Here is a 110,796-nt window from a genome sequence, read left to right as displayed (position 1 = left end):
CTCGTCATGTTCTCGGGCATGAAGTCCTCCCTCGGAATCATGGGAGTGGACCGAAGGTCCAGCCCCTCGTGGGTGCAGAGATGTATCGGCGCCAGGCGAACCTGGCATCGAACCTCAGGTGGCTAGGCCGCTCGGCTTTCGACCAGTGCGGCCACCTGAATCCCTCCCAGGCCCGAACTGGACTGGGAGGAAGCCTTGTCAGGTGCTGGCCGGCGTGGCGTGCCGGGCCCTGGGGGCAGCGGCTCTCACCAGCGTGGTGAGTCGCTCGTCCCCGTACACCGCCGCAGCCGTGCCGACCTCGAACCAGAGCCTCTTGCCAGCCGGATCCGGCTCCGAAAGCCGAGCGGGGCTGGTGCGGGGGCGTTGCGACTGGCGACGGACATGAGTGCGGACCCTTCACCGGAACGAGGTCGGCGGCGGGCCGATCCGCGCCGAGATTCACCCGGCAGGTCTCTAGAGAACCGCCTCCCATGCTGGTGAACCAGAGCAGAATTGATGCAGCAATGAGGCATCTGTGCCGCAAACCCAGGCATGGCCTGGCCTGTTACGACTACGGACGAACCGGCGCGTCACGAGAGGGCGGGGATGGGACCCAAGCGGCACCAGCTCATCCAGCGCAGGGAGGCCGTCGGCCACACCCAGGAGTCCCTGGCTGAAGCCCTCCAGGTGGACCGTACGACCGTGGGGCGCTGGGAGAGTGGGAGAGGGACCCCGCAGCCCTGGATGCGACCGAAACTCGCGCACGCGCTGAAATGCTCGGTCGAGCGGTTGGCCAACCTGCTGGCAGCACCGCCGGCAACCCTCGGAACGGATTCGCTCTCCATCGGCGGCAGAGCAGAGGCCCCGCCCGCACGGGCTGAACGACGCGCCGACCCGGACAACGACATCACCGCAGCGGTGGCAGCCGACTCCGCAGAGTCTGCCCTCTTCCTCCACTTCGCGAGCGCCTCCAACGTGGACGACACGCTGCTGGAGCAGATCGACGCGGACATCGCCAGGCTGGCGACGGACTTCGTCAGTAAGCCCCTGTCCGAGCTCTTCCGGGAGATCGGAGCGCTCCGGCGCGGCGTGTTCGAGTTACTCCAGGGCCGTCAACATCCCTACCAGGCATGCCACCTATACCTTCAGGCCGGACGTTTGTGCGGCCTGGCAACCCACGTGGCCCTCGACCTCGGCCAGTACACAGCTGCGGCCACCCACTCACGAACAGCGTGGCGCTGCGCAGAGTCAGCCGGTCACAACGGCCTTCGGGCCTGGATCAGATCCGTCCAGTCCTTGATCGCCTACTGGCAGCAGGATCACCGCCAAGCCGCCGAGCTGGCCCGAAGCGGACAGCTCTACGCCGACGGCGGGACTATCGCAGCCCGTCTGTTCAGTCTTGAAGCCCGAGCTGCCGCAGCATTTGGTGACAGCGCGAACGCGCTACGAGCTGTATCGGCAGCGGCGGCAGCACAAAGTGCAGCCGCCTGCGTCGTGGACCTGCCCGGCGTGTTCACCTTCCCCGAAGCCAAGCAGTGGACCTATGCCGGCACCACCCTCCTGGCGCTGGGCAGTCGGGCACACGTGAATCGCGCTATCGAGGTGTCGTCCAAGGCCATCGCCCTGTACGAGTCCGCTCCACAGCAGGAGCAGTCTTCCGGCGACCTACTGGCCGCGCGGCTCGACCTCTCCAACGCCCACCTCGCCCACGGAGACCTCGACGCCGTGCAAGCGAACCTCTCGATCGTCCTGGACGCCGCACCGGGCCGGAGAACAGCGAGCATCTCCACTCGACTGCAAGCGCTCAGCAGCCGTCTCGCCCAGCCCGCCTACGCGGGCTCCCCGCTCGTCCTGAGTCTCCGTGAGAATGTCCGAGAAGCCTGCTCTCGACCCGCACTCACGAACCCTCCGGAGCCAGCCAAGTGACGAGCAACACCGCGCAGCAGGACGCCGCAGTCGCCGACAGGACGATCCTCGCGAACAGCGCCTACGCCGACGGGCGCTACCTGGCTGCCCGCCAGTCGATCTACCGCTGGCAGCAGCCGCAGTACGACCTGCCGGGGATCGTCGTGGAGGAACTGGCCGGAACCAGCGGGACCGTGTTCGACATCGGCTGCGGCAACGGCAGGTTCGTCAGCCGCCTGCGTAGGGATCGTCCAGACCTTCAGATTGTCGGGATGGATATCTCTGCTGGCATCCTCGCTGAGGTCGAGAAGCCGGTCCTGGTCGCCGATGCCCAGGCCCTGCCTTTCGCTGACGATAGCGCAGGCGCTGTGCTGGCCCTGCACATGCTGTACCACGTCGGAGATATCGATGCCACGATGGAGGAGTTGGCCCGCGTCCTTCGGCCCGGTGGCGTGCTCATCGCCTCGACCAATAGTGACACCGACAAGCGCGAACTCGACCAGCTCTGGATGAGGGCCGCAGGCGATGTCCTGGGAATCACTGATGGACCGGCGCGCGTCTCCCTCAGCTCGCGTTTCTCTCTGGAGAAGGCCCCCGGCTATCTCGCTGTGGCGTTCAAGGACATCCGAGTGCGACAGCTGCCTGGCGCCATCGAGGTCACAGACCCAGGACCGATCGTCGCTCACCTTGCCTCCTACGAGGCATGGGCTGAGCAGTGTGGTGTGCCTTTCCATGAAACCATCGGCCGAGCGGCTGAGATTGTTGCCGCCATCATTGCGGACGAGGGTTCATTCAAGATCGCATGCCTTGGGGGGATATTCGTCTGTCGATCATAGATTTCTGATTGGTTCCAGCGCGGCGTGACGGCCGCTCCGGAGGCAGGTACGCAGATGCGGCTGAATCTCGTGGTCACCGGCGTGTGCGGCACGTGAGGGAAGCCCTGTTCGGCCCCTATGATTCCGCCATGGCGAGCAGGATCGACTACCACGGCGACCCGAAGGCACCAGCTGCTAACAGCCGAGTCCCCGCGGTCAATGTCATCGTCAACGACGAGCAAGGGCGCATCCTCATGATTCGCCGAACGGACAACGGCAACTGGGCCGTCCCTGGTGGCGCGATCGACCTCGGGGAATCCATGAGCGAGGCAGCCGTGCGCGAGACAGCCGAAGAGACGGGCATCACCTGCGAGATCACCGGACTCGTCGGCATCTACACCGACCCGAACCACGTGATCCACTACACCAGCAATGACGAGGTCCGGCAGGAGTTCTCCATCGTTCTCACCGGCCGTCCCCTAGCCGGCGAGCCCACGACGAGCAGCGAGTCCAGCGAAGTCCGTTGGGTCGCGGCGGAAGCCGTCGACCGACTGGAGATGGACCGGTCGATGCGTCAGCGGATCGAGCACTACCTCGACGGCGACGCACTGCCGCACCTCCAATAGCCGGCAACACCTGTCCAGGCCGGCATGAAGCGCTATCGCACGGAGTGGCCCACCCGGTCGAGGACTGTCCCGACGGAGCGAACGATCTGCGGCGTAGCGGTGGCAGGCACCGCCACTGCTCAGTGCTACGACGGGCTGATCCGCCGCCGTGGATCATTCGACCAGGAGTGTGGGTCCGTGTCGGGCAAGCGGCCAGCTGATCGTGATCGATGGGATCGGTCGGTGGCGCTGTTGGGACCTGTGCGGCGATGGCTGGAGTCCTGCCCGTCAGGCCTTTGCACGGGTCACCGCCCCGTGCGGAGGTCCAGCATGTAGAAGACCTTGTCGAAGCGGCGGGTGCCGACGGCGACGAAGTCGGGCAGACGGCCGTACTCGCTGAAGCCCAGTGACCGGTAGAGGTGCAGCGCGTTGCTGTTGTCGCCACGGGCGTCCAGGGTAAGGACCTCGATTCCCGCCCGCCGGGCGTCAGCGATCAAGTCGGCGGCGAGTGCCCGACCGATGCCGCGACCGTGGGCGGCAGCGTCCACCGCGATCTTCTCCAGGTCGGCGTGCGGACGATGGGTCGGTCGTACGTAGCGCAGCCAGTACCCCAGTCCGACCAGCCGACGGTCGACGTAGGCGGCACGCAGAGCCGCATCGCCGGCGTGCACCGCGGAGACGACATGGTCGAGGAGCTCTGCCACCTCGTCGGGCGAGGGGGGTTGCACCCAGCCAAGTGCGGCACCGCTGCGGACCAGATCCGCCAGGATCTGATGGGCCGACACCACAAACCGGGCCCAGAGGTCCGGGTGGGACGTCAGGCCCGTCGCGTCGACAGTGACGGGTTCACCGGTCCCGCTGCTGGTCATGGCTGTAGTCATGACCAGCAGCCTAACCGGGGCGCGTCTCACCAGAAGCTCTCCACCCCAGCACCAGCCGAGACCGAGCCGCGCTCCTGACCCACGCTCCCAGCTCCAGCGCGGCGTGACGGCCGCTCCGGCCCCCGCCCCGCAGCGTGGCGCCGGCCGGTGGGGTCAGCGCCACGCGGGGTTGGGCGTTACGCCCCGTCAGGGTTCGGGTGGGGTGCGGTGCGCGGGGTCAGCCGGTCTTGACCAGCTGCCAGCGCTGGTTGGCGCCGCCGTTGGCGGGCCACTGGATCACCGAGGCGCCCATGGTCAGCGACGCGCCGCTGACGTCCACCAGTTCGGCGTCCGAGCGGGACTCCAGCGTGTAGGTGCCGCCGCCGGCCGGGACGACCAGCCACTGCTGGTTGGTGCCGCCGTTGGCGGTCCACAGGTCGAGCTGGGTGCCCGCGACAGCGGTCTGGTTGGGGACGTCCAGTGCCTTGCCGCTGCCGACTCCGGTCACCGTGTAGTAGCCGTCACCGGTCGAGGTGAGCTTCCACTGCTGGTTGGCGCCACCGTTGGACGGCCACTGGATGATCGGGGTGCCGTCGGCCGTCCCGTTGCCGGAGGCGTCCATGACCTGGCTGCTGTTGGCGTTGACCAGGCGGTAGGTGCCGTCCAGCGGGGCGGTGCTGCCCGGGGTGATGCTCAGGTTGCTGTACTGGGCGCCGTAGTAGCCGGCGGTGCCCAGCGCGACCTGGCCCGAGGCGTAGCTGCCGTCGGTCACCGAGCCCAGGGTGACCCCGTCCAGGGTGGCGGTGATGGAACTGCCCTGGAAGGACAGGCCCAGCCGGTGCCAGCTGTCGGTGCCGAGCGCGGTGGTGGTGCCGCTGGCCAGGGTGGTCCAGACCCAGCTGGTGTCGCTCTTCAGCAGGGACCAGGCCCCGGTGTCGGAGACCCGCAGATGGTAGGCGTTGAGGCCGTTGTTGTTGCGGCCCTGGGTGCCCACCCGGCCGAGCAGTTCGACCGATCCCGGCTGCTGCAGCAGCACGTCCGAGGAGACCGTGTAGTCGGACCAGCTGAGGTCGCCCATGGTGGTGTACGGCTGGTCGGAGGACTCGTTGGTCCACCGGATCGGCGTCTGCAACGCTTGCTGCTGCAGGCAGTTGCCGCTGCGGCCGCCGGCGCAGGGCTCGGTCTCGAAGGCGCCGTTCATCGACGAGAAGTAGCGCGCCTCCTGCCCGGTCGCGGTCCCGGTCAGGCTGTCGCTGTACGGGAGTTGCAGCACCGACCGCTGCGGGCTCGCGGCGCTGCCGGCGCCCTGGCCGGTGGTGGTGGTCACGGTGTAGATGTGGCCCGGCTGCAGGGTCAGCGAGTACGTCCCGCCGCTCGCGGTCAGGTCGGCACCCGGCACCAGGTGCCCGGTGGCGGAGTTGCTGGAGAAGTCGGTGGACCAGACGTGCAGCGCACCGGCCGGGAGACCGCCACTCACCTGCAGGGTGACCGTCTGCGCCGCCGACGCGTCCATGGTCTCGAAGACGGTGCTCCAGGCGCTCTTGTCCGGGCTGCGGTAGCTGACGTAGCTGCCGTTGGCGCGGTTGTCGCCGAGGTAGCCGGAGGAGGAGTCCAGGTACTGCCAGCCGGGCGCGGTGAACTGGGTGGTCTGCGCGGTCGCCCACAGGCTGCGGCCCACCGTGTAGGAGCCGGACCAGGGTTGATTGGCCGTCACCAGGCCCATCGTGTTGAAGCCCAGGTTCTGGTAGATCGAGGCGACCAGCGGCCAGTTGATGAACGCGGTCATCTTGGCGTCCAGGTAGCCCCGGTTGATGGCCCGGGCCATCGGGGCGGCGCCGGTGTCGGCGTCCTCGGAGCCGTTCTCACTGGCCCACAGCTGCTTGCCGGTGGCCAGCGCGTCGGAGGTGGTGCTGCAGCTGGTCATGCTGGACATGTAGCCGCAGGGGTAGTGGGTGCCGACGATGTCGACGGCGGAGTTCAGCGCGCTGTCGCTGCGCATGGCGGTGGCGATGGACCAGTCGCTGTCGGCGCCGACCACCTTGGTGCTGCCGTAGCCCTTGGCGGCGAGGGTGGAGTGCAGGTTCTCGTACCAGGAGGCGTTGTAGCCGCGCTCGTTCCAGCCGCCGAGGTAGTCGATGCTCAGGCTGTGCTGCTTGGCGCAGCCCATCCAGGACATCAGGTAGTCCACCATGTCCTGGGACCAGAAGTTGCCGTTGCCGACCCAGCCGGGCGCGCCCCAGGACAGTCCGTACAGCTTGATGCCGGGATTGCGCGCCTTGGCCTGTTCCATCAGCCACCACTCGTAGCCGTTGGAGCAGTCGACGGTGCCCTTGGTGTGCTCGATGCTGGACTCGGCGCCGTCGGTGGAGTTGGTGTCGCCGCCGATCTCGACCTTGAGGATCTGCAGGTCAGCGCCGTAGCCGGGCTTGAACAGATAGTCCAGGATCTGGCTGCGCTGCGGTTCGGGGTAGTCGAAGAGCAGCCGCGAGTTGCCCCCGCCGCCACTGATCGCCCCGATGCCGTCGAAGGTACGGCCGCCACTGGCGCCGTTGACGGTGATCGCGGTGCTGACGGCGGCGGTGGCCGCCTTCGCGGGCGAGACGCCCGGGTAGACCAGGGCGAGGCAGAGGGCGAGAGCGGCGAGGACCGCTGTGCGCAGGGAGAGGGGGTTGAAGGGCGTGGAGGGTGGCGGCGTGGCGTGCAAGGCGGCTCCCAGTGGGGTGGCGGCGGCCGGGACGGTCGTCCATGGGGGATTTAGCGCGCTGTTCAGTTGGAAACAAACTCAACTCATCAAAAGTGAACAGTAGGGAGGACCGCACACGGGGTCAAGAGTCGTGCATGACAAGAGACTTACCGGCTCGCCGCGCCCCTTGCTTTGGCTGTGGTGGAGAGGGACCGTGGAGGTGCAGCACCACCCGTCCGACCCGAGGATGTCCGCCATGCCCACCCGATTCCGCCCCGACCGGCAGCTCACCGCACGCATGCTGGCCACGATGTTCCTCCTCGGGCTGCTCTACGTCGGCTTCATCGCCGCGCTGGTGGTCCTGCTGAAGTCCTGGATCGTGGTGGTGGTGCTGGTGGCCGGCATCGCCGTCGCCCAGTACTGGTTCTCCGACCGGGTCGCACTCTTCGCCATGCATGCGCACGAGGTCAGCGCCGAGCAGCACCCGCAGCTGCACGGCGTGGTCGACCGGCTCTGCGCCACCGCCGACATGCCCAAGCCCCGGCTGGCCGTCGCCAACACCGACCTCCCCAACGCCTTCGCCACCGGACGCGACGCCGACCACACCGTGCTCTGCGTGACCACCGGGCTGCTGCGCCGGCTGGAACCGGAGGAGCTGGAGGCGGTGCTGGCGCACGAGCTCTCGCATGTCGCGCACCGCGACGTCGCGGTGATCACCATCGCGTCGTTCCTGGGCGTGCTGGCCGGGCTGATGGTCCGTTTCACCCTCTACTCCGGGATGTTCCGGGGTCGCCGGGACCAGAACACCGCGATCATCATGATCGGGGTGATGGCCGTCTCCGCGGCCGTCTACGTCCTGGGCTTCCTGCTGGTGCGGGCCCTGTCCCGGTACCGGGAACTGGCGGCCGACCGCTCCGCCGCGCTGCTGACCGGCCACCCCTCGGCGCTGGCCTCGGCGCTCACCAAGGTCAGCGGGGACATCGCCAAGATCCCCAGCCGCGACCTGCGCACCGCGGAGAGCTTCAACGCCTTCTTCTTCGCTCCCGCCCTCGGCGCGGGGTCCAGCCTCAGCCACCTGTTCTCCACCCACCCCAGCCTGGAGCGCCGGCTGGAGCAACTGGCGAAGATCAGCGCGCAGTTGGGCCAGAGCGAATAGCCCGGCGGGCAGCCGGAGCCAACCGCTGAGGCCTGCGGCGGGCCCGGTGGCGGGCCCTGGAGGGGTGACGCGCGGAGCGGCCGGCGGGGTGACGTGGCGCGGCCGGGAGGCGGGAGAAGGCGGCCGGTGATTCGGACAATGTGGCAGGTGGACAGGCCCGGGCCCGGCTCCTAGCGTGAGCCGGGTCAGTGATCGCCCGCCGACCGGGGAGCCCGCCGTGTCCAGCACCGTGCCCAGCACCGACCCGAGCGCCGCCGGCCCGAGCGCCACCGACCCGAGCCCCGGTCCGCTCGCCGGGGTGACCGTGGTGTCCCTGGAGCAGGCCGTCTCCGCGCCCTTCGCCACCCGCCAGCTCGCCGACCTCGGCGCCCGGGTGATCAAGGTGGAGCGTCCGGGCGGGGACTTCGCCCGCGACTACGACCGCGCGGCCAAGGGCCTGTCCGCGTACTTCGTGTGGTGCAACCGGGGCAAGGAGAGCGTGGTCCTGGACCTCAAGGACCCGGCGGACCGGGCCCTGCTGGACCGGATCCTGGAGCAGGCGGACGTCTTCGTGCAGAACCTCGCCCCCGGCGCGGCCGAGCGGCTCGGGCTGGGCGCGGAGGAACTGCGCAAGCGCTGGCCACGGCTGATCGTCTGCGGCATCTCCGGCTACGGCGACCGCGGACCGTACCGCGACAAGAAGGCCTTCGACCTGCTGGTCCAGTGCGAGGCCGGCCTGGTGTCGCTGACCGGCACCCCGGAGGAGCCGGCCCGCGCCGGCGCCTCACTCGCCGACGTCGCCTCGGCGATGTACGCGTACACGGGCATCCTCACCGCTCTCTACGAGCGCGAGCGCACCGGCCTGGGCACTTCCTTCGACGTGGCGATGCTGGACGCGCTCGGCGAGTGGCTCGGCCAGCCGCTCTACACCGCCCTGTACGGCGACGCCCCGCTGACCCGCTCCGGCGCGCGGCACCCGTCCATCTCCCCCTACGGCCACTACCGGGCCGGCGACGGCGGGCAGGTGTTCCTGTCGGTGCAGAGCGACCGCGACTGGATCGCCCTGTGCGAACAGGTCCTGGCCCGTCCCGACCTGGTCCGAGACCCGCGCTTCGCCGACAACCCGGCCCGGTTCCGCAACGACGCCGAGCTGAACGAGATCCTGGAGGCGAGTTTCGCCGCGTACGACAGCGACGAGCTGCTGCGGCACCTGGAGTCCGCCGGCATCGCCAACGCGCGGCTGCGCAGCATGGCCGAGTTCGCCGACCATCCCCAGCACCAGGCCCGGGACCGCTGGCGCGAGTTCGACTCCCCGGTCGGCCCGCTGCGGGGCCTGCTGCCCCCGGTCACCGTCCACCACCGGGAGGCCCCGATGCGGCCCGTCCCCGCCCTGGGCGAGCACAGCGCGGCCGTCCGCGCCGAGTTCGGGTAGCGGCGGAGAGGGCGGCCTCCGGCGGGCACAGCCGGGCACAGCTCCGTCTACTTGGCGGCGTCGAGGGCGCTCTGGAGTGAGGCGATGTAGCCCTCGCTGGTGTAGCTGGCGCCGGAGACGGCGTCGATGGTGGCGCTCTGCGCGGCCAGGGCCTCCTGGGTGAGGATCGGGATGGCCTGCGCGTTGATCTCCATGTCGCGGTCGTTGCCGTCCGGCTGCTGCAGCACGTCCACCGCGGTGATCTTCGAACCGTTGAAGGTGACCTTCACCTGCACCGGACCCCAGCGGGTGTCCACCGCCCCGCCGGTAACCGACCGCACGCCGGAGACCGGCGCGGCCGACCGGGACGTGGAAGAGCCGGACGTGGAAGAGCCGGACGGGGTCGAGCCGGAGGAGGATGCACCGGACGTGGACGCGCCGGAGGAGCCCGAGCCGGAGGCGCTGCCCGAGCCGGAGGGCACCGGCTGCGGTGGGGCGGCGACCACGGGGATCGGCAGGCTGACGTTCTGGTGCGGCTTGGCCGCCAGCAGCAGCACCACCCCCAGGGCGGTGCCGGACACGGTCAGGACGGTGCGACGCTTCACAGGGGGTGCCTCTCAGAACTCGAAGGACTCGTGGTGGATCCGGCGGGCCGGGACCCCGGCCGTGTCCAGCGCTTCGCGGGCGGTGCGGGTCATCCCGTCCGGGCCGCAGAGGTAAACGTCGTGCTCGCGCAGGTCCGGCAGCAGCGCCAGCAGCGTCCTGGCCTGCAGCGGCTCGCCGATCTCGGCGCGGGCGCCGACCAGGTAGTGCAGCCGCGCGCCGCGCCGTTCGGCGATCGACTCCAGCTCATGACGGAAGATCAGGTCCTCGGCCCGGCTGGCCCGGTAGACCAGCGTCAGCTCGCCGCGCCGGGCCGGGATGGTCTCGAACAGCGCCCGGATCGGGGTGATGCCGACGCCGGCGGCCAGCAGCAGTACCTTGCGCCGGGTGCGCCGCGCGGCGGTGAACGCCCCGTACGGACCCTCGGCCAGGATCCGCGTCCCGGGCCGGATCCGGGCCAGGGCCCGGCTGTGGCTGCCCAGGTCCTTGACGGTGATCCGCAGGTAGCGGGGGTTGGGTGCGGCGGACAGCGAGTAGGGGTTCGCGGCCAGGAACAGCCCGGGGGCCATGAAGCGCCAGCGGAAGAACTGCCCGGCCTTCGTCGCCGCCGCCAGTTCGTCGAGTCGGCGGCCGGTGATGAGCACCGAGAAGACCCCCGGGCCCTCCGGCCGCAGCTCGGCGACCCGGAGCCGGTGCCGCAGCGCGAACAGCGTCGGGACGACGAAGCGGAACCAGAGGATCAGCGCCGCGCTGCCCAGGTAGAGGCCGTACCAGAGCAGCCGGGCCTTGGTGTCCAGAACGAACTCGGCACCATTGCTGAGCTGGTGGAAGAAGGTCAGGAAGATCGCCAGATAGGTGGCCAGATGCAGGTAGTACCACGCCTCGTAACTCAGCCGCCGCCGCGCCGCCCGCGCCGACACCGCACCCACCCCGAACAGCAGCAACGTCCCGAACGTCGCCTTCAGCATGTCCGGATAGTGGAACACCAGCGTCGTGGTCTGCGCCACCAGCCCCTTCCGGTCCGTCAGCGCATACCCCCAGACGATCAGCACCACATGCGCCGACACCAGCCCCACCATGTACCGGCCACCCATCGCATGCCACCGCGCCAGCCGGTCACTGCCCAACGTCCGGTCCAGCACCGGAACCCGCGCCATCAACACCACCAGCACCGGCGCCGCATACCCCGCCAACAACCCGAACAACCGACCCGCATTCGTCACCCACGCACCAGAACTCACCACCGAACCCGTGTCACTCCACCACAGGAACACCACCACCACCGCACCCAGGCCGATCGCCATCAGCAGCGCGGGGGCGAGCAGCGCGGCGCCGTCGGCGCGTCCGGGGGGCGGCGAACCGTGGCGCGCGCCGGTCCTGGGGCGCGTTCCGACCGTGTTCGACATGGGTCTCCTCGGCGTCGGTTCGATGTCCAGCGGAGACCACCCTGACACCGGCACCTCTCAGTTCCCTCTCAACCAAGGCTCCACAGGGGACACCCACACGCAGCTCACAGGCTTGCGGCGGGGTGCATGATGGGGTGCTGTGTCCACTCCGCCCCCGCTCCCGCCCAGCACCGCGCGCGCTCCCCGCGCCCTGGTGGTCGACGACGAACCCGACCTGACCGAGGTGCTCGCGCAGGTGCTGGCCTATGACGGCTGGGAGGTCCGCACCGCCGCCGACGGGGCGTCGGCCCTGGCGCAGGCCGACCTGTTCCGGCCGGATGCGGTGGTGCTGGACGTGATGCTGCCGGACCTCGACGGCTTCGAGGTGCTGCGGCGACTCCGGACCGAGCAGCCCCGCCTGTGTGTGCTGTTCCTCACTGCCAGGGACGCGGTCGAGGACCGGATCGCCGGGATCACCGCGGGCGGCGACGACTACGTGACCAAGCCCTTCAGCCTGGAGGAGGTCGCGGCGCGGCTGCGCGGCCTGCTGCGCCGGGCCGGGCTCGGCACCGAGCCCGAGCCCGATCGCGGGCCCCGGCTGGCGCTGGGCGACCTGGAGCTCTTCGAGGCGACCCGGGAGGTGCTCCGTGGCGGGACCCCGGTGGAGCTGAGCCGCACCGAGTTCGACCTGCTGCACTACCTGATCGCCAACCCGCGCCGGGTGCTGAGCAAGGCGCAGATCCTGGACGCGGTGTGGTCGTACGACTTCGGCGGCCAGGCGCACGTGGTCGAGCTCTACATCAGCTACCTGCGCAAGAAGGTGGACGCCGGGCACCCGCCGCTGATCCACACCGTGCGCGGGGTCGGCTACGTGCTGCGGGAACCCCGATGACCCGCCCCCTCCCCCGCCCGCTCGCCCGGCCGCGGGTTTCACGGCTGCGGGTCTCACGGGTCCAGGTCTCCCGGGTGCTGCCGCGTACGCTGCGGGCCCGGCTGATCGCCGGGCTCCTGGTCCTGCTCGGGCTCGCCTGCGCCGCGGTCGGCACCGCGACCACGGTGGCACTGCACGACTTCCTGGTGTCCAAGGTGGACCAGCAGCTGGTCCAGTCCGGCGTCCGCTACGCGGCCAGCCTGGAGCACGGTGGCTCCGGCGCCCCGCCGGGCGACACCCGGGGCCAGTCGGTGGGGACCTTCGGGGCGCGGCTGGCCGGCGGCACCGTCACCCAGGCCGCGATCGTCGACGGGGACGCCGACGACTCCCCGGACCCCGCCTCCTCGGACGACGCGATCCACCTCGGCACCGGGGAGCAGCGCCTGCTGCGCGCGCTGCCGGTGGACGGCAGCGTCCACGATCTCCGGCTGGACGACGTCGGCGCCTACCGGGTCCGAGCGGTCGCCGGACAGGACGGGGACGTGCTGGTCACCGGCATCCCGCTGGCCGGGGTGGAGGACGCGGTGCACCGGCTGGAGATGATCGAGCTGACCGTGTTCGCGGCCGCCCTCGCCGCCACCGGGATCGCCGGGGCGCTGTGGGTGCGGCTGGCGCTGCGTCCGCTGGAGCGGGTGGCCGCCACCGCCGTACGGGTCACCGAACTGCCGCTGGCCAGCGGCGCGGTGGAGCTGCCGACGCGGGTGCCGGAGGCCGACCGGGGCACCGAGGTGGGGCAGGTGGGTGCCGCCTTCAACCGGATGCTGGGCCACGTCGAGGACGCGCTGGCCCGACGGCACGCCTCCGAGGAGCGGCTGCGCCGCTTCGCCGCCGACGCCGGCCACGAGCTGCGCACCCCGCTCGCGGCGATCCGCGGCCACGCCGAACTGGCCCGGCTGCACCCGCAGCCGCAGGCCCCCGAAGTGGCCCGGGCCCTGGAGCGGGTGCAGGCGGAGTCGGTGCGGATGGGCGGCATCGTGGACGACCTGCTGCTGCTGGCCCGGCTGGACGCCGGACGCCCGCTGGTCCGGCAGGAGGTGGACCTGACCGTGCTGGCGATCGACGCCGCCACCGATGCCCAGGTCGCCGGACCCGGTCACCGCTGGGTGCTGGACCTGCCCGAACGTCCGGTCGCAGTCACCGGCGACCGTGACCGGCTGCACCAGGCGGTGGGCAACCTGCTGGCCAACGCCCGGCTGCACACCGCCCCCGGCACGACCGTGCGGGTCCGGCTGTGCCGCGCCGACGCCCGGGTCCGGCTGACCGTCACCGACGACGGGCCCGGCATCCCCGAGCAACTGCGCGACGAGTTGTTCGAACGCTTTACCCGTGGCGGCGGCGGCCGCTCCCGTACCGACGGCGGCAGCGGCCTCGGCCTCGCCATCGCCCACGCCGTGGTCTCCGCCCACGGCGGAGCGCTCACCGTGGAGAGCCGCCCGGGCCACACCGAGTTCTGCCTGGATCTCCCCGGCTGACGCTGCATGTGAGCGGGGCAGTGACCGCTGCGGCAGTGACCTCTCCAGTGGGGCGGGCGTTGTGCCTGTGTGCCGGACCTACGGTCCGTCAGATCGTTTGTGTCAGGTGCATTGCGTTCTTGTTACCGCATACCTACTCTCCAGTAAGCCTACCGAGCGGTAGGCAACCGGTTCCCCCACGATCCGGAGGTCCGTCATGCCCGCCCGAGCCAGATCCCACGGCCGCAGACCCCACCCGACCAGCCCCTCCACGACCAGCCCTCGCACGACCAGCCCCCAGGGCCGCAAACGCCGCCTCACCGGCAGAGTCTGCACCGCGCTCGTCGCCACCGCCGCGCTCTCGCTGCTCACCCTGGGCGTCACGGCGCCGCCGGCACAGGCCGCGTCCTACCCCGTCCCCTACAGCTTCGCCGCCGGCATCAGCGCCGAACTGTTCGACCCCGGCAGCGCCCCGCCCGGAGCCAACGACTGGTCCTGCCACCCCAGCGCCGCCCACCCCCGCCCGGTCGTCCTGGTGCACGGCACCTTCGGCGACATGACCGACAGCTGGCAGGCGCTGTCGCCGCTCCTCGCCGACGAGGGCTACTGCGTCTTCGCGCTGAACTACGGCGGCTCCCCCGGCAACCTGTTCCAGGGCTACGGCGACATCCCCACCAGCGCCGCACAGCTCGCCGCCTTCGTCGACCAGGTGCTCGGCGCGACCGGTGCCGCCCAGGTCGACATCGTCGGACACTCGCAGGGCGGCATGATGCCGCGCTACTACCTCAAGTACCTCGGCGGGGCGGCCAAGGTGCACACCCTGGTCGGCCTGGCACCGTCCAACCACGGCACCGACCTGGACGGGCTCACCGGGCTGCTGGCCGCGTTCCCCGGCAGCTCCTCGTTCGTCGGCTCGCTCTGCGCGGCCTGCGCCCAGCAGGAGGCCGGATCGCCGTTCATCACCGCGCTGAACGCGGGCGGCGACACCGTACCGGGCGTCCACTACACGGTGATCGAGACCCGCTACGACGAGGTGGTCACCCCCTACGCCTCGGCCTTCCTGAGCGGCGACCACGTCAGCGACATCACCCTGCAGGACCAGTGCGGGCTGGACTTCGCCGACCATCTGGCGGTCATCTACGACCCGGTGGCACTGCACGACGTCGTCAACGCGCTGGACCCGGCCCACGCGACCGAGCCGCTCTGCGTACCGGTGCTTCCGGTCCTGGGGGGCTGAAGGGCGCGGACGGAGGGATACGGGGGGATGCTGAAGGTGCGCACCGCCCCGGTGCGCCCTACAGTCCAGACAGTCCCATCCGTTGCGATCGTCACCTCGGAGGTTCCTCATGTCCCAGTCACAGGACCAGCCCGACGAGCGGATGCCCACCCCGGACCGGTTGCTCCACACCGGGTCCGAGCACCCGATCGACCCCGAGGACCTCGTCCTCGCGAGCGGCCGTGAACTGACCCCCGAGCGGATCGAGAAGGCCCGGAAGCTGATCGAGGAACACGGAGCAGCCGCCGTCGAGCGCGTCCTGCCCTGACCCGCGCACCCCCGGCGGCGACCCGACGCAGCCCCGCCGCCCGCGCACCGCCCCGGCGTCAGCCGACGGCGGGCAGGATCCGTCCGGTGACCTCGCCGAAGCCGATGCGGCCGCCGTCCCCGGCCGGGGCGGTCGCGGTGATGGTGACCTCGTCGCCGTCCTGGAGGAAGCTGCGGGTGCTGCCGTCCGGGAGCTTGACCGGCTGCTCGCCGTTCCAGGCGAGCTCGATCAGCGAGCCCCGGGTGTCCGGCTCAGGGCCGCTGACCGTGCCCGAGGCGAAGAAGTCGCCGGTACGCAGCGGGGCCCCGTTGACGGTCATGTGGGCCAGCTGCTGCGCCCCGGTCCAGTACAGCGAGCCGGCCGGCGGGCGCGACAGCACGTGCCCGTTCAGGCTCACCTCCATGGTGAGGTCGAGACCCCAGGGCTCGGCGTCGGCGCCGGTGTCGTCCAGGTAGGGCAGCAGCGGCACGTCCCGGGCCGGAGGCGCGGTGCGGGCCTCGCGCAGCGCGTCCAGCGGGACGATCCACGGCGAGACCGAGGTGGCGAAGGACTTGCCCAGGAACGGGCCCAGCGGCACGTACTCCCAGGCCTGCAGGTCGCGCGCGGACCAGTCGTTGACCAGGCACACGCCGAACACGTGCTCGGGGAAGTCGCCCAGGGCGACCGGCTCGCCCAGCGGCGAGGGCGCGCCGACCAGGAAGCCCACCTCGGCTTCGATGTCCAGCCGCAGCGAGGGGCCGAAGGTCGGCGCCGGGTCGGCGGGAGCCTTGCGCTGGCCGCTGGGCCGCACCACCGGGGTGCCGGACACCACCAGCGAGCCAGCCCGGCCGTGGTAGCCGATCGGCAGGTGCTTCCAGTTGGGCGTGAGCGGCTCGGTGCCGGGCCGGAACAGCGCGCCGAGGTTGGACGCGTGGTGCTCGGAGGCGTAGAAGTCGACGTAGTCGGCCGGCTCGAACGGCAGGTGCAGCCGCACCTCGGTGAGCGGGTGCAGCTGCGGCTCGACGGCCGCCCGGTGGGCCGGGTCGGTGAGCCAGCCGGTGACGGTGCCGCGGAGCGCCGTCCAGGCCGGACGCCCGGCGGCGAGCAGCGCGTTCAGTGAAGGAGAGTCCAGCAGCGAAGGCGCGTCGAGCAGCTCGGAGGGTGCCCCGGCGGCGCGCGCCGCCGCGCCGAGGTCCAGCACCTGGTCGCCGATCCGCACGCCGAGCCGGCGCCGGTCGTCGGCGGAGCCGGGTCGGCTGAACACTCCGTAGGGCAGGTTGGCCAGGCCGAACAGGCTGTCCTCGGGCAGGTCCAGCCAGGTGGCGGTGGTCATACGGACTCCAGATGCGCGGACGGAAGGGTGATCAGGCCGAGTTCGGCCAGTTCGGCCAGCGGCTCGGCGATGCTGCAGGTGCCGTAGCCGGTGAAGGCTGCGCGCACGGCGGCCGCCTGGTCCCCGGTCAGGGTGCGCAGGTCGGCGGCGAGTTCGGTTCCGGACCGGCACTCCAGGATGTCGGCGAGCCGGGCCCGGGTGGCGCCGCCGAGAGCCGCGTGGGTGGCGGCGAGGATGTTGGTGAAGCCGTGGTGGGCGAATCCCGTCGCGGGGTCGGTGTGCCGGACCGCGTGATGCAGCCCGGCGGTGCACTTGAACGGCAGCCCACGGTCGACGCAGCCGGAGACAAACCCGGCCAGCTCTCCCGTGCCGGGGAAGGCCGCGGCAGTGAGGCCCCCGGTGCGCAGCTTGGCCCGGTAGGGCGTGGCGGCGAGCACGTCCAGCGCGCCGTCCAGCTCGCTACCGGTCCGGCCGACGTCCGGTGTGCCTTCGCCTGTGCCTTCGCCGCTGTTCGGGCCGGGCGCGGTGCGCCGGACCTCGACCACGCCGCCCACGCCGGGCGGCAGCAGTGCGTCCAGGGCCTCCGCCGCCTCGCGCGCGGCCTCGGCCGGGGTTCCGTCCGGACCGCAGGCCAGCTCCACGCCGACCAGCTCGAACCCGGCCCCGGGGAGCACCTCCGCCGCCGTGCCCAGCGCCGCCCGCAGTCCGCGCGGACCGCGCGGCACCACCAGCACGGCGCCCTGCGCGGGCACGCTGCCGGGGCGGGTCCACGGCACCTCCTCGGCCAGCGGCGCCAGCTGCGCCGCGCCGACCAGGAACGGGCCGACCAGCGGCGCGTACCAGGCGGCCCGGTGCACCCGGTGGGCCGGAACGGCCTCCACCGGCGGTGCCTCGCCGGGCGGGAACATCGCCGCGTCGTCGCACAGACCGCGCAACAGGACGGGGACCAACGTCCCGCCCCGGACCTCGGACTGGGTCATGGCCCGCTCCCCTCTCACTGCCGCGTCGTGTCGCGCTGCCACATCGTGTCCAGCTGCCGCCTGTCGTACCGTGCGGAAGTAGACGGCCCAACTGGCTCCTGGGACAATATCCTCCGCCCGACCTGGGCATTCTGTACAGCACAACACTCGCCAAGGGACCCGGCATGGAAGAACTGCGCAGCAAGCTCGACCAGCTGGACACCCTGCTGATCCGGGCGCTGTCGGAGCACCCGCGCACGGGTTTCCTGGAGCTGTCCCGGCTCACCGGGGTGTCCCGGGCGACCGTGCAGGCGCGGGTCCAGCGGCTGGAGGAGTCCGGTGTGATCACCGGCTACGGTCCGGACCTGGACCTGCCCGCGGCCGGCTACCCGGTGCTGGCCTTCGTCAGCCTGGAGATCGCCCAGGGCGGGCTGGACCAGATCGCCGATGAGCTGGCCCGGGTGCCGGAGATCGTCGAGGCCTACGGCACCACCGGTCCGGCGGACGTGAACTGCCGGGTCGCCGCCCGTTCGCACCAGCACCTGCAGGACACCCTGATCCGGATCAGCCGGATCCCGGCCGTGGTCCGCTCGACCAGTGTCATCGCGCTGTCCCAGGTGGTCGCGCCGCGCCGGCTCCCGCTGCTGGACTCCGAACAGCGCCCCCGCCCCACCCGCGTCCCCGCCTACCGGACCACGCCCCTCAGCTGAATCTCCCGGCTGAACCTCTCGTCCCCGAGCCACCGTCATCGACCGGGCAGCGACCGGCTACCGGGCGGCGACCCCGGATGCGTCCTTCGCGGGCCCGCCCGGGCCGGCGCCCGGTCGGCCGCGCAGCGGGATCTCCTGGATGAACCAGGCCGCGACGAACCCGGCCGCGCAGAGCAGGCCGCAGCACAGGAAGATGCTGTCGATGCCGGACGAGACCGCGTGCAGGTAGGCGTGCCTGACCCCGTCGGGGAGGGTGCCCAGCGCCGACGGGTCCAGCTGGTCGCCGTGGGCCGTGGCGCCACCGGGCTGCCCGGCCATCCCGGCACTGACCCGACGGTTGAAGAGCGCGCCGAACAGCGCGACACCCGCGGAACCCCCGAGCGTGCGGAACAGCGTGGCCGCGCCGGAGACGGCGCCCATGTCCTTGAGCTCTGCACTGTTCTGGGCGATCATCACCACCATCTGCATCAGGAAGCCCAGGCCCGCGCCGAACACCGCCATGAACAGACCGGCGGTCAGGCGGCCGGTGGAGGTGTCCGTGGTCGACAGGAGGAAGCTGCCGACACTCAGCAGCCCGGCGCCCAGGATCGGGAAGACCTTGTACCGTCCGGTCGCTGCCATGACCCGGCCGACGATCTGCGAGACCAGGATGATCGGGATCATCATCGGCAGCAGCAACAGGCCCGAGTTGGCGGCCGACGCGCCCTGGACCGTCTGCTGGAACAGTGGCAGGAAGCTCACCGCGCCGAACATCGCCACACCCGTGACCAGCGCAAGGAACGCGGACAGGCTCACATTGCGGTTGCGGAACAGGCCCAGCGGCAGCACCGGTTCGGAGGCGCGGGCCTGCGACCACAGGAAGGCCGCCAGGCCGAGCACCGCGACCACGATGGTGACCAGCACCCGGTCCGACCCCCAGGCGTACTGAGTACCGCCCCAGGTGGTCATCAGCACGACGGCGGTGATGGTGACGGTCAGCAGCACCGCGCCCAGGTAGTCAATCCGCACCGCGTCGATCCGCACCGCGTCGATCCGCACGTCGGCGCGCCGCTTCGACAGGTGCAGCATCGCCTGGCACCACACCAGCGCGACCACGCCGAGCGGCAGGTTGAGGTAGAAGGCCCAGCGCCAGCCCGCATGTTCGGTCAGGAAGCCGCCCAGCAGCGGCCCGCCGACCGTGGCCAGGGCCATCACGGTCGCCATCATCCCCTGGTACCTCGCCCGCTCCCGGGGCGCGACCAGTTCGCCGATGATCGCGAACGCGCCGACCGCGAGGCCGCCCGCGCCGATGCCCTGCAGCACCCGGAAGCCGATCAGCTGGTCCATGGTCTGCGCGGCACCGGAGAGGCCCGAGCCCAGTAGGAAGACCACGATCGAGGTGAGGAAGACCTGCTTGCGGCCGTACAGGTCGCCGAGCTTGCCCCACAGCGGAGTGGATGCGGCGGTGGCCAGGGTGTAGGCGGAGACCACCCAGGACAGCAGGCTCAGTCCGCCGAGTTCGCCGACGATCGTCGGCATCGCGGTGCCGACGATCATGTTGTCGAGCATGCCCAGGAGCATCGCGAGCATGACCCCGAGCAGGACCCAGCGGATGTTGCGCGCGCTCGCGAATGCGGCCGGGACGGGGCCTTCGCGGCCCGGCCCGGCGGGTGTGTCGGGTGGCTCGGGGGTGGCCGGCGTGCCGGGTGTGACGGGTGTTCTGCGTGTGGTGGCGCGCATGGTGATCAGCTCCCTGAGGACGAGAAGGGCTGGCTTTTCGAGCGTAACGAACATGTTCGTTACGAACAAGTTCGTTCCGTCGCGGCATGCGACTGGCCTCCAACGAACATGTTCGTTACCGTGACCCCATGACCGCCGAGCCGCCCCCCGCGCCGCGCAGCCGGCGCGAGCGCCCCGCGAAGCCCGCCCTCACCAGGGACGGGATCATCGCCACCGCCGTCGACGTGATGCGCGCCGAGGGCCTCGACCGGGTGACCATGCGCCGGTTGTCGCAGGAGCTGGACACCGGACCCGCGTCGTTCTACGTCTACTTCCGCAACACCGCCGAGCTGCACGCGGGGATCCTGGACGAGCTGCTGGCCGAGGTGGACCTGAACCCGGCCCGAACCGACGGCCCCTGGCGGGACCGGGTGGCCGCGGTGCTGACCTCCTACCTCGCGGTGCTGATCGAACACCCGTCACTGGCCCGCTCCGCCCTGGTGGCGCGCCCGTCCGGAGCGCACTACCTCGACCTGGTCGAGGTTCTGCTGGCCCTGATGAGCGAGGGCAAGGTCGCGCCGGAGCGCGCCGCCTGGGCGGTCGACCTGCTGCTGCAGTACGCGACCGCGACGGCGGCCGAACAGTCCGCCCACAGGCGCTCCATCGACAGCCAGGACGAGTGGGACGCCCTCGCCGCCGCCCTGCACGGCGCCTCCCCCGAGCGGCACCCCCACATCGCCGCCCTGGGTGACGACCTGCTGTCCGGCACCAGCCGCGCCCGCCTGACCTGGGGCTTCCAGGTCCTCATCGCCGGCCTGGAAGCAGCCCCCGCCCCCGATACCGCAGGCTGACCCCCGGCGCGCCGGGTCGCGCCCGCATCGCCCAGCCCTCCCGGCGCGACCCCGGCGCGACCGGCGCGGGGCCCGGCCGCCCGAGCCAGGCGGGTCAGGGCCTCGTGGCTCGACGGGCGCGGAAGGCAGCGGCCTTGGCCCGGTTCTGACACGCCGTCGAACAGAACTGCCGGGCGGCGTTGCGCGAGGTGTCGACGTAGACCCGATCGCACCGGGCCGCCTGGCAGACGCCGAGGCGACCGGCGAGGCCGCCGCCGATCACCATGGCCAGCCCGGTCGCACAGCCGGCGCTCCACCCGACGGCGAGCGAGTCGTCCGCGCCATGGAAGTGCACCTGCCAGGGCTCGCCCACGACCCGGTCCAGCTGCGGCCTGGCCCCGTTCGAGCGCAGCAGCGCGTTCAGCACGACGGCCTGTTCCCTCCTGCTCGCTGCCGGTCTGGCCGGCTTCGCCGCGGCGCACACCCTGCCGACCTCGCTGACGGCCACCGTGGTCTGGAGTCTGGGCGACCTGCTGATCCTCGGACGGGCCCACGCCCAGGTCGCCGACCTCGCCCCGCCCGGCGGCACCGGCCGCTACCTCGCCGTCTACGGCGTCAGCTGGGGAATCGCCACCGTCGCCGCCCCGCTCGTCGGCACCCAGATCCTCGAACGCGCGGGCCCGACAGTGTTGTGGACCGCCATGGCCGCCCTCTGCCTCGTCCTCGCCGCGTACCAGCTCTCGTGCCGGTGGCGGCCGTCTCGTGGCTCGCTGACGATGCGTTCGGACTCCGCAGGGTGGCCCCGCAGGTCGTGACGGGCCCTGGCGCGAGTTCCGCGGAGCTGAGGTTGGCCGCAGGGCCTTGGGCCGGACGGGGGACCGGGGTGCGCTCCGGGTGCGCGGGGCGGTGGGGCCGCTTAGGGTCGCAGACATCCGTGGTGTCGCCGGGAGGCCCGCATGTCCAGCTCCGCCCCGGGAGACGCCGGAGACGCCGGAGACGCCGGCGAACCGGGCGAACCCGGCAGGAGCGGTGGCGAACCCGACCCGGGGAGCGGCGCTCCCGAGGAGCCTGACGGTGCTTCGGGGACCAGACCGCCGGGTCGCTCCGCGCGAGCCAGGGCCGCGTTCGAGAGCACCCGGCTGGAGGCCGAGCGGCGCTTTCCGGTGCTCACCGAACTGACGTCGCGTCTGCTGACCGCCAATCTGCTGGACGCCGCGACCCGGCTGGCCGCGCAGGCCTTCCTGACCACCGTCCCGCTGCTGTTCGCCATCGCCGCGTTCGCCCCGCCCGCGGTGCGCAACCAGCTGCACGACTCGCTGCGCTCGGTGTTCGCCCTGGACGGCGCCGGCGACGCGCAGCTGACCCAGGTGCTGGAGGCCAACGACGGCGCCGCCCAGCTCCGGGAGACCAGCGGGATCGTCGGCCTGCTGATGGCGCTGATCTCCGCGACCAGTTTCAGCCGGGCGATGGCCCGGGTCTGCTCGCGGGCCTGGCTGCTGCCCAAGGCGCCCGCCCGGGCCGCCGCCTGGCGCTGGCTGGTCTGGGTGCTGGTACTGCTGGTGCTGCTGGTGTGCCAGGGGCCGCTGCGGGACGGCTTCGGGGCCGGCCTGTGGCTGGGCGTGCCACTGACCTTCCTGGCCGAGGTCTGCGGCGCGTGGTGGACCCAGCACCTGCTGCTGGCCTCCCGGGTGGCCTGGCTGCCGCTGCTGCCCGGGGCTCTGCTGGTGGCCGGGACACTGGCCTCCCTGTCGCTGACGGCCCGGTTCTACCTGCCGGCCGCGATGAACCGGGCGATATCCGACTACGGGTCGCTCGGGCTGGTGCTGACGCTGCTGTCCTGGCTGATCGCCATCTGCGCGGCCGTCACCTTCGCGGTGACCATCGGCGCGGTGCTGGCCCAGGAGCCGCCGGTCAACGGTCTGGTCCGCTACCACCCGCCGCCGCGACCGGCCGACCCACCCGCCGGCCAGCCGACCGGCTGACCGGCCGACGGGCCGACCGGCTGACCGGCCGACCGAGCGCCGCGCCGTCAGCGGGCGCGCCGAACCGCGCCGAACCCATCGCCGGGAAGCCACTCCGGCCGCGAGGGAACCACTCCCGGGGCGGAGCCGTCACATCGGCGCCACCCGCACCGACGGAAAGGACGATCATGGCCTCACGACGGCTCGTCACCGCCACGCTTCCCCTGCTGCTCGCCCTGGCCCTGGCCGGCTGCGCCTCCGCGGCCGGCGCCGGAGCCTCAGCCCAGCCCACCGGTTCCGCCGTAGCCTCCGCCGGCACCAGCGGTGCCGTGACGCAGTCCGCCTCGCCCGGCACCAGCACGGACGCGGGCGCGGGCACGGGCGGCGGCTCCGGCTCCGCTTCGGCCGTCCCCAGTGCCTCGTCGGTCCGCACCATCACGCTGGACGAGCACTCCGCCGGCACCACCGTCGCCGTCGCCCAGGGCGACACCGTGGTCCTGGTCATGCACAGCAGCTACTGGAGCGCGCCGGTGAACTCCGCCCCCAAGCTGCTGCAGCAGATGGGCGGTACCGCCGGCTCCGCCGCTCCGCCCGGGCCGACGTGCCACCCCGGCCAGGGCTGCGGAACGGTCACCACGACGTTCGTCGCCAAGGGCGCCGGCACGGCCAAGCTCAGCGCCACCCGCACCAGCTGCGGCGAGGCGATGGCCTGCTCCCCCGCCCAGCGCAGCTTCAGCGTCACGCTGGTGATCACCGGCTCCTGACGCCGGGTCCGCACGGGGCAGCCTCCGCGGCTGGTCCCGGACGACGGCGCCGGTCCCCCGCCCGACGGGAGGACCGGCGCCGCGCCGCATGCACGCCCCCCGGTCCGGCCGTCCCGGCGCGCAGGGGCATGATCAGCTGATCCGGCGCGGCCGGGGAGACTGTTCGCGGCGGCCGGCACCCGGTCGCCGTCAGAAGGGGTGCTGCATCATGAGTTTCGCGACGCTGGCGGTGATCTCGCTGGCCGCCCTGCTCGGCCCGCTGCTCGCGCTGCCGCAGCGCTGGCATCTGCCGGTGGTCGTGGGCGAGCTGGCCGCCGGGGTGGTGCTCGGACCCACCGTGGTCGGCTATCTGCACGCGGGCAACCCGACCTTCGCCTTCCTGGCCGACATCGGCTTCGCGCTGATGATGTTCGTCGCGGGCGCGCACGTCCCGGTGCGCGACCCCAGCCTGCGCACCGCGCTGCGGCTCGGGTCGCTGCGCGCCCTGGGCATCGGCGCGCTGGCGGTGCTGCCGGCCCTGGGCATCGCCACCGCCTTCGGCACCGGCCACACCGCCCTCTACACCGTGCTGCTGGCCTCCTCCTCGGCCGCGCTGATCCTGCCCATCGTGGACTCGCTGCGACTCACCGGCCCGGCGGTGCTGCAGCTGCTGCCGCAGGTCGCGGTGGCCGACACGGTCTGCATCGTGGCGCTGCCACTGGCCATCGACCTCAAGCACGCGGTCCGGGCCGCCCTGGGCGCACTGGCGCTGACCGGCTGCGCGGCGGTGCTGTTCCTGGTGCTCCGGCACGGGGAGCGGAACGGCTTCCGGCGCCGGGTGCACCGGCTCTCGCGGCACCGCTCCTTCGCGCTGGAGCTGCGGATCAGCCTGACGGTGCTGTTCTCGCTGGCCGCGCTGGCGACCAGTACCCACGTCTCGATCATGCTGGCCGGCTTCTCCTTCGGGCTGGTGGTGGCCGCCATCGGCGAGCCCAGACGGCTGGCGAGGCAGCTGTTCGCGCTCACCGAGGGTTTCCTCGGGCCGCTGTTCTTCCTGTGGCTGGGCGCTTCGCTGGACCTGCGCGAGCTGGGCCGGCACCCGTCCTTCGTCCTGGTCGGCCTGCTGCTGGGCGCGGGCGCGATCGCGGTGCACTGCGCCGCCCGCATCAGCGGGCAGCCGCTCGCCATCGGGGCGCTGGCCTCAGCGCAGCTGGGCGTCCCGGTCGCGGCGGCGGCCCTGGGCACCCAGCTGCACCTGCTGCAGCCCGGCGAGGCGGCCGCGCTGATGCTGGGCGCGCTGGTGACCATCGCCGCCGCGGCCCTGGCCGGTGCCCGCGCCGCCCGAACCACAGACGGGACCGAGGGGCCCGCCGGCACGCCGGAGGGCGCTGGAACGCCAGGGGGTGCCGGAACGCCAGGAGTTGCTGGAACGCCAGGAGGTGCGGGGCAACCCGCGACCGGGCCCGCCACCCAGTAGGGTCGCTGAGCAACAGCCCAACTCCTACGGCGGTGGCGAACGGTGACGGAACATCTCGTGGTGATCGGCGCGGACGCGGCCGGCATGTCCGCCGCCTCCCAGGCCAGGCGCCGGCGCGGCGCCGACGACCTGCGGATCACCGCGTTCGAGCGGGGCCACTTCAGCTCCTACTCGGCCTGCGGGATCCCGTACTGGGTCGGCGGCCAGGTCGCCGACCGGGACAGCCTGATCGCCCGCACCCCGGAGGAGCACCGGGCGCGCGGGATCGACCTGCGGATGCGCACCGAGGTGACCCGGATCGACCTGGACCGCCGCCGGGTGCACAGCCGCGACGTCGACACCGGCGAGTCGTCCTGGACCGGCTTCGACCAGCTGGTCATCGCCACCGGCGCGGAACCGCTGCGCCCGGACGACCTGCCCGGCTTCAACGCACCGGGCGTGCACGGGGTGCAGACCCTGGACGACGGCGCGGCACTGCTGGCCACCCTGGACCGGGAGTGCCACCGGGCGGTGGTGGTCGGCGGCGGATACATCGGCGTCGAGATGGCCGAGGCGATGGTGCAGCGCGGCCTGACGGTGACCATGGTGCACCGGTCGCCGGAGCCGATGTCCACACTCGACCCGGACATGGGCCGGCTGGTCCGCGAGGCGATGACCGGCATGGGCATCGAGGTGGTGTCCGGGGCGGAGGCCAGGGAGGTCCGGCTGGGCCCGGACGGCCACCCCCGGGCCGTGGTCACCACGGCCGGCGAGTACCCGGCCGACGTGGTGGTGCTCGGCCTCGGCGTGCGGCCGAGGACCGCGCTGGCCCGCGCGGCCGGGCTGCCGCTGGGCGAGTCCGGCGGGCTGCGGACCGACGCGGAGATGCGCGTGCCCGGCGTCGACGGGGTCTGGGCGGGCGGGGACTGCGTCGAGGTGCTGAACCGGGTCTCCGGACGGCACCAGCACATCGCGCTGGGCACCCACGCCAACAAGCACGGCCTGGTGATCGGCACCAACATCGGCGGCGGCAAGGCCTCCTTCCCGGGCGTGGTCGGCACCGCGGTGAGCAAGGTCTGCTCGCTGGAGATCGCCCGTACCGGGCTGCTCGAACGCGAGGCCACCGCGGCCGGTCTCGACTGGACCGCCGCCGTCATCGAGTCCACCAGCCGGGCAGGCTACTACCCCGGTGCGGCACCGATGACCGTGAAGATGCTGGCCGAGCAGGGCACCGGGCGGCTGCTGGGGCTGCAGATCGTCGGCCGCGAGGGAGCAGCGAAGCGGGTGGACATCGGCGCCGTGGCGCTGACCGCGGGGATGACGGTCGATCAGGTGGTCTCCCTGGACCTCGGCTACGCCCCGCCGTTCTCCCCGGTCTGGGACCCGGTCCAGGTAGCCGCCCGCAAGATCGCCTCCCGCGCCGCGTCCGCCTGAAGACCGTGATCCGCATCCCGGCACGCATGGTGCGGCAGGTCTGACGACAGAAACATGTCGCAGCTCCATCGGGCCTGCGGCTCGACCGAGTCCGAAGCACACGCGGCTGCGTGCGCCCTTGACGGTAATGCCCCGCCAGCGGGATGGTCGCAAGGACGTGCAACCGACTGGACACAGGAGATCACCACGGCGCTACGGTGCATCGCGAAGGACGACAAGTCCGGGGTCAACGGCTCACCTACGATCTTCGTCGATGAGGCAACCGCTGATTTCGTCATCCAGGGGTGGCGGATTGATGAGGACACCGAGGCCGAGTGCCGCGCGGCCGGTCCGATCCCCGACCACGAAACCGTAGTTCGGATTCCGGCACGCATGGTCAAGGCGATGCGAGAGGCATGCGATGTCGCAGAGCGTGGAGAGCTTCGCTGAGCTCCTGAAGGAGACTCAGCGCTCCGCCGTACATCTGGAGATGCGGGACTCCTACGGTGTCACGGGCGAATTGGAGGACTTCGACAGGTGGACGGCCACCGGCGAGGCCAACACGGACCCCAGCGCAGACTACTGGTCCCTTTGGGTCGAGATCGTCTCGGAGGCCGTCGCTCGTGGCGTGGTCATGCGCCGGGCCCGGATCGTCTCGGAGCCGGTATCCGACTACATCCGGTTCGAGCACACGGGCACTGCGGTCATCGTGGGGGCCGGTGAGCAGGTCCGCTGGCTTCCCCGTCGCCTGGCATCGAACATTGCCCTACCAGGAAACGACTTCTGGTTGTTCGACGGCCGACTCGCGCGGTTCAACATCTTCGACGGCAGCGGCCGGTGGACCGATGTCGATTTCACCGAGGACCCGGCCACGGTGACGCTCTGTTCCTCGGCGTTCGAGGCCGTGTGGGAACGCGGTATCCCGCACGAGAAATTCAGCGTCTGAGCGCCTCTCCAACTTCGAGCACCGGACTGAACAACTCATGCCGAACTCCCCCTCGTCCAGCGTCGTCGCCGCGCGCAAGGCCATCGCGGCACGCCTCTCGGACATCCGAAAGGACGCGGGGCTGACCGGGCGTGAGCTGTCTGCCCGGTGCGGGTGGCACCCCGCCAAGACCTCCCGGCTCCAGGATGCCCAGGCCGTCCCCTCGGACGCGGACATCCGAGCGTGGTGCACCGCCTGCGGTGCACAGGACCAGGCGGCGGACCTTATCGCAGCGGCCCGCGCGGTCGATCTGATGTACCGGGAATGGCGGAAGGTCCACGGCACCGGACTATCCGCAACTCCCTTGAGGCCGGATTCCGGCCGTCCCTACGGTGCTGGTCATGGCGGATTCAGTGAGCCCCTCCACGCTCGCGCTGCCGGTGGACGACGCCCTTCTCGCCCGCCTGCACGGCGAAGCCTGCATCACCTGCGGCACCATCGAGGCTCCCCTGACCGCTGCCGGCCACATCTACACCGGCGACCAGAATGGCGGCCGGTACGGCTGGCCCGTGGTCGCCTGTCCCGTACACCTGGGGGTTCCCGTGCCACTGACCCACCCCGATTCCGTCAGGCCACCGCTGACGCCGTCCCAGGACTTCCGGGTCGGTGTCGCACGCCACGACCTCGAACGCGCCCGGCAGGTCGACCTGTCCGGCGTGGCGCCCGCCGAACTGCTGCTCCTGGTCTCCGCGTTGACCGGCACCGTCGAGGACCTACTCCGGCTCGTCGGTGACCTGGCGGAGGTGACCGAGTGACCGCCGACACGACCCCGCGTCCGGTCCGCATGTGCGACTTCTGTCAGCTGCCGGCCGACGGGATCACTGTCCGCCAGCGTCCCGGCGACCCCACGTGCAAGCGTGTCGCGATCAACCACGAGGACTGCTTCCGCGAGTACGTGGTGAGCTTGCCGATCATCCTGGTCGAACTACCGTGAGCGGCGAACTGCACCCCGACGACGAAGCGTTCCTCGACTCGCTCAAGTGGGAGTCGGGGCGGATGCGCCGGTACTGCGACCGATGCGAGAAGCAGGCCGCGACGATCGCGGTCGGCCACGTCGAGGCTGCGTCCGGCCCCGGCTACGAGCTGCGGTACTGCCGGGCGTGCGTCGCCCCATTCCTGCAGCGTGCTCGCGCCGCGTCGAAGAGGCCCCGATCGTTTCGGCCCTCGGTGCCGGACCTGGTGTACGTCTGAACCCTCGATCTGCCGTCCGGTCGCTGGCCACCATCACGGGCCCGGACGGTGCTTGACGGGCCGTCGCGGCGGCGCTGCTGGTGCCGCTCGCCCTCGGGCTGGGGATGAGGAGTGAACGCGCCATAGGTCGAGAGCGACGTTCCCGACTGCCCGGAGTGCTCCCGAACCACAGTTCGAGTCCGTCAGCGCGGCGGCGTGCCGTGACCCCAAGGTCGGCAACTGTCCGGAGGTGGCGACCAACGTGTCCGGCGTTGTCGCGTTCCGGGACAGCGAGCGGCCCGGTACGGTCGTCACGATGACCCCGGAGGCGTCGGCGGTGCACGTGGCCGCCGTCAAGGCCGGAGAGTAGGACCTGACCGTGTAAGGAGTGATCCGGTGGAGCCGTGCCCGGCGTGCGGGACGGACAGCCCCGAGGACCCTGAGAACGCGTTGCCCTGGTGCCCGCGCTGCGCCCGCCATCTCATGGACCGCATGACAGCTGATCTGGGCACCCGCACCACCGGAAGGACCCACTGACGTGGCTCAGCAAACCACTGACCAGCAATCGGCACTCAAGCCCGCCATGGAGTCGATGACCCTGCTGGTCGCAGCCGTTATCGTCCATGACCTCGAAACACGGCGCGTCGTCCTCCTCCAGCGAGGCCCATGGGCGAAGTTCGCCCATGGGATGTGGGACCTGCCGGTCGGCAAGAGTGAACCAGGAGAGCCGATCACCGAGACCGCCGTTCGCGAACTCAAGGAGGAGACGGGGCTGGTCGTTGCCGCCGGTGATCTCCGTCTCGCCCACGTGATCCACGGTGCGCGTGGCGTCGAAGCCCCGAACGGCTTTCTGACGGTTGTCTTCGCGGCAAACCGCTGGAGCGGCACCCTTGTCAACGGCGAGCCCGAGAAGCACGCTCAAGTGGCCTGGCAACCGGTCGAGGCGATCCCCACGGACTTCGTGCCGACGACCGAGAGCGCACTCCGCAGATACCTGAACGGAGGACCGGAAGTTTCACTCGACTCGTGGGCGCAATGACGAGCCACCTCACCGTCTTGCCTGCCGGGATGCGCCGCGCCTGGGGGCTTGCGGAGGTACGCTCCATGACGACCAGCCTGTGGGGGAGGGAATGGCATCCCCGCAGGTCAGACCCGAGCTGTGGGGGTGTCCTACCTCATGTGCCGCAGTATCAAGACGCTTCGTCCACCCGCCATGCCCGAGGTCGAGGACGCCGACATCAGGGCCGCCGCCCTGCAGTACGTGCGCAAGGTGTCCGGCTTCCACTCCCCCGCCGCGCACAACCGCGAGGCCTTCGACGCGGCCGTCGAGGCGGTGGCCGTGGCGACCAGCGAGTTGCTGGACGCCCTGGTGGTGCGCGGGCAATAGCGCGAGGAACGGGGCGTCGTCCGGTCGGGATAAACGGCTACCAGGCCGTGCCCGGGCCGGTATAGGGTGTCGATCACTGTCGGTCCGCCAGGGCGGTCCGACCACGGAACTCTCCGAGTCGCGGAGACCGGCCGAGGAGGTGGGACCCATCAACGCTGTCGTTGCTGTCCGGGTGCTCTCCTCCCCCAGCCCCACGGTCGACCGGTAGGTCCACCGCGAGAGCGCCCTTCGGTGTCCCGAGAGGCTCTCATGTCACTGCCGATTTCTCCCCTCCAGCACTCCGCCCTGATCACCAGGCTCCGTACCGCCGGCTGCGTCTTCGCCGAGGACGAGGCGGACCTCCTGGTCGGTACCGCGACCACCCCGGACCACCTCGACACCATGGTCGACCGCCGGGTCGACGGACTCCCGCTGGAACACGTGCTCGGCTGGGCCGAGTTCTGCGGTCTGCGGGTGACCGTGGACACCGGCGTCTTCGTGCCGCGCCGGCGCACCGAGTTCCTGGTCCGCCGGGCGGTCGCACAGGCCCCCGCGCAGGCGGTCGTGGTCGACCTCTGCTGCGGCACCGGCGCGCTGGGGGCGGCGCTCGCCGCCTCGCTGGCGGACGCCGGGCGGCCGGTCGCCGAACTGCACGCCGCCGACATCGACCCGGCAGAGGTCGAGTGCGCCCGGCGCAACCTGGCCGGCACCGGCGCCCTGGTGTACCGGGGCGACCTGTTCGCCCCCTTGCCCGAAGGGCTGCTCGGCCGGGTGGACGTGCTGCTGTCCAACGCGCCCTACGTCCCCACCGACGACGTGGACCTGCTGCCGCACGAGGCCCGGATCCATGAGGCCCGGGTGGCCCTCGACGGCGGCTCGGACGGGCTGGACGTCCTGCGCCGGGTCGCCGCCGAGGCACCGCGCTGGCTGGCGCCCGGCGGCCGCCTGCTCTTCGAGGTCAGCGAACGCCAGGCGCCGGAGGCGCTTGCCATGGTCACCCGCAACGGCATGACCGCCGAGCTCGCCGAGGACGACGAGCTCTACGCCACCGTCGTCATCGGCACGCGCGCCTGAGCCGCGTCAGGACCGCAAGCCTGAGCCGGGTCAGCTCTGCAGGGTCGACGCGACCAGGGCCCTGGCCTCCTCCTGCACCAGAGCGAGGTGCTCGGGGCCCTGGAAGCTCTCGGCGTAGATCTTGTAGACGTCCTCGGTGCCCGACGGCCGGGCCGCGAACCAGGCGCTGTCGGTGCAGACCTTCAGCCCGCCCACGGCGGCGCCGTTGCCCGGGGCGTGGGTCAGCACCGCGGTGATCGGCTCCCCGGCCAGCTCGGCCGCGCCGACCCGCTCGGCCGACAGCGCCGCCAGCGCCGCCTTCTGCTCCCTGGTCGCCGGGGCGTCGACGCGGGCGTAGGCGGGGGCGCCGAAGCGCTCGGTCAGCGTCGCGTAGTGCTCGGACGGGGTGCGGCCGGTCACCGCGACGATCTCGGAGGCCAGCAGCGCCAGCAGGATCCCGTCCTTGTCGGTGGTCCACACCCCGCCGTCGCGGCGCAGGAACGAGGCCCCGGCGGACTCCTCTCCGCCGAAGGCCACCTGACCCGACTCCAGCCCGTCGACGAACCACTTGAACCCGACCGGCACCTCGACCAGCCGTCGGCCCAGGTCGGCGGCGACCCTGTCGATCATGGACGAGGACACCAGCGTCTTGCCCACTCCGGCGCCCGCGGGCCAGCCGGTCCGGTGCGTGAACAGGTAGGAGATGGCGACGGCCAGGTAGTGGTTGGGGTTCATCAGTCCGGCGTCGGGGGTGACGATGCCGTGCCGGTCCGCGTCGGCGTCGTTGCCGGTCGCGATCCGGTACTCCGAACGCCGTTCGATCAGCGAGGCCATGGCGTAGGGCGAGGAGCAGTCCATCCGGATCTTCCCGTCCCAGTCCAGCGTCATGAAACGCCAGGTGGGGTCGGTCTCCGGGTTGACCACGGTCAGATCGAGCCGGTACTGCTCGGCGATCCGGCCCCAGTACGCGACCGAGGCGCCGCCCAGCGGGTCCGCGCCGATGCGCACGCCCGCGGCGCGGACCGCGTCCAGGTCCAGCACCTGCGGGAGGTCGGCGACATAGCTGCCGAGGAAGTCGTACCGCCCGGTGGTTCCGGCGGCCAGGGCCCGGGCGTAGGGGATCCGGCGGACCTCGGCCGAGCCCTTCTCGATGATGGCGTTGGCGCGGTCCTGGATCCAGGAGGTGGCCTCCGAGCCCGCCGGGCCGCCGTGCGGGGGGTTGTACTTGAAGCCGCCGTCGGACGGCGGGTTGTGCGAGGGCGTCACCACGATGCCGTCGGCGAGTGCCGCCCCGGCCGAAGTCCGGCCCCGGTTGTGGGTGATGACGGCGTGGGAGACCGCCGGAGTGGGCGTCCAGCCGTCCTGGCTGTCGATCAGGACGGTGACGCCGTTGCCGGCCAGCACCTCCAGCGCGGTCGCCCGGGCCGGCTCGGACAGCGCGTGGGTGTCGATGCCCAGGAACAGCGGCCCGGTGGTCCCCCGCATGGCCCGGTACTCGCAGATGGCCTGCGTGGTCGCGGCGATGTGGGCCTCGTTGAACGCCGAGGCGAAGGACGAGCCGCGGTGTCCCGAGGTGCCGAAGGCGACCCGCTGCGCGGGGTCGGCGGGATCGGGGGTCAGCGTGTAATAGGCCGTCACCAGACGGGCCACATCCACCAGATCGCTCGGCTGCGCCGGTTGCCCGGCCCGGTCGTGCACCATGATCGCTCCTCGGGATTCTCTCCAGTAGGAGGCCCCGCCTGCGGGCGGACGGGCAACCACGTCGGGGCGCGAGGCTCAGCTCGCCGCTGTCGCGGTTGATCACGTGCCGCACGTGCCTGCGGAGCCTCGAAGCCGTCGATCCACTCTCTCACGTATCACGGCGCGGCTCACGGCTCGAAGCGGTAGCCCATGCCGGGTTCGGTGAGCAGGTGCCGGGGGTGGGCCGGGTCGCGTTCCAGCTTGCGCCGGATGCCGGCCAGGTAGACCCGCAGGTAGTTGGTCTTGCGCTCGTGGCCGGGTCCCCAGACGCTGAGCAGGATGTGACGGCCGGTGACCAGCCGTCCCGGGTGCTGGATCAGCACGGTCAGGATCCGCCACTCGGTCGGCGTCAGCCGCACCGCGGGCTCCCCCGCGCCGATCCGGCGGACCGTGCAGCTGGTCAGGTCGACCAGGTGGTCGCCGATCACGGCGCTGCCGGCGATCGGCTCCTCGGTGGCCGGGCGGCGCAGCACCGCCCGCAGCCGGGCCAGCAGTTCGCTCATCGAGAAGGGCTTGGTGACGTAGTCGTCCGCGCCGGCGTCCAGCGCGGCGATCTTGTCGGCGGCGTCGGAGCGGCCGGAGAGCACGATCACCGGGGCGGTGCTCCACACCCGTAGCGCCCGGATCACGTCGACGCCGTCGATCCCCGGCAGGCCGAGGTCGAGGATGACCGCGTCGGGCGGGGTGCGCGCGGCGTCGTCCAGGGCGCGGGTGCCGTCCGGCGCGGTGGCGACGGTGTACTGGCGGGCCTGGAGGTTGATCTGCAGGGCGCGGAGCATCTGCGGCTCGTCGTCCACGATCAGGACTCGGGTCACGTGAGGGCTTCTTCGTCCGGGTGCGGATGGGGCGGATCGGTAGGGGGCAGGGCGGTAGCGGGATCGGTGTGGGGCGGGGCGGTGGTGTCGGCGGGCAGGGTGAGCACCATGGTCAGGCCGCCGCCGGGGGTGTCCTCGGGGGTGAGCGCACCGCCCATCGCCTCGGCCAGACCACGGGACAGCGCCAGGCCCAGGCCCACGCCGTTGGAGTTGTCGGTGTCGCCGAGCCGCTGGAACGGCAGGAAGATCCGCTCCCAGTCCGACTCGGGCAGCCCCGGGCCGTGGTCGACCACCCGGACCTCGACACGGTCGGCCAGCGCACTCGCGGTGACCAGCACCGGCGTGCCGTCGGCGTGCCGCAGCGCGTTGACGACCAGGTTGGCGACCACCCGTTCCAGCAGCGGCCCGTCCGCGAGCACCGCCGGGACCCGGTGGAGCCCTCTCACCTCGACCGGCGGACGGTCGTCGGCCAGCGAGTCCAGCGCCCCGGCGACGACCTCCTCCAGCGGAGTGGGCTGCAGGTCCATCGGCAGCGCGCCGACCTGCAGCCGGCTCATGTCCAGCAGGTTGTCCACCAGTCGGCTGAGCTTGCCCAGCGAGCTCTCGGCGCCGGCCAGCAGTTCCTGCTGGTCCTCCGCCGAGAACTGCACGTCCTGGCTGCGCAGCGAGCTGACCGAGGCCATCGCGACGGCCAGCGGGGTGCGCAGGTCGTGGCTGACGGCGGCCAGCAGCGCGGTGCGGATCCGGTCGGCGGCCTTGACCGGCTCCACCTCGGCGGCCACCTGGGCCAGGTGGGCCCGGTCGAGGGCGGCGGCGACGTAGGCGGTGAAGGCGGTGAGCACCCTGCGGTCCGCGGCGGGCAGCGGGCGTCCGCGCAGCACCAGCACGGCGCCCTCGCCAACCGGCACCTCCTCGACCCGCAGACCCTCGCCCCGCCGCGCTTCGTCCCGCAGACCTTCGTCCCGCCGTCCGTCACCCCGCAGCGCCCCGTCGTCCGAGTCGGCCTCGCCCTCGACGCTGACCTCGGTCCCGTTCAGCCGCAGGCTGACCGACTGCATGCCGAAGGTCTCCCGCAGCCGCGCGAGCAGCGCGTCGATCGCGCTCTGCCCGCCGAGTACGCTGCCGGCCAGCGCGGAGAGCGTCTCGGCCTCGGCGGTCGCCCTCGCGGCCCGGCGCGAGAGCCGGTCGGCCCGGTCGACGACCACCGCGACCACCACCGCGACGGTCGCGAACACCGCCAGCGCCAGCAGGTTGTTGGGGTCGCCGATGGTGAACGTGTGGATCGGCGGTATGAAGTAGTAGTTCAGCAGCAGCGAGGCAACCACCGAGGCCAGCAGCGCCGAGGGGACGCCGCCGAGCAGCGCCACGCCCACCATCGCGAACAGGTAGAGCAGGATGTCGCTGGGCAGGTTGACCGCGTCCCTGGTCCGGGTGAGCAGCAGCGTCAGCAGCAGCGGGACGACGACACCGGCCACCGGTCCGGCCAGCCGTCGCCCCATGGAGCCCGGCCGGGCCGGCAGCGGCAGCCGGCGGCCCCGGCCGGACTGCTCGTGGGTCACCATGTGCACGTCTATGTCGCCGGACAGCGCGACGGTGGTCTCGCCGATCCCGCGTCCGGTCAGCGCCCGCCGCACCGGGCCGCGCCGGCTGGTGCCGAGCACCAGCTGGGTGGCGTTCTCGGCGCGGGCGAAGTCGAGCAGGGCGCGCGGTACGGAGTCGCCGACCACCGAGTGGTAGCTGCCGCCCAGGCTCTCCACCAGCCGGCGCTGGGCCGCGAGTGCGGCCGGGTCGGCGTCGGCCAGGCCGTCGCTGCGGGCCACGTGCAGCGCCAGCAGCTGTCCGCCGCCGGCTCTGGCCGCGATCCGGGCGGCGCGGCGGATCAGGGTCTCGCCCTCGCTGCCGCCGGTGAGCGCGACCACGACCCGCTCGCGGGTCTCCCAGACGCCGCCTATGCCGTGCTGGGCCCGGTAGAGCTGCAGTCCCTCGTCGACCCGTCCGGCCAGCCAGAACAGCGCCAGCTCGCGCAGCGCGGTGAGGTTGCCGACCCGGAAGTAGTGCGAGAGCGCGGCGTCGACCTTCTCTGCGGTGTAGATGTTGCCGTGGGCCATCCGGCGGCGCAGGCCGTAGGGCGACATGTCGACCAGCTCGACGTCGTCGGCGCGGCGGACCACCTCGTCCGGGACCGTCTCCCGCTGCGGCACCCCGGTGATCTTCTCGACCACGTCGTTGAGCGACTCCAGGTGCTGGATGTTGACCGTGGTGATCACGTCGATCCCGGCGTCCAGCAGGTCCTGGATGTCCTGCCAGCGCTTCTCGTTGCGGCCGCCGGGGACGTTGGTGTGCGGGAGTTCGTCGACCAGAGCCACCTGCGGGCGGCGGGCGAGCACCGCGTCGAGGTCGAGTTCGGCGAACTCGGCGCCCCGGTAGGTGCGGCGGATCCGGGGCAGGACCTCCAGCCCGTCCAGCTTGCGCTCGGTGACCCGGCGCCGGTGGCACTCCACGTACGCCACCACCACGTCGGTCCCGCGTTCGGCCCTGCGCTTGGCCTCGTCGAGCATCCGGTAGGTCTTGCCGACCCCGGGCGCCGCGCCGAGGAAGACCTTCAGCCTGCCCCGCTTCCCCCCGGCGTGCGGGTACGGCGACCGCGGGTTCGGCGTCGCAGCCTCGTCCTGCCGAACCACGGGCACCCCCTCCTCGTCGCAGCCCGCCACGGCGAAGCCGTCAGGCCAGGGCGCTCAGAAGAAAGGAAACCTCATGTCGATCATCATCCGGCGAATGCTTGACGCCTCCCTTGCGCCCGCCCGCCGATCCTTGACGGTTCCTTAACGCCCTGCCGTGGTTTCGGGCAGCGCCGGCGGATCGCCGGGTTCCGGGCCGCCTGCCGGCGGGATCCGGGCCGCCCACCGGCTCAGGGGCGGAGCAACGGCAGTTCCGGCAGCGGGAGTTCCAGCCCCTCCGGGCTGTCGCCGGGCAGCCGCAGCGCCTCGGCCACCTCGGCCGGGAAGGGCCTGGCCCCGAGCAGCCCGGCGACCAGCCCGGCCGTCGCGGCGTGCCAGCTGCCGGCGTGGCGCAGCATCGCGTGGTCACTGTGGGCGACCAGCATCCGGCAGACGGCGGCGCCGCCCTCGCGGGCCCGGCGGGCGCAGTCGAGCGACTCGGCCGGGGAGGTGACCCGGTCGTGCGGGGCGTGCAGCACCAGCACCTGCCGCCCGGCGAGCTGGGCGACGGGTTCGCCGCTCGGGCACCACGGCGCCAGCAGCACCACACCGCGTACCGCCGGATGCTCGGCGGCCCGCAGCGCGGCCCGCCCGCCCATGGAGTGGCCCACCAGGACCACCCGCTCGGACCCGGCCGCCTCCGCCGCCTCGACCGCGCGCAGCGCGTCCGCCGCGGCGTCGGCCCGCTCGCCGTTCCAGCCCTTGTGCCGGTAGCGGACCACCGAGACGCCGGCCGCGCCGCCCGGCAGCGCCGCGCCGATGGCCCGCGCGAAGGGCCGCATCCGCAGCGAGGGCAGGTCCCAGGCCCTGGGACGCGCCGTGCCGCTCACTCCCCCGCCGGGCAGCAGGAGTACGGCGGCGGTCCCCGGGTGCTGATCGGTCATGCCGGATTGTAAACAAGCGCTGCGTAAACAAGCGCCGCGTAAACAAGCGCCGCGTCAACAACCACAGCCTGAACAGCCGCCGCGCCGGTGGAGATCGCCGGCAACTGGGTAGGAGCAGCTGCACACAACGATCACCACACAACGATCACCGAACGATCAGCGAGCGGTCGTTCGCGCGCGAAAGAGGAGTCCCGTGGCCCGTCCCAAGGTCGCCGACCAGTTCGTCCAGGTCCTGCTGCAGGCAGGCGTGCAACGCATCTACGGCGTGGTCGGGGACAGTCTCAACCCCCTGGTCGACGCCATCCGCCGGACCGACGGCATCGAGTGGGTGCATGTCCGCAACGAGGAGGGCGCCGCCTTCGCCGCCGCCGCCGAGGCACAGATCACCGGGCGGCTCGCGGTCTGCGCGGGCTCCTGCGGGCCCGGCAACACACACCTGGTGCAGGGTCTCTACGACGCCCGCCGCAGCGGGGCCCCGGTGCTTGCCATCGCCTCGCACATCCCGTCCGCCCAGATCGGCACCGGCTTCTTCCAGGAGACGCACCCCGAGGCGTTGTTCGCCGAGGCCGCCGACTACTGCGAGCTGATCTCGCAGCCGGAGCAGATGCCGCGGATCGCCAGGATCGCGGTGCAGCACGCCGTCGGCACGCCGGGGGTCTCGGTGCTGGTCCTGCCCGGCGACGTCGCCGACCGTCCCGCCGCCCATCCGACCGGCAACTCGGCGCCGGCCGCGACGCTGGCTCCGGTGCACCCCGACCCGGACACGATCCAGGCCCTGGCCGACGCGATCAACGCGGCCGACAAGGTCGCGCTGTTCTGCGGAGCCGGCACCCGCGACGCCCACGCCGAGGTGATGCACCTGGCCGAGGCGGTGAACGCGCCGGTGGGCCACACCCTGCGCGGCAAGGAGTGGATCCAGTACGACAATCCCTACGACGTCGGCATGGTCGGTCTGCTCGGCTACGGCGCCTGCTACGACGCGCTGCACGAGGCCGACCTGCTGCTGATGCTCGGCGCCGACTTCCCGTACGACGCCTTCCTGCCGCAGCGCAACACCATCCAGGTCGACCGCGACGCCCGCCGGCTGGGCCGGCGCACCACGCTGGACCTGGCGGTGCACGGCGACGTGGCGGCCACCCTGCGGGCGGTGCGGCCGCTGGTGCGGCCGAAGTCCTCGCGCCGCTTCCTGGACGACATGCTGCGCAAGCACGAGCGCGCGCTCACCCGGGCCGTCGGCGCCTACACCCACGACGTCGAGGACCACACCCCGATCCATCCCGAGTACGCCGCCGCGGTGCTGGACGAACTCGCGGACGAGGACGCCGTGTTCACCGTCGACACCGGCATGAACAACGTCTGGGCCGCCCGCTATCTCACCCCCAACGGCCGCCGCCGGGTGATCGGCTCCTTCGCCCACGGCTCGATGGCCAACGCCCTTCCGCACGCCGTCGGCGCCGCCTTCCCGGACCGCGCCCGGCAGATCGTGTCGATGTCCGGCGACGGCGGGCTGAGCATGCTGCTCGGCGAGCTGGTGACCGTGCGTCAGCACGACCTCAACGTCACGGTGGTGGTCTTCAACAACTCCTCGCTGGGCATGGTCCGGCTGGAGATGCTGGTGGACGGCCTGCCGTCGTTCGGCACCGACCACGCGCCGGTGGACTACGCCGCGATCGCCCGGGGCATCGGCATCCCCGCGGCGCGGGTGGAGGATCCGAGGGAGGTGCGGGACGCCCTGGCCAAGAGCCTCTCCACGCCGGGGCCGACCCTGGTCGAGCTGATCACCGACCCCAACGCGCTGTCGGTGCCCTCCCACATCGAGCTGGGCCAGCTCAGGGGCTTCGCCCTGGCCGCGGGCCGTACCGTGCTGGACGGCGGGGTCGGCTCGATGCTCGCCCTGGCCCGGGCCAACCTCCGCAACATCCCCCGCCCCTGACGCCCAGCCGTCGCTCCGTCCGGCGGGCCACCGGTGGCCTGAGTCGAGGGCCCGTCCGGCCGGACCGGCCCTCGGCTCAGGCGCCGCCGGACTCTTCGTCCCAGTCCGGGTGGCGGGTGATCCACGCCTTGAGGAACGGGCAGGAGGGGATGACCTCAAGGCCGCGCCGCAGCGCGTCGTCCAGGACCGCGCGGGCCAGCTTCCCGCCGATGCCCAGCCCCTCGTAGGCGGGACCGACCACGGTGTGCTGGTAGTCGACGACCTTGTCGTCCCGCACATAGGACACGAAGCCGACCAGCTCACCGTCCATCTTTGCCTCGAAGCGATGCGCCCCGGGGACGTCACTGATCGTCACTTCGGGCTCCGTGGTCATGCGGACCCTTCCTCTCGCTGATCCAAGGTCACCGCTCCATACTGGCCCAGCTCGGCCCCTGCCGCACCACGGCCCCCGCCCGGCACGGGCCGGTGACGGCGCTGACCAGGGGGTACGGCGGAAAGAAGTCTTCACTTCAGATGTAACAGTCGTTAGAATCAGGGCGTGACGAATTCGACGATCCACATCCGGACCCCGCGATGAGCGCCTGGGTCCTGTTCGGCACGGTGTTCCTGGCCTGCATGGTCGAGGCCGTCGAGGCCCTGACGATCATCCTCGCGGCGGGCACCGGCCGGCACTGGGGCTCGGCCGTCCAGGGCACGCTGGCCTCCGTCGTCGCGCTGGCCGCGACCGTCGCGGCGCTCGGTCCCGCTGTGGACCGGGTGCCGCTGGGCACCCTGCGGCTGGTCGTCGGCACGCTGCTGCTGATCTTCGGGCTGCAGTGGCTGCGCAAGGCGGTGCTGCGCGCCGCCGGCCTGAAGGCCCTGCACGACGAGGACGCCGCCTACGCCAAGGAGCTCGCCGCCGCCCGGGCCGCCGCCACCGGAGGCCGCTGGGCGGTCCGGGACTGGTACGCCTTCACCCTCTCCTTCAAGGGCGTCTTCCTCGAAGGGCTCGAAGTCGTCTTCATCGTGCTGACCTTCGGCGCCAGCCAGCACGACCTGCCGATGGCCGTGCTCGGCGCCACGGCGGCCGTGCTCGCCGTCGCCGGGCTGGGGCTCGCGGTGCGGGCGCCGCTGGCGCGGGTGCCGGAGAACACCATGAAGTTCGCTGTCGGCACCATGCTCACCTCGTTCGGGGTGTTCTGGTCCGCCGAGGGCGCCGGCGTGCACTGGCCCGGTTCGGACGCCGCGCTGCTGGTGCTGGTCCCCGCCGTGGCCGTGCTCGGGCTCGGCTGCGTTCCGCTGCTGCGTACCGCCCCCCGCGAGGAGTTGGCCCGATGAAGCACCTGCGTTCCTTCGCCCGGTTCTGGTACGACTTCGTCGTCGGCGACGACTGGCGGGTGGCCGCCGGCGTGGTGGTCGCCCTTGCCGCCACCTGGGCGCTGGTGCACCTCGGCGTCAACGCCTGGTGGCTGCCGCCGCTCGCCGTGATCGCTCTGCTGGGGCTCTCCCTGCGCCGCGCCCGGCGGTAACGGACCCGTCGGCCCAGACCGCCGGACCTGACCGCCGGCGCTGCCCGGCCCGGGGCCGACGGGACGTCACTGGCCTTCGCCCTCCTCGGCGTAGACCCGCGCGGCGTACCCGTCCAGCGCCTCGGCGCAGCGCTGCAGCGCTGCCGTGGTCGCCGCCGATCCGGACGCGCCCAGCACGTCCCGGGCCTGGATCTTGGCGAACCAGTTGCGCAGCTTCACCAGGTCCTCGTCGTTCTCCTCCAACTCGGCGTAGGTGAAGTGCTCGGCCCGGTACTCCTTCTCGATCTCGCCGAGGAAGTCCTGGCAGCGGTCGATGATCTCCTCGTACTCGTCGTCCCGTGCCGCGTTGAAGGCCTGCGCGATCTCCGCGCCGCCGGCCAGCACCTGGGACTCCATCAGCTGCGCCGTGCCGCCCATCTCGGTGATCTCGTTGCGCAGCATCCGGAACGCGCGTTCGGCGCCGCTGCTCCACGGCAGGGCCGCGACCGAGTTCTGCAGGTAGATCGCCCCGAGGCCCTTGATCTTCCGCCAGACCCCGGCCCGCAGCCGGGTCGGCTCGGCCGGCACTTTGTAGACCAGCACCAGCCAGCGCAGTTCCGTCGTCGTTCCGGCAGTCGTCACGCCGGCAGCTGTCACGCCGACAGCCGGCGTTGCGGCAGTCTCCGACACCCTTGCCCCTCGTCCGCTCGTTCCCTGAGCACGAACGCTAAGCCCTACGGCGCGTCGGCGCCGAACCGGGCCCGCGCGGCCTTCAGATACGGGCCCTCGCGCAGTACGCCGGGCAGCAGCACCAGGCCGGTGCGCCAGCTGCGGGCGGCGACCGTGGCCGCCAGTTCGGCGCCGGGCGGCACCGGCAGCCCGTACATCCGGCGCGCCCAGGGCGGCAGCAGGCCGGCGGCGGTGCAGGTCACGGCGGCCCAGGTGGGCCGGGCCGGGGTCAGCAGCGCCACCCAGCCGGGCAGCGGCGGCATCAGCGCGAACCGCGCCGCGTCCCGGGCGGCCGGGGTCAGCTGCAGCGCGGGCCGGACCTCGTCGAAGTACCCGGCGAGCTCCGACACCGTCCCCGGAACCGGCAGCGATTCGGGCACGCCGAGCAGCCGGGGCAGCAGCTGCTGCTCCGTCAGATAGCGGTCGGCGTCGGCCGCGCTGATCCGCAGCCCGGCCCGGCGGGTGACGCCCAGAAAGGAGTCCACCTCGCAGCAGTGCACCCAGCGCAGCAGCTCGGGGTCGTCGGCCCGGTAGCCGAGCCCGGTGTGCGGGTCGGTGCCCCGCACCACCACGTGCACCGCCCGGACCCGGTCGAGCGCGGCCTGTGCCTCCTCGGTGGTGCCGTAGGTGACCGCGCCGAGGTACTCGGCGGTGCGGACCAGCCGACCCCAGGGGTCCTGGCGGAAGGAGGAGTGCTCGGCCACCCCGGCCATCGCCAGCGGGTGCAGTGCCTGCAGCAGCAGCGCACGCACCCCGGCCAGCAGCATCGTGGGATCGGCGTGCACCCGCCAGGTCACCGACTCCGGCCCGAACAGCCCGGGGTCCACCGTCCCGTCGACCGACGACTTGCCCGTCGAGGACTTGTCCGTCGAACCCGTCGAAGGCTTGCGTGTCGAAGGCCCTGCCACCACGGCGCCTCCCTCCCCCGTCACCGGCCTTCATGCTACGCCGGGGGTCTGCCGACGGGGGCGGGTCCGGAGCGACTGCCCGGCCGGGTCCGGGGCCCGTCCTCGATGAGCAGCCGCCAGGCCGACAGCGGCTAACGGCTGCTGCCGGCCTGGCGGCCGGGCCTTACTTCAGGTGCCGGCCGAAGAACCGGTCCCCGTCCTCCTTCTCGAACCACGGGGTGCCGGTATGCCCGCCCAGATTGGCGTGCATCGTCTTCTCCTTGGTGCCGAAGGCGTCGAACAGGTCCAGGGCCCGCTGCCGGGGGTTCCCTTCGTCGTCCCACTGCAGCAGGAACAGCAGTGGAATGGTGACCTGCCGGGCCTCCTCGCGCTGGGCGAGGGGCACGTAACCCCCGGCGAAGAAGCCGGCGGCCGCGATGCGCGGCTCGGCCACCGCCAGCCGAATGCCGAGGGCGGTCCAGCCCGAGTACCCGACCGGGCCGCCGATCTCGGGCAGCGAGAGCAGGGCGTCCAGGGTGGTCCGCCATTCCGGGACCGCGTTGTCGACCAGCGGGCCGATGAAGGACTCGAAGATCTCATCGACCGGCTCGCCGGCCTGCATCGCCCGACGCAGGTCGGCGCGGGCCTGCACGGCGGCGGCGGAACGGGGCCGGTCACCGCACCCCAGGGCGTCGATGGAGGCCACGGCGTAGCCGTGCGCGGCGGAGTGCCGGGCCCGGGCCACCAGCCGGGGTTCCCCCTTGGGCAGGCCGTTGTTGTGGGCCATCAGGATCAGCGGGACCGGTACGGCGGACTCAGGCGTCCACAGGGTGCCGGGGATCTCGCCGAGGGTGAATTCGCGCTCGACGACGCCGTCGTCGAGGCGCTGCTCAGAAGTGAATCGCATGGTCGTGCCTTTCGGGAGTGCTCTGAATGGCGCTCCCGGACGATCTATCGTCCGACCGTGACCACGGAGGGGAGCACCCATGTCGATACTGCGTTCACGGGTACCACCTCCTCCTTCTCTCGCACGGCCTCCGGCAGAGTAGCAGCGGTCGGCGTGGTCCGCGAACAGGTTTTTTGCGGAGGCTGATCGTTTGTCAGTGCCGCCCGCTACGTTTCTGCCCAGTCCAGGAACACAGCAGTTCGGGAACACGGCGGGAGGGGGCTGTCATGGCACGGCTGGCAGCGGGTGTCGAGGTCGGCCAGGTCCGTCAGGAGGCGCTGGGCTTCCCGGCCTGGGCACTGGTCCACGACCCAGCCAACGGTCACCACGCGCTGGCCGTGGTCACGGAGATCGAGCGGCTCACCCGCCTGTCGACGTCGAAGCCGGGCAGCGCCAGGGAGGGCTTCGACGAGCTGGCCACCCGCCTCGGGGGCACGGTGCCGCACTTCCTGCCCACCTACTGCGAGCAGGTCGGGCGGATCTTCCTGGAGCAGGGCAACCGGACCCACGCCGCGTCCTACTTCGGCAAGGCCCGCGACGCCGAACGCACCTTCGGCCTGGAGATCGACGAGGAGCGGCTGCGGGCGGTGTTCCTGGAGTTCGCCCTGGGCGGCGCACTCACCGTCAAGGCCCTGCGCCAGTACGTCAGGGGCCTCGGCACCCGGCTCGACCCGCTGACCGCGTGGCAGCAGTTCCGCCGGCTCTGCGCGGAGCGCTCCGCGGCGGGGATGGCCCCGTACGCGGAGTGTGCCGGGGACGCCCGCGCGCTGATCAGGGCCGCCGGCCTGGACCAGCGCGAGCAGACCCGGGTGCTGCTCGGCGAGCTGCTGTTCTCGCCGGCCATCGGCCGCGCGCCCGCCACGGTCTGGACGTCCTGGCGGGCCCGCTGATCGAGCTCGCCCGCCGCGACGGGCGGGCGCGGGCCCGGCTGCTGGAGATCCTGCCGACTCCGCCCGGCCCCGCCGACCACGGTGCCACCGACGAGGCTGCCTGGCTGGAGATCCTCCGCGACTCCGGCGCGGATCTGCTGCTGACGGACCCGGGGGCCACCGGCGCGGAACCGGCCGCCCGATGGCTGCGGCGATGAGCCGACCACCTCGCTCGCGGCCGGCCCACCCGCCCCAGCTGCGGGGCGACACTGGAGCTGGCCGCCCGGATGGTGGAGCGGCTGCGCGCCGAGGGAGTTCCGGTGGAGCTGACCCGGATCCACCCGACCGCGCTCAACCTGCTCGATCTGCTGCTCGCCGAGGGGGTGCCGGTCGCGGACCCGCCGCCCTCCCTGACCGTCGACCTCGGCGCCTGGCTGGCGAACGGCGACCCGGGCCGCCGGGACCTGGCGGCCGTCGCGGCGGATCCGCGCTTCCGGGGCACCCTGCGGGACGCCATCCCCCCGGTCTGGGGCCCGGGTGACGACGACCGGCTCGGGGCGCTCGTCGCGCGCCACCCGGTGCTGCAGGCACTGGTCGCGGAATGGGCGGACGAGCAGGCGGACCGGCTGCTGTCCGCACGCGGACTGGCCGGCGCGTACAGCCTGCTGCTCTCCCTCGGTCCGGTGCGCCGCGCGGTCATGGGCGCCAACCCGGCCGCCGCCGCCCGGATCGCCGGACTGGACGTCGCCGCCCTGCTCGGCCGCACCCTCCGCGCGGGCATCCTGGACGAGCTCGGCTGGACCGCCCTGGAGGAGGGTCTGCGCCGTCTCGGGTACGACGACTCCGCGGTCGGCGCCGTCCCCGGCCGCACCGGCAAGAACGACCTGCAGGTCGAGGACGCCTGGCCCGCGCTGATCCTGATCCGCCGGAAGCGGGCGGTGGTGGTCGGCCCCCACGGCGTTCTCCTCGAACACGATCTGCGCGTGCCCAGCACCACCCACCACTGGCAGCGGCCCCGGCTGCGCTTCGTCGACGGCGAACTGCTGGTCGCCTGGAACGAGGGGCGCGCGCAGCGTGCCTACTGGTCCAGCGACTTCCTCTCCAAGGAGCTGCTCGCGCGGTTCGGGCTGAAGGCCGCCGCGGCCAGGACCGCCCGTACCTGGGTGCGCGCGATCGACCAGGCCGATCGTGACGCCGTCCTCGCCGCCCTGCTGCCCGCGGACCCGGCCGGGCTCTGGGACGGCCGCCTGGCGGTCGACGCCGCCGCGGAGCGCTGGATCCAGCGGCGCGGCCGGCTGGTGACCCTGCCCGACGAGGTGCGGGCCTCGGTCCACGGCGCGAGCATCGAGGCGATCGAGGAGGTACTCAACCCGGCCACCACCGCGTGGCTGTCCCGCACCACCACCCAGCGGCTGCGCCGGGTGGACCGGGCCGAGGAACTGGTCGCCGAGGCACCGGTCGCCGAGGCACCGGTCGCCGGGGAACTGGTCGCCGACGACAGCGGTGCCCTGCCCGGGGTGCAGAGCCTGGCCGGGGCCGTGCACGCGCTGCGCTGGCCGGCCCACAACCTGCCCTACGGGGACGCCCTCCGGCCGCTGCTGCCGACGGCGCTGGCGGCGATCCGCAGCCGGCTCGCCGACCCCGGGCTGCTGCTCGACCTCGACGTGCACTCCACCCTGCCGAACAAGTCGCCGGCCGCGGTGCTGCCCGAACACGCCGGGCTGCCGCAGTTCACCGGGATGGCACAGCACACTCGACCCCCCGAGCAGGGCGGCGCGGCCGGCGACGGCCTGGTGAGCTGCGGCGAGGCGCTGGTGCTGGCGCCGGGTCAGGTCGGCGAGGCCGCCTACCTGCGGCCGTCCGCGCTCACCGGCGCGCAGGACCCGTCGCTCGACCTGCTCGGCGGCCTGGTGGCCGGCTTCCACGCGAGGCCGACGGTGGCCGCCGTGCGCGCGCTGCTCAGCGACGACCTGGCCCGGCTGGTGGCCGACGGTTCGTCGGCCGACGAGCCGCCCGGCTGGGCGCAGAACCCGCAGCGCAGCGTCCCGGCCCTGGTCGCCGAGGTGTCCAGGGCGTGCGGGCTCGGCGAGGACGCGGCCGCGCTCTACCTCCAGCTGCTCGCCCTCCCCGACCCGACCGACCGCAACAGCGCGCGCTGGACCGGCTGGACACCGGCCCGGCTGAAGCGGGCCCGGGCCGAACTGGCGGCCACCGACCTGGTCCTGGAGGCCAGGCGGGCCAGGGCCGGTCGGGGCCTCTTCCTGCCCGGCGGCTGGCAGGAGACCAGGTCGCCCGGACTGCCGGTGGAGAACTGGAAGGCCGGCCTGTACGAGCTCCCGGCCGCCGGCGCGATCCTGCCGCACCGCGCGGCGCCGGTCCTGTTCGCCGACGCCTGGGCGCGGCTCACCGCGGGCGACCGGCCCGGCGACGAGGAGCTCACCACCAACACCCGCAGGAGAGACCACCGATGAGCGGGGCGACGAAGCGACGGCGCGGCGACTCCGGGCGGGTGCGCGCCTCACCCGATCGGCGCACCGTGGCCGAGAGCACTGCTCGCAACCTGGAGCACCCGGCGTGACCCGCTGTGACCTGCACCGTCGAACCGGAACCGGCGGCGCCGGCAGAGCTGTGGGGGCACCGCCGCCGGGCGGTTGGCGATGCGGGCCCGGACAGCTCCGGTTTTGCTGTGCCGAAGGCCACGACGGCACGGCACGACAGGACCGACCGCAGGACAGGACCGAGGGAGGGCCATGCCCGACGACCGCCCCAAGCAGAACGGTCTGCTGGCGATATCACTGATAGCCACCCTGGCCGTCGGCAGCTGGCTGCTTGTCGACGGATCCAGGACCACGGCCCCACCGCAGCCCAGCGGGTCGGACGCGTTCCAGAGCGCGCCGCCCACCCCGCACACCGCCGCCGTCGCCCCCCTCCCCGGCGCGGCCGGCCACGCCGCCCCCGTACCGGCGAAGTCCGCGCCTCCCGCGCCGCAGCCGATGGGCACCTCCGCCCCGGTCCGGATCCGGATCCCCGTGATCGGGGTCAACGCGCCGATGATCGCCCTCGGCCTGGACTCCACCGGCCATCTGGACGTCCCGCCGGACGAGAACAGGAACCTGGCCGGCTGGTTCAAGGGCGGCCCCACACCCGGCTCGGCCGGAAACGCCCTGATCGACGGGCATGTCGACACCATGAAGGGCCCGGCCGTCTTCTACGGCCTCGGCGCCCTGCACAAGGGCGACGCCATCGACGTCGACCGCCAGGACGGTTCCGAGGCGGTGTTCTCCATCGACGCCATCGAGGTCTACGCCAAGGCGTCCTTCCCCGACGCCAAGGTGTACGACCCGACCAGCGACCCGCAGCTGCGGGTGATCACCTGCGGCGGCGGCTTCAGCAGGAGCAGCGGCTACCTGGGCAACGTGGTCGTCTACGCGCACCTCTCGGCGAGCCGGGCGAGCGCCGGCTGACAGCTCGACCCCGTCCCCGCTCCGGAAGGTCCCGTATGTCGTTGAACGGCGTGGCGTTCCTGAGCACGGCGATCGCCGTCGGGCTGCTGCTGACGCTGCTGACCCTGGTGGTCTGGAACCGGGTGCCGGGGCCCCGGCCGGCCCGGGTCGCGGGCCGGCTGCTGCTGCTCGGCCTCAGCCAGGCGGCGGCGGTGCTGGTGGTGCTGGTCTGCGTCAACGACCACTACGCCTTCTACGACTCCTGGGCCGACCTCTCCGGCGGCTCCACCCCGAGCAGCACCCGGCCGAACACCGGTGCCGCGCTCGCCGGGGCGCAGACCGGCGCCGGCGACCTGAGCGCCGTCTTCCACGCCGGCGAGCGGGGGCTGCAGGTCGCCGAACCGGTCGGCGCCTACTCGCAGGTCCGGGGCACGGTGCTGGTCTGGCTCCCGCCGCAGTACGGGGAGCCCGAGCACGCCGGCGAGCGCTTCCCGGTGGTCGAGCTGCTGCCCGGCCAGCCCGGCACGCCGGTGTCCTGGTTCACCGCCATGGCCGGCCAGGATGCGCTGAACCGGCTGATCGGCACCCAGCAGGCCCGGCCGATGATCCTGGTCGCGGCCACCTCCAACACCCTCGGCGGCGCGGACGCGGGCTGCACCGACCTGCCTGGCGGCCCGCGTACCGACACCTGGCTGGCGCGGGACGTTCCGGCCATCGTGAAGGCGCACTTCCGCGCCTCGGCCGACCCCTACGACTGGTCGGTGATGGGCTACTCGGCGGGCGGCTACTGCGCGGTGGACCTGGCCGTGCACCATCCGGAGGTGTTCCACTCGGCCGTGAGCATCTCCGGCTACAACGACCCGGTGGCCGGGGTCGTGGTCAACCGGCATCCGGAGCTGATCGCCGCGAACAGCCCGCTGCGGGTGCTGCGGCGGCGGAGCGTCCAGCCCGACATCCGGCTGTTGCTGGGCGGCAGCCGCGAGGACGGGCAGACGGTGGGCGACGCCAGGGCGCTGCTCGCGGCGCTGCGTGCCCCCGCCGGCGGCGACCTGCTGACGGTGGCGCACGGGGGTCACAACATGCAGGTCTGGCAGTCGATGCTGCCCGACGCCTTCCGCTGGCTCAGCCGACAGCTCCGCCAGTGACCCACGGGTCCGTGCCCCGCACCGAGGACCCCGCCACCGATCGGCAGCCCGCCTCCGGCTACAGCGTCGCCCAGCGGTCGGCCGGCCAGGCGACCAGGAAGGCGCGGCCGACGACGTCACCGACCGGCACGAAGCCGCCGGCCTGCCCCCGCAGCCGCTGGTAGCGGGAGTCGGCGGAGTCGTTGCGATGGTCGCCCATCACCCACAGGTACCCCTTCGGCACGGTCACCGTGCCCACCGGGTTGTCGTCGCAGGGGGTCGCGCCGGGGTAGATGTACGGCTCGACCAGGGCGACGCCGTTGACCTTCACCGGCGAACCGGCCTGGCACTGCACCGTGTCGCCGCCGACCGCGATCACCCGCTTGATCAGGTCCCGCTCGTCGGCCGAGGGCATCAGGCCCACCGTGCTCAGCACCGACTGGACGTCCCGCAGCACCGGATTGCTGCTCTGGGTCGGCAGATTCTCGCCCTGCAGCCAGTTGCCGGGGTCGTGGAAGACCACCACCTCGCCGCGCTGCGGCTGCGCGCCGAACCAGGGGGTGAGCTTGTCGACCAGCACCCGGTCACCGGGCTGCAGGGTGTTCTGCATCGACTCGGAGGGGATGGAGAAGGCCTGGACGAAGAAGGTCTTCACGATCAGCGCCAGCACCAGCGCGGTCACCACCAGGAACGGCAGTTCCTTCCACAGCGGACGCTTCCGGGCCGTGCGGGCCCCCTCCGCCGGCTGTCCGGCCGTCTCCGGCTCGTCCAGCACGATGTCCCCCACCGGCTCTTCCACAGGTCCCACCCCTCGTCGCGGCGCATACGCCACTCCGACCAACGAACAGGAGTTCCCAGCACTCAGAGCGACTGCCAGCCGGGCTTCGCCGCGTAGGTGGCGCGGAAGTAGTCGGCAAGCTTGAGCCGCGAGGCGGCCGCCTCGTCCACCACGACCGTGGCGTGCCGGTGCAGTTGCAGCGCCGAGGCCGGGACCACGGAGGAGACCGGGCCCTCGACGGTGAGCGCGACGGCGTCGGCCTTGCCCTCGCCGGTGGCCAGCAGCACCAGGTGCCGGGCCTCCAGGATGGTGCCGATGCCCTGGGTGATGACGTGGTGCGGGACCTCGTCCAGGCTGTCGAAGAACCGGGCGTTGTCCTCGCGGGTGCGCTGGGTCAGCGTCTTGATCCGGGTGCGCGAGGCCAGCGAGGAGCAGGGCTCGTTGAAGCCGATGTGGCCGTCGCTGCCGATGCCGAGCAGTTGCAGGTCGACCCCGCCGGCGGCGGCGAGGGCGCGGTCGTAGTCGTCACAGGCGGCGGCGATGTCCCCGGCGCTGCCGTCCGGGCCCATGAAGGAGTCCGCGGTCAGCCCCAGCGGCTCGACGACCTCGCGCAGCACCACCGAGCGGTAGGACTCGGGGTGGCCCTTGGGCAGCCCGACGTACTCGTCCAGCTGGCAGATCCGGGCCCGGGAGGCGTCGCAGGATCCGGCCGCGACCCGGGCGGCGAGCGCCTGGTAGATCGGCAGCGGGGTCGATCCGGTGGCCACCCCGAGCAGGGCGTCCGGCTTGCGGGTCAGCAGGTCCGCGATCGCGGTGGCGATCAGCTCGCCGCCCGCCGCCGCGTCAGGAACGATCACAACTTCCATACTGATCCCACCGATCTGAGGACTGCCCGCCGTTATGGTATAGACCAATTTAGCAGATGATCAGCCGCTGGGGCGGGCCAGGCCCAGGTCATAGGCGATGATCACGGCCTGGATCCGGTCCCGGGCGCCGATCTTCGCGAGCACCCGGCCGACATGGGTCTTGACGGTGGATTCGGAGAGCACCAGCCGTTCGGCGATCTCGCCGTTGCTCCAGCCCTTGCCGATGGCGACCAGGATCTCGTGCTCCCGGTCGGTCAGCGTCCGCAGCCGGGGATGGGCCTCCGGGCCCGGGTCGGCCGGGCGGGTGGGCAGCCGGTGCGCGTAGGAGTCGAGCAGCCGCCGGGTGAGGCCGGGCGCGATGACGGCGTCGCCGGAGGCCACCGCGCGGATCCCGGCCAGCAGTTCCTCCGGCAGCGCGTCCTTGAGCAGGAACCCGCTGGCCCCGGCGCGCAGCGCGGCGTGCGCGTACTCGTCCAGGTCGAAGGTGGTCAGCACCAGCACCCGGGAACGGCCGCCGGACGCGACGATCTGCCGGGTGGCCTCGATCCCGTCCATGCCGGGCATCCTGACGTCCATCAGCACCACGTCGGGGCGCAGCTCGGCGACCTTGCGGACGGCCTCGACGCCGTTCGGCGCCTCGCCCAGCACCTCGGTGCCGGGGGCGCTCTCCAGCAGCATCCGGAAGCCGAACCGCTGCAACGGCTGGTCGTCGACGATCAGCACGGTGGTCATGTCAGCGCACTCCCGTGCGGGGCCGGTACCAGACCGGCCTCGACGATCCAGCCGCCACCGGGACGGTGACCCGCCGTCACCCATCCGCCGTAGAGCGCGGCCCGCTCCCGCATCCCGGCGATGCCCTGCCCCGCGCCCTCCGCCGCACCGTCCCCCGCCCGTACGGTACGGCCGTCGGCCCGGCCGCTGTCCTCGACCCGGATCCGGATCTCCCCGTCCTCGACGGACAGCGTCAGCTGCGCCCTGGTGTCGGTCCCGGCGTGCTTGAGCGTGTTGGTGAGCGCCTCCTGGGCGATCCGGTACACGGTCAGCTGCAGCCCGGGGTCCAGCGACTCCACGTCGCCGACGCTGCGGTAGGTCACCTCGGGCCCGGCCGCGCGCACCCGCGCACAGAGGGCGTCCAGATCGGGGACGCCCGGCTGCGGGCTGAGCTCCGGGGTTCCTCCGGTGCGTTCCTCGCGCAGCACGCCCAGCATCCGGCGCAGCTCGCCCAGCGCCTGACGGCCGGTGCCGGCGATCAGCTGCAGCGCCTCCTTGCTGCGCTGCGGCGCGACGTCCACCGCATAGGCGCCGCCGTCGGCCAGGCCGATGATCACGGACAGGTTGTGGCCGATGATGTCGTGCATCTCCCGGGCCACCCGGGTCCGCTCGGCGGCGGCGGCGAGCCGGCTGCGCTGGTCCCGCTCGACCTCCAGCCTGGCCGCGCGCTCCCGCAGCGCCTCCAGGTAGGCCACACCGATCCGGAAGGCCAGGCCCAGCGCTGCGGCCGCCGTCGCCGCCGCGTACAGGAAGAAGAGCGCGACCAGCGAGGACACCACCACCGACACCCGGGCGACCACCAGCAGCAGCGCCGCCGCGGTCGCCGCGCCGGCCCACGGCAGCCGCCGCAGCCGGCCGTGCCGCGCCACGCTGTAGAGGGCCAGGTAGAGCGCGATGTCGGCGCGCAGCCAGACGTTGAGCGCCCACTGCACCACAAACACCGCCGCGACCGCCCCGAAGACGACGGTGGGGGCCCGCCGCCGCCACAGCAGCGGCAGCACCAGACCCAGCTGCAGCGCCAGCAGCGCGGCCACCGGCAGCCCCGAATGGCGGACCAGTTCCGCGAGCCGCCCGTCGCCGTGCAGGAAGTCGGGCAGGCCGAACACCAGGTAGACGCCGACGACGACCGAGGCGTCCAGCAGCCAGGGGCGGTCCCGGTCGGCCTGCCGCAGCCGCCGCGAGATCCGCAGCAGCCGGGCGACCAGGGGGTGCCCCCAGATCGGATCCTCGGTCGTCGTCGTCACGCTCAGTGTCACCTTGTCGTCAGCCGGACGGTGTTGCTACCGCCGTGTCGCTGCCCATGGTGCGCCTCAGGCGTCGCTGCGCACCAACCGGTACGCCGCGCCGCCCAGCGCGAGCGCGGTCCAGCCGGCCAGGACCAGCAGGCCCCCGACGGGCGAGAGCGTGTTCGCGCCCTGGTGCACCGCGTACATCGCGTCACCCGCGTGGCTCGGCAGGTACTCGCTGACGTTGTTCTGCCAGGTCGTGGGCAGCAGCAAGACCAGGCCGGGCACCAGCAGCAGCACGCCGACCAGGATCGCGATACCGCCGGCCACCGAGCGCAGCAGCGAACCGAGCGCCGCTCCGCACACGCCGACCAGCGCCAGGTACAGCCCGGACATGAACAGCGCGCGCAGCACGCCGGCGTCGGAGAGGGTCAGCGCCGCCTTGGTGCCGGAGACGATGCCGCTGCCGAAGCCGAAGGCCACGAACGCGCCGATCCAGCTGATGACCAGCGCGACCAGACCGAACACCAGGGCCTTGGACCACAGCACCGGGAGCCGGCGCGGGACGGACGCCAGGGTCGAGCGGATCATCCCGGTCGAGTACTCGCCGGCGGTGACCAGCACGCCGAGGACGCCCAGGGCCAGCTGGCCGAAGTTCAGCCCGAACAGCGACAGGCTGACCGCGTTGGCGGCCAGCACGTCCGGGTCCAGGTGGTGACCGGAGGTGATGTCGGACTTGTAGCGGGCGGCGCGGATCAGGCCGAACGCGAGGATGAAGAACAGCGCCAGCCCGAGGGTGATCCAGCTGGAGCGCAGCGACCAGAACTTGGCCCACTCCGAGCGCAGCACGCGCGCGGCGGTGACCTTGTAGGCGGGACGCTCGGCGCGCGCGGGGGCGGACGCCGGGGTCACGGTTGCGGTGCTCATACGGCGCTCCCTGCGGTCACAGCGTTCTCGTCGGCCTCGGCGGTCTCGACGCTCTCAACGGTCGCGGCCGGGCCGCCGACGGTGGTCAGACCGTGGTACTCCACGTCGTCCCGGGTCAGCTCCATGAAGGCCTCCTCCAGCGAGACGCCCTTGGTGCTGAGCTCGAACAGCGCGATGTTGTGCTCGGCCGCCTTGAGCCCGATCGAGCGCGCCTCCATGCCGGTGACCAGCAGCTCCTCGGAGCCGGAGCGCCCGGTGATGTCCACGCCGGGGCCGGCCAGCACCTCGCGCAGCCGCGCGGGGTCGGAGCTGGCGACCTTGACGGTGTCGCCGCCGGACTGCCGGATCAGGTCCTGGACGGTGGTGTCGGCCAGCAGCCGGCCCCGTCCGACGATGATCAGGTGGTCCGCGACCAGGGCCATCTCACTCATCAGGTGCGAGGAGACGAAGACCGTGCGGCCCTCGTCCGCGAGCCCGATGAGCAGGTTGCGGATCCACAGCACGCCCTCCGGGTCCAGGCCGTTGACCGGCTCGTCCAGCATGATCGTGGCCGGGTCGCCGAGCAGCGCGGCGGCGATGCCGAGGCGCTGGCCCATGCCGAGCGAGAACGCGCCGGCGCGCTTCTTCGCCACCGACTGCAGACCGGTGAGCTCGACCACCTCTTCCACCCGGCTGCGCGGGATGCCGTGCGTCAGCGCCAGGGTGTTGAGGTGGTTGAAGGCGGAGCGGCCGGGGTGGATGGACTTCGCCTCCAGCAGCGCGCCCACCTCCTGCAGCGGGGCGGCGTGCTCGGCGTAGCGGCGGCCGTTGACGGTGACCGAGCCGCTGCTCGGGGCGTCCAGGCCGACGATCATGCGCATGGTGGTGGACTTGCCCGCGCCGTTCGGGCCCAGGAAGCCGGTGACGGTTCCGGGCTTGACGGTGAAGTCGAGCCGGTCCACCGCCGTCTTCTCCCCGTACCGCTTGGTCAGCTGCTGCGCCACGATCATCGGGTGTCGTCCCTTGGCTCCGGCCGCCGGATCGTTCCGGCTGCGTTGTCGGCAACGCTAGGAGCCGTGGCCGCCGGAACCGTCGTACCCAGGGGTGATCATTCCGGATCGGGTGGTACCGCGGTACTACGGATGGAACTCGGTCCGGTCCGGGCGCAGCACCATCACCGCCGGCATCCCCGCGCGCCAGTCCCAGCCGCCGCCGCCGTGGTAGCGGGGGCAGGCCAGCGACCAGGCCAGGTTGCCGCTGAGCATCCGGGCCCAGGCGTCCAGGTACCGGGGCAGCCCGGGCTCCGCCGCGCCGTGGCGCTCCAGCAGCCGGTCCGACTCGGCCAGGAAGGCCGTCTCCGCTGCCGCCAGCCGGTCGCAGAGCTCGTCCACGGCCTGCTGCAGGTCCAGGCCCCGGGTGCGGCGCAGCACGCTGAGCGCGTTCATCGGCTCGTCCGCCGCGTACTCCTTGCGGTACGAGAGCAGGTCGTTGACCAGGATGGTGTGCTCGAAGCAGGCGTCCAGCAGGGCGCCGAGCCGCCGCTGGTCCAGCCGCAGGTCGAGCGCCAGGCCGTGCTCGATGGCCACCCCGACCAGGTCGAAGGCGGCGTCGGCGCGCCGTACCGCGAGGTAGCCGGGGTAGTCCGGCACCGGTGCGGCGGTCTTGGCGGCGGCGGTGCTGACCACCTCGGAGAACCCGGCGGTGAAGCGGGCCCAGAGCGGATCGGAGACGCCCTCGCGGACCCGGGTCAGCGTCTGCGCGAGCAGCCGCAGATGTGCGGAGCCGTCGGTGACCGTGGCCCCGGCCAGCACGGCGAGGTACTGGTCCGCCCGGGTGCGCTCGGCGGAGTCGCCGTCGGTGACGTCGTCCAGCAGGAACAGCACCGAGGCGGCGAGGCAGATGCCGAGCAGCCGCTCGCCGTCCGCGTCCGGGAGCACCCGGCACATCAGGCTGACGCCCTCGCACTCCTCGAACAGCCGCCGCTCGGCGTCCAGCCCGAGACCGGACATCCGCTCGCGGAACCAGGCGTCGTGCCGTTCGCGCAGCGCCGTGCGGGCCGGGTGGTCGCCGGGGACGGGCAGGCGTCCGTGCGGCAGGCGCAGGACGACCGCGAGCCCCTGCTCGGGAAGTGTCGTGGTCGGCATCGCCTGCTCCCTCGAACTCGCCACCCGGGACCGTGCGGACCCGTACCTGATCCAACGACACGCGATGTCGCTGGATGCGGCCTTGATCACCCGTCCGCCCGCGAAGGCCGCCGGGCTCCCGATACGCTGACCGCCATGGACGACACGGTGAGCGTCGACACCGAGCTGCCCGGGCAGCGGACGCGCGAACGGGTGAGGATGCGTCAGCCATCGTCCCACCGTCCCTGGTTCGCCATCGGCTTCCGGCTGGGACTGGGCGCGCTGGTCGCCTACCTGCTGGTGCAGGCGGTGATCCAGGTCCAGGGCGTGCTGATGCTGGTGCTGCTCTCGCTGGTGTTCGCGATCAGCGTGGAGCCGGTCGTCGGGATCCTGACCGTGCGCGGGATGAGCCGGCGCTCGGCGGTCGCGACGGTGATCGTGGGTCTGCTGGTGGTGCTCGCCGCGCTGTTCTCGCTGTTCATACCCCCGGTGACCTCCGAGGTGAACGCGCTGGCCCGGAGCATCCCCACCTGGCTGCAGCAGCTGCACGACCACCACTCCACGCTGGGCCGGCTGGAGGACCGCTACCACCTGATCGCCAAAGCCAAGCAGCAGCTCAGCGGCAGCGGCGCGGGCACGGTGGTGAACGGGCTGCTGGGGGCCGGGCAGCTGCTGGTCTCCACGGTCACCGGGATGGCCATGGTGGCCACCCTGACCATGTACTTCCTGGCCGGGCTGCCCACGCTGAAACGGTTCTGCCTGCGCTTCGTCCCCGGCAGCAGCCGGGCGCGGGCCGAGACGCTGACCGACGAGGTGCTGCTGCGGACCGGCCGGTTCATGCTGGCGAACGTCGCCACCTCGGTCATCGCCGGGCTGTCCACGATGATCTGGGCGGAGGCCTGGGGCGTCCCCTACCCGGCCGCGCTGGGGGTGCTGGTCGGGCTGCTGGACCTGATCCCGGTGGTCGGCTCCACCATCGGCGGGGTGGTGGTGTCGCTGGTCGCCCTGGTGGTGTCGCTGCCGGTGGCGATCGCCACCGCGATCTTCTACGTGGTCTTCCGGATCGCCGAGGACTACCTCATCGTCCCGCGCGCGATGAAGTTCGCGGTGGAGGTGCACCCGCTGGTCACCATCCTGGCGGTGCTGGTGGGCGGGTCGCTGATGGGCATCATCGGCGCGCTGATCGCGATCCCGGTCGCCGTGGCGATCGGCCTGTTCCTGGACGAGGCGGTGTTCCCCCGCATCGCCGCCCGCTGAGCGGGACGGCGGATGCGGGGGCACCGTCGGCCGTGCGCCCGGACCGGTCCGGCAGGGACGGGTCCGGGCGCACGCGGTGTCAGAGAATCGCGCCCGGCGTGTAGTGGGCGGCCTCCGGGTGGGCCGCCGCGACGGCCTCGACCCGGCGTACCACCTCGGCCACCTGGGCGGCGGCCGCGCCGGTGAAGGAGAGCCGGTCGGCGAGCAGCGCGTCCAGCTGCTCCCGGTCCAGCGGGATCCGCTCGTCCTCGGCCAGCCGCTGCACCAGCTGGTTCTCGCGCACCCCGGCCCGCATGGCCAGGGCGGAGGCGACCGCGTGCTCCTTGATCGCCTCGTGCGCGGTCTCCCGGCCGACTCCCGCCCGCACCGCACCCATCAGCACCTTGGTGGTGCCCAGGAACGGCAGGTAGCGATCCAGCTCGGCGGCGATGACGGCGGGGAAGGCGCCGAACTCGTCCAGCACCGTCAGGAAGGTCTCCAGCAGGCCGTCGAAGGCGAAGAAAGCGTCCGGCAGCGCCACCCGGCGGACCACGGAGCAGGACACGTCGCCCTCGTTCCACTGGTCGCCGCCCAGCTCCGACACCATCGAGGCGTAGCCGCGCAGCACCACCGCGAGGCCGTTGACGCGCTCGCAGGAGCGGGTGTTCATCTTGTGCGGCATCGCCGAGGAGCCGACCTGGCCCTCCTTGAAGCCCTCGGTCACCAGCTCGATGCCGGCCATCAGCCGGATCGTCTTGGCCAGGCTGCCCGGCCCGGCGGCGAGCTGCACCAGCGCGGACAGCACGTCGTAGTCCAGCGACCGCGGGTAGACCTGGCCGACGGAGCTGAACGCCTGCTGGAAGCCGAGGTGGGCGGCCACCCGCTGCTCCAGCTCGGCCAGCTTGTCCTGGTCGCCGCCGAGCAGGTCGAGCATGTCCTGGGCGGTGCCGACCGGGCCCTTGATACCGCGCAGCGGGTAGCGGGCGATGAGCTCCTCAAGGCGCCGGAAGGCGACCAGGATCTCGTCGGCGGCCGAGGCGAAACGCTTGCCGAGGGTGGTCGCCTGGGCGGCGACGTTGTGCGAACGGCCGGTCATCACCAGCTCGCTGTGCTCGGTGGCCAGCGCGGCCAGCCGCACCAGCAGCGCGACGGTGCGGTCCCGTACGTGCTCCAGGGACTGACGGATCTGCAGCTGCTCGACGTTCTCGGTGAGGTCGCGCGAGGTCATGCCCTTGTGGATCTGCTCATGGCCGGCCAGGGCGCTGAACTCCTCGATCCGGGCCTTCACGTCGTGGCGGGTGACCCGCTCGCGCTTGGCGATCGACTCCAGGTCGACCTGGTCGAGCACCCGCTCGTAGTCGGCGACGGCGCCCTCGGGCACGTCGATCCCCAGGTCGGCCTGCGCCTTGAGGACGGCCAGCCAGAGCTGCCGCTCCAGGACGACCTTGTGTTCGGGGGACCACAGTCGGGTCAGCTCGCCGGAGGCGTATCGGGCGGCAAGGACATCGGGGATCATCGGCTTCGCGCTCACGCTGCGCAAGCCTAACAGTCCCTAACTCTCCTGGTCGGAGCCGGTCTCCGCGTCCTCCACGACACGCACCAGGGCCGACAGTCCGGGCTCCTCCCGGGCCTCGGCCAGCACCCGCCGCAGAGCGGTGTCGTGGGCCGGCCGGGCCTGCGCCAGCCGCTCCCGGCCGGCCGGGGTGATCTCGGTGTAGATGCCGCGCCGGTCGCTGGCACAGAGGTGACGCGCCAGCAGGCCGTCCGCCTCCAGCCGGGTGACCAGCCGGGTGGTGGCGCTCTGGCTGAGCACCACGGCCTGCGCCAGCTGCTGCATCCGCATGTGCCCGTGCTCCTGCCGGGACAGCACGTCCAGCACCGAGTACTCGCTGACGCTCAGTCCGTGCGCGGCCTGCAGCGCGCGCTCGATCTCGCCCTCGATCCTGGCGTGCAGCGCGGCCAGCGCGCGCCAGCCCCGGGCGCGGGCTTCGGTGGCCCCGTCGGACATCAGCGTCATCCCGCCAGAATACCCCGCGCGCGGAATACCCGCGCACGCAACTACGCCCTCGCGGCACGGGTCCCAGCCGAAACGGGGGCGCCGGGCCCGGGCCGCGGCCGCAGGGGCCGACGCGGCGGGTCAGCGGCACAGGTGGCGGGCGCCGAGCCGGCAGGCCGGCAGGCCGGTCAGCGGACGAGGAGGTCGAGCAGGCGCTCGGCCTCGCCCTCGGGGTCGGTGGTCAGACCGCAGTGCACCGGTCCCGGCTGGACCACGGTGCTGCGCGGCGCCGTGAGCCAGCGGAAGCGGCGGCCGGGCTCCTCCGCCTCGGCCTGCCCGGCCTGCGGGCCGCCGTCGCAGACCGCGGCCACCGCCGCCAGCGCGCTGCGGATCCCGGCCACGTCCGCCTGCGGGTCCAGCGCCAGCAGCCGCGCCTCGTCCAGCAGGATCGCCGCCCGGATCAGCCCGGCGGGCCTGCTGTAGACCAGCACTCCGGCGTTGATCCGCTCGCCGCGCTCGACCCTCGGCACCACCCGCACCAGGGCGTACTCGAACACCACCGGTGGGGCCGCCGCCGTCCCGGCCCCGCCCCCGGCCCGCGTCCCGCTCATCGCGCCGCCTCCGTCCGGCCCTGCAGCGGCAGCCAGTCGCGCGGACCGGAGACCCGCGCGGCGAGGTGCGCCAGATACGCCTCCCGGACCGCGTCCGGTCCGGCGAAGCCGGGCTCCCCGTCCAGCCACTCCTCCGGCACCAGGGCCAGCACCTCCCGCAGCAGTTCCTCGGTGACCAGCCCGGCCAGCTCGCCGTCCGCCGCCGCGACGTCCGGGGCGAAGCGCAGCAGGGCGTGGTCCCCGGCGTCGTAGGGCTTGTGCACCGCACCGGCGGCGCGGCTCCAGTTGTGATGGAAGATCAGGCTCGCGCCGTGGTCGATCAGCCACAGCTCGCCGTCCCGCATCAGCAGGTTGGGGTTCCGCCAGGACCGGTCGACGTTGTCGATCAGCGCGTCGAACCAGAGCACCCGCCCGGCGAGCAGCGGGTCGACCGGGAAGGCCAGCGGGTCGAAGCCCAGCGCCCGGGACAGGTAGGCCATGCCGAGGTTGGTGCCGCCGGACGACTTGACCAAGTGCTGCACCCTTTCGTCCGGCTCGCCCAGGGCGATCAGCGGATCCACCTCGACCCGGACCAGGGCGGGCACCCGCAGCCCGAGGCGCCGGGCCAGCTCGCCCGCGACGACCTCCGCGACCAGCGCCTTACGGCCCTGGGCTGCGCCGATGAACTTGGTGACGAACAGGTCCCGGACGGCGCCCGCGTCGCTCGCCTCCACCAGCCCGGGCAGCGATCCGCCCTCCCGAAGGGGCGTCACATAGCGAACAGCCCGTACCTCAGACAACATGCGCCCCACCCTACCGGCGGTCAGCAGTGGCAAGCCGGGGGTGTGCGTGCCAAGGTGGCGGGCAGGAAAGCACTCGAAGCACGATGACGACTCGTGTGACCGCACGATCATCCGACTGCACGATCACTCGACTGCACAAGGACGGCTCCCCATGGAACGACCTCGGATCCTGGTGGTCGGCGGCGGCTTCGCCGGCGTCGAATGCGCTCGGCGGCTCGAACGCAAACTGGTCCCCGGCGAGGCCGACATCGCTCTGGTCGCGCCGTTCAGCTACGAGCTCTACCTTCCGCTGCTGCCGCAGGTCGCGGCCGGGGTGCTGACCCCGCAGTCGGTGGCGGTCTCGCTGCGCCGGATGCTGCGGCGCACCCGGATCATCCCGGGCGGGGCCATCGGCGTGGACCCCAAGGCCAAGGTCTGCATCGTCCGGAAGATCACCGACGAGGTGGTGACCGAGCACTACGACTACATCGTGCTCGCCCCCGGCAGCGTCACCCGCAGCTTCGACATCCCCGGGCTGACCGACCACGCGCGCGGGATGAAGACCCTCGCCGAGGCCGCCTACGTACGCGACCACGTGATCAGCCAGCTCGACCTGGCGGACGCCGCGACCACCCGCGAGGAGCGGATCTCGCGGCTGCAGTTCGTGGTCGTCGGCGGCGGCTACGCCGGCACCGAGACGGCGGCCTGCCTGCAGCGGGTCACCACCTCGGCGGTGAAGCGCTACCCCCGGCTGAACCCGAACCTGATCAAGTGGCACCTGATCGACATCGCCCCCAAGCTGATGCCCGAACTGGGCGACAAGCTCGGTGCGACCGCCCTGCGGGTGCTCAGGGAGCGGGGGATCGAGGTCTCGCTCGGCGTCTCGGTCGCCGAGGCCGGCGCGGAGTCGGTCACCTTCACCGACGGCCGGGTGATCCCCTGCCGCACCCTGATCTGGACCGCCGGTGTCGCCGCCAGCCCGCTGATCGCCACCCTGGACGCGGACACCGTGCGCGGCCGGCTGGCCACCACCGCCGAGATGAGCGTCCCGCAGTGCGACGGCATGTTCGCGCTCGGCGACGCCGCCGCCGTACCCGACCTCGCCTCCGGCGACGGCGCGGTGTGCCCGCCCACGGCGCAGCACGCCCAGCGGCAGGGCAAGGCCGTCGCCGACAACGTCGTCGCGGCCCTGCGCGGCAAGCCCGGCCACCCGTACTTCCACAAGGACCTCGGCCTGGTGGTGGACCTCGGCGGCGCGGACGCGGTGTCCAAGCCGGTCGGCATCGAGCTCACCGGCATCGCCGCCCAGGCGGTCGCCCGCGGCTACCACCTGATGGCCCTGCGCACCAATGTCGCCAAGGTCCGGGTGATGACCAACTGGATACTGAACGCGACCGCGGGCGACGACTTCGTCCGCACCGGCTTCCAGATCGGCCGTCCGGCGACCCTGCGCGACTTCGAGTACACCGACGTCTACCTGACGAAGGAGCAGATCCGCTCCCACACCGCGTCCCTGAAGGCCGTGCAGTAGGCTCCACCGCCGGCCTCCGCCGCCCGGCCGGACCCGCTGCCGTCGAGTCGCCCCGCGCCTGCGAGCACCGAGCCCGCAGGCCGCGGGGCCTTCAGCCGCCGCCGGGCAGCAGGCCGTAGGCGGCGAAGCCCGGGGTCCACCAGGCCCGGCCGTCGGCGGTCACCGCGAAGCCCTCCAGTCCGGGGCGCCGCTCCAGCCAGCGGCGGCCCGCCGGGCCCATCGCGAAGGCGGTGGTGGCCGCGATGTCCACCGCGGTGAGCGAGGCGCCGACCACCGTCACCGACGCCAGGCCGCCCCCGGCCGGGCGGCCGGTGTGCGGGTCCAGGATGTGGGCGCCGCGCTCGGCCGTACCGGAGGTCGCCACCGCGATCCCGCGCCCGCGGACCACGGTGGCGAAGCCGCCCGGGTGCAGCGGATGCGCCACCGCCAGGCTCCAGCCCCGGCCCGGCTCCGGCTCCCCCGCGGTCTGCACGTCGCCGCCGCCGTTGACGCTGTGGCAGGACGACCCTGCCTCGCGCAGGATCGCCGCGGCACGCTCCACCGCCCAGCCCTTCACCACGCCCGAGGGGTCCAGCGGGCCGTCCGGACCGTGCGGGCGGACGCTGAAGAAGCCGTCGCCGGCCCGTTCCGCCTCCGCGCCGAGCGCCAGCACCTCGGCCACCTCCGGGTCGCAGTCCGCGAGCGCCAGTTCCCCGCGTCCGAGCCGGCTGATCTGGCTCTGCGGCCGGTAGGTGGAGAACACCTCGTCGACCCGGTGCAGCCAGGCGACGGCCCGCTCCAGACCGGCCGCGGTGTCGCGGATGTCGAAGGACACCACCGTCCCCATCACCGGTTCGGCGTGCCGCACCATTCCGTCCTCACCTTCTGGCCTCAACTGTTCGCACTGGTCCCCCCGGCCGACGCTACGTCAGGAGCAGCAGCGCGGCTCACTCGTCCGAGTGATCGTCCCGCGCCGGACCCGCCGTCATCGTCGCAGCCCAGCACGGTCCGTGGGACCGCCACGCCGCCTCGGGTGATGATCGGTTCCGGTTCCGGGCGTCCGTAGCGTGCTGTAACCATGCAGACAGTCTCCACTCCCTCGCGACGCGCCCTGTTCGGCACCGCCGCAGGCGGCGCCGCGGCCGCCCTGCTCGCCGCCGCCCCCGCATCGGCCACCACCGCCGCCCCGGTCCGCACGGGCAGCACCACGGGCATCGCCGGGACGGTCGGCGGGCTGACCGCGCGCCGCCCGGCCATGCCCTCCGACGCCACCGTCGCCGCCCAGGTCAAGGCCGAGTTCCTGCACGGCTGGCGCGGCTACACCTCCACCGCCTGGGGCTACGACGAGGTCCGGCCGGTCAGCCGGACCAGGCACGACTTCTTCGCGCCGGGGCACACCTTCGGCCTGTCCATCGTCGAGGCCGTGGACACCCTCCACCTCATGGGCGAGGACGCCGAGGTGACCCGCTGCTGCGACTGGATCGACGCGCACCTGGACCCGGCCGCGAACGCCGAGGTCCAGGTCTTCGAGGCGGTGATCCGCCTGGTCGGCGGCCTGCTGGCGGCGCACCTGGCCTCCGGCCGGCCCAGCCTGCTGGCCCGGGCCAGGGAACTGGCGGACCGTCTGCTGCCCGCGTACACCTCCTCGCCGACCGGCATCCCGTACACCCACGTCAATCTGCGCAGCGGCGCGGTGCGCGGTGCGCAGACGGCGCTGGCCGAGGCCGGCACCAGCATGATGGAGTTCGGGCTGCTCTCCCGGCTCACCGGGGACCCGCGCTACTACGACGCCTCCCTGCGCGCCTACCGCGCCGTGATCAGCCGGCGCAGCTCGCTCGACCTGCTGGGCACCACGATCCACGCCGAGACCGGTCGCTGGGTGGACGTCGCCGACAACGCGCCCAACCCGCCGGTGGACTCCTTCTACGAGTACCTCTGGGGCGGCGGCGCACTGCTGGGCGACCGTCAGCTGACCGACTGGTACCACCTGCTGACCGGTGCGGTGCTGCGGCGGCAGTCGGTGACCTCGGGCGGACACCTCTGGTTCCACCAGGTCGACTTCCGCACCGGACGGCACACCGGGGCACCGCAGCAGTCCGAACTCGCCTCCTTCTTCGCCGGACTGCTCGGCAAGGGCGGCGACCTGCGCCACGGCGCCGCCTACCACCGCTCCTGGACGGCGGTCCTGGACCGCTACCCGACCCTGCCGGAGACCGTGGACTTCAGCACCATGACCGCGGTCGACCGGGGCAGCCAGCTGCGCCCCGAGTACGCCAACTCGGCCTTCGACCTGTGGCGGCTCACCGGCGGCGCCGTCTACAAGCAGACCGCCTACCGCTGGTTCGAGGCCATGCGCACCCGGCAACGGGTGCCCGGCGGCTACACCGTGGCCGGCGATGTGACGGTGCGGGGGATGCGGCTCGGCGACCTGACCCCGGCCTACTGGTTCGCCGAGAACCTGAAGTACCTCTGGCTGATCTTCTCCCGCACGTCCCGCTTCGACTACCGCTCCGGCCTGCTGTCCACCGAGGGGAAGGTGCTCTCCGGAATTCGCCCGGATTGACCGTATGATCACCACGGGGACAGGGCAGCGGGACGAGGGGACGTCGGCAGGCCATGAGCGCATCCGGTGGCAGCAGGGCGATCGTGGCGGCACTCGGCGCCAACCTGGCGATCGCGGCGGCGAAGTTCGTGGCCTTCGCCGCCAGCGGCTCCTCCTCGATGCTGGCCGAGGGCGTGCACTCGCTGGCGGACTCCGGGAACCAGGCGCTGCTGCTGCTCGGCGGCCGCCGGGCCCGGCGCGCCGCCAGCGAGGAGCACCCCTTCGGCTACGGCCGGGAGCGGTACGTCTACGGCTTCCTGGTCGCGATCGTGCTGTTCACCGTCGGCGGGCTGTTCGCGCTCTACGAGGGCTACGACAAGATCCGGCACCCGCACGAGCTGGATCACTGGTACTGGCCGGTCGGGGTGCTGGTCTTCGCGATCTGCGCGGAGGGCTTCTCGTTCCGCACCGCGGTCGCCGAGTCCAACCCGCTGCGCGGCGACCAGACCTGGGTGCAGTTCATCCGCCGGGCGAAGGCGCCGGAGCTGCCGATCGTGCTGCTGGAGGACTTCGGCGCGCTGATCGGCCTGCTGCTGGCGCTGCTCGGGGTGGGCCTGACCCTGGCCACCGGGGACGGTGTGTGGGACGGCGTCGGCACCGTCTGCATCGGCACCCTGCTGGTGGTGATCGCGGTGGTGCTCGGGGTGGAGACCAAGAGCCTGCTGCTCGGCGAGGGCGCGAGCCCGGCCGACGTGGCGGCGATCCGGGCCGCGCTGGTCGCCGACGACGCCGTCACCGAGGTCATCCATCTGCGCACGCTCTACCTGGGGCCGGAGGAGCTGCTGCTGGCCGCGAAGATCGCGGTGCGGCACGACGACACCGCGGCCGAGGTGGCCCGGGCCATCGACGCGGCGGAGACCCGGGTACGGGCCGCGGTGCCGGTGGCCCGGGTGATCTACCTGGAGCCGGACATCCTGCGTGAGCGCTGAGGCCCGGTCAGGGCGGGTCAGGTCAGGGCACGACGGTGACCGGCCAGCGGCCGGCCTTCACCAGCCGGACCGCGACCGAGCCGATGATGCGGTGCCCCGCCTTCTGCGAGGCGCCGATCACGACGGCGTCGGCCTTCAGCAGCTCCGCCTGCTCCACCAGCCCGCTGTACGGATCGCCGGGCTGGGTACGGAACTCCCAGCGGATCAGGCCGTCCGGGTCGGTGCGCTCGGCCGCCGCCCGGAACTGCCGCTCCAGGTCGGCGGCGGTCTCCCGGGACGCCTCGGCGATGGCCGCGCCCACCTCGGCGCCGCCCAGGCTCCCGACCGGCTGGATGTAGACCACGGCCAGCCGGGCCCGCTGACGCCGGGCCAGCCCGGCGGCGTAGGCGGCGGCCCGCATCGAGGAGTCCGATCCGTCCACACCGGCCACGATCACCGTAGGTCCGTCGGTACCCAGTTCGAACATCGAATCTCCCTACGGAAAGTCGTCTCCCGGACGAACACCAGTATGACGTTGGGCCTCAACACTTGTGACTCAGGGCGACGGCAGTGCACGATGTGCGGGAACCGTCCGCGCCCCAGTTGGGAGGCCCCCTTGGCAGGCGGGATTCTCAGCGCTTCCTCATCTCCCGCCCACTGTCCTCACATCATCGTGATCGAAAGTCGGGACGTGAGCGACCACCGGTTCCGTTCCGTCCTCGTCGAGGCCACCCGCTGGGTCGTCGCGACCGTTGCCTGGCTGGTCGTGATGGCCATGGGACAGGCCACCGTCGCTTCGGCCAGCACGCACGGCCTGGGCAGCTCCAGGTTCGCGCTGCCCAGCGTCCAGAACGCCAGAATCGGCGCCCTGTTCTCCGGCAGCGTGGCGGGCGGGCACTACTGCACCGCCAGTGTGGTGGACAGCCCCGGCGGCGATGTGATCATCACTGCGGCGCACTGCCTGTCGCGTTCGGCGTCACGGACCGTGTTCGTGCCCGGCTACCGGGACGGCACCGAGCCCTACGGGGTGTGGCAGCTGGACCGGATCGTCGTGGACAGCCGCTGGACCGCCGACAACGACCCCGACCACGACGTCGCCTTCGCCGTCCTCGACCCGTTGAACGGCAAGGAGATCCAGCAGGTCGTCGGGGCCAACGCGCTGGACGTCAACGCCGACGCCACCGCCCCGGTCACCCTCACCGGCTACCCGGACAGCGAGGACGAGCCGATCACCTGCAGCAACTCGATCGGCCTGTACAGCGACACCCAGCTGCGGATCGACTGCGCCAACTACACCGACGGCACCAGCGGCAGCCCCTGGGTCGTTCCCGGCCACGCCGGGGCCCACCACGACGAGAACCTGGTGCTGGGCGTGATCGGCGGCTTCGAGCAGGGCGGCTACACCCCGGACATCTCCTACAGCGTCCGCTTCGACGACGACGCGTCCGTGCTCTACCAGCAGGCCGTCACGCAGGTCCGCTGACGTCCTGGCGGACCGCCGTCGGGCCGTGGTGCACCGTTTCCGCACGCGGGGCCGAATCCTCGCGCTCCGCCTGCCCCTGCGGTTCCGCCACGAGGCGCGCGTCGGTCCCGGGGCGCGGGTCGGTCCCGGCATTCGCGTCGGACGTGGCATTCGCGTCGGTCGCCGGGCGGGCGTTGGCGTCCAGCCGGGACAGGCCGACCGCGCCGACCAGCACCAGGCCGACCCCGAGCATTTCGGGGATCAGCCACCAGCCGGTGCGCACCGACTCGCTGTAGAGGGTCACCCCCAGCGACAGGCTGATCAGCGCGTCGCCCAGGGTCAGTGCGGGCTGCGAAGCCACCAGCGGTCCGGCCTGCATCGCGTTCTCCAGCAGGAACAGCGCGCACACGCCGACCGCGGCGAAGGCGTAGGTCTGCCAGGAGGTGAAGAAGGCGCCGACGCCCCGGTGGTCCAGGGTGTCCGTCGCGGACTTCATCAACGCCGCCGTCAGCGCGTAGCCGATGGCCGCGGCCGTCCCCAGGCAAGCGGCGCGGGCCGGTCCCACCGGGCGCTTCAGGGCCGCCCCCGCCAGCAGCACCATCGCACCGCCGCAGCTGACCAGCGCCAGGAGCCACAGCGCGCCCGGCGGCTGCAGCGAACCGCCACTGGGCGCGGCCGAGCTGAGCGCGGTGCCGAGCCCGACCACGATCGCGGCCACCGAGAACCAGCCGCCGGCCGACATCCGCTTGCGGAACACCAGCCCGGAGATCAGCAGGGCGAACGGCAGCTCCAGCACGAAGATCGGCTGCACCACCGCCAGCGGCCCGCTGACCAGGGCCAGCCCCTGGAAGACGGCAGCGAAGATCACTCCGAGAATCCCGCCGAACCACACCGGGGTACGCAGCAGGTCCCACATCAACCGCAGCCGGAAGCCGTCCGACTGCGGGACGATCAGCGCGGCCCGGCGCTGCAGCACAGTGCCCAGCGCGTTGCTCACCGCCGCGAGTACGGCGAAGACCACGGACAGCGTCGCCATCATTGTCACGGTCCTCCCCCTCTCGTCCGGACCACTGATCGATGCTACCCGCAGGCGTCCCCCGGTTCCTGTCCGCCGCGACCCGACCGGCCCCTTCCCATGATCCGTACCGCCGCCGGTCGGTACGATGAACCGCATGGGCCAGGGCCAGGACGAAGCGCCGGACGACACGCGCACGGCACACGCACGTCTGGACTCCTCCAGCGCTGCGCGGGTGGCAGGCACCCTGCAGGCGCTCGCCACACCGTCCCGGCTGATGATCCTCTCGCGGCTCCGCGAGGGCGCCTGCGCGGCCACCGAGCTGGCCGCGGAGGTCGGTCTGGAGCAGTCGGCGTGCTCGCACCAGTTGCGGGTACTACGTGAGCTCGGATTGGTCGTCGGCGAACGACGCGGGCGCAGCGTGGTCTACGCCCTCTACGACGACCACGTCCGGGCGCTGCTGGACCAGGCCGTCTACCACGTCGAGCACCTGCGCCTGGAGCAGCGCGACGGCGACTCCCCCGCCACCGACCGGGATCCGGCCGTCGCGGGGAGCCAGGGCGGCACGCTGATCGTGCCGTAGTCCCGCCACCACCCGGAGGAGCACGCATGCAGTCGATCACCAACTGGCTGCTGAATCTCAACGGCCCGCTGGTCTACCTGATCGTGGCCGCCCTGGTGTTCGCCGAGGACGCGCTCTTCGTCGGCTTCGTGCTGCCCGGGGAGACCGCCGTGGTGATCGGCGGCGTGCTCGCCAGCGCCCACCGGGGGGTGAGCCTGCCGCTGCTGATGCCGGTCGTGGTGCTGGCGGCGATCATCGGCGACTCGGTCGGGTACGAGGTGGGCCGGAGCCTCGGGCCGCGGCTGCTGGGCACCCGGTTCGCGACGCGGCACCAGGACCGGGTGGAGCGCTCGCAGGACTTCATCCGCCGGCGCGGCCCCTACGCGGTGTTCCTGGGCCGCTTCGTGGCCGTGTTCCGGGCCATGGTGCCCGCGCTGGCCGGGGTGTCCCGGCTGCCCTACCGGCGGTTCCTGGTGTTCAACGCCGCGGGCGGGCTGGTCTGGGGCGTCGGCTACTGCCTGGTCGGTTATCTCGCCGGGGCGGCCTACAAGCACGTGGCCGGCGTGGTGGGGACCGCGCTGGCCGGCTTCGTCGCGGCGGTCGTGGTGGTGGCCGCAGCCGTCTGGGCCTGGCGCCGCCACCACCGCTGACCGGCCTGCGACCGGCCTGTGACCGGCCGCGGTCAGCCGCCGGTGCGGCCCGACTCGTGCGGCTCGGGGTCGAGGGTGCGGGGCTCGACCGGGTCGGCCTCGGACCGGTCGGCCTCGCCCTGTACGGCCTCGCTCTGCGCGGGCTCCGGCTCGGCGGTGTCCGCAGGCCCGGAGTCGGCGTCGGGGGCCGGTGAGGGCTCCGCGTCGGGGCCGTCGGCCTCCGGGGCGAGCTGGGAGCGGCCGAGCCGTGGCGAGGGTTCCGGACGGTCGCGGGTCACGATCAGGTAGGTCACCGCGCCGAGGAAGCACAGCAGCGACGCCCAGTCGTTCACCCGCAGGCCGAGGATGCGGTTGGCGTGGTCGCTGCGCAGCATCTCGATCCAGCCGCGACCGGCGGTGTAGCAGGCGACGTAGACCGCGAAGAGCCGGCCGGAGTGGAAGTTCCAGCGGCGGTCCACGTAGAGCAGCACGCCCACGGCCGCCAGATCCCACAGCGACTCGTACAGGAAGGTCGGCTGGAAGATGCCGTGCACGCTGCTGCCGTCGGCGAAGACCTTGTCGATCTTCAGGCCCCAGGGCATCGTGGTCGGGTCGCCGTAGAGCTCCTGGTTGAAGTAGTTGCCCCAGCGGCCGATCGCCTGGGCCAGGATCAGGCCCGGCGCCAGCGCGTCGGCGAAGGCCGCCAGTGGCACACCCTTGCGGCGGCAGCCGATCCACGCGCCGAGCGCGCCCAGTGCCACCGCGCCCCAGATCCCGAGGCCGCCGTCCCAGATGTAGAGGGCCCGGATCGGCTGCTCACCGGCCTTGAAGTACAGCTCGGGGTCGGTGATCACGTGGTAGAGCCGGCCGCCGACGATGCCGAACGGGACCGCCCACAGGGTGATGTCGATGACGTCGTCGGGGTTGCCGCCCAGCTTCGTCCAGCGACGACGGGTGAGCCACAGCGCGGCGGCGATGCCCGCGATGATGCACAGCGCGTACGCGCGGATCGGGAGCGGTCCGAGATGCCAGACACCCTGTGAGGGGCTGGGGATGTACGCGAGTTCCATCAGAGGGCCGTTTCCCTTTGCGACCAGGCGGGGCGCTGCCTCCCGCGGCTTATGCGCGCCCCACGATACATCCGCCCGATCACGGAACGGCCCTCTGCGGGGTACGGGTCTCGGCAGGTCCCGGGCACCGCCTCCGGCAGGGGTCAGCGCAGGCGGTACGGGGGGCGGGCTCCGGAGGTGAAGGCGGCCTGGCCCTCGGCGAGGGCGGCGGGGTGGTCACCGAGCTGGATCAGGGTCTTGGCCACGTCCAGCGCCTGGCGGTAGCCGAGATCCTGGGCGTACCAGACGGCGCGCAGGGTGGCCTGCACCGCCAGCGGTGGCTGCGAGGCGATCGCGGTGGCCACCCGGCGGGCGGCGTCCAGCAGTTCGGGGCCGGGGACGATCTCCTGCACCAGGCCGATCTGGTACGCCCGGTCGGCGGAGAGCCGTTCGTGCGCGCCGGTCAGCTGCATCCGCATCACCTCCCCGAGCGGCATCCGCTGCAGCATGGCCATCGACTCGAAGACCGAGGCCATGCCGTAGCTGGTGTGCGGGTCGAAGAAGGTGGCGTGTTCGGCGGCGATGATGAACTCCACCTGCCCGAGCAGGTAGAAGGCCCCGCCGCAGGCCATCCCGTTGACGGCGGCGATCATCGGCTTCCAGAGGTCGCCCGCGGTCTTGGGGCTGAGCCAGTCGCCGGGGTCGTCGAAGTGCAGCGGCGTTCCGCCGCGGGTGCCGATCGGCAGGTCCGGGTCGGCCAGCGCGCCCCGGTCGACCCCGGTGCAGAAGGCCCGGTCCCCGGCGCCGGTGATGATCACCACGCGGACCTCGTCGTCCTCCCTGAGCTCCCGCCACAGGTCCCGCAGTTCGCGCATCATCCGCAGGTCGAAGGCGTTGTGCAGCTCCGGGCGGTTCAGCGTGACCTCTGCGACGTGGTCGCGCAGCTCGTAGCGCAGCGTCTCGAAGCGGCCCGCCGCGCCGATCGCGCCGGTGGCGCTCGTGGCGTCCGCGCTCGTCGCGCCGATGGTGCTCGTGGTGTCCGTGGTGTCCGTCATGTCTGCGGGGTCTCCGGTCGTGGCCCTGGCGCATCAATAGAGAACGCGTTCTACTTATCTGCCCGGGCCATGCTCCCGGTTCACCCGCACCGAGGGAAGAGGCAGGGATGGGCGAGAGCGGAACGCCGCAACAGCTCCACGGCCGGCGGATCATGATGACCCCGGCCGAACGCGACGACTTCCTGTCCCGGCAGCGGACCTGCCGGGTCGCCAGCGTCTCGGCGGACGGCCGCCCGCATGTGACGCCGTTGTGGTTCGTCTGGGACGGCTCCGCACTGTGGCTGTACTCGATCACCCGCAGCCGCCGCTGGACCGAGCTGGCCCGGGACCCCCGGATCGCGGTCGTGGTGGACGCCGGCGAGGAGTACGGCGACCTGCGCGGCGTCGAGCTGACCGGCGACGTCCGGCCGGTCGGCGAGGCCCCGCGCACCGGGGAGCCGGCTCCGGAACTCGCCTCCCCGGAGGCGCTGTTCGCGGCGAAGTACGGCTTCGGCGACACCATGTACCACGACGGCCGGCACGCCTGGCTCCGGCTCGACCCGCTGACGCTGACCAGCTGGGACTTCCGCAAGCTCGGCGGTGACTTCGCCCGCTGACCCCGCACCGCCGGAATCCCCCGTCCGCGGACCCCTCCACGGCGGAGGTAACGCAGGTCACAGCGGTTTTCACGATCACATCTGACACGATGCGGGGATGGTGGACGCAACCGAACTGACCGAGCAGCCCAGCACCATCTCCGGCTTCGTCGACCTGCTACGCCTGGACGAGGTCGACGTCAACCTGTTCCGGGGCTGGTGCCACGCGGGCGCGCCGCTGCGTGCCTTCGGCGGGCAGGTGGCGGCGCAGGCCCTGGTCGCGGCCGGGCGCACAGTGGACCCGGGCCGGCTGGTGCACTCGCTGCACGGCTACTTCATGCGTCCCGGCGACCCGCGCCGACCGCTGGTCTACGAGGTGGAGCGGCTGCGCGACGGCCACTCGTACACCACCCGCCGGGTCACCGCGATCCAGCGCGGGGAGGCGGTGTTCACGCTGTCGGCCTCGTTCAAGAAGCCCGAGGAAGGTGCGGACCGGCAGCGGGCGATGCCGGTGCTGCCGGACCCGGAGCGGCTGCCCGACCCGTACGCGGACTGGGCCGACGGCGGCACCGAGAACTACTGGTCGTCGACCGGGCGGCTCACCCTGGACATGCGGATCGTGCCGCCCGGCACCGAGGGGCTGCCCGGCCGGCAGTCCGGGGTCGAGGAGCAGTTCGTCTGGCTGAAGTCGGCCTCGGCACTGCCCGCCGACGATCCGCTGCTGCACGTCTGCGCGCTCGCCTACCTGTCCGACCTGACGCTGGCCTCGACCGCCGCGCTGCACCTGCAGCCGCCGCGCGCCGAGCGCAGGGGTCCGTCCACGATCAGCCTGGCCTCGCTGGACCACGCGATGTGGTTCCACCGGCCGTTCCGGGCCGACGAGTGGCTGCTCTTCGCCCAGCGCAGCCCGAGCTCCTCGGACGGGCGCGGGCTGGCGCACGGCGAGTTCTACACCCGCCAGGGCCTGTTGGTGGCCTCGGTGGTGCAGGAGGCGCTGGTCCGCGAGAAGCGGGCCTGACAGCGGACCGAACCGCGGAGCCGAGTGAGCGGGGCCTTCCGTGCGGCACTCACCGCGCTGCGCGAAACGGACCGTACCGAACTCGCGGCCGCCGGGGCTGAACCCTGGGCGGGCGGCGTGCGTTGTCACTCCCGACAACGGACGTCAGGCACACCAGCCGGTCCGGCCAGTCCAGCCCAGGAGGTCCCATGGCCCAGGAATCACCGCAGAGCCCCGCCCGTCGCACCGTCCTCGCCGGAGCAGGACTGGCCGGGGTCGCCACCGTCCTCACCGCCTGCGGCTCCGGCGGCACCAGCACCGCGAGCAGCGACCAGGGCGGCGCGTCCGCCCCGGCCACGGGCCAGCCCCCGGCGGGCGGCGGCAGCAGCGCCGCGGCAGGGGCGAGTTCGGGCTCCGGCTCGGGCGGCGGTACCACCCTCGCTGCGGTGGCGGATGTCCCGGTCGGCGGCGGCAAGGTGTTCCCGGACCAGAAGGTGGTGGTGACCCAGCCCTCCGCCGGTCAGTTCAAGGCGTTCACCGCCATCTGCACGCATGCCGGCTGCACCGTGGGCAGCGTCTCCGACGGCACCATCAACTGCCCCTGCCACGGCAGCAAGTACCACATTGCGGACGGCACGGTCGCGCAGGGCCCGGCCCCGGCGCCGCTGGCCGCGATGAGCATCAGCGTCAACAATGGTGAGATCGCGCTGTCCTGACGGAGCGGCAGAGAGCACCCGAAAACGAGAACCCTGTTCCACCGCTGTGGGCCCGCCGATCGGGTCCACAGCGGTCGGGTGATCTGATCAGGTGCCATACACTTGCAACACCATTCCCGGTACGATGGCCGGGTGTCCAAGGTAGACCTGTCCCCCAGGCCGGTCGAGGCGATGTCTCCCCGCCAGCTGGAACGCCGTAAACACCTGATCAGAGCGGCTCTCGACCTGGTCTCCGAGATCGGCGTGGAACGCGTCCAGATGAAACATGTGAGCGAACGGTCCGGGGTCGCCCTCGGAACGACCTACCGCTACTTCTCCTCCAAGGAGCATCTGCTGGCCGCAGCCGTCTCGGACTGGCGCGGCATGCTGATGACGGACCTGGCCGCCGAACTGCGCGGCTCCCCGGCACCGCTCGGGGCCTCCGACCGGGTCGTCCGCTTCGTGCACCGGGGCATGCGGGCGTTCCAGCGCCAGCCGAACCTGGCCCATCTGCTGGTGTCCGTCACCGTCTCCACCGATCCCTTCGCCAGCGAGGCGGTGGCGGCCATGGCCAGCGCGGGGCGGGCGTCGTTGCTGGCGGTGCTGCCCGAGGTGCCACCGGCCGCCAGGACGGTGGTGCCGCACATCATCGACGCGGCCTGGCAGGGCGAGCTGGTGGCCTGGGTGACCGGCCGCAGCACCCTGAGCGACGTCTATCTGCGTCTGGAGGAGGTCATCCGGCTGGTCCTGGCCCCCTACACGCCGACCTGAACCGGCGCCGACGGCCGGCGCCCACTCAGTCCTCCATCACCACGCGGCCGCCGCGTAGAGGGCTGCGGCGCGGCGCAGCGCGGTGCGCAGCAGCCCCGGGTCGGTGAGGAAGCCGCTGCCGTCGGGGGGAATCAGCCAGTAGTCCGCGCCGAAGGACTGACCCGGGTACGGCACCAGCAGCCGCCGACCCGCCCCGAGCGCGACCGCGCCGCCCGTCGGGTGCCAGGTCGCCGCCGTGCCCACCGGCACCAGCACCAGCACCACCCCGCAGTCCGCGCGGCACAGGGCAGGGCCTGCCACGCCGGCGTAGCGGAGGGTGTCGACGGCCTCGATGCCCAGGGTGAGGCTGGTCTGGACGGCGTCCCAGGCGACTCCGGCGAGCAGTGCGGTCAACCCGCCCCCGCAGTGCTCCCATTCGGCACGCGAGGGGGCCGGCCGGGGCGCGGCCCGCAGCAGCCAGTCGATCGCTTCGCCTGCTGACCCCGCTCCGTCACGTGCCATGCTCGGAGGGTAGAGCCGGGCGACCGGGTGGGCGAGGCTGATTGCTGCTTATTGCGAATCCTGACGCTGGATGGCTTCCGTGCTGCGTGACTCCTGCACCGGTACCCGGTGCTGCGCGGGGTCCACCGGCCCGGCGGGGTCGGCGGGGTTCGCCTGCCCCACCGGGTCGGCGGGGTTCGCCTGCCCCACCGGGTCGGCGGGCTCGCCCGGGTCCGCCGGGGCGGAGTGGCCCACGCAGTCGCCCGGGTCCACCGGGGCCCGGACGCAGTCGGGACTTCTGGGCCCCCTGGGGTCCACCGCATCGCCGGGGTCAGCGAGTTCGGCGAGCACCGCGCCGACGACCCGGCGGGCCGCCGCGCCGTAGACCGCGGAGCGCGCGTAGTGCTCGAAGACCTGGAGGTAGAGGGTGATCTCGGCCGGTTCGGTGACGTTGATCTCGGCGCTCCAGGTCTCCACCTGGACCAGCCGCTCGTCGTAGATCCAGAACGGGTGCAGCGGCGCGAGCGGCAGCTGCGCCTCGTCCGGGATCACCCCGAGCCGGACGTTGGCCAGCGAGGTGACCGCCAGCAGGCGGTCCAACTGGCCCCGGTGCGCGTCGGTCGGGCACAGTCGGGTGCGCAGCGCCGCCGCCGTGAGCACGAAATGGAACTGCCGTTCGGGCTGGTAGAGCACCTGCTGGCGCTCCATCCGGGCCTGCACGGCGGCCGGGACGTCGTCCGGTGTGCCCTGGAGCTGGACCAGCCGGGCGAACAGGTTCCTGGCGTACTCGGCGGTCTGCAGCAGGCCGGGGACCATCCCCGGTTCGAAGGCACGCAGCAGCCCGGTCCCGCTGTCGAGTTCGGTCCCGACCCGCTGGCGCGGGGCGTGCCCGGCCCGCAACGAGCGGCGCCAGGACACGTAGTGGCTGTCCAGCGACTGCAACCGGGCCGCGAGTTCGACCGCCACGTCCGGTACTCCGGTGGCCCGTGCCCAGGCCGCTACGTCGGCCTGGGACGGCGTCTGCCGGCCGTGCTCGATCCGGGAGATCTTGGAGGCGGCCCAGCCCAGCCGGGCCGCCAGCTCCTTCCCGTTCAGCCCGGCCTCGCGTCGCAGCCGGTGCAGCCAGCCCCCGAGCGCTTCACGTTCCCGCTGGAAGTCCGTCATCGCACACCCCCTGCGAGCCGCTGCTCGGAGCCGGCAACCGGCGCCCGTGGTGGTTGATTGCGTCGGTCGCATGCGCGCCGTCGCCGGGGAATGGCGCAAAGTAGCGCAATAGCTCGCGTGGAACCTCGACCGCGGACTCCCCCGGCAGCAGGTCGCGCAACTGCTCCCGGGCGTCGGGGTCGGTGACGAGGTAGCCCTGGACGACCAGGGTTCCGCGGTCGGTGGCGTACAGAGTAGGACAGTTGCCGTTGTTGGAGGTGGTGCCGAGGAAGGTGAGACGCATGGCCTTGGTGGTCCCTAGAACGTGAGGTGCTGTGACAATTGCTAACACTGTGGTGACAGAGTGCGCAAGCATCGTGACACACCGTAGGGAGTGCGCGGGCATCAAGGGGCGCGCGGGCATGGCTCGCCCGCCGTCCGTAGACTGCGCGGCATCATGAGCGAATCCCAGGCAGAACCGGCGCGTCCCTCTGTGCTGATGCGTCAGGACGACAACGGGAACCAGTTTGTGGTCGCGCGTTTCGCGGACGTCGAACAGGCGCAGCGCGCGGCCGACGAGTTCGAGGCGCGCGGGCACAAGCAGCTGTACTGGGTCGAGGGCCCGGCTTCGACCGGCAACTGACTCCAGGGGGCGCCGATCCCGGCGCGCGGCCCGGTCCCAGCGCTGAGTCGTGCGCGGCGCGCAGGCGCAGCCGCCCCGACGGCGAGGCGGGGCGGCTGCGGGTTCGGGGGGCTGCGGTTCGGGGGCTGCGGGTTCGGGGGGCTCGGAGGTGTCAGCCGAAGGCGGGGATCACCTCGGTGCCGTAGCTGTCGATGACGCCCTCGACCGCGTCGTGCATCGCGTAGACGGCGAACTGGTCGACACCCAGGCTGCGGAGGTGTTCCAGCTTCTCGCGGTGCGCGGCCGGCGGGCCGAGCAGGCAGAAGCGGTCGACGATCTCGTCGGGGACGAAGGCGGTGTCGGGGTTTCCGGCCCGCCCGTGGTGGCTGTAGTCGTAGCCCTGGCGGCCCTTGATGTACTCGGTGAGGGCCTCCGGCACCAGGTCGGAGTGGGCGCCGTAGCGGCTGACCAGGTCGGCGACGTGGTTGCCGACCATGCCGCCGAACCAGCGGCACTGCTCCCTGGCGTGGGCGAGCTGCTCCGGGCTGCCGTCGGTGACGTAGGCGGGGGCGGCGACGCAGATGGTGAGCGCGTCCGGGTCGCGTCCGGCCTGTTCGGCCGCGGCGCGGACGGCCTTGATCATCCACTCGGTCAGGAAGGGGTCCGCGAGCTGCAGGATGAAACCGTCGGCCTGACGGCCGGTCAGCTCCAGTGCCTTCGGCCCGTACGCGCCCATCCACACCGGCAGCGCGCCGTCGGTGACCCAGGGCAGCCGCATCGCGGTACCGTCGACCTCCACCTCCCGGCCCTCGGCGAGCTCCTTGATGGCGTGCATGGCCTCGCCGAGACGGGCCAGGGTCGCGGGCTTGCGTCCGGCGACGCGCATGGCGGAGTCGCCGCGGCCGATACCGCAGACGGTGCGGTTGCCGTACATGTCGTTGAGGGTGGCGAAGAGCGAGGCGGTGACCTCCCAGGTGCGCGTGGAGGGGTTGGTCACCATCGGGCCGACGGTCATGCGCTCGGTCTCGGCCAGGATCCGGCTGTGGATGACGAACGGCTCCTGCCAGAGCACCACCGAGTCGAAGGTCCAGCCATGGGTGAACCCGGCGCTCTCGGCACGCTTCATCCGGTCGATGAGCAGCCGGGCCGGCGGGTCGGTCTGCAGGACCAGGCCGAAGTCCACGGGCGCTCCTCTCTTTGGGAGTTGGGGCTTGGGGAATGGGGGCTACGGGAGTTTGGGGCTGCGGGAACGGCAACGTGGCGGGTTGCGAGCGGTACGGACAGAACGTCAGAGCAGGTACTGCGAGGTGCCCCGGGGCAGGAAGACCCCGTGCCCGGCCCGGCCCAGGTACTGGCCGTCGTCGACGACCACGGACCCGCGCGAGAGCACGGTCCGGGCCCGGCCGGTGACCTGCCTGCCCTCGTAGGCCGAGTAGTCGACGTTCATGTGGTGGGTGGCGGCGGACATGGTGTAGCGGTCGTGCGGGTCGAAGATCACCACGTCGGCGTCGGCACCGGGGGCGATGGTGCCCTTGCGCGGGTAGAGCCCGAACATCCGGGCCGGGGTGGCGCAGGCCAGCGCGATCCAGCGGCGGCGGGAGATGTGGCCGTCCAGGACGGCCTGGTGCAGCAGGTCCATCCGGTTCTCCACGCCGGGCAGGCCGTTGGGGATCTTCGAGAAGTCGCCCCGGCCGAGTTCCTTCTGCCCGTTGAAGCAGAACGGACAGTGGTCGGTGGAGACCACCGACAGGTCGTTGGTCCGCAGCCCCCGCCACAGTGCGGCCTGGTGCTCGCGCGGCCGCAGCGGGGTGCTGCAGACGTACTTGGCGCCCTCGAACCCGGGCTCGGCGAGGTTGTCGGTGGACAGGAACAGGTACTGCGGGCAGGTCTCGCCGAAGACGTTCAGTCCCAGGTCGCGGGCCTGGGTCAGTTCGGCGACGGCCTGTTCGGCGGAGACGTGCACGATGTAGAGCGGCGCGCCGGCGACCCGGGCCAGCTGGATCGCGCGGTGCGTCGCCTCGGCCTCCAGCAGCTCGTGCCGCACCTCGCCGTGGTACCGGGGGTCGGTGTGGCCGGCCGCCAGCGCCTGTTCGACCAGCACGTCGATGGCGATGCCGTTCTCGGCGTGCATCATGATCAGCCCGCCGTTGGTGGCGGAGCGCTGCATGGCGCGCAGGATCCGGCCGTCGTCGCTGTAGAAGACGCCCGGGTACGCCATGAACAGCTTGAAGGAGGTGACCCCCTCCTCGACCAGGACGTCCATCTCCTTGAGGGTGTCCTCGGTGACGTCCGACATGATCATGTGCAGGCCGTAGTCGATGGCGCAGTTGCCCTCGGCCTTGGCGTGCCAGGTGTCCAGTCCCTCGCGCAGCGGGCGGCCCACGGACTGCACCGCGAAGTCGACGATGGTGGTGGTGCCGCCCCAGGCGGCGGCGCGGGTGCCGGTCTCGAAGGTGTCGATCGCGGCGGTGCCGCCGAACGGCAGCTCCATGTGCGTGTGCACGTCGACGCCACCCGGGATGACGTAGCGTCCGGTCGCGTCGTACGTGGTGTCGGCGGTCCAGCCGGCGGCGGCGGCACTGCCGGTCGCGGCGAGGGCGGCGATGCGCTCGCCCTCGATGAGGACGTCGGCATGCACCTCCTCGGCGGCGGTGATCACCAGTCCGTTGCGGATCAGGACACGGGGAGCGGTCACCGGACGGCCTCCTTCAGAGCGTCGATCAGCAGGTCGGCGCCTTCGACCGCCTCGCCCTCGGTGAGCGAGAGCGGCGGGGCGACCCGCAGTACATTGCCGAGCAGCCCGCCCTTGCCGATCAGCAGGCCCCGCTCGCGGGCGTGTTCCAGGGTCGCCGTGGCCGCCTCGGGCGAGGGCTCGCCGGTGGCCGGGTCGACCAGTTCCACACCGATCATCAGTCCGCGTCCGCGCAGCTCGCGCACGACCGGCAGTTCGGCCGCGCGCAGTCGGCCGGCCAGCACGGCCCCGGTCCTGCGGGCGTTGCCCTGCAGGTCGTGGTCGAGCAGGTAGCGCAGGTTGGCCAGGGCGCCGGCGGTGGTGACCGGGCTGCCGCCGAAGGTGGAGATGGAGTTGGCGTCCAGGCAGTCCATCACCTCCGCGCGGGCGACGACGCCGCCCATGGACAGGCCGTTGCCGATGCCCTTGGCGAAGGTCAGCACGTCCGGTGGCCCGGCCTCGGCGTGGGCCTGCCAGCCCCAGAAGTGGTCACCGGTGCGGCCCCAGCCGGTCTGCACCTCGTCGCTGATCCACAGGATGCCGTGCCGGTCCAGAACCCGCTTGAAGGCGGCGAACAGCCCGTCGGGCCCGCTGGTGAACCCGCCGACGCCCTGGATCGGCTCGGCGATCAGCGCGGCGACCCGGCCGCCGACCTGTCCCAGCAGGTCCTCCAGGTCGGCGGTGCAGGCGGCGATGAACCCGGCGTCGGAGAGGTGGGCGAACGGGCCGTGGCCGCGCACGCCGCCGTGGACGTAGAGGGTCTGCAGTGGAGACAGGCTGGTCGGCGACCAGGCCCGGTTCCCGGTGATCCCGACGGTGCTGAAGGACCGCCCGTGGTAGCTGTTGCGCATCGCCAGCAGCTGGTTGGAGCCCCGGTAGGCGGTGGCCAGCAGCAGCGCGGTGTCGTTGGCCTCGGTGCCGGAGGTGGTGAAGAAGACCTTGGCGTCGGGGATGCCGGACAGCCCGGCGATCTGCTCGGCCAGCTCGACCATGGAACTGGAGAGGTAGAGCGTGGAGGTGTGCAGGATCCGCCCGGCCTGCTCGGCGACGGCCTTGGTGACCTCGGGCAGCGCGTGAGCGGTCATCGTGGTCAGGATGCCGCCGAAGAAGTCCAGGTAACGGCGGCCCTCGGAGTCCCAGACGTGGCGGCCCTCGCCGTGGGTGAGCTCGATCGGCTCGCGGTAGTAGGTGGCCAGCCAGGCGGGCGTGACCGCGCGGTGGCGGGCGTGCAGGGTGCGGCTCGGCTCGGTCATCGGGCTCAGGCCTCCGCGAGCGGTCCGTAGGCGTCCGGGCGCCGGTCCCGGTAGAAGGCCCACTGGTGCCGCACCTCCTCGATCAGACCGAAGTCGAGGTCGCGCACCAGCAGCTCCTCCTCCTTGTCGGAGGCCGTCTCGCCGACGAACTGGCCGCGCGGGTCCACGAAGTAGCTGGTGCCGTAGAAGTCGTTGTCCCCGTACTCCTCCACACCGACCCGGTTGATCGCCGCGACGAAGTACTCGTTGGCGACGGCGGCGGCGGGCTGCTCCAGCTGCCAGAGGTAGGCGGACAGGCCACGGCTGGTGGCGGAGGGGTTGTAGACCAGCTGCGCGCCGGCCAGCCCGAGCGCGCGCCAGCCCTCGGGGAAGTGCCGGTCATAGCAGATGTAGACGCCGATCCGGCCGACGGCGGTGTCGAACACCGGCCAGCCGAGGTTGCCCGGCTTGAAGTAGAACTTCTCCCAGAAGCCCTTGACCTGCGGGATGTGGTGCTTGCGGTACTTGCCGAGGTAGCTGCCGTCGGCGTCGATCACGGCGGCGGTGTTGTAGTACACGCCGGGCTGCTCGACCTCGTAGACCGGGACCACGATGACCATGTTCAGCTCGCGGGCGAGGTCCCGCATCCGGGTCACCGTGGGCCCGTCGGGGACGGCCTCCGCCCAGCGGTAGTGCTCCTCCTCCTGCACCTGGCAGAAGTACGGGGCGTTGAAGACCTCCTGGAATCCGATGACCCGGGCCCCCTGGGCGGCGGCCTCGCGGGCGTAGCGCTCGTGGAGGTCGATCATCGAGGCGCTGTCACCCGTCCACTTCGTCTGGACGAGTGCGGCGCGCACGATCTGAGCAGGACTGGACATGACACACCTTTACCTTCCACCGGACGGCTCCGGCACGGTCGTTCGGGAAAGCGTCTATCTGTCTACGTGCGTAGAACCTAGAACCATCATCATCAACGTGGCAATACGTCGGTACGTAACGCAGCGAAGACGATCCTGTTTCCCGCCGTGCCGTCCCTGGTCCCTACCCAGCTCGGCAGGCCATCCACCCCGAGAATAGGTCGGCAGACCCCCACAGCATCCGCATGACGTCACCCGGGCGCCCGTGTGTCGCGGACGTGCGGGTGTCTGTGGCCTCAGTGCCAGGGTCCGGGGTCGGCGCGAATGGTGGCCCGGGTATGGCGTTCGTACATCTGGTGGCCGGTCTCAGCGCAGTGCCGAGCAATCCAACGGACAATGTGCTCAGCGCTGTGCCCCTCGCCGGAGGAGACCCCGCAGTCGGTCTCCTCACCCGTGACGCACTCGGCGCTGAACGTCGGCAGCGACAACGGGTCGTCCACGGTCGTGATCTTGTACTCACGGAACCGCATCGTGGTCGTGGATCCCATCAGTGATGAACCTCCCCGCTGTGTCGCCGCATCAGGACGTTGACGTCGGTCACGGCGCTCCCGTCACCCGCCTTCTGTGCTGTCTCGCGGAGGCCGACGAGGCGCGCGCAGCGGTGGCAACCAGGGGTGGCCTGCGGCGCGGGTAAGGGCAGGCCGTAGTCGAAATTCACCGGGGCCACCCAAGCGAGTCCAGTGCCGACGCTACTCATGGCCAGCACTGGGCTCCGCCCCCTCCAGCACCGTGGCAAGCGACTGGGCAAGGTCGGCGGAGCACCCGCCCAGCTCGACGAACGGGACATCCAGCACCGGGTGACTGCCCCGCAGGGAGGGAAGGTCGAGGCCGTGCGCCTTCATCGCCGCGCGGAGCCGTGCCGCTGCCACGATGGCAAGGCGGTGAGGGTCGCAGTCGATGTCCCGCTGACTGGTTGTCATGGTGCCGCTCCGGGTGACTCGCTCGTGCTGTAGCCGACTCTGACTGGTTTACCTGGGCCGACTCGGCCATGCGGGGGCAAGCCGGGGGGCATTCTGGACGTATGACCCTCGGGGATCTGATCCGTGATCGGCGGATCGACAGAAGACTGACGCAGGTTCAGTTGGCAGGCCTGCTGTGTACTGCGGACGGCAACCCGGACGGCAAACCCGGCCGTGACCAGGTCAAACGATGGGAGACCGGCAAAGTGGTGCCTGGGCCTCACTGGCTCGGCCTGCTCGCCACGGTGCTCGACGTGCCGCTCAACGAGCTCAGGGCTGCGGTCCATACTGCGAGGATGGAGCGTCGGACCTTCCTGGCCGCCACCGGCATGGCCATAAACCGATCCCGTCGCGCCGAGTTGCTGGACATGCTCGCCTCCGTCGCCGGAGGGGACGAGGCATGGGCTCTCGCGGAACATCGGCCCGTACGACTTCGCGGTGTCGCTCGCCAATCTCGCGAATCGCGACCAGGGCACTCGACGGCGGCTCGTGCGATGGCTCGACGGTGGGTCGACCTCCCTGCTTCGGGGCAACGCTCAGGGCACGCTCTTCAAAACTCAGCGGTCGGAGCTGATCGAACGCGCCGAGTTGTCCATGCGTCGTGACGACGAGACACGACGCCGCTGCATGCGATGCTTCACCCGGCGGACGTTCACGCTCTCCTGGCCGGATGCGGACAGCTACTCGGCACACGCCGCCCCGTCCGGGGAGATCCGAGCTCTCGGCCGACTCCTGCGTGATCCCCTGGACTCCTCCAATCGCTGGTGTTCGGCGGTATTCCTGGGGGAGGCTGTAGAGGGGGGCTCGCTGGTCGCCCGTCGCCTGCTGGGCGAGGCCCTGAGAACCGAGACCAGCAGGGAGAACCTGCGGGCTCTGGGACTGGCACTGAACGGGGAGCGGCCATGGAACTGATCACCCTCGGCGACAAGGGCGACATGATCGAGGCACTGACGGCCATCGCGGCGGAGCGGGGAATCGCCAATGCTGCGGTCGTCTCCGTCGTCGGCGCGGTCCGTTCCTTCACCCTGTCCACGATGAAGGCTGACAACCCCCGCGAGGCCGTACTGACCTCCGGTCGGTTCGCCGAGGTCTCCGGCAACGGGGAGATCCTCGGCGGAGTGCCCAACCTCCACGTGACATGTGGCGTCGAAGGCGGGCAGGCACTGGCAGGACACCTGCAGGCTGCGGACGTCGGCGGGCCCTACTTCGTCAACGTGTACCTGCACCGCCTCTGACCGAGTGATCCTCATGGAGGGATGGCGGGACCTGCCTGCTCAGGGCTGGGGTGGGGTGCGTAGGATGCCGCTCTGACCGAGGAGACGAACCGCCATGCACCACAGCACCCGCTCGCGCCGCACCGGCATCGCCCTGACCGCGATGGGCGGGGCGCTGGCAGTGCTGGCCGCCTGTTCCGGTCACTCGACGGCCACCGCGGGCGCGAGCCACCCGGCGAGCAGTGCACCCGTGCCGACGCCCTCGGCGTCCGCCGCCCCGGCCACAGCCACGGTGAGCGCCGCTCCTTCGGTGTCCCCGTCGCCGAGCACCACGCAGCTCAAGCCGGCTGCGATTCCCGTCGTGAACGGCACCCCGTTGCCGCTTGTGGCGCCCAGTGCGATCCACACCGTGCACGTCACCCTGCCCGCACCGAGTTGCAGCGCCCCGGCGGGGTCGAGCTGGATCTCCGTGGACTCGGCCCCGGTGCAGGACGGCGAGGGGGTCTATGTCGTGAGCCACAGGACGACGATGAGCTGCCAGCCGGGCTTCGGGCCGATCGTCACGGCGAGCAGCACCCGCAACCCGACCTACTTCCTGTCCCCCACGGCCCGGGTGACCCTGCTGTCCACCGGCTTCATCCAGACCAGCGCCACCGTCGCGGACTTCCAGCAGCTGGTGGCCGCCCACTCGGCGGGGAAGAGCAGCGCGGGCGGCTTCGCCTGGGCCCCCACCAGCATCTTCACGATCCGCCTCGACGCCGGCGGCACCATCGTCTCCATCGCCGACAGTGCCCTCACCACCGACAACTAGTGTCCTGCGCCGGTAGTTCGTCGTTAGTTGGTATGTGACTTCTGCTGCTGCGCCTGTTCCTCGTCGGGGTCCGAAACTGGAACCGTTGTTGCTCTCCGACGAGGAACAGGCAGCGTTGGAACGGTGGACTCGTAGGGCGACGTCATCGCAGGCGTTGGCCCTTCGGTCGCGTATCGTGCTGGCCTGCGCCGGCCCTGATGCGCCACCGATCGTAGGTGTCGCACGGGAGTTGGGAGTTGCGGCGGACACGGTCCGCAAGTGGCGGCGACGGTTCCTGGTCGATCGGTTGGACGGCCTGCTCGACGAGCCACGTCCGGGCCGGCCTCCGACGATCTCGGTGGAGGAGGTGGAGGCCGTGGTCGTGGCGACGGAAGTTCCAGCTCAAGCCCCATCTGACCAGCACGTTCAAGCTGTCGACCGATCCGCTGTTCGTGGAGAAGGTCTACGACGTGGTGGGCCTGTACTTCAACCCGCCCGAGGGTGCGGTGGTGCTCTCGGTGGACGAGAAGTCCCAGATCCAGGCCCTGGATCGGTCCCAGCCGGTGCTGCCGATAATGCCTGGCATGCCCGAGCGTCGTAGCCACGACTACGTGCGCAACGGACTGACCACCCTGTTCGCCGCCTTCGACGTCAGCAGCGGCAAGGTCATCAGCTCCCTGCACCGCCGCCACCGGGCCCAGGAGTTCAAGAAGTTCCTCATCAAGATCGACAAGGAGGTCCCCGAAGACCTGGAAGTCCACCTGATCTGCGACAACTACGGCACTCACAAGACCCCCGCGATCCGGGCCTGGCTGGAGCGGCATCCGCGCTTCCACCTGCACTTCACCCCGACCAGTTCCTCGTGGATCAACCAGGTCGAGCGGTGGTTCGGCTTCCTGAGCGACCAGATGATCCGACGCGGCGCCCACAAGAACGTGCAGGCCCTCGAAGCCGACATCCGCGCGTGGGTCAAGGACTGGAACGAGAACCCCAAGCCGTTCACCTGGACCAAGACCGCCGAAGAGATCCTGGACTCCCTCGCCCGCTTCTGCCAACGAATCTCTGGCGCAGGACACTAGCGCTGCACCGCGCACGTTCGCGTGTGGGTGCCGGTCAGACCTGGGGTCCCCGCAGTGGGATCTGGTGGATCTCCGCTCTACGGCCGCGGACGTCGCCGCGCGCGTCGATGATCCGAAGCATCCGGCTGTCAGAGGGCGCGAGTAGATTCCGCACCATGACACACCTGATCTTCTCGACAATCTGCTCCCTCGACGGCTACATCTCCGACCGGGACGGCAAGTTCGACTGGGGTGCGCCCGACGACGAGGTCCACGCCTACGTCAACGAACACGTGCGTCCACTGGGCACGTATCTCTACGGCCGACGCATGTACGAGACGATGCGCTACTGGGAGACCGCGCTGGAGGTTCCCGACCAGCCGCGCGTCGCCCGGGAATTCGCAGAGATCTGGCAGGCGGCCGAGAAGGTCGTCTACTCGCGGACCCTCGCGGACGCGGACCTCACGTCCAGGAAGACGCGGATCCAGCGCACGTTCGACCCTGAGGCGATCCGGCGGATGAAGGCCGAGGCCTCGCGGGACATCTCCGTCAGCGGTCCCGAACTCGCCGGCCAGGCTCTCAAAGCCGGGCTCGTCGACGCACTTCACCTGACCGTCGTCCCCGTCATCGTCGGCGGCGGCAGCAAGGCCCTGCCGGACGACATCCGCCTCGATCTCGAGCTGCTCGACGAGCGCCGGTTCGCCGGCGGCACCGTCCATCTGCACTACCGCGTCAAGGCTGACCGCAGGATCGACGCCGACAAGAGCGCAGGCACGATCGGCCAGGGAGGGCGGGCTCCCCGGGCCGATCGTATCGACGGATCGGCATAGCGCCGTGTCTGCTTGCGGCGCGGTGTGGACGTAAAAAGCGGATCGCCAAAGGTGGGAACTGATCAGTACGGTGTGACCGCATGCAAGCCCGAGCGTGATGGCCGTCAAGGAGTCGACTTGCCCCCGCAGCTGAAGCTCACGGCGATAACGCTCGACTGCTCCGATCCCCTGGCTCTGGCCGCGTTCTACCAGAAGGCCACCGGGCTCGCGCCGGCCCAGGGATCCACCGCCGACTTCGCCGGGCTCACCCGCGAGGACGGGCTCTTCATCGGCTTCCAGCGGGTGGACGACTACCGGGCTCCGCACTGGCCCGAGCAGGCCGTGCCCCAGCAATCCCACCTGGACTTCGCGGTCGACGACCTCGACGAGGCCGAGGCGCTGCTCCTGGAGCTGGGCGCGGGCAAGCCGGAGTACCAACCGGGCGGCGACCGGTGGCGGGTCTTCACCGACCCGGCCGGGCATCCCTTCTGTCTGACCGGAAGCTGACGCCACGATCACCCGCAGCCTCCCGTCCTGGGGCGGCCTCGGTGTCGGCCGGATCGTCTAGAGTCTCCCCGGCAGTGTCCAGGGGGAGGGTGGTGCGCGCGTGAAACCGTTGGTGGCGGGGGATCCGTCGGTCGTCGGTCCGTACCGGTTGCTCGGCCGGCTCGGCGAGGGCGCCATGGGCGTCGTGTATCTGGGCCGCACCGCCGGAGGACGGACGGTGGCCGTGAAGGTGATCCGGCCGGAGCTGGCCCGGGACGCGGAGTTCCGGGCGCGTTTGCGGCGCGAGGTGACCGCGGCGCGCCGGGTGGAGGGCTCGTGGGCTGCGCCGGTGCTCGATGCCGACACCGAGTCGGCCGATCCCTGGGTCGCGACCAGGTATGTCGCGGGGACTGCCCTGTCGGAGGCGGTGCTGGAGTTCGGTCCGCTGACCGAGCACGGGGTGCGGACGCTGACAGCCGGTCTCGCGGAGGCGTTGGCCGCCATCCACGGGCTCGGGCTGACCCACCGTGACGTCAGGCCGTCCAATGTGATGCTGTCGCCCGGCGGCCCGGTACTGATCGACTTCGGCGTCGCGCGCGCCATGGACAGCGTCGCGACCGCCTCACTCACCCACGGTGCCATGGTGATCGGCTCGCCCGGCTCCTTGTCGCCCGAACAGGTGCTGGGCCGGCCGCTCGATGCCGCGTCCGACGTTTTCCAGCTCGGCGCGGTACTCGCCTACGCGGCCAACGGCCAGGGGCCGTTCCCCGCCGACAGCGCCGCCGCGCTGCTGTACCAGGTGGCGCACGGTGAACCGGATCTGGGGGCGCTGCAGGGCGAGTTGCGCGCGCTCGCCGCCGCCTGCCTGGCCAAGGACCCGGCCTCCCGTCCCACGCCGCAGCAGATCGCCACGACCCTCGCGCCCGAAGGCGCGGCCGGCCTGATCACCCCCGACTGGCTCTCCGCACCGGTGATGTCACAGCTCAGCCGCCGCACCGCCGAACTGCTCGACGTCGAGACACCGCCCGATCCTGCCTCGACTCCGTCCGTCCCCGCCTCCGAGCAGGCCTCGCCGGCCGCTCCACCTGCTCCGCCCGCCACTCCACCGGCTCCGGTCGTCGGGCCCCCGACTCCGGCCGGGGCCGTCCGTGCACCCGACGCAACACTTCCCCTGACGCCACGCGCCAGCGCACCGCAGCCCGGCCGGGCGGACAACCGCCGTCGGACGGTTGTCGCCACCATCGCGGTCCTCCTGGCGGCCGGGCTCGCCACCACGGCCGCGCTCCTCACTTCCTCGGCGATCTCGGCAAGCACATCGAACGTCGCCAAGCGGGGCCCGATCGACCTCGCGCCCGTCCCGGCGCCCGCGTCGGCATCGTCCAGCCCGGCTGACGCCGGGGGCATCACCGGGCCCTACAAGACCGTGGTCAACCTGTGCGACAAGGTCGACACCGGCAGCCTGCAGCAGCTGTTCGGCCCGCTGGCGAACACGCCGACACACCAGTCCTTGGCCACCGACGAGGAGGACGGGGTCACCGGGACGGAACGGGGCTGCACTGTCAACTTCGGCACCAGCAACGTCGACATGGCAGCACGCGTCTACCCCACTGCCGGTGCAGCCAGGGCGGACTACACGAACTCGACCAGGTTCGACAGCACCTACTCCGTCTCTCCCGTCGCGCTGGGCGAACAGGCCGAACAGAGCAAAGGGGTGAGCTCCGGCGGCGGCATCACGTGTTGGACGTACTCGCTGGAGGTCCAGGACGCCAATATGTTCATCTATATGAATGTGAACTCCTGCCCGACCTCCTACAACGCCTCGATGGTCGCCGCCCTCACCACCGTCATGAAGGGAACGATGGCCGGCCTGAAGTAGCAGTCGACAGAGCCCGGCGAGGCCGAGCCAAGCGCTAGCCCGGCCAGAGGGAGAGGATCAGGGCTCGGAGGGTGGTGGCGAAGAGGCGGTCGGGGTCGGGTGGGGCGGCGAGGGCCGCAGCAAGGCCCGGATCCTGCTCGGCGGTCTCGGCGTCCCAGAGGTCCGGCTCGCCGGGGTGCTGACGGGGTGCGCGCTCGCGGTTGCGCTCCACCAGGACGAAGCCCACCACCTGGAACTGCACCGCCCGTACCGCCTCGGCCGCGGCCGGCCCGCGCAGGCCGGCCGCGTGGGCCTCGTGCACCAGGGCGCGCTGGGCCGGGAGCATCATCAGCTCGGTCAGCCCGCGTTCGTGCACCAGGGCGATCAGGTGCGGACGTTCCCGCAGCTTGCGGCGCAGCGCCAGCGCCACCGACTCGGCGCGCGCCGCCGGAGTGGCGCCCCGCGCCTCCAGCTGGCCCATCTCCCGGACCGTGCGCTGCACCAGCTCGTCCAGCAGGGCCTCACGGTTGCCGACGTGCCAGTAGATCGCGGTGACGGCGGTGCCGAGCTCGGCGGCGAGCCTGCGCATGGTCAGCGCCTGCGCCCCCTGGGACCGGACCAGCTCCTCGGCGGCGGACAGGACGGCCTCGCGACTCAGCGCCGGCGCTGCCGACCCACGCTCCTGACGCTTCGTCACCATACGTCCCTCCGCTGCGAATTGATCTCCTGCACGAGTCTTTACCCGGCACACCCACCGGAGTAACAGTGTTACAGACCCATCGGGAGAAGGCAGGTGGTGCAGCCATGGCACGAGTACGGTACGGCCCGCGCAGCGAGGCGGACATCGCGGCGGCGAAGAGCAGCCGGGCGGTGCTGCCCGACATCTGGTCCACCGGCGTGGTCGCGCTGTGGGAGAGTGACCCCGACGCCGTGGCGCAGGTGCTGCCGCCGCCGCTGAAGCCCGCCGAGCGGGCGCTGGTGCGGGTGAACATCAGTCAGGTCGACCTGTTCGGCAGCCCGTTGGGCGCGGGGTCGTTCGCGGTCAGCGCACAGCACGGCGAGCACACCGGCTGGTACCCGCTGGTGATGCCGATGAGCACCGAGCGGGCGCTGATCGGCGGCCGGGAGGTGTTCGGCGAGCCGAAGAAGCTCGGCGAGATCGCCGTGACCCGCGAGCAACTGCCGCACGGGGACCGGGTGGTGGCCACTCTGACCCGGCACGGCATCACCTTCGTCGAGGTCCGCGGCCGGGTGACCGGCGAACTGCCGCTGCCCGAGCCGGTGCGCAAGCTGGACTTCTACCTGAAGTTCCTGCCCGCCGTGGACGGCGAGGGCTTCGACCTCGATCCGGTACTGGTGCACTGCACCCGCAACGAGCGGGTACGGCGGCTGGAGGGCATCGAGGGCGAAGTGGTGCTGCGGGAGTCGGCGTTCGACCCGGTGGCCGATCTGCCGGTACGCCGGCTGCTGGAGATCACCATCGGGGAGAAGACCTCCGACCAGCGCGGGAGAGTGGTCGAGCGGGTCAGCGCACAGGCGCTGCTGCCGTACGTGCACCAGCGCTACGACGACCCGATGCAGGTGCTGGACGCGCCTGCCGCTCCGGCCGGGGGTCAGCGATGGAGTTGACGCCGGGTCAGGTGGCCGTGGTCACCGGCGCCGCCAGCGGCATCGGCCTGGCCATGGCCGAGCGCTTCGCCGCCGAGGGGCTGAAGGTGGTCCTCGCCGATGTCGAGGAGCCCGCCCTGGACAAGGCGGTCTCCGTCCTGCGCGAACGCGGCGCGGAGGCGATCGCCCAGGTCACCGACGTGTCCGAGCGGGGTTCGGTCGAGGCGCTGGCAGATGCGGCCTACACCGCCTACGGGGCGGTGCACGTGCTGTGCAACAACGCCGGGGTCGGCTCCGGGGCCGAGGGCCGGATGTGGGAGCACGAGCCCAACGACTGGAAGTGGGCCTTCGCGGTCAACGTCTGGGGCGTCTTCCACGGTATCCAGGCGTTCGTGCCGCGGATGCTGGCCGGCGGAGCGCCGGGGCACCTGGTCAACACCTCCTCGGGGGACGGCGGCATCGCACCGCTGCCCACCGCCTCGGTGTACGCGGTGACCAAGGCGGCGGTGGTGACCATGACCGAGTCGCTCTACGCGCACCTGCGCGCGGAGCAGGCGCCGATCGGCGCGTCCGTGCTGTTCCCGGGCCCGCACATGCTGCGCACCGGGCTCTGGGAGTCGCACCGCAACCGGCCCGACCGGTACGCCAAGGAGCGCCCCCGGAAGACCCCCTACCGCAGCCTGGCGCAGTGGGAGGCGGCGATGGGCGCGGCGGGGCAGCAGATCGAGTTCACGCCGGTCGAGGACGTGGCGGCGACGGTGGTCGACGGGATCCGGGCCGACCGGTTCTGGATGCTGCCGGCCAGTGAGCACAGCGACCGGCAGATCCGGGCCCGGTCCCGGTCGATGCTGGAACGCAGCAACCCGACCTATCTGGAGCGGTTCATTCTGGGGGACGACTGATGGCGGCTCAGCAGCCTTATCTGATCATCTCGTCGGACTGCCACGCCGGCCTGCCCACCGAGCAGTACCGGCCCTACCTCGAGTCGGCCCACCACGAGGCCTTCGACGCCTTCCTCGGCGAGGCCGCCGCCCGGCGCGAGTCGGCGACGCGGCTGGGCGTGCGCAACGAGGCCTTCGCGCAGAAGTGGTTCGAGGAGCACGAGGAGGGGCTGCGCGGCGGCTGGGACGCGGCGCAGCGCGACAAGGAGCTGGACGGCGACGGGGTCGCCGGCGAGGTCGTGTTCCCGGACGCCGACGCCGTGGACAGCACCACCGCCGCGCCCTTCGGCGTCGGCCTGGGCCTGAGCGGCGACCAGGACCCGGTGCTGGGCATGGCCGGCGCCAAGGCGCACAACCGCTGGCTGGCCGAGTTCATCGCCGACAGCGCGGCACCGGAACGGCACGCCGGGGTGGCGCTGCTGCCGATCACCGGCGAGGTCGGCACCGTGGTGGCGGAGGTACGCAGGGCGCACGCGTCCGGGCTGCGCGCGGTGATGATCCCGTCGATGTGGGTCGACAAGGCGCCCTACCACGACCGGCGTTACGACCCGGTCTGGGCGGTGTGCGAGGAACTGCGGATGCCGGTGGTCACCCACTCCGGCGCGGCCCCGCGCCAGGAGTACGGCGACCACCTGGGGATCTACGTCACCGAGGTGACCTTCTGGCCCTCCCGGCCGCTGTGGTTCCTGCTCTGGTCCGGCGTGTTCGAGCGGTTCCCCGGGCTGCGGTTCGGCGTGGCCGAGTCCGGCTGCTGGTGGCTGCCGAACCTGCTCTGGTTCATGGACCGGCTCTACCTCGGCGCGCACGGCGGCAAGAAGCTGTCGCCGTTCGCCGAGCTGACCATGGCCCCCAGCGCGTACGTGGACCGCAACTGCTTCATCGCGGCGACCAACACCAAGCGGCGGGAACTGGCGTACCGCTACGAGATCGGGGTGGACAACATCTGCTGGGGCAGCGACTTCCCGCACCCCGAGGGCACCTGGCCGCAGACCCGTCAGTGGATGCGGACCACCTTCCACGACGTCCCGGTCGAGGAGACCCGGCGGATGCTCGGACTCTCCTGCGCCGAGGTCTTCGGCTTCGACACCGAGGCGCTGGCACCGATCGCGCGCCGGATCGGGCCGACGCCGGCCGAGCTGGGGCAGCCGGAGGACCAGACGGCGGTGCTGGCGGCCTGGGCCCCGGCCCGCGAGGTCGGCCGGCACTGGCTGACCGGGCACGACTTCCCCTTCATCGGCACCGCCGCACCCACCGCGGGGAGAACCCTGTGACCAGTCCCGAGACCATCGCTGACGAACAGCCGGAGACCCGGCAGCCCGAGCGCTACACCGTGGTGTCCGCCGACTGCCACGCGGGCGCGGACCTGCTGGACTACCGGCCCTACCTGGCCTCCGAGTACCACGAGGACTTCGACGCCTGGGCCGCCGGATACGTCAACCCGTTCGCGGACCTGCAGGCGCCCGAGGCGGACCGCAACTGGGACTCGGACCGGCGGCTGGCCGAGCTGGAGCAGGACGGCATCGTCGCCGAGGTGGTGTTCCCCAACACCGTCCCGCCGTTCTACCCCAGCACCTCGTTGACGGCGGTTCAGCCCACCGCCGAGGAGTACCGGCTGCGCTGGGCCGGACTGCAGGCCCACAACCGGTGGATGGCGGACTTCTGCTCGCTGGCGCCCGGTCGGCGGGCGGGGACCTTCCAGATCCTGCTGAACGAGGTGGACCAGGCCGTCGCCGAGGTACGGCGCTGCCACGCGGCCGGGCTGACCGGCGGCGTGGTGCTGCCCGGGGTACTGCCGGGCTCCCCGGTACCCGAGCTCTACTCCCAGGTGTACGAGCCGCTGTGGGCGGTCTGCGCGGAACTCGGCGTGCCGGTGAACCACCACGGCGGGTCGGGCGGCCCGGTGCTGGGGCCGGAACCGGCCGCACGGGCGGTGTACATGGTCGAGGCGACCTGGTTCTCGCACCGGGCCCTGTGGCACCTGGTCTTCAGCGGGGCGTTCCAGCGGTACCCGGGGCTCAGGCTGGTGCTGACCGAGCAGGGGTCGGGGTGGATCCCCGGCGTCCTGGAGATGCTGGAGTACTACCACGGGCGCCTGGTCGGCGCGGCGACCCGGGCGGCCACGGCCGAGTCGAAGTTCGGCGCGGGGCTGGCCGAGCTGATGGGCGACGGGCCGCGCAGCGTCTGGGACCGCAACTGCTACGTCGGCGCCAGCTTCATGCGGGTGCACGAGGTCCAGATGCGCGAGCGGATCGGGCTCGACAAGATCATGTGGGGCAGTGACTTCCCCCACGACGAGGGCACCTTCCCGTACACCACCGAGGCGCTGCGCACCGCCTACGCGGGCCTCCCGTACGCCGAGGTCGCGGCGATGGTCGGCGGCAACGCCGCCCGGGTGTACGGCTTCGACCTGCCGGCCCTGGACCTGCTGGCCGCCAAGGTCGGCCCGCTGGTCGGCGAGGTCGCCGAGCCGCTGGCGGCTCCCCCGCCGGGCGCCACCAGCCCGGCCTTCGCCCAGGGAGGCTCCGTCCGGGTGTGGTGACCCGTGAGCTGACGTGACGTGACCCGGGGTCGCCCGACACCCGTCCGGGCGAGGGCGGCCCCACGGGTCGGTGGCGGCCACAGCAGCGCCGCAACCCGGCAGGGCGGCAGGGCGGCAGGGCGGCAGGGCGGCAGGGCGGCAGGGCGGCAGCGGCAGTGAGCCCGAGGGGTCAGAGGGCCAGGTCGACCACCACCGGGGCGTGGTCGGAGGTGCCCTTGCCCTTGCGGGCCTCGCGGTCGACATAGGCGTCGGAGACGGCCTCCGCGAACGGCTTGTTGCCGTAGGCGAGGTCGATCCGCATGCCGTAGTTCTTCGGGAAACCCAGGCCGCGGTAGTCCCAGAAGGTGAACGGGTGGTCGTACTTCAGCGCCCGGGGGAACACGTCCGCCAGGCCGAGGTCGCGCAGGTCGGCCAGGGCCTGGCGTTCGGCCGGGGTGACATGGGTGGAGTCGACGAACTTGGCCGGGTCCCAGACGTCCTGGTCCGTCGGCGCGACGTTGAAGTCGCCCAGCACCGCGAAGGGACGGGTGCCGGCCGTGTCCTCGCGGACCGCCTCGCGCAGCGCGGCCAGCCACTCCAGCTTGTAGGCGTAGTGGGCGTGGCCCACCTCGCGGCCGTTGGGGACGTAGACCGACCAGACCCGGACCGGGCCGCAGGTCGCGGCCACGGCCCGGGGCTCCTGTTCGGGCTCGGCCGCCAGCAGGGTGTCATCGGCGTCGTCCGCGAGGTAGCCGGGCTGGCCCGGCAGCCCCCGCACGACGTCGTCCAGGCCGATCCGGGACAGCACCGCCACACCGTTCCACCGGCCGGTGCCGTGCGCCGCCGTCTCATAGCCGAGTTCGCGCACCGCGTCGAACGGGAAGGCGTCCGTGGGGCACTTGAGCTCCTGGAGGCAGAGCACGTCGGGCTCGGCGGATCCCAGCCACTCCAGCAGTTTGGGCAGCCGGGCGTTGACCGAGTTAATGTTCCAGGTGGCGACGCGGACGGTCATCGGATCACTGCTTCCGTGCGTAGGAACGGGCTCCCACTCAACCTACCGTCCGCCACTGACAGCGACCGGGTGCCGCCGCCCGGCGGCACCGTCCGCGCCGGTCACCGCCCCTCACCGCAGCGCCCTCACCGCGTCGTGGCGGCGCCGTGTCGCCGCGACGCGGCGCCGCCACGACCGCGGCCGCTACTGCGGTCCCACCGGCCACACCACGGAGGCCGCGCCGCCGCCCCGGCGTACCGGCTCGGCCGCGGCGTCCAGCCGTCCGTCCGGCAGCGCCTGGATGCCGGTGGCCGCGCCGATCTCCGGGTTGGGCGCGAACACCTCGCCGATCGCGGTCAGCGCCGCCGCGTCCGGCGAGGCCAGGAAGGCCGGCTCGGCGTCCGAGGTGGCGGCGTTGCGCTGGCTGGTGCGCGGCGCGGCGATGGCCTGCTCCAGGGTCATCCCCCGGTCCACGTGGCCCAGCAGGACCTGCAGCACGGTGGTGATGATGGTGGAGCCGCCGGGCGAGCCCTCGGCGAAGTCGAAGCGCCCGTCACGCAGCACGATCGTCGGCGACATGGACGACCGGGGCCGCTTGGCCGGGCCCGGCAGGTTGGGGTCGGGGACCCCGGGGACCGCGGCGGTGAAGTCGAAGTCCGTCAGCTCGTTGTTGAGCAGGAAGCCGCGGCCCGGCACCACCATGGCGCTGCCGCCGGTCTGTTCGATCGTCAGGGTGTAGGAGACGACGTTGCCCCAGCGGTCGGCCACGGTCAGGTGCGTGGTGTTGGTGCCCTCGTAGGTGGTCGGCGCCGGGGTGCCGGTGGCGGCGCAGCCGTGGCCGGGATGCCGGGGGTCGGCCGGGGCCAGCGGGCTGGTCAGGCTGGAGTCCGGCTTGATCAGGCAGGCCCGGGAGTCGGCGAAGCGCTGCGACAGCAGGCCCTGGGTCGGCACGTCGACAAAGCGCGGGTCGCCCACCCAGCGGTTGCGGTCCGCGAAGGCGATCCGGCTGGCCTCCAGGTAGTCGTGCAGGTACTGGGTGGACGAGGCGTGCCGCAGGTCGAAGTCGTTGAGGATGTTCAGTGCTTCGCCGACCGTGGTCCCGCCGCTGGAGGACGGGGCGATGGAGTAGACGTCCAGGCCCCGGTAGTCGACCTCGGTCGGGGCCTGCTGCCGGACCTGGTAGGCCGCCAGGTCGGCCATCGAGAGCTGCCCCGGCCGGGCGTCCCAGCCCGAGGCCGGGTCCACCTGGGGGTGCTGGACCAGGCTGGTGATGTCCTGGCCGATGTCGCCCCGGTAGATGGCGGCGGTGCCGTCGCGCTCCAGCTCGCGGTAGGTGGCGGCCAGGTCGGGGTTGCGGAACAGACTGCCGACGGCCGGGGGTTTCCCGCCCGGGAGGAACAGCGCGGCGGTGGCCGGGAAGGCCGCGAAGCGGGTCGCGTTGTCGGCGGTCTGCTGGGCGAAGGTCGGGTTCACCACGAACCCGGTGCGGGCCAGCTTCTCGGCGGGCTTCAGCGAGTCGGCGAAGGAGCGGGTGCCCCACAGCCGCAGCGCCTGCGCCCAGGTCTGCGCGGTGCCCGGGGTGCCGACGGACAGGCCGCTGCTGACGGCGTCGGCGAAGGACAGCGGTACGCCGTTCTCCAGGAACAGGTTCTGGTCCGCCGTCAGCGGCGCGGTCTCCCGCCCGTCCAGGGTGCTGACCCTGTGGGTGCGGGCGTCGTAGTAGACGAAGTACCCGCCGCCGCCGACGCCGGAGGAGAACGGCTCGGTGACGCCCAGCGCGGCCGCGGCCGCGACTGCGGCGTCCACGGCGTTGCCGCCGTTGCGCAGCACCCCGATGCCGATGTCGGTGGCCTCGGCCGACACGCTGGCGACCGCCCCGCCGTAGCCGACGGCCTCGGCCGTCTTGGGTGCGGGCGGCAGCGGTGCCGGTGCGGACCGTGCCGACGTCGGCGGGGCGGCGTGGGCCGCCGGGGCCCCGGTCAGTGCGACGAGGGCGACGGCGAGCAGCAGCGGTGGTGCGAGACGTCCACGGACTCCCATGTGTGCCTCCTGTGGCGGTGTACGGACCATTGCGGCACAGCTGACGGTGTTCACACAAGAAGACCTCGCACAAGCACCCCTGGGGGTGAACCGGCGGGGGCGGTGCGGAAGGTGCGGACCCGATCGGTCATGATGAATCGGCACCGACCACGACAGACCGGTGCGACACCGGGCGGAGCGACTCCGGCAGACGCGGGCAGGCGCGCGGCAGGCGAAGGGCAGGAGAGGGCGATGGCAGTGCTGGCGGTCGGCTACTCCGGACCACCCGCGTGGCAGTGGTCGGACCTGGTGACGTCATGGCAGCCGGAGCCGGCGGTCCTCGCCCTGTCGGTGCTCCTCGGCGCGGTCTACGGGCTCGGCCTACTGCGGCTGCGGCGCACGCAGCAGCGCTGGCCGCTCGGCCGGACGGCGGCGTGGTACTCCGGTCTGCTGCTGTGGATCTGGGTGACCTGCTCGGGCATCGGTGTCTACGAGCGGATCCTCTTCACCGACCGGGCCTCGCAGGTGATCCTGCTGCTGATGGTCGTGCCGCTGCTGCTGGCCATGGGCGCCCCGGTCTCGCTGGCCGCGGACGCCTCCTCCGAGCGGGGCCGCGCGCGGGTGCTGCGGGCGCTGAGCAGCCGCCCGTCCAAGGTGCTGATGTTCCCGGCGGTGTCGACCGCGGTGCTGATGGTGCCGCCGTGGCTGCTGTTCTTCACCCCCTGGTACGAGCACACCATGACCAGCTCCGGCTGGAACATCGGCCTGCACCTGATCCTGGTGGTCCTGGGCCTGGCCTACTTCTGGCCCCGCCTGCAGGTCGACCCGGTGGGACACGAGTACCCGGCGCTGGTCGGGGTGTTCATCACGATGGCCGAGGTGATCTTCGACGCCGGCCTGGGCCTGCTGCTGGTCTACGGCCACGGGACGGTGGCCCAGCACTACTACGAGTCCCTGGGCCGCCCCTGGGGCGCGTCGGTCCGGCAGGACCAGGTGTGGGGCGGCAGCGCGCTCTGGGTGCTCGGCGACATGGCCGGACTCCCGTTCCTGGCGGCCCTGGTACGCCGGATGATGGTCAGGGGCCGGGCCGAGACCGCCGCCGTGGACGCCGCGATCGACGCCCAGATCGCCGAGCAGCGGGCCGCCCGGTCCGTCGGCGGCAGTGACGGCGGCGACCCGGAGATGATGCGCCCCTGGTGGCTCGACGACCCGAACCTCGCCCGCCGCTACGGCGCCGCCGACCAGTAGCCCGGGAGGGCCGTCCAGCATTCTGGGAAGGTCTCTTCGGCCGGGCCCTCAGCCGCGGCCGTACTCCTCCTCGGCCCTCCAGAAGAACAGGTAGCCGCCGAGCCCGACGGTCACCGTCCAGGCCGTGACGGCGAGCCAGACGTGGTGCGGCAGCGCGCTGGCGGCGACGGAGTCCATCAGGGCGTAGCGCATCAGGTTGTTGAAGATCAGGGCCGGGTTGAGGTTGAGCGCGGTGCTGATCCAGTGCGGGACGTGGGCGGTGACAGTGCTGACGCTCCAGAAGATGCCCGAGAGATACATCCAGGTGCGCATGATGAACGGCATCAGCTGGGCCATGTCGGTGGTCTTCGCGCCGATCCGGGCCATGGTCATCGCCAGCCCCGCGTTGAACACCGACTGCAGCACGAGCACCGGCAGCACCAGCAGCCAGCGGAAGGTCAGCGGTTCGCCGGTGACCAGGATGATCACGCCGAGCACACCCATGGAGAAGACCAGCTGCTGCAGCTGGATCACGGTGAACGCGATCGGCAGGCACGCGCGCGGGAAGTGCAGCGCCCGGATCAGGCCCAGGTTGTCGGCGATCGCGCGGGTCCCGGCCAGCACGGCGGACTGGGTGAACTGGAACACGAACACGCCGGTGCAGAGATAGGCGATGTAGTTGGGGACACCCCGGTTGGTACCCAGCAGCAGACCGAAGACCAGGTAGAAGACGGCCGCGTTGAGCAGCGGTGTGAGCACCTGCCAGATCTGCCCCAGCCGCGCGGCCGTGTACATCGCGGTGAGCCGCGCGGTGGCGAACGCGACGATGAAGTGCCGCCGCCCCCACAGCAGCCGGGTGTACTCGGGCAGCCCGGGGCGGCGGCCGCTGACGGACAGTCCGAAACGCGCGGCCAGCGCGGCGGACGCCTCCGGCGCGGCGGTGGCGGCATGCGGCGGTGCCGCGGTCGCGCTGCCGCTGTGCTCGGTCACGCTCCGACGCTCTCACGTCCCCGGCACGGCGGCAGCGCGGGTGGGCCAAAGCGGGGTCGGACCACCGGCGGCCCGGACCGCCGCGGACCCCGACCACTGCGGACTCGAAGCACCACGGTTGGGACCGCCGCGCGGTCAGACCACCGGCGGGCGGCCCAGCCTGGTCATCCGCCAGACCGTGCCCCAGTGCATCGGGCGGCGCGGGCCGCAGGGGGTGCGCCAGCCCTCGGCGAAGCCGCCGAACCAGGCCCGCAGCGCCGGGCCCGACGGGCGCCGGGCCAGGGTCAGCAGCATCCAGGTGCCCAGGTACAGCGGCACCAGCGGGGCGGGCAGGTTGCGGCGGGCGAGCCAGACCCGGTTGCGCGCGATGTTGTGGTGGTAGGTCGCGTGCCTGCTGGGCAGCGTGGTCGGGTGGTGCAGCAGCAGATCGGCGCGGTACTCGATGTTCCAGCCCGCGTCCAGCGCACGCCAGGCCAGGTCGGTCTCCTCGTGGCCGTAGAAGAACTCCGCCGGGAGCTGCCCCGAGGTGGCGAAGACGGCGCTGCGCACCGCGCAGGCCCCGCCGAGGAAGGTGGTGACCTTGGACGAGTGCATCGGGTCGGCGGCCCGCAGCCGAGGGACGTGCCGGCGCTGGGTCACGCCGGTGTCCGGGTCGGCGATCCGGAAGCTGACGATGCCGAGGGAGCGGTCGGCCGCGAAGGCCGCGCGGACGAGTTCGGCGTCGCCGGCCTGCGGCAGCAGGCCGTCGTCGTCCAGGAACAGCACCACGTCCACGTCGGCGGCATCGGGCCCGAAGGCCTCGATGCCGACGTTGCGGCCGCCGGGGATGCCCAGGTTCGCCGTCGTCTCGACCCCGCGCACCCCCTGCGGGAGTTCGGGCACCGGAACGCCGTTGGCGACGACCACGACCTCGACGGCCGGGCCGTGCTGGGCGGCGACCGAGTCGAGCAGGGCCCTGAGCTCGGCCGGCCGGGTGCCCTGGGTCAGCACGACCGCGCCCAGGGTGAGCGGTTCGGCGGTAGCGGCGGGGGTCATCCGATCACCGCAGCCGGCTGGAGAGGACGATGCTGAGCAGGTGCAGCACCGTCTGCAGGACGGCGATGGCGGCGAGCACGGCCACCGCGATCCGGGTGAACAGCAGGTCGCCGTGCACGGCATCGGCGATCCCGGCCGCGAGCAGCACCAGCGAGGCCTCGACGCCGCCGATCAGGCGGTGGAACTTCAGCGCGGAGGCGAGCTTGCGGGCCCGGGCGACGCCGGAGGCGCGCGGCACCGAGGCGGAGTCATCGACGGCGGAGAGGCCGCGCCGGATCCGGGCCACGTCGACCAGGTCGGTCTCGGCCTTGATCAGGATCGCGCCGAGTGCCGCGAGCGTACCGAGGAAGGCCCACATCCAGGCGGTGCCGCCGTTGACCTTGAACAGGTCGGCGGCGCGCAGACCGGCGCCGGTCAGCAGCGCGGCCTCGGACAGGTAGTGGCCGACCCGGTCCAGGTAGACGCCGGTGGTGGAGGTCTGCTTGCGCCAGCGGGCGAGTTCGCCGTCGACGCAGTCCAGGCCGAGGTAGACCTGGATCAGCAGGGCGGCGACGACCGCGCCGGCCAGGCCGGGGATCAGCAGCGCCGCGCCGGCGAGGATCCCGGTGAGCATCATCAGCCAGGTCAGCTGGTTGGGGCTGACCGGGGCGTCGACCAGGTGGCGGGTGACCCGCGACGAGATCCGGCGCATGTAGATGCGTCCGGCCCAGTGCTCACCGGAGCGGCGGTCGAGCAGCCCCTCGGGGTGGGCGACCGCGCGGAACTCGGCCAGGGTGGGCTTGCCGCCCTTGCCCGGCTGAGGGCGTTCAGGAGCTGACGTGTTTGACATAGTCGGTGTACGCGTCCCGGATTGCGGAGGGGTCGAGGTCGAGGTGCTCCAGGATGGTGAACCGTCCTGGGCGGGTCTGCGGAGCGAAGTGCACGGCGGCGACGAACTCCTCGTCGCTGAAGCCGATCTGTGCGGCCACCACCGGCAGGCCGTGCCGGGCCAGCACCGCGCCCATCCGGCCGGCCAGCTCGTGCTCGCCGCGCAGGTAGGTGGCGAAGGTCGCGCCGAGGCCCACCTGCTCGCCGTGCTGGGCACTGCGGGTGGGGTGCAGCAGGTCCAGCGCGTGGCTGATCTCGTGGCAGCCGCCGCTGGCTGGCCGGCTGCTGCCGGCCACGTTCATCGAGATGCCGGTCAGCACCAGGGCCTCGGCCAGCGCGCCGAGCAGGCTGTCGTCGGCGATGCTGCCGGGGTGCAGCAGGATCGAGTTCCCGGCGGTACGGGCCATCGCGGCGGCCAGTCCGTCCACGCTCTCGCCGGTCTCGCGATGGGACAGCTCCCAGTCGGCGATGCAGGAGATGTTGGAGACCGCCTCGCCGATCCCGGCCGCGACGAAGCGCGGCGGGGCCTGCCGGATCACGTCCAGGTCGACGATGATCCCGATCGGGCTGGGCACCCCGTAGGAGCCGCGCCCGGCGTCGTTGTCCAGGGTGGAGACCGGGGAGCAGATGCCGTCGTGGGCCAGGTTGGTCGCGACCGCGACCATCGGCAGGCCGACCCGCGCGGCGGCGTACTTGGCCGCATCGATGATCTTCCCGCCGCCCAGGCCGACGACCGCGTCGTAGTGCCCCGAGCGCATCTGGTCGGCCAGGGTGACCGCCGAGTCCAGGGTGCCGCCCGCGACGGAGTACCACTCGGCGCCGGGCAGCTGCGGGGCGAGCCGCTCGCGCAGCGCCGCCCCCGAGCCGCCGCTGACCGCGACCGCGAGCCGTCCCGACGCGGAGATCCGCTGGTCGGCGAGGATCACGCCGAGGTCGTCCAGCGCCCCCGCGCGGATGTCGACGACCAGCGGCGAGGGGATCAGCCGGGTCAGTACTGGCACGCGATCTCCCGTCCCCTGGCCAGGTCCTCGTGGTTGTCGATCTCCACCCAGGACACCTCGCCGATCGGCTGCACGTCGATGCGCAGACCACGGTCGACCATCTCCTGGTAGCCGTCCTCGTAGTACAGCTGCGGGTCGCGCTCGAAGGTCGCCTGCAGGGCGGAGGCCAGGTCGTCGGCGGCGGACGGGTTGATCACGGTCAGGCCGATGTACTCACCGGTCGCCTCGGCCGGCTCCATCAGCTTGGTGATCCTGCGCATGCCCTTCGCCGGGTCGACGACGACCTTCATCTCCTCGTCGGCCAGCTTCTTCACGGTGTCCAGCGCCAGCAGGATGCCGGGGGCGTTGCCCTCCGCGGTCAGCGCGGCGTTGGCGTCCAGCATGGTGCGCTGCACCGAGGCCGGGTGCACGGTGTCGCCGTTGGCCAGCAGCAGGCCATCGCGGAACAGCTCGCGGGCGCACCAGAGCGAGTAGGCGTTGTTCCACTCCTCGGCCTTGTCGTTGTCGACCAGGTGCAGGGTGAGCCCGTAGGTCTGCTCCAGCGCCGCCTTGCGCTCGTACACCGCCTCGGCCCGGTAGCCGACCACGATCGCGACGTCCGTCATCCCGACCTCGGCGAAGTTGCCCAGGGTGAGGTCCAGGATGGTCCGCTCGCCGTCCACCGGCACCAGGGCCTTGGGGAGAGTGTCGGTGTAGGGGCGCAGACGACGTCCGGCGCCGGCGGCCAGAACGAGGCCGATCATGTGGTTCTCCGGTCCTTGTGGTGCGGGCTGTGGTGCGTGCGGGCGGATGCCGTCACGTGGCGGGGTGCCGCCCCGATCGTAGGCGACGTCCGGCGACGGGCCGCACGCGCGGGCCGGTCCCGTCCATCGGCGATCATCATCCCGGAAGGCCGTCCTCCGCCACAAGCCGCGTGGCACGGCCCGCCGGGGGCGTCCGGGGGCGTCCCGCGCGGTACCGGCGCGGTTCCCACCAGGACAAAGCATCCCCAACCGACCCTTCGCCATGATCGTCTCCTCCGGGTACGGCAGACTGGTCGGCGGCGGACTCCGCCGTCGACGCCGGGAGCGCAGCCCGGAAGCCACCAGCCGAGAGGTTGCCCATGCCGATCAGCGATCCGACCACCCTGCCCGCGAACGGAGCCGGTACCGCGCCCGAGATCCTGCTGGAGCTCGTCGACGAGCAGGGCCGCACCATCGGCACGGCCGAGAAGCTGGCCGCCCACCAGGCCCCGGGGCAGCTGCACCGGGCGTTCTCGGTATTCCTGTTCGACACCGAGGGACGGATGCTGCTGCAGCAGCGCGCTCTGAGCAAGTACCACTCCCCCGGTGTGTGGTCGAACACCTGCTGCGGCCACCCCTACCCGGACGAGGCCCCGTTCGCGGCGGCCGCCCGCCGCACGGCGGAGGAGCTCGGTGCCGCCCCGGTGCGGATGCAGCAGGGCGGGACGGTCACCTACAACCACCCCGACGAGGCCACCGGCCTGGTCGAGCAGGAGTACAACCACCTCTTCGTCGGCATCGCCGACCCCGCGCAGCGCCCGGACCCGACGGAGGTGGCGGCGGTCCGCTTCGTCACCGCCGAGGAGCTGGCAGAGCTGCGTGCGGCCAAGCCGTTCTCGGCCTGGTTCGGCACGGTACTGGACGCGGCCAGGCCCGCGATCCGCGAGCTGGTCCCCGGTGCGGGCTGGTAGCACGCCCGCCTGAGGCCGACCGGCCATCCGCCGATCGGCCTCAGCCCCGGGCACTGGAACCGGCGAAGGTATCCCGAAAGTATTCGCATCGGCATACCATGCTGACATGGCTGATACGACGATCAAGGTGTCCACGGAGACCCGGGACCGGCTCGCCATACTGGCGGGCGAGCAGGGAACCAGCATCGGGCAGTTGGTCGCCCGGCTGGCCGAGCAGCAGCCGACCGCCACGCAGATCGCCGAGCGCGTGCAGGAGGGCCGCCGGCTGATGCGTGAGCACTTCGGCATGACGCTCACCGATGGGGAACTCGACCAGGGCCCGGATCTGCTGCAGCGGGTCTACGCGATCGCGGCCGAGGACTCCCGTAAGAGGCTCGCGCCGGGGCGCACCGCGTGATCCTCCTGGATGCCAGCGCCTTGACAGCGCTGGCCGCCGGGCACCCACGGCTCCATCGGATCGTCGACAACGCCTTGCACTCTCCCTTCCAGCACCTGCTCGTGCCGGTGCTGTGCCTGGTGGAGGCTGAGATCAAGGACGAAGGGGCTGCGCGGGCGGTTCTGGCACTCCAGGCGATCGAGGTCCAGCCCCTGGACGCGGTCAGCGGAGTCACCGTTGCCGGCATGGTCCGGGACGGCTACGGCAGCCCGGATGTCTGCCATGCCATCGCTGCCAGCCTGCCCACGCCGTTGCAGCCGACACAGCACCTGATTCTGACGGCTCGCCAGCAGGACTATCCGCCCGGCATCGTCACCGTCGACATCGACGATCCACGGCTGGACGGGTAGCCGCCCCACGGGGTCCCCGCCGTGGCGGCGGGGACCCGCTGTGTGCGCGGTGGTGCGCGCGGTCACGGCGTGAGCGTGCGCAGGATCCCCCCGATCCGGGCCAGATCGGCGGGCCCCTCGGCCCGAACGGTGCGGGCGGCGACGTCCGCCACTGCGGCGGTGTCGGCGGCGTCGACAGCGGTGTCGGTGTCGGTGGTGAGGGCGAAGCCGACCGACGGGGTGACGGCCGAGGCGAGGTAGGCGTTCAGGCCGGTGAGCAGGAAGTCGTCCAGCGTCCCGGCGAGGATGCGGAGCAGTGCCGCGCCGCCGGCCGCCACCGTGAGCGTGACCCGCGCGCTGCGGCTGCCGAGGTCCAGCTCGACGGCGACCGGGCCCTCGTTGTCGCTCTGCACCAGGACGGTGAGATAGCCCGAGTCGGGCCCGGCCGAACGCCAGTAGGCGTCCGCGCTGCCGGCGGTGACCCGCACCGGCGACGCGAGGGTGCACTCCTGCCGCGCCTGCTGGGCGAGGGCGTCCGCGAGCAGTGCGCAGGGCGTCAACTCCTCGTCCAACAGCGGAACGGGGCCGGACAGTTCGACCGTGTGCCCGGCCATGATGTGGGCGGCGAGCAGCTGTTGCACCGCCCGGTGCATGAACCGGCCGCCGTGCAGCACGATGCGCGGATGGCCGGCGAGCTGCTCGGGGGTCGCGCTCTCCAGGTCGACGACGCGGTAGTCCTGCCCGGCGTCGCGGAGCCGCTCGTGCAGCGCCCGGAGCGGCCTGCCGCAACCGGTGCCGGACGGGTCGTCCGCGACCACGTCGGGCAGCCAGGCCGCGATCGCCGCGTACGGCGCGTACAGGCCCCAACTGGCCTGCGTGGCAGGGAGGGCGGCGAGGTACTCGGCGCCGTGGACGGCGAAGAAGTCGCTCAGCATCCGCACCGTCGCGGCCTTGTCGGTGGGGCGGCCCTGCGCGTCGACCGGCGGGCAGTCGGGGTAGGGCGCGGAGTGCATCAGGTCGAGGTCGTCGCCCCAGCCCGACGTGGCCACGCCGGTGTAGACGTTGATGCCGGTGGCGCCCACCGCCAGTGCCAGCAGGCTCTGGTGGAAGCTGGTCGCCCCGGCGGCGTAGGCGCGGTCGTAGAGCTCGGAGAAGCCCCAGTTCTCCTCCAGGTTCGGACCCGGGGCGCGCTTCGCGGCGAGCACGTAACGGGCGTGTGCGGTCCGGTCGCTGGAGACCACGCCCATCCAGTTGGTGAAGCCGTAGTGGATGCCGTTCCAGCGCTCCGGGCGGACGCGGGAGAGCCAGGCGTCGAAGGCGTGCGCCTCCCCGGCCGGCGGGTTGAGGTTGACCAGGACCGGGACCGCCGGACCCAGCGCCTCGGTCCAGCCGTGGTACGCCTCGGCGAGCAGGTCGGAGTGGTAGCGGCCCCAGTCGGCGAGCGCCAGTTCCGCACGGGCGTCGGCCGGGACCCCCCGCTCGCGCGGCGGTTCGACGGCGGACCACTCCCGGTGCGCGGTGCCGTGCACGGCGTTGTAGGCGTCCAGGCTGCCGTACCGCCGGTGCAGACCGGCACGGAAGAAGGTCAGGCCGGGCTCGCTGTAGTCGTACGCCCACAGCGGCAGCGCGCCGTCGGTGAACAGCCCCTCGTTGGCGATCTGGACCAGGACCACCGGCCCTTCGGGTGTCGTGGTGGCCGACAGCACCTCCTTGCCCACCGCGCGGAGCCACTCCCCGACCCGCGCGCCGAAGTGCGCGCCGACCGGGGACGGCAGCGGCCAGCGCTCGATACCGCCGTCCGGGTCGTGCCGGGAGCCGTTCCAGAGGACCGGTCGGCCGTCGGCGTCCAGCGAGGGCTCGACCTGAGCATTCGTCAGCGGGCAGATCCAGTCCGGGAGTCCGCCGTAGTTGGTCTCGGCGTGGATGAAGGGCCCCGGCTTGGCGATGACGCCGAGCCCCAGTTCGGCGCAGATGCGCAGATAGCCGAGCAGGTCGCGGTCGGGCCGGGTGGCGCCGGTGAAGTCCGGCGGCAGATCGGCCTCGGGCTGGTGGTGCCGCCACGGGAAGTAGCTGGTCACGACGCGGATGCCGGTGGCGTCGCGCAGGGTGCGCAGCCGCTCCCGCCACACCGACGGGTCGTCGCGGTAGTACGGGTAGTCGGCGGTGGCGAGCAGGCCGGGGGCGCCGTCGGTGTGCAGTACGCCGTCACGGAGCTCGATGAGCACGGATGGTCCTCAATTCCGGTGTGGGATGCGTTGGGGAGGGCGGGGACGCGCGGGGGTCAGTCGCCGGCGCGGGTGCGGCGGATGGTGTCGCGGTACCAGTGCGCGCTCTGCTTGGGGGTCCGCCGCTGCGTCGCGTAGTCCACGTGGACGATGCCGAAGCGCTTCTCGTAGCCGTAGCCCCACTCGAAGTTGTCCAGCAGCGACCAGGCGAAGTAGCCCCGTACGTCGGCGCCGGCCGCGCGGGCCGCGGCGACCGCGTCGAGGTGCCGGGCGTAGTAGGCGGTCCGGTCGGGGTCGTCGACCTCGCCGTCGGGTCCGGGCCGGTCGTCGAAGGCGGCACCGTTCTCGGTGACGTAGATCGGCAGGCCCGGATAGTCGCGGCCGAGCCGGACCAGCAGGTCGGTCAGTCCGTCCGGGGTGATCTCCCAGTCCATCGCGGTCACCGGCAGGCCCTGCGGCACCTGCCGGGTGACCGGGAGACCGTCCACCAGCTCGCGGCCCTGTTCGTCGGAGCCGGAGAAGACGTGGCTGGTGTAGTAGTTGACGCCGAGGAAGTCCAGCGGCTGGGCGATCACCGCCAGGTCACCGTCCTGGACCGGGAGCCGCAGGCCCCGCGCGCCGAGGTCGTCCACCACGTCCGCCGGGTAACTGCCCAGCACCAGCGGGTCGGTGTAGATCCGCGTGCCCAGGCCGTCGGCGCGGCGGGCCGCCTCGCGGTCCGCACGGGCATCGGTGGCGGGCAGCGCGTGGGCGGTGTTGAGGGTGATGCCCACCTGGATCGGGCCGGGGGCGGTCGCGCGCAGCCGCTGCGCGGCGAGGCCGTGGCCGAGCAGCAGGTGGTGCACGGCGGCCATGGCGTCGGCGGGGTCGGTCCGGCCCGGTGCGTGCCTGCCGGTCTCGTAGCCCAGCACCGCGGAACACCAGGGCTCGTTCAGGGTGGTCCACCAGCGGACCCGGTCGCCGAGCGCGCCCATGGCGAGCCCGGCGAAGTCCGCGAACCGGTGCGCGGTGTCCCGCGCCGGCCAGCCGCCGGCGTCCTCCAACTCCTGTGGCAGGTCCCAGTGGTAGAGGGTGACCCAGGGCAGGATGTCGCGGGCCAGCAGTTCGTCCACGAGCCGGTCGTAGAAGGCCAGGCCGCGCGTGTTGGCGGCACCGCTGCCGCCCGGCTGGATCCGGGGCCAGGAGAGCGAGAAGCGGTACGCGTCGACGCCGAGCCCGGCGATCAGCTCCACGTCCTCGGGCATCCGGTGGTAGTGGTCGCAGGCGACGTCGCCGTTGTGACCCTCGAACACCGCACCGGGGACGCGGCAGAAGGTGTCCCAGATGGAGGCGGTGCGGCCGTCCTCGAAGGCCGCACCCTCGATCTGGTACGCGGAGGTGGCGACACCCCAGAGGAAGTCGGCGGGCAGGGCGGGGACAGCCGTGGCAGGCGCGTCGGCCGCGTGCGCGGCGGCCCCGGGCTCGATGCGGGTGGTCATGGGTCACTCCAGTCGGCGTCCGTGGCGAGGGGGAGCGTGCGGTCGAGCGGGAGCGTGCGGTCGAGCGGGCTCGGCGTTGGAGGGGGCGAGAGAGCGCTCTCTGGATGACTGGAGTGTCGCCGCCGGACTCCATGGACGTCAAGAGCCCACTCATCCGACCCACCATGTGTGCGAGACCTGAAGGCAGGTCACATCCTGGCAACGTCTCCGACTTCGACTCTTGACAGCACTGCCACCCCGCGCCAGGCTCCCGGCAGCAGAGAGCGCTCTCCTGGCTCAGTCGCCGAGTTAACTCTTTGTTGCCGGAACGTGATTGACGGGACGGAGGCTACCCTGGTTGACTCCGCCACGAAACCGGTTACGGAACCGCTTTCGGAACCGGTTCCACCCCCTTCTCCACCACCGGTTCCGGCCTGGTTCCACTCCACCCGCAGCAGCCGATCAACGACGAACGGAGGCGGACCGGACATGCCGATCACCATCGCCGATGTGGCCGCCCATGCCGGGGTCAGCAAGACCACGGTCTCGCGGGTCCTCAACGGCAAGGGCGAGCTGAACGCGGAGACCGCGGCCCGCGTCCGGCAGGTCATCGCCGAACTCGGATACGTCCCCAGCGCGGGGGCGGTGGGCCTGGCCCGTGGCAGGACCAGGATCGTCGGCATGCTGGTCCCGTCGCTGACCTGGCCCTGGATCGGCGCGGTGCTCCAGGGCGTGATCGACGTCGTAGAGGCCGAGGGATTCGGCCTGCTGCTGTTCACCTGCAACCGCGGGGCGGAGTCGCTCCGAAGCTTCGCCCAGCAGGTGTCGGCGAAGTCCTTCGACGGACTGCTGGTCATCGAACCCGAGGGCACCCTCGACTACATCACCGAACTGCACGACGCCGGGCTGCCGGTCGTCCTGATCGACGACCGCGGCCACCAGCCGCTCTTCCCCTCGGTCGCCACCACCGACCGGGCCGGCGGCGAGTCGGCGGCCCGCCATCTGCTGGAGCTGGACCGGCGGCGACCGATCGTCGTCACCGGCCCCGAGCACTTCGGCTGCGCACAGGAACGGCTGGCCGGCTTCGCCGGGGTGTACGCGGCGGCACAGTCGCCGCTCCCGCCGTCGCGGGTGCTGGTCGGCGACTTCACCGTCGAGGAGGGGTACCGCCTGGTCGCCCGGGCGCTCGCCGACGGGGTGGAGTTCGACGCCGTCTTCGCCCAGAACGACCTGTCCGCGACGGGCGCGCTGCAGGCCCTGCGCGAGGCCGGGCTGCGGGTGCCCCAGGACGTGGCGGTGGTCGGGTTCGACGACGTGCCGCTGGCCTCGTACACCGACCCCGCGCTGACCACCGTGCACCAGCCGCTGCAGGAGATGGGCGAGGCCGCGGCCCGGATGCTGCTGGCGCACTTCCAGGGGACGCCGCTGCCGGTGACCCCGCAGATCCTGCCCACCACCCTGGTCGTCCGGGACTCCACCCGGCCGTAGTCCGTTACCGGCCCGCCGTCCTGACGCACCGTCATCACGGCACTCCGGAGTCCCGCACCCCCATCCCCTCACCCCTCCGCGGAGGCCGCGCCCTCCCGCGATCCCGCACGCCTCCACACCACCACAGCTCCGCACGGCACCACAGCTCCGCACGGCACCACAGCAACCCGGCATCCTCCCAACGGCATTCTCTGAAGTGGGGACTCATGCGCATATCCCGCACCACCGCCGCCCTCGTCGTCGGCGGCCTGGCGATCACCTGCCTCGCTGCCTGCGGCAGCAACCCGGGAAGCAAGTCCAACGGCGGTTCCGCCGCCGGAGTGCTGAACATCGGCATGCCCGACGGGCAGATGACCGACAACAACAACCCCTTCCTCAACACCTCCGCCAGCGCCGCCCTCGGCTACCGCTACATGATCTACGAGCCGGTGGCCATGGTGAACGACGCCAAGCCCGCCGACGCGGCCAAGCCCTGGCTGGCCACCAAGTGGACCTGGACCAACAACTACAAGACCCTCACCCTCACCGTCCGCGACGGCGTGAAGTTCTCCGACGGCTCCCCGATGACCGCCGACGACGTGGCCTACTCCTTCCAGATCCTCAAGGACCACACCGCACTGAACTTCAACGCCCTCGACATCGCCGACGCCTCGGCGAGCGGCAGCACCGTCACGGTGGACTTCAACACCTCCCAGTTCGTCACCCAGGCCAAGGTGCTGAAGACCTTCGTGGTCCCCAAGGCGATCTGGTCGAAGATGTCCGACCCCGGCACCGACCCGGTCACCAGCCCGGTCGGCACCGGCCCCTACACGCTGAAGTCGTTCACCCCGCAGACGGTGACGCTGAGCGCCCGCAACTCCGGCTACTGGCAGACCGCGCCAAAGGTCGGCGAGCTGCGCTACACCTCCTACACCGGCAACGACGCCGAGACCACCGCCCTGGTCAGCGGCGCGGCCGAGTGGGGCTACGTGTTCATCCCCAACGCCAAGACGGTGTACGCGGGCAAGGACCCGGCCCACTACAAGCTCTACTTCCCGCCGACCCTGAGCGCCGACGGCCTGTGGATCAACACCACGCTGAAGCCCTTCGACAACCCGGCGCTGCGCAGGGCCATGGCGATGGTGATCAACCGCGAGGACATCTTCAACCAGGGCGAGTCGGGCTACTTCAAGCCGCTGATCAGCAATATCACCGGGCTGCCGACACCGGCCGGCGACTCCTTCATCGCCACCCAGTACCAGGGGCAGAACGCCACGGTGGACGTCGCCGGAGCCAAGAAGGTGCTGACCCAGGCCGGCTTCAGCTACGCCGGCAACACCCTCAAGGACCCCACCGGCAAGCCGGTCACCATCACCCTGACCGACCCGGCCGGCTGGTCCGACTACCAGACCGACCTGAGCATCATCGCCGACAACTTCTCCCAGATCGGCATCCAGGCCACGATCGACAAGGCCGACGAGAACGCCTGGACGAAGAACATCGGCAGCGGGAACTTCCAGGCCGCGATGCACTGGAGCAACGGCGGCGCCACCCCGTACGACATGTACGAGAACATCATGGACGGCGCGAGCCTCAAGGCGATCGGCACCGACAGCCCCGGCGGCAACTACGGCCGCTTCAACGACCCGGCCGCGACCCAGGCGTTGAAGGACTACGCCAACGCCCCCGACGAGGCGACCCGGACCGCGGCGCTGACCACCCTGGAGCAGATCATGGTCGACCAGGTCCCCATGATCCCGACCTCGGCGGGCAACGTCGGCGCCGAGTACTCCACCAAGAACTGGGTGGGCTGGCCGGACGACGCCAACCCCTACGCCGGCGCCCAGCCGACCATCCCGGAGGCGCTGGACGTGGTCCTGCACCTCACCCCCGCCACCAACTAGTCCACCCTCCACCGCTCTCTCCCGCCGGTCGTGCGCCCCCCCCCCCCCCCCCCCGGGGGGGGGGGCCCGGGGGGGGCGCCCCCCCCCCGGGGGGCGCGCCAAATAAGGGGGTTGGAACACGCACCCCCCCCCCCCCCGAGCCCCCCGCCCC

General features: G+C 72.1%; 111 protein-coding genes and 3 pseudogenes (1 of these 114 only partly in view). 62 read left to right on the top strand and 52 right to left on the bottom strand.

Annotated features, from left to right (window positions below; all coding sequences use genetic code 11):
- Positions 1-20: the 5' portion of a hypothetical protein gene (locus ABH925_RS00570; protein WP_370144499.1), read on the bottom strand. Its footprint begins 121 nt before the window's first position; the window shows 20 of its 141 coding nt (coding positions 1-20); the start codon lies at positions 18-20; its stop codon lies off the left edge, out of view.
- A gap of 511 nt (positions 21-531) precedes the next feature.
- On the opposite strand from ABH925_RS00570, the gene ABH925_RS00565 reads away from it, so the two are divergent.
- The 3 genes from ABH925_RS00565 (at position 532) to ABH925_RS00555 (ending at position 3,325) form a co-directional block, all read left to right on the top strand.
- Positions 532-1,905 carry a helix-turn-helix transcriptional regulator gene (locus tag ABH925_RS00565; protein ID WP_370144497.1) on the top strand — a complete coding sequence of 458 codons (1,374 nt, stop codon included), beginning with the start codon at positions 532-534 and terminating at the stop codon, positions 1,903-1,905.
- The gene (locus ABH925_RS00560) at positions 1,902-2,720 is read left to right on the top strand and encodes a class I SAM-dependent methyltransferase (protein ID WP_370144495.1); all 819 of its coding nucleotides are present in this window, start codon (positions 1,902-1,904) and stop codon (positions 2,718-2,720) included. The genes ABH925_RS00565 and ABH925_RS00560 overlap by 4 nt, the downstream gene beginning before the upstream one ends.
- Before the next feature lie 128 nt (positions 2,721-2,848).
- The gene (locus ABH925_RS00555; RefSeq protein WP_370144493.1) at positions 2,849-3,325 is read left to right on the top strand and encodes an NUDIX hydrolase; all 477 of its coding nucleotides are present in this window, start codon (positions 2,849-2,851) and stop codon (positions 3,323-3,325) included.
- 284 nt (positions 3,326-3,609) lie between these two features.
- Here the strand turns inward: ABH925_RS00555 and ABH925_RS00550 are convergent, their stop codons facing one another.
- Together ABH925_RS00550 and ABH925_RS00545 are read right to left on the bottom strand one after the other, a co-directional pair.
- Positions 3,610-4,173 (bottom strand): N-acetyltransferase family protein, encoded by a 564-nt coding sequence (locus tag ABH925_RS00550; RefSeq protein WP_370144923.1) that lies wholly within the window; start codon positions 4,171-4,173, stop codon positions 3,610-3,612.
- A 229-nt stretch (positions 4,174-4,402) separates the two neighbouring features.
- On the bottom strand, positions 4,403-6,868 hold the full coding sequence (locus ABH925_RS00545) for an RICIN domain-containing protein (RefSeq protein ID WP_370144491.1): 2,466 nt from the start codon (positions 6,866-6,868) through the stop codon (positions 4,403-4,405).
- A 235-nt stretch (positions 6,869-7,103) separates the two neighbouring features.
- Here ABH925_RS00545 and htpX point away from each other — a divergent pair, with 235 nt between their 5' ends.
- Positions 7,104-8,003 carry a zinc metalloprotease HtpX gene (gene htpX / locus ABH925_RS00540; protein ID WP_370144489.1) on the top strand — a complete coding sequence of 300 codons (900 nt, stop codon included), beginning with the start codon at positions 7,104-7,106 and terminating at the stop codon, positions 8,001-8,003.
- Between the two features lie 229 nt (positions 8,004-8,232).
- Positions 8,233-9,414 carry a CaiB/BaiF CoA transferase family protein gene (locus ABH925_RS00535; protein ID WP_370144922.1) on the top strand — a complete coding sequence of 394 codons (1,182 nt, stop codon included), beginning with the start codon at positions 8,233-8,235 and terminating at the stop codon, positions 9,412-9,414.
- Between the two features lie 47 nt (positions 9,415-9,461).
- Here the strand turns inward: ABH925_RS00535 and ABH925_RS00530 are convergent, their stop codons facing one another.
- Both ABH925_RS00530 and ABH925_RS00525 read right to left on the bottom strand, forming a co-directional pair.
- On the bottom strand, positions 9,462-9,998 hold the full coding sequence (locus ABH925_RS00530; protein ID WP_370144487.1) for an FMN-binding protein: 537 nt from the start codon (positions 9,996-9,998) through the stop codon (positions 9,462-9,464).
- Positions 9,999-10,010: 12 nt separating this feature from the next.
- A complete protein-coding gene (locus ABH925_RS00525) occupies positions 10,011-11,402 on the bottom strand; it encodes a ferric reductase-like transmembrane domain-containing protein (RefSeq protein WP_370144485.1) in 1,392 nt (463 codons plus the stop codon).
- A gap of 139 nt (positions 11,403-11,541) precedes the next feature.
- Between ABH925_RS00525 and ABH925_RS00520 the strand changes: the two genes are divergently transcribed.
- The 4 genes from ABH925_RS00520 to ABH925_RS00505 all read left to right on the top strand — a co-directional run bounded on the left by ABH925_RS00520 (position 11,542) and on the right by ABH925_RS00505 (position 15,307).
- Positions 11,542-12,273 (top strand): response regulator transcription factor, encoded by a 732-nt coding sequence (locus ABH925_RS00520; protein ID WP_370144483.1) that lies wholly within the window; start codon positions 11,542-11,544, stop codon positions 12,271-12,273.
- Entirely contained in the window at positions 12,270-13,784 is a 1,515-nt protein-coding gene (locus ABH925_RS00515) for a sensor histidine kinase (RefSeq protein ID WP_370144481.1), read from the top strand. The genes ABH925_RS00520 and ABH925_RS00515 overlap by 4 nt, the downstream gene beginning before the upstream one ends.
- A 196-nt stretch (positions 13,785-13,980) precedes the next feature.
- Entirely contained in the window at positions 13,981-15,000 is a 1,020-nt protein-coding gene (locus ABH925_RS00510) for an alpha/beta fold hydrolase (RefSeq protein WP_370144479.1), read from the top strand.
- A 109-nt stretch (positions 15,001-15,109) separates the two neighbouring features.
- Entirely contained in the window at positions 15,110-15,307 is a 198-nt protein-coding gene (locus tag ABH925_RS00505; protein ID WP_370144477.1) for a hypothetical protein, read from the top strand.
- A 58-nt stretch (positions 15,308-15,365) separates the two neighbouring features.
- Here the strand turns inward: ABH925_RS00505 and fahA are convergent, their stop codons facing one another.
- Both fahA and ABH925_RS00495 read right to left on the bottom strand, forming a co-directional pair.
- Positions 15,366-16,619 (bottom strand): fumarylacetoacetase, encoded by a 1,254-nt coding sequence (gene fahA / locus ABH925_RS00500; RefSeq protein ID WP_370144475.1) that lies wholly within the window; start codon positions 16,617-16,619, stop codon positions 15,366-15,368.
- Positions 16,616-17,599, bottom strand: a complete 984-nt coding sequence (locus ABH925_RS00495) for a hypothetical protein (RefSeq protein ID WP_370144473.1) — start codon at positions 17,597-17,599, stop codon at positions 16,616-16,618. Before ABH925_RS00495 ends, fahA begins: the two co-directional genes overlap by 4 nt.
- A gap of 164 nt (positions 17,600-17,763) precedes the next feature.
- Between ABH925_RS00495 and ABH925_RS00490 the strand changes: the two genes are divergently transcribed.
- A complete protein-coding gene (locus ABH925_RS00490) occupies positions 17,764-18,288 on the top strand; it encodes an Lrp/AsnC family transcriptional regulator (protein WP_370144471.1) in 525 nt (174 codons plus the stop codon).
- 57 nt (positions 18,289-18,345) lie between these two features.
- Here ABH925_RS00490 and ABH925_RS00485 read toward each other — a convergent pair whose 3' ends face one another.
- On the bottom strand, positions 18,346-20,007 hold the full coding sequence (locus ABH925_RS00485) for an MDR family MFS transporter (RefSeq protein ID WP_370144469.1): 1,662 nt from the start codon (positions 20,005-20,007) through the stop codon (positions 18,346-18,348).
- 128 nt (positions 20,008-20,135) lie between these two features.
- Here ABH925_RS00485 and ABH925_RS00480 point away from each other — a divergent pair, with 128 nt between their 5' ends.
- On the top strand, positions 20,136-20,837 hold the full coding sequence (locus ABH925_RS00480; RefSeq protein WP_370144467.1) for a TetR/AcrR family transcriptional regulator: 702 nt from the start codon (positions 20,136-20,138) through the stop codon (positions 20,835-20,837).
- 94 nt (positions 20,838-20,931) lie between these two features.
- On the opposite strand, the gene ABH925_RS00475 is transcribed toward ABH925_RS00480, so the two are convergent.
- Positions 20,932-21,102 carry a CGNR zinc finger domain-containing protein gene (locus tag ABH925_RS00475; protein ID WP_370144921.1) on the bottom strand — a complete coding sequence of 57 codons (171 nt, stop codon included), beginning with the start codon at positions 21,100-21,102 and terminating at the stop codon, positions 20,932-20,934.
- On the opposite strand from ABH925_RS00475, the gene ABH925_RS00470 reads away from it, so the two are divergent.
- From ABH925_RS00470 to ABH925_RS00405, 14 genes and pseudogenes are all read left to right on the top strand, one after another.
- Complete coding sequence (locus tag ABH925_RS00470) at positions 21,101-21,631, top strand: hypothetical protein (protein WP_370144943.1); 531 nt, start codon at positions 21,101-21,103, stop codon at positions 21,629-21,631. The two genes, ABH925_RS00475 and ABH925_RS00470, sit on opposite strands and share 2 nt — an antisense overlap.
- A 141-nt stretch (positions 21,632-21,772) precedes the next feature.
- Positions 21,773-22,798, top strand: coding sequence for a ribonuclease BN (locus tag ABH925_RS00465; protein WP_370144465.1), 1,026 nt, complete (start codon positions 21,773-21,775; stop codon positions 22,796-22,798).
- A 167-nt stretch (positions 22,799-22,965) separates the two neighbouring features.
- Positions 22,966-23,541, top strand: coding sequence for a hypothetical protein (locus ABH925_RS00460; protein WP_370144463.1), 576 nt, complete (start codon positions 22,966-22,968; stop codon positions 23,539-23,541).
- Positions 23,542-23,749: 208 nt separating this feature from the next.
- Complete coding sequence (locus ABH925_RS00455; RefSeq protein WP_370144461.1) at positions 23,750-24,997, top strand: cation:proton antiporter; 1,248 nt, start codon at positions 23,750-23,752, stop codon at positions 24,995-24,997.
- 42 nt (positions 24,998-25,039) lie between these two features.
- Entirely contained in the window at positions 25,040-26,410 is a 1,371-nt protein-coding gene (locus ABH925_RS00450; protein WP_370144459.1) for an FAD-dependent oxidoreductase, read from the top strand.
- Between the two features lie 54 nt (positions 26,411-26,464).
- Entirely contained in the window at positions 26,465-26,839 is a 375-nt protein-coding gene (locus ABH925_RS00445) for a hypothetical protein (RefSeq protein WP_370144457.1), read from the top strand.
- Complete coding sequence (locus tag ABH925_RS00440; RefSeq protein WP_370144455.1) at positions 26,811-27,335, top strand: DUF6879 family protein; 525 nt, start codon at positions 26,811-26,813, stop codon at positions 27,333-27,335. The genes ABH925_RS00445 and ABH925_RS00440 overlap by 29 nt, the downstream gene beginning before the upstream one ends.
- A 37-nt stretch (positions 27,336-27,372) precedes the next feature.
- Positions 27,373-27,666: pseudogene (locus ABH925_RS00435) on the top strand (helix-turn-helix domain-containing protein); the annotation flags it as partial.
- A 49-nt stretch (positions 27,667-27,715) separates the two neighbouring features.
- On the top strand, positions 27,716-28,129 hold the full coding sequence (locus ABH925_RS00430) for a hypothetical protein (protein WP_370144942.1): 414 nt from the start codon (positions 27,716-27,718) through the stop codon (positions 28,127-28,129).
- Complete coding sequence (locus tag ABH925_RS00425; RefSeq protein ID WP_370144453.1) at positions 28,126-28,308, top strand: hypothetical protein; 183 nt, start codon at positions 28,126-28,128, stop codon at positions 28,306-28,308. The genes ABH925_RS00430 and ABH925_RS00425 overlap by 4 nt, the downstream gene beginning before the upstream one ends.
- A complete protein-coding gene (locus ABH925_RS00420; protein WP_370144451.1) occupies positions 28,305-28,565 on the top strand; it encodes a hypothetical protein in 261 nt (86 codons plus the stop codon). The genes ABH925_RS00425 and ABH925_RS00420 overlap by 4 nt, the downstream gene beginning before the upstream one ends.
- A gap of 517 nt (positions 28,566-29,082) precedes the next feature.
- Positions 29,083-29,583: an NUDIX domain-containing protein gene (locus ABH925_RS00415; RefSeq protein WP_370144449.1), complete on the top strand. Its 501-nt coding sequence runs from the start codon at positions 29,083-29,085 to the stop codon at positions 29,581-29,583.
- Positions 29,584-29,721: 138 nt separating this feature from the next.
- A complete protein-coding gene (locus ABH925_RS00410) occupies positions 29,722-29,931 on the top strand; it encodes a DUF2277 domain-containing protein (RefSeq protein WP_370144447.1) in 210 nt (69 codons plus the stop codon).
- Between the two features lie 249 nt (positions 29,932-30,180).
- Positions 30,181-30,984 (top strand): putative protein N(5)-glutamine methyltransferase, encoded by an 804-nt coding sequence (locus ABH925_RS00405; RefSeq protein ID WP_370144445.1) that lies wholly within the window; start codon positions 30,181-30,183, stop codon positions 30,982-30,984.
- A 30-nt stretch (positions 30,985-31,014) separates the two neighbouring features.
- On the opposite strand, the gene pgm is transcribed toward ABH925_RS00405, so the two are convergent.
- The 4 genes from pgm to ABH925_RS00385 form a co-directional block, all read right to left on the bottom strand.
- Positions 31,015-32,664 carry a phosphoglucomutase (alpha-D-glucose-1,6-bisphosphate-dependent) gene (gene pgm, locus ABH925_RS00400; RefSeq protein WP_370144443.1) on the bottom strand — a complete coding sequence of 550 codons (1,650 nt, stop codon included), beginning with the start codon at positions 32,662-32,664 and terminating at the stop codon, positions 31,015-31,017.
- Between the two features lie 167 nt (positions 32,665-32,831).
- Positions 32,832-33,518, bottom strand: coding sequence for a response regulator (locus ABH925_RS00395; protein WP_370144441.1), 687 nt, complete (start codon positions 33,516-33,518; stop codon positions 32,832-32,834).
- Entirely contained in the window at positions 33,515-36,124 is a 2,610-nt protein-coding gene (locus ABH925_RS00390; protein WP_370144920.1) for a DUF4118 domain-containing protein, read from the bottom strand. The genes ABH925_RS00395 and ABH925_RS00390 overlap by 4 nt, the downstream gene beginning before the upstream one ends.
- 302 nt (positions 36,125-36,426) lie before the next feature.
- The gene (locus tag ABH925_RS00385) at positions 36,427-37,119 is read right to left on the bottom strand and encodes an alpha/beta hydrolase (RefSeq protein ID WP_370144439.1); all 693 of its coding nucleotides are present in this window, start codon (positions 37,117-37,119) and stop codon (positions 36,427-36,429) included.
- A 193-nt stretch (positions 37,120-37,312) separates the two neighbouring features.
- Here ABH925_RS00385 and ABH925_RS00380 point away from each other — a divergent pair, with 193 nt between their 5' ends.
- The gene (locus ABH925_RS00380; RefSeq protein WP_370144437.1) at positions 37,313-39,052 is read left to right on the top strand and encodes a pyruvate dehydrogenase; all 1,740 of its coding nucleotides are present in this window, start codon (positions 37,313-37,315) and stop codon (positions 39,050-39,052) included.
- Positions 39,053-39,128: 76 nt separating this feature from the next.
- On the opposite strand, the gene ABH925_RS00375 is transcribed toward ABH925_RS00380, so the two are convergent.
- The gene (locus ABH925_RS00375; protein WP_370144435.1) at positions 39,129-39,425 is read right to left on the bottom strand and encodes a GNAT family N-acetyltransferase; all 297 of its coding nucleotides are present in this window, start codon (positions 39,423-39,425) and stop codon (positions 39,129-39,131) included.
- Between the two features lie 200 nt (positions 39,426-39,625).
- On the opposite strand from ABH925_RS00375, the gene ABH925_RS00370 reads away from it, so the two are divergent.
- Both ABH925_RS00370 and ABH925_RS00365 read left to right on the top strand, forming a co-directional pair.
- Positions 39,626-40,369, top strand: a complete 744-nt coding sequence (locus ABH925_RS00370; protein ID WP_370144433.1) for a COG4280 domain-containing protein — start codon at positions 39,626-39,628, stop codon at positions 40,367-40,369.
- On the top strand, positions 40,366-40,560 hold the full coding sequence (locus ABH925_RS00365) for a hypothetical protein (protein WP_370144431.1): 195 nt from the start codon (positions 40,366-40,368) through the stop codon (positions 40,558-40,560). The genes ABH925_RS00370 and ABH925_RS00365 overlap by 4 nt, the downstream gene beginning before the upstream one ends.
- Positions 40,561-40,626: 66 nt before the next feature.
- Here the strand turns inward: ABH925_RS00365 and ABH925_RS00360 are convergent, their stop codons facing one another.
- The 3 genes from ABH925_RS00360 to ABH925_RS00350 form a co-directional block, all read right to left on the bottom strand.
- Positions 40,627-41,181 carry a Chromate resistance protein ChrB gene (locus ABH925_RS00360; protein ID WP_370144429.1) on the bottom strand — a complete coding sequence of 185 codons (555 nt, stop codon included), beginning with the start codon at positions 41,179-41,181 and terminating at the stop codon, positions 40,627-40,629.
- A 92-nt stretch (positions 41,182-41,273) separates the two neighbouring features.
- Positions 41,274-42,179 (bottom strand): oxygenase MpaB family protein, encoded by a 906-nt coding sequence (locus tag ABH925_RS00355; protein WP_370144427.1) that lies wholly within the window; start codon positions 42,177-42,179, stop codon positions 41,274-41,276.
- A gap of 160 nt (positions 42,180-42,339) precedes the next feature.
- Positions 42,340-43,062, bottom strand: coding sequence for a dienelactone hydrolase family protein (locus ABH925_RS00350; RefSeq protein ID WP_370144425.1), 723 nt, complete (start codon positions 43,060-43,062; stop codon positions 42,340-42,342).
- A 266-nt stretch (positions 43,063-43,328) separates the two neighbouring features.
- Between ABH925_RS00350 and ABH925_RS00345 the strand changes: the two genes are divergently transcribed.
- The 4 genes from ABH925_RS00345 to ABH925_RS00330 all read left to right on the top strand — a co-directional run bounded on the left by ABH925_RS00345 (position 43,329) and on the right by ABH925_RS00330 (position 48,558).
- Positions 43,329-43,991, top strand: a complete 663-nt coding sequence (locus ABH925_RS00345; protein WP_370144423.1) for a hypothetical protein — start codon at positions 43,329-43,331, stop codon at positions 43,989-43,991.
- Positions 43,992-44,257: 266 nt separating this feature from the next.
- Positions 44,258-46,441, top strand: coding sequence for a hypothetical protein (locus ABH925_RS00340; RefSeq protein WP_370144421.1), 2,184 nt, complete (start codon positions 44,258-44,260; stop codon positions 46,439-46,441).
- 279 nt (positions 46,442-46,720) lie between these two features.
- Complete coding sequence (locus tag ABH925_RS00335; RefSeq protein WP_370144419.1) at positions 46,721-47,434, top strand: class F sortase; 714 nt, start codon at positions 46,721-46,723, stop codon at positions 47,432-47,434.
- Positions 47,435-47,469: 35 nt separating this feature from the next.
- Positions 47,470-48,558, top strand: a complete 1,089-nt coding sequence (locus ABH925_RS00330) for an alpha/beta hydrolase (protein ID WP_370144417.1) — start codon at positions 47,470-47,472, stop codon at positions 48,556-48,558.
- Positions 48,559-48,616: 58 nt separating this feature from the next.
- Here ABH925_RS00330 and lepB read toward each other — a convergent pair whose 3' ends face one another.
- From lepB to ABH925_RS00295, 7 genes are all read right to left on the bottom strand, one after another.
- Positions 48,617-49,336 carry a signal peptidase I gene (gene lepB / locus ABH925_RS00325; RefSeq protein ID WP_370144415.1) on the bottom strand — a complete coding sequence of 240 codons (720 nt, stop codon included), beginning with the start codon at positions 49,334-49,336 and terminating at the stop codon, positions 48,617-48,619.
- 62 nt (positions 49,337-49,398) lie between these two features.
- Positions 49,399-50,181, bottom strand: coding sequence for a glucosamine-6-phosphate deaminase (nagB, locus tag ABH925_RS00320; RefSeq protein WP_370144413.1), 783 nt, complete (start codon positions 50,179-50,181; stop codon positions 49,399-49,401).
- A gap of 60 nt (positions 50,182-50,241) precedes the next feature.
- Positions 50,242-50,913, bottom strand: a complete 672-nt coding sequence (locus ABH925_RS00315; protein WP_370144410.1) for a response regulator — start codon at positions 50,911-50,913, stop codon at positions 50,242-50,244.
- A complete protein-coding gene (locus ABH925_RS00310) occupies positions 50,910-52,196 on the bottom strand; it encodes a sensor histidine kinase (RefSeq protein WP_370144408.1) in 1,287 nt (428 codons plus the stop codon). Before ABH925_RS00310 ends, ABH925_RS00315 begins: the two co-directional genes overlap by 4 nt.
- Positions 52,197-52,262: 66 nt before the next feature.
- Complete coding sequence (locus ABH925_RS00305; RefSeq protein ID WP_370144406.1) at positions 52,263-53,105, bottom strand: ABC transporter permease; 843 nt, start codon at positions 53,103-53,105, stop codon at positions 52,263-52,265.
- Positions 53,102-54,094 carry an ATP-binding cassette domain-containing protein gene (locus ABH925_RS00300; RefSeq protein WP_370144404.1) on the bottom strand — a complete coding sequence of 331 codons (993 nt, stop codon included), beginning with the start codon at positions 54,092-54,094 and terminating at the stop codon, positions 53,102-53,104. The genes ABH925_RS00305 and ABH925_RS00300 overlap by 4 nt, the downstream gene beginning before the upstream one ends.
- Positions 54,095-54,220: 126 nt before the next feature.
- Positions 54,221-55,228: a hypothetical protein gene (locus ABH925_RS00295; protein WP_370144402.1), complete on the bottom strand. Its 1,008-nt coding sequence runs from the start codon at positions 55,226-55,228 to the stop codon at positions 54,221-54,223.
- A 135-nt stretch (positions 55,229-55,363) separates the two neighbouring features.
- On the opposite strand from ABH925_RS00295, the gene ABH925_RS00290 reads away from it, so the two are divergent.
- Positions 55,364-56,464, top strand: a complete 1,101-nt coding sequence (locus ABH925_RS00290; protein ID WP_370144400.1) for an AI-2E family transporter — start codon at positions 55,364-55,366, stop codon at positions 56,462-56,464.
- A gap of 79 nt (positions 56,465-56,543) precedes the next feature.
- Here ABH925_RS00290 and purB read toward each other — a convergent pair whose 3' ends face one another.
- From purB to ABH925_RS00270, 4 genes are all read right to left on the bottom strand, one after another.
- On the bottom strand, positions 56,544-57,974 hold the full coding sequence (purB, locus tag ABH925_RS00285; protein WP_370144398.1) for an adenylosuccinate lyase: 1,431 nt from the start codon (positions 57,972-57,974) through the stop codon (positions 56,544-56,546).
- 21 nt (positions 57,975-57,995) lie between these two features.
- Positions 57,996-58,451 (bottom strand): MarR family winged helix-turn-helix transcriptional regulator, encoded by a 456-nt coding sequence (locus ABH925_RS00280; protein ID WP_370144919.1) that lies wholly within the window; start codon positions 58,449-58,451, stop codon positions 57,996-57,998.
- A 176-nt stretch (positions 58,452-58,627) separates the two neighbouring features.
- Entirely contained in the window at positions 58,628-59,050 is a 423-nt protein-coding gene (locus ABH925_RS00275) for a DUF3037 domain-containing protein (RefSeq protein WP_370144396.1), read from the bottom strand.
- On the bottom strand, positions 59,047-59,832 hold the full coding sequence (locus ABH925_RS00270; protein WP_370144394.1) for a HipA family kinase: 786 nt from the start codon (positions 59,830-59,832) through the stop codon (positions 59,047-59,049). Before ABH925_RS00270 ends, ABH925_RS00275 begins: the two co-directional genes overlap by 4 nt.
- Before the next feature lie 151 nt (positions 59,833-59,983).
- Between ABH925_RS00270 and ABH925_RS00265 the strand changes: the two genes are divergently transcribed.
- Positions 59,984-61,342, top strand: coding sequence for an FAD-dependent oxidoreductase (locus ABH925_RS00265; protein WP_370144391.1), 1,359 nt, complete (start codon positions 59,984-59,986; stop codon positions 61,340-61,342).
- Positions 61,343-61,433: 91 nt separating this feature from the next.
- Here ABH925_RS00265 and ABH925_RS00260 read toward each other — a convergent pair whose 3' ends face one another.
- Entirely contained in the window at positions 61,434-62,192 is a 759-nt protein-coding gene (locus tag ABH925_RS00260) for an FAD:protein FMN transferase (protein WP_370144389.1), read from the bottom strand.
- Between the two features lie 207 nt (positions 62,193-62,399).
- On the opposite strand from ABH925_RS00260, the gene ABH925_RS00255 reads away from it, so the two are divergent.
- The gene (locus ABH925_RS00255; RefSeq protein WP_370144387.1) at positions 62,400-63,884 is read left to right on the top strand and encodes a glycoside hydrolase family 47 protein; all 1,485 of its coding nucleotides are present in this window, start codon (positions 62,400-62,402) and stop codon (positions 63,882-63,884) included.
- 53 nt (positions 63,885-63,937) lie between these two features.
- Complete coding sequence (locus ABH925_RS00250) at positions 63,938-64,852, top strand: cation diffusion facilitator family transporter (RefSeq protein ID WP_370144385.1); 915 nt, start codon at positions 63,938-63,940, stop codon at positions 64,850-64,852.
- Between the two features lie 22 nt (positions 64,853-64,874).
- Here the strand turns inward: ABH925_RS00250 and ABH925_RS00245 are convergent, their stop codons facing one another.
- Entirely contained in the window at positions 64,875-65,318 is a 444-nt protein-coding gene (locus ABH925_RS00245) for a universal stress protein (protein ID WP_370144383.1), read from the bottom strand.
- 204 nt (positions 65,319-65,522) lie between these two features.
- On the opposite strand from ABH925_RS00245, the gene ABH925_RS00240 reads away from it, so the two are divergent.
- Complete coding sequence (locus tag ABH925_RS00240) at positions 65,523-66,314, top strand: serine protease (protein ID WP_370144381.1); 792 nt, start codon at positions 65,523-65,525, stop codon at positions 66,312-66,314.
- Here ABH925_RS00240 and ABH925_RS00235 read toward each other — a convergent pair.
- Positions 66,298-67,332, bottom strand: a complete 1,035-nt coding sequence (locus tag ABH925_RS00235; RefSeq protein ID WP_370144918.1) for a DMT family transporter — start codon at positions 67,330-67,332, stop codon at positions 66,298-66,300. The genes ABH925_RS00240 and ABH925_RS00235 overlap by 17 nt on opposite strands.
- 133 nt (positions 67,333-67,465) lie before the next feature.
- Here ABH925_RS00235 and ABH925_RS00230 point away from each other — a divergent pair, with 133 nt between their 5' ends.
- Positions 67,466-67,891 (top strand): ArsR/SmtB family transcription factor, encoded by a 426-nt coding sequence (locus ABH925_RS00230; RefSeq protein WP_370144379.1) that lies wholly within the window; start codon positions 67,466-67,468, stop codon positions 67,889-67,891.
- 26 nt (positions 67,892-67,917) lie between these two features.
- Positions 67,918-68,520, top strand: coding sequence for a DedA family protein (locus ABH925_RS00225; protein WP_370144377.1), 603 nt, complete (start codon positions 67,918-67,920; stop codon positions 68,518-68,520).
- 32 nt (positions 68,521-68,552) lie between these two features.
- Here the strand turns inward: ABH925_RS00225 and lgt are convergent, their stop codons facing one another.
- Both lgt and ABH925_RS00215 read right to left on the bottom strand, forming a co-directional pair.
- Positions 68,553-69,569, bottom strand: a complete 1,017-nt coding sequence (gene lgt, locus ABH925_RS00220) for a prolipoprotein diacylglyceryl transferase (protein ID WP_370144376.1) — start codon at positions 69,567-69,569, stop codon at positions 68,553-68,555.
- Positions 69,570-69,712: 143 nt separating this feature from the next.
- Complete coding sequence (locus ABH925_RS00215) at positions 69,713-70,603, bottom strand: enoyl-CoA hydratase/isomerase family protein (RefSeq protein WP_370144375.1); 891 nt, start codon at positions 70,601-70,603, stop codon at positions 69,713-69,715.
- Positions 70,604-70,710: 107 nt separating this feature from the next.
- On the opposite strand from ABH925_RS00215, the gene ABH925_RS00210 reads away from it, so the two are divergent.
- The 4 genes from ABH925_RS00210 to ABH925_RS00195 all read left to right on the top strand — a co-directional run bounded on the left by ABH925_RS00210 (position 70,711) and on the right by ABH925_RS00195 (position 73,641).
- Complete coding sequence (locus ABH925_RS00210) at positions 70,711-71,199, top strand: pyridoxamine 5'-phosphate oxidase family protein (protein WP_370144374.1); 489 nt, start codon at positions 70,711-70,713, stop codon at positions 71,197-71,199.
- A gap of 97 nt (positions 71,200-71,296) precedes the next feature.
- The gene (locus tag ABH925_RS00205; protein WP_370144373.1) at positions 71,297-72,196 is read left to right on the top strand and encodes an acyl-CoA thioesterase; all 900 of its coding nucleotides are present in this window, start codon (positions 71,297-71,299) and stop codon (positions 72,194-72,196) included.
- 188 nt (positions 72,197-72,384) lie between these two features.
- The gene (locus ABH925_RS00200) at positions 72,385-72,891 is read left to right on the top strand and encodes a Rieske 2Fe-2S domain-containing protein (RefSeq protein WP_370144372.1); all 507 of its coding nucleotides are present in this window, start codon (positions 72,385-72,387) and stop codon (positions 72,889-72,891) included.
- 132 nt (positions 72,892-73,023) lie between these two features.
- On the top strand, positions 73,024-73,641 hold the full coding sequence (locus ABH925_RS00195) for a TetR/AcrR family transcriptional regulator (RefSeq protein WP_370144371.1): 618 nt from the start codon (positions 73,024-73,026) through the stop codon (positions 73,639-73,641).
- Between the two features lie 36 nt (positions 73,642-73,677).
- On the opposite strand, the gene ABH925_RS00190 is transcribed toward ABH925_RS00195, so the two are convergent.
- Genes ABH925_RS00190 through ABH925_RS00180 form a run of 3 tightly spaced genes read right to left on the bottom strand, consistent with a single transcriptional unit; the run spans position 73,678 to position 75,568 of the window.
- Positions 73,678-74,142 carry a hypothetical protein gene (locus tag ABH925_RS00190; protein WP_370144370.1) on the bottom strand — a complete coding sequence of 155 codons (465 nt, stop codon included), beginning with the start codon at positions 74,140-74,142 and terminating at the stop codon, positions 73,678-73,680.
- A gap of 48 nt (positions 74,143-74,190) precedes the next feature.
- Positions 74,191-75,285: a Scr1 family TA system antitoxin-like transcriptional regulator gene (locus tag ABH925_RS00185; protein WP_370144369.1), complete on the bottom strand. Its 1,095-nt coding sequence runs from the start codon at positions 75,283-75,285 to the stop codon at positions 74,191-74,193.
- Positions 75,260-75,568 (bottom strand): hypothetical protein, encoded by a 309-nt coding sequence (locus ABH925_RS00180; RefSeq protein ID WP_370144368.1) that lies wholly within the window; start codon positions 75,566-75,568, stop codon positions 75,260-75,262. The genes ABH925_RS00185 and ABH925_RS00180 overlap by 26 nt, the downstream gene beginning before the upstream one ends.
- Before the next feature lie 153 nt (positions 75,569-75,721).
- Between ABH925_RS00180 and ABH925_RS00175 the strand changes: the two genes are divergently transcribed.
- Entirely contained in the window at positions 75,722-75,907 is a 186-nt protein-coding gene (locus tag ABH925_RS00175; RefSeq protein WP_370144367.1) for an SPOR domain-containing protein, read from the top strand.
- A 151-nt stretch (positions 75,908-76,058) separates the two neighbouring features.
- Here the strand turns inward: ABH925_RS00175 and ABH925_RS00170 are convergent, their stop codons facing one another.
- The 6 genes from ABH925_RS00170 to ABH925_RS00145 form a co-directional block, all read right to left on the bottom strand.
- Positions 76,059-77,069, bottom strand: a complete 1,011-nt coding sequence (locus ABH925_RS00170) for a TIGR03842 family LLM class F420-dependent oxidoreductase (protein WP_370144366.1) — start codon at positions 77,067-77,069, stop codon at positions 76,059-76,061.
- A gap of 105 nt (positions 77,070-77,174) precedes the next feature.
- A complete protein-coding gene (hydA, locus tag ABH925_RS00165; RefSeq protein WP_370144365.1) occupies positions 77,175-78,581 on the bottom strand; it encodes a dihydropyrimidinase in 1,407 nt (468 codons plus the stop codon).
- Entirely contained in the window at positions 78,578-79,870 is a 1,293-nt protein-coding gene (locus ABH925_RS00160; protein WP_370144364.1) for an aspartate aminotransferase family protein, read from the bottom strand. The genes hydA and ABH925_RS00160 overlap by 4 nt, the downstream gene beginning before the upstream one ends.
- 5 nt (positions 79,871-79,875) lie before the next feature.
- Positions 79,876-80,727, bottom strand: a complete 852-nt coding sequence (locus tag ABH925_RS00155; protein ID WP_370144363.1) for a nitrilase-related carbon-nitrogen hydrolase — start codon at positions 80,725-80,727, stop codon at positions 79,876-79,878.
- Positions 80,728-81,002: 275 nt separating this feature from the next.
- Complete coding sequence (locus tag ABH925_RS00150; RefSeq protein WP_370144362.1) at positions 81,003-81,254, bottom strand: hypothetical protein; 252 nt, start codon at positions 81,252-81,254, stop codon at positions 81,003-81,005.
- Between the two features lie 201 nt (positions 81,255-81,455).
- Positions 81,456-81,686 (bottom strand): hypothetical protein, encoded by a 231-nt coding sequence (locus tag ABH925_RS00145; RefSeq protein ID WP_370144361.1) that lies wholly within the window; start codon positions 81,684-81,686, stop codon positions 81,456-81,458.
- A 68-nt stretch (positions 81,687-81,754) separates the two neighbouring features.
- Between ABH925_RS00145 and ABH925_RS00140 the strand changes: the two are divergent.
- The 8 genes and pseudogenes from ABH925_RS00140 to ABH925_RS00105 form a co-directional block, all read left to right on the top strand.
- Positions 81,755-81,991, top strand: a pseudogene (locus tag ABH925_RS00140) (helix-turn-helix domain-containing protein); the annotation flags it as partial.
- A gap of 172 nt (positions 81,992-82,163) precedes the next feature.
- On the top strand, positions 82,164-82,637 hold the full coding sequence (locus tag ABH925_RS00135; RefSeq protein ID WP_370144941.1) for a hypothetical protein: 474 nt from the start codon (positions 82,164-82,166) through the stop codon (positions 82,635-82,637).
- Positions 82,628-82,960 carry a PCC domain-containing protein gene (locus ABH925_RS00130; protein WP_370144360.1) on the top strand — a complete coding sequence of 111 codons (333 nt, stop codon included), beginning with the start codon at positions 82,628-82,630 and terminating at the stop codon, positions 82,958-82,960. The genes ABH925_RS00135 and ABH925_RS00130 overlap by 10 nt, the downstream gene beginning before the upstream one ends.
- Positions 82,961-83,054: 94 nt before the next feature.
- Positions 83,055-83,750, top strand: coding sequence for a hypothetical protein (locus ABH925_RS00125; RefSeq protein WP_370144358.1), 696 nt, complete (start codon positions 83,055-83,057; stop codon positions 83,748-83,750).
- Between the two features lie 34 nt (positions 83,751-83,784).
- A pseudogene (locus ABH925_RS00120) lies at positions 83,785-84,808 on the top strand (IS630 family transposase).
- Between the two features lie 155 nt (positions 84,809-84,963).
- Positions 84,964-85,617 carry a dihydrofolate reductase family protein gene (locus ABH925_RS00115; RefSeq protein ID WP_370144357.1) on the top strand — a complete coding sequence of 218 codons (654 nt, stop codon included), beginning with the start codon at positions 84,964-84,966 and terminating at the stop codon, positions 85,615-85,617.
- A 117-nt stretch (positions 85,618-85,734) separates the two neighbouring features.
- Complete coding sequence (locus ABH925_RS00110) at positions 85,735-86,103, top strand: VOC family protein (protein ID WP_370144356.1); 369 nt, start codon at positions 85,735-85,737, stop codon at positions 86,101-86,103.
- 100 nt (positions 86,104-86,203) lie between these two features.
- Positions 86,204-87,958 (top strand): serine/threonine-protein kinase, encoded by a 1,755-nt coding sequence (locus tag ABH925_RS00105; protein ID WP_370144355.1) that lies wholly within the window; start codon positions 86,204-86,206, stop codon positions 87,956-87,958.
- A gap of 34 nt (positions 87,959-87,992) precedes the next feature.
- Here the strand turns inward: ABH925_RS00105 and ABH925_RS00100 are convergent, their stop codons facing one another.
- A complete protein-coding gene (locus ABH925_RS00100) occupies positions 87,993-88,637 on the bottom strand; it encodes a TetR/AcrR family transcriptional regulator (protein ID WP_370144354.1) in 645 nt (214 codons plus the stop codon).
- A 104-nt stretch (positions 88,638-88,741) separates the two neighbouring features.
- Here ABH925_RS00100 and ABH925_RS00095 point away from each other — a divergent pair, with 104 nt between their 5' ends.
- Genes ABH925_RS00095 through ABH925_RS00080 form a run of 4 tightly spaced genes read left to right on the top strand, consistent with a single transcriptional unit; the run spans position 88,742 to position 93,025 of the window.
- Positions 88,742-89,566, top strand: a complete 825-nt coding sequence (locus ABH925_RS00095; protein ID WP_370144353.1) for an acetoacetate decarboxylase family protein — start codon at positions 88,742-88,744, stop codon at positions 89,564-89,566.
- Positions 89,557-90,447 (top strand): SDR family NAD(P)-dependent oxidoreductase, encoded by an 891-nt coding sequence (locus ABH925_RS00090; RefSeq protein ID WP_370144352.1) that lies wholly within the window; start codon positions 89,557-89,559, stop codon positions 90,445-90,447. The genes ABH925_RS00095 and ABH925_RS00090 overlap by 10 nt, the downstream gene beginning before the upstream one ends.
- Complete coding sequence (locus ABH925_RS00085) at positions 90,447-91,757, top strand: amidohydrolase family protein (protein ID WP_370144351.1); 1,311 nt, start codon at positions 90,447-90,449, stop codon at positions 91,755-91,757. The genes ABH925_RS00090 and ABH925_RS00085 overlap by 1 nt, the downstream gene beginning before the upstream one ends.
- On the top strand, positions 91,754-93,025 hold the full coding sequence (locus ABH925_RS00080; protein ID WP_370144350.1) for an amidohydrolase family protein: 1,272 nt from the start codon (positions 91,754-91,756) through the stop codon (positions 93,023-93,025). Before ABH925_RS00085 ends, ABH925_RS00080 begins: the two co-directional genes overlap by 4 nt.
- A 169-nt stretch (positions 93,026-93,194) precedes the next feature.
- On the opposite strand, the gene ABH925_RS00075 is transcribed toward ABH925_RS00080, so the two are convergent.
- Both ABH925_RS00075 and ggt read right to left on the bottom strand, forming a co-directional pair.
- Positions 93,195-94,016 carry an exodeoxyribonuclease III gene (locus ABH925_RS00075; protein WP_370144349.1) on the bottom strand — a complete coding sequence of 274 codons (822 nt, stop codon included), beginning with the start codon at positions 94,014-94,016 and terminating at the stop codon, positions 93,195-93,197.
- Positions 94,017-94,199: 183 nt separating this feature from the next.
- Positions 94,200-96,035, bottom strand: coding sequence for a gamma-glutamyltransferase (gene ggt / locus ABH925_RS00070; RefSeq protein ID WP_370144348.1), 1,836 nt, complete (start codon positions 96,033-96,035; stop codon positions 94,200-94,202).
- 231 nt (positions 96,036-96,266) lie between these two features.
- Between ggt and ABH925_RS00065 the strand changes: the two genes are divergently transcribed.
- Positions 96,267-97,262, top strand: a complete 996-nt coding sequence (locus ABH925_RS00065) for a cytochrome c oxidase assembly protein (RefSeq protein ID WP_370144347.1) — start codon at positions 96,267-96,269, stop codon at positions 97,260-97,262.
- 48 nt (positions 97,263-97,310) lie between these two features.
- On the opposite strand, the gene ABH925_RS00060 is transcribed toward ABH925_RS00065, so the two are convergent.
- The 5 genes from ABH925_RS00060 to ABH925_RS00040 all read right to left on the bottom strand — a co-directional run bounded on the left by ABH925_RS00060 (position 97,311) and on the right by ABH925_RS00040 (position 101,877).
- Complete coding sequence (locus ABH925_RS00060; protein ID WP_370144346.1) at positions 97,311-98,231, bottom strand: ABC transporter permease; 921 nt, start codon at positions 98,229-98,231, stop codon at positions 97,311-97,313.
- Positions 98,232-98,366: 135 nt separating this feature from the next.
- Positions 98,367-99,266: a glycosyltransferase family 2 protein gene (locus ABH925_RS00055; RefSeq protein ID WP_370144345.1), complete on the bottom strand. Its 900-nt coding sequence runs from the start codon at positions 99,264-99,266 to the stop codon at positions 98,367-98,369.
- A 4-nt stretch (positions 99,267-99,270) separates the two neighbouring features.
- Entirely contained in the window at positions 99,271-100,095 is an 825-nt protein-coding gene (locus ABH925_RS00050) for a CDP-alcohol phosphatidyltransferase family protein (RefSeq protein WP_370144344.1), read from the bottom strand.
- Positions 100,073-101,134, bottom strand: coding sequence for an iron-containing alcohol dehydrogenase family protein (locus ABH925_RS00045; protein WP_370144343.1), 1,062 nt, complete (start codon positions 101,132-101,134; stop codon positions 100,073-100,075). The genes ABH925_RS00050 and ABH925_RS00045 overlap by 23 nt, the downstream gene beginning before the upstream one ends.
- Positions 101,122-101,877: a sugar phosphate nucleotidyltransferase gene (locus tag ABH925_RS00040; protein ID WP_370144341.1), complete on the bottom strand. Its 756-nt coding sequence runs from the start codon at positions 101,875-101,877 to the stop codon at positions 101,122-101,124. The genes ABH925_RS00045 and ABH925_RS00040 overlap by 13 nt, the downstream gene beginning before the upstream one ends.
- A gap of 359 nt (positions 101,878-102,236) precedes the next feature.
- Here ABH925_RS00040 and idi point away from each other — a divergent pair, with 359 nt between their 5' ends.
- The 3 genes from idi to ABH925_RS00025 all read left to right on the top strand — a co-directional run bounded on the left by idi (position 102,237) and on the right by ABH925_RS00025 (position 103,613).
- Positions 102,237-102,827 (top strand): isopentenyl-diphosphate Delta-isomerase, encoded by a 591-nt coding sequence (idi, locus tag ABH925_RS00035; RefSeq protein WP_370144340.1) that lies wholly within the window; start codon positions 102,237-102,239, stop codon positions 102,825-102,827.
- Positions 102,828-102,933: 106 nt separating this feature from the next.
- Positions 102,934-103,224, top strand: coding sequence for a hypothetical protein (locus ABH925_RS00030; RefSeq protein WP_370144339.1), 291 nt, complete (start codon positions 102,934-102,936; stop codon positions 103,222-103,224).
- Entirely contained in the window at positions 103,221-103,613 is a 393-nt protein-coding gene (locus ABH925_RS00025) for a hypothetical protein (protein ID WP_370144338.1), read from the top strand. Before ABH925_RS00030 ends, ABH925_RS00025 begins: the two co-directional genes overlap by 4 nt.
- A 62-nt stretch (positions 103,614-103,675) precedes the next feature.
- Here ABH925_RS00025 and ABH925_RS00020 read toward each other — a convergent pair whose 3' ends face one another.
- Positions 103,676-105,817: a beta-galactosidase gene (locus ABH925_RS00020; RefSeq protein WP_370144337.1), complete on the bottom strand. Its 2,142-nt coding sequence runs from the start codon at positions 105,815-105,817 to the stop codon at positions 103,676-103,678.
- A 56-nt stretch (positions 105,818-105,873) separates the two neighbouring features.
- Positions 105,874-107,295, bottom strand: a complete 1,422-nt coding sequence (locus ABH925_RS00015) for a GH1 family beta-glucosidase (RefSeq protein WP_370144336.1) — start codon at positions 107,293-107,295, stop codon at positions 105,874-105,876.
- A 468-nt stretch (positions 107,296-107,763) separates the two neighbouring features.
- Here ABH925_RS00015 and ABH925_RS00010 point away from each other — a divergent pair, with 468 nt between their 5' ends.
- Both ABH925_RS00010 and ABH925_RS00005 read left to right on the top strand, forming a co-directional pair.
- Complete coding sequence (locus tag ABH925_RS00010) at positions 107,764-108,762, top strand: LacI family DNA-binding transcriptional regulator (protein ID WP_370144335.1); 999 nt, start codon at positions 107,764-107,766, stop codon at positions 108,760-108,762.
- A gap of 206 nt (positions 108,763-108,968) precedes the next feature.
- On the top strand, positions 108,969-110,645 hold the full coding sequence (locus ABH925_RS00005) for an ABC transporter substrate-binding protein (RefSeq protein WP_370144334.1): 1,677 nt from the start codon (positions 108,969-108,971) through the stop codon (positions 110,643-110,645).
- Positions 110,646-110,796: the final 151 nt, after the last annotated feature.

Source organism: Streptacidiphilus sp. EB129 (assembly GCF_041262645.1).
Taxonomy (GTDB): Bacteria; Actinomycetota; Actinomycetes; order Streptomycetales; family Streptomycetaceae; genus Streptacidiphilus.
Note: the sequence above shows the minus strand (reverse complement) of the source record. Positions and strands in the feature narration are given on the sequence as shown.

Excerpts from the sequence above, each read along its gene's own strand:
- ABH925_RS00200 (WP_370144372.1), top strand. The coding sequence starts at position 72,385 with ATGGCCCAGGAATCACCGCAGAGCCCCGCCCGTCGCACCGTCCTCGCC.
- ABH925_RS00040 (WP_370144341.1), bottom strand. The coding sequence starts at position 101,877 with ATGATCGGCCTCGTTCTGGCCGCCGGCGCCGGACGTCGTCTGCGCCCC.
- ABH925_RS00270 (WP_370144394.1), bottom strand. The coding sequence starts at position 59,832 with ATGTTGTCTGAGGTACGGGCTGTTCGCTATGTGACGCCCCTTCGGGAG.
- ABH925_RS00235 (WP_370144918.1), bottom strand. The coding sequence starts at position 67,332 with ATGATGGCGACGCTGTCCGTGGTCTTCGCCGTACTCGCGGCGGTGAGC.
- ABH925_RS00525 (WP_370144485.1), bottom strand. The coding sequence starts at position 11,402 with ATGTCGAACACGGTCGGAACGCGCCCCAGGACCGGCGCGCGCCACGGT.
- ABH925_RS00430 (WP_370144942.1), top strand. The coding sequence starts at position 27,716 with ATGGCGGATTCAGTGAGCCCCTCCACGCTCGCGCTGCCGGTGGACGAC.
- ABH925_RS00470 (WP_370144943.1), top strand. The coding sequence starts at position 21,101 with ATGGCCAGCCCGGTCGCACAGCCGGCGCTCCACCCGACGGCGAGCGAG.
- ABH925_RS00475 (WP_370144921.1), bottom strand. The coding sequence starts at position 21,102 with ATGGTGATCGGCGGCGGCCTCGCCGGTCGCCTCGGCGTCTGCCAGGCG.
- ABH925_RS00150 (WP_370144362.1), bottom strand. The coding sequence starts at position 81,254 with ATGGGATCCACGACCACGATGCGGTTCCGTGAGTACAAGATCACGACC.
- ABH925_RS00190 (WP_370144370.1), bottom strand. The coding sequence starts at position 74,142 with ATGGCACGTGACGGAGCGGGGTCAGCAGGCGAAGCGATCGACTGGCTG.
- ABH925_RS00315 (WP_370144410.1), bottom strand. The coding sequence starts at position 50,913 with ATGACCACCGTGCTGATCGTCGACGACCAGCCGTTGCAGCGGTTCGGC.
- ABH925_RS00255 (WP_370144387.1), top strand. The coding sequence starts at position 62,400 with ATGCAGACAGTCTCCACTCCCTCGCGACGCGCCCTGTTCGGCACCGCC.
- ABH925_RS00340 (WP_370144421.1), top strand. The coding sequence starts at position 44,258 with ATGGTGGAGCGGCTGCGCGCCGAGGGAGTTCCGGTGGAGCTGACCCGG.
- ABH925_RS00555 (WP_370144493.1), top strand. The coding sequence starts at position 2,849 with ATGGCGAGCAGGATCGACTACCACGGCGACCCGAAGGCACCAGCTGCT.
- ABH925_RS00495 (WP_370144473.1), bottom strand. The coding sequence starts at position 17,599 with ATGACCCAGTCCGAGGTCCGGGGCGGGACGTTGGTCCCCGTCCTGTTG.
- ABH925_RS00345 (WP_370144423.1), top strand. The coding sequence starts at position 43,329 with ATGGCACGGCTGGCAGCGGGTGTCGAGGTCGGCCAGGTCCGTCAGGAG.
- htpX (WP_370144489.1), top strand. The coding sequence starts at position 7,104 with ATGCCCACCCGATTCCGCCCCGACCGGCAGCTCACCGCACGCATGCTG.
- ABH925_RS00100 (WP_370144354.1), bottom strand. The coding sequence starts at position 88,637 with ATGGTGACGAAGCGTCAGGAGCGTGGGTCGGCAGCGCCGGCGCTGAGT.
- ABH925_RS00335 (WP_370144419.1), top strand. The coding sequence starts at position 46,721 with ATGCCCGACGACCGCCCCAAGCAGAACGGTCTGCTGGCGATATCACTG.
- ABH925_RS00505 (WP_370144477.1), top strand. The coding sequence starts at position 15,110 with ATGTCCCAGTCACAGGACCAGCCCGACGAGCGGATGCCCACCCCGGAC.
- ABH925_RS00030 (WP_370144339.1), top strand. The coding sequence starts at position 102,934 with ATGGCTGATACGACGATCAAGGTGTCCACGGAGACCCGGGACCGGCTC.
- ABH925_RS00280 (WP_370144919.1), bottom strand. The coding sequence starts at position 58,451 with ATGTCCGACGGGGCCACCGAAGCCCGCGCCCGGGGCTGGCGCGCGCTG.
- ABH925_RS00065 (WP_370144347.1), top strand. The coding sequence starts at position 96,267 with ATGGCAGTGCTGGCGGTCGGCTACTCCGGACCACCCGCGTGGCAGTGG.
- ABH925_RS00230 (WP_370144379.1), top strand. The coding sequence starts at position 67,466 with ATGGGCCAGGGCCAGGACGAAGCGCCGGACGACACGCGCACGGCACAC.
- ABH925_RS00055 (WP_370144345.1), bottom strand. The coding sequence starts at position 99,266 with ATGACCCCCGCCGCTACCGCCGAACCGCTCACCCTGGGCGCGGTCGTG.
- lgt (WP_370144376.1), bottom strand. The coding sequence starts at position 69,569 with ATGGAACTCGCGTACATCCCCAGCCCCTCACAGGGTGTCTGGCATCTC.
- ABH925_RS00125 (WP_370144358.1), top strand. The coding sequence starts at position 83,055 with ATGCACCACAGCACCCGCTCGCGCCGCACCGGCATCGCCCTGACCGCG.
- ABH925_RS00130 (WP_370144360.1), top strand. The coding sequence starts at position 82,628 with ATGGAACTGATCACCCTCGGCGACAAGGGCGACATGATCGAGGCACTG.
- ABH925_RS00005 (WP_370144334.1), top strand. The coding sequence starts at position 108,969 with ATGCGCATATCCCGCACCACCGCCGCCCTCGTCGTCGGCGGCCTGGCG.
- ABH925_RS00490 (WP_370144471.1), top strand. The coding sequence starts at position 17,764 with ATGGAAGAACTGCGCAGCAAGCTCGACCAGCTGGACACCCTGCTGATC.
- ABH925_RS00410 (WP_370144447.1), top strand. The coding sequence starts at position 29,722 with ATGTGCCGCAGTATCAAGACGCTTCGTCCACCCGCCATGCCCGAGGTC.
- ggt (WP_370144348.1), bottom strand. The coding sequence starts at position 96,035 with ATGGGAGTCCGTGGACGTCTCGCACCACCGCTGCTGCTCGCCGTCGCC.
- ABH925_RS00015 (WP_370144336.1), bottom strand. The coding sequence starts at position 107,295 with ATGACCACCCGCATCGAGCCCGGGGCCGCCGCGCACGCGGCCGACGCG.
- ABH925_RS00085 (WP_370144351.1), top strand. The coding sequence starts at position 90,447 with ATGGCGGCTCAGCAGCCTTATCTGATCATCTCGTCGGACTGCCACGCC.
- ABH925_RS00050 (WP_370144344.1), bottom strand. The coding sequence starts at position 100,095 with ATGTCAAACACGTCAGCTCCTGAACGCCCTCAGCCGGGCAAGGGCGGC.
- pgm (WP_370144443.1), bottom strand. The coding sequence starts at position 32,664 with ATGGTGCACGACCGGGCCGGGCAACCGGCGCAGCCGAGCGATCTGGTG.
- ABH925_RS00215 (WP_370144375.1), bottom strand. The coding sequence starts at position 70,603 with ATGACGGACACCACGGACACCACGAGCACCATCGGCGCGACGAGCGCG.
- ABH925_RS00115 (WP_370144357.1), top strand. The coding sequence starts at position 84,964 with ATGACACACCTGATCTTCTCGACAATCTGCTCCCTCGACGGCTACATC.
- ABH925_RS00265 (WP_370144391.1), top strand. The coding sequence starts at position 59,984 with ATGGAACGACCTCGGATCCTGGTGGTCGGCGGCGGCTTCGCCGGCGTC.
- ABH925_RS00210 (WP_370144374.1), top strand. The coding sequence starts at position 70,711 with ATGGGCGAGAGCGGAACGCCGCAACAGCTCCACGGCCGGCGGATCATG.
- ABH925_RS00275 (WP_370144396.1), bottom strand. The coding sequence starts at position 59,050 with ATGAGCGGGACGCGGGCCGGGGGCGGGGCCGGGACGGCGGCGGCCCCA.
- ABH925_RS00300 (WP_370144404.1), bottom strand. The coding sequence starts at position 54,094 with ATGATCGTGGCGCAGCAGCTGACCAAGCGGTACGGGGAGAAGACGGCG.
- ABH925_RS00250 (WP_370144385.1), top strand. The coding sequence starts at position 63,938 with ATGAGCGCATCCGGTGGCAGCAGGGCGATCGTGGCGGCACTCGGCGCC.
- fahA (WP_370144475.1), bottom strand. The coding sequence starts at position 16,619 with ATGACCACCGCCACCTGGCTGGACCTGCCCGAGGACAGCCTGTTCGGC.
- ABH925_RS00095 (WP_370144353.1), top strand. The coding sequence starts at position 88,742 with ATGGCACGAGTACGGTACGGCCCGCGCAGCGAGGCGGACATCGCGGCG.
- ABH925_RS00145 (WP_370144361.1), bottom strand. The coding sequence starts at position 81,686 with ATGACAACCAGTCAGCGGGACATCGACTGCGACCCTCACCGCCTTGCC.
- ABH925_RS00405 (WP_370144445.1), top strand. The coding sequence starts at position 30,181 with ATGTCACTGCCGATTTCTCCCCTCCAGCACTCCGCCCTGATCACCAGG.
- ABH925_RS00330 (WP_370144417.1), top strand. The coding sequence starts at position 47,470 with ATGTCGTTGAACGGCGTGGCGTTCCTGAGCACGGCGATCGCCGTCGGG.
- ABH925_RS00225 (WP_370144377.1), top strand. The coding sequence starts at position 67,918 with ATGCAGTCGATCACCAACTGGCTGCTGAATCTCAACGGCCCGCTGGTC.
- ABH925_RS00510 (WP_370144479.1), top strand. The coding sequence starts at position 13,981 with ATGCCCGCCCGAGCCAGATCCCACGGCCGCAGACCCCACCCGACCAGC.
- ABH925_RS00460 (WP_370144463.1), top strand. The coding sequence starts at position 22,966 with ATGGCCTCACGACGGCTCGTCACCGCCACGCTTCCCCTGCTGCTCGCC.
- ABH925_RS00465 (WP_370144465.1), top strand. The coding sequence starts at position 21,773 with ATGTCCAGCTCCGCCCCGGGAGACGCCGGAGACGCCGGAGACGCCGGC.
- ABH925_RS00305 (WP_370144406.1), bottom strand. The coding sequence starts at position 53,105 with ATGAGCACCGCAACCGTGACCCCGGCGTCCGCCCCCGCGCGCGCCGAG.
- ABH925_RS00185 (WP_370144369.1), bottom strand. The coding sequence starts at position 75,285 with ATGACGGACTTCCAGCGGGAACGTGAAGCGCTCGGGGGCTGGCTGCAC.
- ABH925_RS00295 (WP_370144402.1), bottom strand. The coding sequence starts at position 55,228 with ATGCCGACCACGACACTTCCCGAGCAGGGGCTCGCGGTCGTCCTGCGC.
- ABH925_RS00160 (WP_370144364.1), bottom strand. The coding sequence starts at position 79,870 with ATGACCGAGCCGAGCCGCACCCTGCACGCCCGCCACCGCGCGGTCACG.
- ABH925_RS00375 (WP_370144435.1), bottom strand. The coding sequence starts at position 39,425 with ATGACCACGGAGCCCGAAGTGACGATCAGTGACGTCCCCGGGGCGCAT.
- ABH925_RS00455 (WP_370144461.1), top strand. The coding sequence starts at position 23,750 with ATGAGTTTCGCGACGCTGGCGGTGATCTCGCTGGCCGCCCTGCTCGGC.
- ABH925_RS00075 (WP_370144349.1), bottom strand. The coding sequence starts at position 94,016 with ATGACCGTCCGCGTCGCCACCTGGAACATTAACTCGGTCAACGCCCGG.
- ABH925_RS00010 (WP_370144335.1), top strand. The coding sequence starts at position 107,764 with ATGCCGATCACCATCGCCGATGTGGCCGCCCATGCCGGGGTCAGCAAG.
- ABH925_RS00365 (WP_370144431.1), top strand. The coding sequence starts at position 40,366 with ATGAAGCACCTGCGTTCCTTCGCCCGGTTCTGGTACGACTTCGTCGTC.
- nagB (WP_370144413.1), bottom strand. The coding sequence starts at position 50,181 with ATGGAAGTTGTGATCGTTCCTGACGCGGCGGCGGGCGGCGAGCTGATC.
- ABH925_RS00370 (WP_370144433.1), top strand. The coding sequence starts at position 39,626 with ATGAGCGCCTGGGTCCTGTTCGGCACGGTGTTCCTGGCCTGCATGGTC.
- ABH925_RS00155 (WP_370144363.1), bottom strand. The coding sequence starts at position 80,727 with ATGTCCAGTCCTGCTCAGATCGTGCGCGCCGCACTCGTCCAGACGAAG.
- ABH925_RS00290 (WP_370144400.1), top strand. The coding sequence starts at position 55,364 with ATGGACGACACGGTGAGCGTCGACACCGAGCTGCCCGGGCAGCGGACG.
- ABH925_RS00565 (WP_370144497.1), top strand. The coding sequence starts at position 532 with ATGGCCTGGCCTGTTACGACTACGGACGAACCGGCGCGTCACGAGAGG.
- ABH925_RS00260 (WP_370144389.1), bottom strand. The coding sequence starts at position 62,192 with ATGGTGCGGCACGCCGAACCGGTGATGGGGACGGTGGTGTCCTTCGAC.
- ABH925_RS00385 (WP_370144439.1), bottom strand. The coding sequence starts at position 37,119 with ATGACCGATCAGCACCCGGGGACCGCCGCCGTACTCCTGCTGCCCGGC.
- ABH925_RS00205 (WP_370144373.1), top strand. The coding sequence starts at position 71,297 with ATGGTGGACGCAACCGAACTGACCGAGCAGCCCAGCACCATCTCCGGC.
- ABH925_RS00445 (WP_370144457.1), top strand. The coding sequence starts at position 26,465 with ATGTCGCAGCTCCATCGGGCCTGCGGCTCGACCGAGTCCGAAGCACAC.
- idi (WP_370144340.1), top strand. The coding sequence starts at position 102,237 with ATGCCGATCAGCGATCCGACCACCCTGCCCGCGAACGGAGCCGGTACC.
- ABH925_RS00550 (WP_370144923.1), bottom strand. The coding sequence starts at position 4,173 with ATGACCAGCAGCGGGACCGGTGAACCCGTCACTGTCGACGCGACGGGC.
- ABH925_RS00485 (WP_370144469.1), bottom strand. The coding sequence starts at position 20,007 with ATGCGCGCCACCACACGCAGAACACCCGTCACACCCGGCACGCCGGCC.
- ABH925_RS00350 (WP_370144425.1), bottom strand. The coding sequence starts at position 43,062 with ATGCGATTCACTTCTGAGCAGCGCCTCGACGACGGCGTCGTCGAGCGC.
- ABH925_RS00180 (WP_370144368.1), bottom strand. The coding sequence starts at position 75,568 with ATGCGTCTCACCTTCCTCGGCACCACCTCCAACAACGGCAACTGTCCT.
- ABH925_RS00440 (WP_370144455.1), top strand. The coding sequence starts at position 26,811 with ATGTCGCAGAGCGTGGAGAGCTTCGCTGAGCTCCTGAAGGAGACTCAG.
- ABH925_RS00090 (WP_370144352.1), top strand. The coding sequence starts at position 89,557 with ATGGAGTTGACGCCGGGTCAGGTGGCCGTGGTCACCGGCGCCGCCAGC.
- ABH925_RS00245 (WP_370144383.1), bottom strand. The coding sequence starts at position 65,318 with ATGTTCGAACTGGGTACCGACGGACCTACGGTGATCGTGGCCGGTGTG.
- ABH925_RS00175 (WP_370144367.1), top strand. The coding sequence starts at position 75,722 with ATGAGCGAATCCCAGGCAGAACCGGCGCGTCCCTCTGTGCTGATGCGT.
- ABH925_RS00480 (WP_370144467.1), top strand. The coding sequence starts at position 20,136 with ATGACCGCCGAGCCGCCCCCCGCGCCGCGCAGCCGGCGCGAGCGCCCC.
- ABH925_RS00515 (WP_370144481.1), top strand. The coding sequence starts at position 12,270 with ATGACCCGCCCCCTCCCCCGCCCGCTCGCCCGGCCGCGGGTTTCACGG.